General features: G+C 71.5%; 101 protein-coding genes, 1 tRNA gene and 6 pseudogenes (1 of these 108 only partly in view). 66 read left to right on the forward strand and 42 right to left on the reverse strand.

Features of this window, described 5'->3' with window-relative positions:
* The 7 genes from AC1QRC_RS10430 to AC1QRC_RS10460 form a co-directional block, all read right to left on the reverse strand.
* Positions 1–1,323, reverse strand: partial view of a type 2 lanthipeptide synthetase LanM family protein gene (locus tag AC1QRC_RS10430; RefSeq protein WP_484203261.1) — the 5' portion only. It extends 1,680 nt beyond the left edge of the window; the window shows 1,323 of its 3,003 coding nt (coding positions 1–1,323); the start codon lies at positions 1,321–1,323; its stop codon lies off the left edge, out of view.
* Positions 1,324–1,472: 149 nt separating this feature from the next.
* On the reverse strand, positions 1,473–1,622 hold the full coding sequence (locus AC1QRC_RS10435) for a class II lanthipeptide, LchA2/BrtA2 family (RefSeq protein WP_484203262.1): 150 nt from the start codon (positions 1,620–1,622) through the stop codon (positions 1,473–1,475).
* A gap of 59 nt (positions 1,623–1,681) precedes the next feature.
* A complete protein-coding gene (locus tag AC1QRC_RS10440) occupies positions 1,682–4,783 on the reverse strand; it encodes a type 2 lanthipeptide synthetase LanM family protein (protein WP_484203263.1) in 3,102 nt (1,033 codons plus the stop codon).
* A 145-nt stretch (positions 4,784–4,928) separates the two neighbouring features.
* Positions 4,929–5,096: a lichenicidin alpha family lanthipeptide gene (locus AC1QRC_RS10445; protein ID WP_484203264.1), complete on the reverse strand. Its 168-nt coding sequence runs from the start codon at positions 5,094–5,096 to the stop codon at positions 4,929–4,931.
* Between the two features lie 326 nt (positions 5,097–5,422).
* Positions 5,423–6,718, reverse strand: coding sequence for a CapA family protein (locus AC1QRC_RS10450; protein WP_484203265.1), 1,296 nt, complete (start codon positions 6,716–6,718; stop codon positions 5,423–5,425).
* A gap of 55 nt (positions 6,719–6,773) precedes the next feature.
* The gene (locus AC1QRC_RS10455; protein ID WP_484203266.1) at positions 6,774–8,759 is read right to left on the reverse strand and encodes a thioredoxin domain-containing protein; all 1,986 of its coding nucleotides are present in this window, start codon (positions 8,757–8,759) and stop codon (positions 6,774–6,776) included.
* 44 nt (positions 8,760–8,803) lie between these two features.
* Complete coding sequence (locus AC1QRC_RS10460; RefSeq protein ID WP_484203267.1) at positions 8,804–9,004, reverse strand: hypothetical protein; 201 nt, start codon at positions 9,002–9,004, stop codon at positions 8,804–8,806.
* A 156-nt stretch (positions 9,005–9,160) separates the two neighbouring features.
* Here AC1QRC_RS10460 and AC1QRC_RS10465 point away from each other — a divergent pair, with 156 nt between their 5' ends.
* The gene (locus tag AC1QRC_RS10465) at positions 9,161–11,224 is read left to right on the forward strand and encodes an acyltransferase family protein (RefSeq protein ID WP_484203268.1); all 2,064 of its coding nucleotides are present in this window, start codon (positions 9,161–9,163) and stop codon (positions 11,222–11,224) included.
* A 35-nt stretch (positions 11,225–11,259) separates the two neighbouring features.
* Here the strand turns inward: AC1QRC_RS10465 and AC1QRC_RS10470 are convergent, their stop codons facing one another.
* Positions 11,260–12,330, reverse strand: a complete 1,071-nt coding sequence (locus AC1QRC_RS10470) for a ferritin family protein (RefSeq protein ID WP_484203269.1) — start codon at positions 12,328–12,330, stop codon at positions 11,260–11,262.
* Between the two features lie 112 nt (positions 12,331–12,442).
* Here AC1QRC_RS10470 and AC1QRC_RS10475 point away from each other — a divergent pair, with 112 nt between their 5' ends.
* The 10 genes from AC1QRC_RS10475 (at position 12,443) to AC1QRC_RS10520 (ending at position 25,060) form a co-directional block, all read left to right on the forward strand.
* The gene (locus AC1QRC_RS10475; RefSeq protein WP_484203270.1) at positions 12,443–12,955 is read left to right on the forward strand and encodes a ribosome maturation factor RimP; all 513 of its coding nucleotides are present in this window, start codon (positions 12,443–12,445) and stop codon (positions 12,953–12,955) included.
* Positions 12,956–12,958: 3 nt separating this feature from the next.
* The gene (gene nusA, locus AC1QRC_RS10480) at positions 12,959–13,990 is read left to right on the forward strand and encodes a transcription termination factor NusA (protein WP_484203271.1); all 1,032 of its coding nucleotides are present in this window, start codon (positions 12,959–12,961) and stop codon (positions 13,988–13,990) included.
* A gap of 63 nt (positions 13,991–14,053) precedes the next feature.
* On the forward strand, positions 14,054–14,320 hold the full coding sequence (locus AC1QRC_RS10485) for a YlxR family protein (protein ID WP_484206620.1): 267 nt from the start codon (positions 14,054–14,056) through the stop codon (positions 14,318–14,320).
* Positions 14,321–14,570: 250 nt separating this feature from the next.
* Positions 14,571–17,453, forward strand: a complete 2,883-nt coding sequence (infB, locus tag AC1QRC_RS10490; protein WP_484203272.1) for a translation initiation factor IF-2 — start codon at positions 14,571–14,573, stop codon at positions 17,451–17,453.
* A gap of 124 nt (positions 17,454–17,577) precedes the next feature.
* Entirely contained in the window at positions 17,578–18,057 is a 480-nt protein-coding gene (gene rbfA / locus AC1QRC_RS10495; RefSeq protein ID WP_484203273.1) for a 30S ribosome-binding factor RbfA, read from the forward strand.
* Positions 18,026–18,961, forward strand: coding sequence for a tRNA pseudouridine(55) synthase TruB (gene truB / locus AC1QRC_RS10500; RefSeq protein WP_484203274.1), 936 nt, complete (start codon positions 18,026–18,028; stop codon positions 18,959–18,961). The genes rbfA and truB overlap by 32 nt, the downstream gene beginning before the upstream one ends.
* Before the next feature lie 10 nt (positions 18,962–18,971).
* On the forward strand, positions 18,972–19,937 hold the full coding sequence (locus AC1QRC_RS10505) for a bifunctional riboflavin kinase/FAD synthetase (RefSeq protein WP_484203275.1): 966 nt from the start codon (positions 18,972–18,974) through the stop codon (positions 19,935–19,937).
* 1 nt (position 19,938) lies between these two features.
* Positions 19,939–21,033 (forward strand): rod shape-determining protein RodA, encoded by a 1,095-nt coding sequence (gene rodA, locus AC1QRC_RS10510; protein ID WP_484203276.1) that lies wholly within the window; start codon positions 19,939–19,941, stop codon positions 21,031–21,033.
* An 87-nt stretch (positions 21,034–21,120) separates the two neighbouring features.
* Positions 21,121–22,965 carry an AMP-dependent synthetase/ligase gene (locus AC1QRC_RS10515; protein ID WP_484203277.1) on the forward strand — a complete coding sequence of 615 codons (1,845 nt, stop codon included), beginning with the start codon at positions 21,121–21,123 and terminating at the stop codon, positions 22,963–22,965.
* A 115-nt stretch (positions 22,966–23,080) separates the two neighbouring features.
* Complete coding sequence (locus tag AC1QRC_RS10520; protein ID WP_484203278.1) at positions 23,081–25,060, forward strand: TIGR03960 family B12-binding radical SAM protein; 1,980 nt, start codon at positions 23,081–23,083, stop codon at positions 25,058–25,060.
* A gap of 18 nt (positions 25,061–25,078) precedes the next feature.
* Here the strand turns inward: AC1QRC_RS10520 and AC1QRC_RS10525 are convergent, their stop codons facing one another.
* Genes AC1QRC_RS10525 through serC form a run of 3 tightly spaced genes read right to left on the reverse strand, consistent with a single transcriptional unit; the run spans position 25,079 to position 27,876 of the window.
* Entirely contained in the window at positions 25,079–25,498 is a 420-nt protein-coding gene (locus tag AC1QRC_RS10525; protein ID WP_484203279.1) for a hypothetical protein, read from the reverse strand.
* A 53-nt stretch (positions 25,499–25,551) separates the two neighbouring features.
* Positions 25,552–26,730, reverse strand: coding sequence for a phosphoglycerate dehydrogenase (locus tag AC1QRC_RS10530; RefSeq protein WP_484203280.1), 1,179 nt, complete (start codon positions 26,728–26,730; stop codon positions 25,552–25,554).
* A gap of 21 nt (positions 26,731–26,751) precedes the next feature.
* Positions 26,752–27,876, reverse strand: a complete 1,125-nt coding sequence (serC, locus tag AC1QRC_RS10535; RefSeq protein WP_484203281.1) for a 3-phosphoserine/phosphohydroxythreonine transaminase — start codon at positions 27,874–27,876, stop codon at positions 26,752–26,754.
* A 97-nt stretch (positions 27,877–27,973) separates the two neighbouring features.
* Between serC and AC1QRC_RS10540 the strand changes: the two genes are divergently transcribed.
* From AC1QRC_RS10540 to AC1QRC_RS10585, 10 genes and pseudogenes are all read left to right on the forward strand, one after another.
* Positions 27,974–29,227, forward strand: a complete 1,254-nt coding sequence (locus tag AC1QRC_RS10540) for a DUF1015 family protein (protein ID WP_484203282.1) — start codon at positions 27,974–27,976, stop codon at positions 29,225–29,227.
* Entirely contained in the window at positions 29,208–29,924 is a 717-nt protein-coding gene (locus AC1QRC_RS10545) for a TIGR03936 family radical SAM-associated protein (protein ID WP_484203283.1), read from the forward strand. Before AC1QRC_RS10540 ends, AC1QRC_RS10545 begins: the two co-directional genes overlap by 20 nt.
* Positions 29,925–30,245: 321 nt before the next feature.
* Positions 30,246–32,978: an Rne/Rng family ribonuclease gene (locus AC1QRC_RS10550; RefSeq protein ID WP_484203284.1), complete on the forward strand. Its 2,733-nt coding sequence runs from the start codon at positions 30,246–30,248 to the stop codon at positions 32,976–32,978.
* Between the two features lie 125 nt (positions 32,979–33,103).
* Entirely contained in the window at positions 33,104–33,412 is a 309-nt protein-coding gene (gene rplU, locus AC1QRC_RS10555; RefSeq protein ID WP_484203285.1) for a 50S ribosomal protein L21, read from the forward strand.
* A 36-nt stretch (positions 33,413–33,448) separates the two neighbouring features.
* Positions 33,449–33,706, forward strand: coding sequence for a 50S ribosomal protein L27 (gene rpmA / locus AC1QRC_RS10560; protein WP_484203286.1), 258 nt, complete (start codon positions 33,449–33,451; stop codon positions 33,704–33,706).
* Positions 33,707–33,796: 90 nt separating this feature from the next.
* A pseudogene (gene obgE / locus AC1QRC_RS10565) lies at positions 33,797–35,303 on the forward strand (GTPase ObgE).
* Between the two features lie 55 nt (positions 35,304–35,358).
* The gene (gene proB / locus AC1QRC_RS10570; protein WP_484203287.1) at positions 35,359–36,492 is read left to right on the forward strand and encodes a glutamate 5-kinase; all 1,134 of its coding nucleotides are present in this window, start codon (positions 35,359–35,361) and stop codon (positions 36,490–36,492) included.
* A gap of 10 nt (positions 36,493–36,502) precedes the next feature.
* On the forward strand, positions 36,503–37,822 hold the full coding sequence (locus AC1QRC_RS10575) for a glutamate-5-semialdehyde dehydrogenase (RefSeq protein WP_484203288.1): 1,320 nt from the start codon (positions 36,503–36,505) through the stop codon (positions 37,820–37,822).
* 126 nt (positions 37,823–37,948) lie between these two features.
* Positions 37,949–39,007 carry an SGNH/GDSL hydrolase family protein gene (locus AC1QRC_RS10580; RefSeq protein WP_484203289.1) on the forward strand — a complete coding sequence of 353 codons (1,059 nt, stop codon included), beginning with the start codon at positions 37,949–37,951 and terminating at the stop codon, positions 39,005–39,007.
* 22 nt (positions 39,008–39,029) lie between these two features.
* Positions 39,030–39,737, forward strand: a complete 708-nt coding sequence (locus AC1QRC_RS10585) for a class I SAM-dependent methyltransferase (protein WP_484203290.1) — start codon at positions 39,030–39,032, stop codon at positions 39,735–39,737.
* On the opposite strand, the gene AC1QRC_RS10590 is transcribed toward AC1QRC_RS10585, so the two are convergent.
* Positions 39,625–40,668, reverse strand: a complete 1,044-nt coding sequence (locus tag AC1QRC_RS10590; RefSeq protein ID WP_484203291.1) for a glycosyltransferase family 2 protein — start codon at positions 40,666–40,668, stop codon at positions 39,625–39,627. The two genes, AC1QRC_RS10585 and AC1QRC_RS10590, sit on opposite strands and share 113 nt — an antisense overlap.
* A 73-nt stretch (positions 40,669–40,741) precedes the next feature.
* Between AC1QRC_RS10590 and AC1QRC_RS10595 the strand changes: the two genes are divergently transcribed.
* The 6 genes from AC1QRC_RS10595 (at position 40,742) to AC1QRC_RS10620 (ending at position 43,613) form a co-directional block, all read left to right on the forward strand.
* Entirely contained in the window at positions 40,742–40,951 is a 210-nt protein-coding gene (locus tag AC1QRC_RS10595) for a hypothetical protein (protein WP_484203292.1), read from the forward strand.
* Entirely contained in the window at positions 40,951–41,568 is a 618-nt protein-coding gene (gene nadD / locus AC1QRC_RS10600; RefSeq protein WP_484203293.1) for a nicotinate-nucleotide adenylyltransferase, read from the forward strand. Before AC1QRC_RS10595 ends, nadD begins: the two co-directional genes overlap by 1 nt.
* Positions 41,569–41,946: a ribosome silencing factor gene (rsfS, locus tag AC1QRC_RS10605; protein ID WP_484203294.1), complete on the forward strand. Its 378-nt coding sequence runs from the start codon at positions 41,569–41,571 to the stop codon at positions 41,944–41,946.
* The gene (locus AC1QRC_RS10610) at positions 41,943–42,587 is read left to right on the forward strand and encodes a histidine phosphatase family protein (RefSeq protein WP_484203295.1); all 645 of its coding nucleotides are present in this window, start codon (positions 41,943–41,945) and stop codon (positions 42,585–42,587) included. The genes rsfS and AC1QRC_RS10610 overlap by 4 nt, the downstream gene beginning before the upstream one ends.
* A gap of 10 nt (positions 42,588–42,597) precedes the next feature.
* A complete protein-coding gene (gene lgt, locus AC1QRC_RS10615) occupies positions 42,598–43,467 on the forward strand; it encodes a prolipoprotein diacylglyceryl transferase (RefSeq protein ID WP_484203296.1) in 870 nt (289 codons plus the stop codon).
* A gap of 73 nt (positions 43,468–43,540) precedes the next feature.
* Positions 43,541–43,613 (forward strand) — tRNA-Ala (locus AC1QRC_RS10620).
* A gap of 82 nt (positions 43,614–43,695) precedes the next feature.
* Here AC1QRC_RS10620 and AC1QRC_RS10625 read toward each other — a convergent pair.
* On the reverse strand, positions 43,696–44,304 hold the full coding sequence (locus tag AC1QRC_RS10625) for a DNA-3-methyladenine glycosylase I (protein ID WP_484206621.1): 609 nt from the start codon (positions 44,302–44,304) through the stop codon (positions 43,696–43,698).
* Between the two features lie 238 nt (positions 44,305–44,542).
* Here AC1QRC_RS10625 and AC1QRC_RS10630 point away from each other — a divergent pair, with 238 nt between their 5' ends.
* Positions 44,543–45,448 carry a hypothetical protein gene (locus AC1QRC_RS10630; protein ID WP_484203297.1) on the forward strand — a complete coding sequence of 302 codons (906 nt, stop codon included), beginning with the start codon at positions 44,543–44,545 and terminating at the stop codon, positions 45,446–45,448.
* Positions 45,449–45,470: 22 nt separating this feature from the next.
* Here the strand turns inward: AC1QRC_RS10630 and AC1QRC_RS10635 are convergent, their stop codons facing one another.
* Entirely contained in the window at positions 45,471–46,004 is a 534-nt protein-coding gene (locus AC1QRC_RS10635) for a type II toxin-antitoxin system PemK/MazF family toxin (RefSeq protein ID WP_484203298.1), read from the reverse strand.
* Complete coding sequence (locus AC1QRC_RS10640; RefSeq protein ID WP_484203299.1) at positions 46,001–46,771, reverse strand: IclR family transcriptional regulator; 771 nt, start codon at positions 46,769–46,771, stop codon at positions 46,001–46,003. The genes AC1QRC_RS10635 and AC1QRC_RS10640 overlap by 4 nt, the downstream gene beginning before the upstream one ends.
* 133 nt (positions 46,772–46,904) lie before the next feature.
* On the opposite strand from AC1QRC_RS10640, the gene AC1QRC_RS10645 reads away from it, so the two are divergent.
* Together AC1QRC_RS10645 and AC1QRC_RS10650 are read left to right on the forward strand one after the other, a co-directional pair.
* Complete coding sequence (locus AC1QRC_RS10645; protein ID WP_484203300.1) at positions 46,905–48,704, forward strand: L-lactate permease; 1,800 nt, start codon at positions 46,905–46,907, stop codon at positions 48,702–48,704.
* 75 nt (positions 48,705–48,779) lie between these two features.
* A complete protein-coding gene (locus tag AC1QRC_RS10650) occupies positions 48,780–49,337 on the forward strand; it encodes a DUF402 domain-containing protein (protein ID WP_484203301.1) in 558 nt (185 codons plus the stop codon).
* A gap of 13 nt (positions 49,338–49,350) precedes the next feature.
* On the opposite strand, the gene AC1QRC_RS10655 is transcribed toward AC1QRC_RS10650, so the two are convergent.
* Genes AC1QRC_RS10655 through AC1QRC_RS10670 form a run of 4 tightly spaced genes read right to left on the reverse strand, consistent with a single transcriptional unit; the run spans position 49,351 to position 53,808 of the window.
* Positions 49,351–49,758 carry a YjbQ family protein gene (locus AC1QRC_RS10655; RefSeq protein WP_484203302.1) on the reverse strand — a complete coding sequence of 136 codons (408 nt, stop codon included), beginning with the start codon at positions 49,756–49,758 and terminating at the stop codon, positions 49,351–49,353.
* A 2-nt stretch (positions 49,759–49,760) separates the two neighbouring features.
* Positions 49,761–51,098, reverse strand: a complete 1,338-nt coding sequence (locus tag AC1QRC_RS10660; protein WP_484203303.1) for a (Fe-S)-binding protein — start codon at positions 51,096–51,098, stop codon at positions 49,761–49,763.
* Entirely contained in the window at positions 51,098–52,324 is a 1,227-nt protein-coding gene (locus AC1QRC_RS10665) for an FAD-binding oxidoreductase (RefSeq protein WP_484203304.1), read from the reverse strand. Before AC1QRC_RS10665 ends, AC1QRC_RS10660 begins: the two co-directional genes overlap by 1 nt.
* Entirely contained in the window at positions 52,324–53,808 is a 1,485-nt protein-coding gene (locus AC1QRC_RS10670) for an FAD-linked oxidase C-terminal domain-containing protein (protein WP_484203305.1), read from the reverse strand. Before AC1QRC_RS10670 ends, AC1QRC_RS10665 begins: the two co-directional genes overlap by 1 nt.
* 620 nt (positions 53,809–54,428) lie before the next feature.
* Between AC1QRC_RS10670 and lepA the strand changes: the two are divergent.
* From lepA to AC1QRC_RS10690, 4 genes and pseudogenes are all read left to right on the forward strand, one after another.
* Positions 54,429–56,292 (forward strand): annotated as a pseudogene (gene lepA / locus AC1QRC_RS10675) (translation elongation factor 4).
* Between the two features lie 38 nt (positions 56,293–56,330).
* On the forward strand, positions 56,331–57,056 hold the full coding sequence (gene trmB / locus AC1QRC_RS10680) for a tRNA (guanosine(46)-N7)-methyltransferase TrmB (RefSeq protein ID WP_484203306.1): 726 nt from the start codon (positions 56,331–56,333) through the stop codon (positions 57,054–57,056).
* 148 nt (positions 57,057–57,204) lie between these two features.
* Positions 57,205–57,360, forward strand: coding sequence for a hypothetical protein (locus tag AC1QRC_RS10685; RefSeq protein WP_484203307.1), 156 nt, complete (start codon positions 57,205–57,207; stop codon positions 57,358–57,360).
* 77 nt (positions 57,361–57,437) lie between these two features.
* Positions 57,438–60,452, forward strand: coding sequence for an ATP-binding protein (locus tag AC1QRC_RS10690; RefSeq protein WP_484203308.1), 3,015 nt, complete (start codon positions 57,438–57,440; stop codon positions 60,450–60,452).
* Between the two features lie 30 nt (positions 60,453–60,482).
* Here AC1QRC_RS10690 and AC1QRC_RS10695 read toward each other — a convergent pair whose 3' ends face one another.
* The 7 genes from AC1QRC_RS10695 to ppk2 all read right to left on the reverse strand — a co-directional run bounded on the left by AC1QRC_RS10695 (position 60,483) and on the right by ppk2 (position 65,286).
* Positions 60,483–61,292, reverse strand: coding sequence for an ABC transporter permease (locus AC1QRC_RS10695; protein ID WP_484203309.1), 810 nt, complete (start codon positions 61,290–61,292; stop codon positions 60,483–60,485).
* On the reverse strand, positions 61,289–61,645 hold the full coding sequence (locus AC1QRC_RS10700) for an ATP-binding cassette domain-containing protein (protein WP_484203310.1): 357 nt from the start codon (positions 61,643–61,645) through the stop codon (positions 61,289–61,291). The genes AC1QRC_RS10695 and AC1QRC_RS10700 overlap by 4 nt, the downstream gene beginning before the upstream one ends.
* Entirely contained in the window at positions 61,566–62,258 is a 693-nt protein-coding gene (locus AC1QRC_RS10705; RefSeq protein ID WP_484203312.1) for an ABC transporter ATP-binding protein, read from the reverse strand. Before AC1QRC_RS10705 ends, AC1QRC_RS10700 begins: the two co-directional genes overlap by 80 nt.
* A 1-nt stretch (position 62,259) precedes the next feature.
* Positions 62,260–63,021 (reverse strand): hypothetical protein, encoded by a 762-nt coding sequence (locus AC1QRC_RS10710; RefSeq protein WP_484203313.1) that lies wholly within the window; start codon positions 63,019–63,021, stop codon positions 62,260–62,262.
* Entirely contained in the window at positions 63,018–63,938 is a 921-nt protein-coding gene (locus AC1QRC_RS10715; RefSeq protein ID WP_484203314.1) for an ATP-binding cassette domain-containing protein, read from the reverse strand. The genes AC1QRC_RS10710 and AC1QRC_RS10715 overlap by 4 nt, the downstream gene beginning before the upstream one ends.
* Positions 63,935–64,306, reverse strand: a complete 372-nt coding sequence (locus tag AC1QRC_RS10720; RefSeq protein WP_484203315.1) for a GntR family transcriptional regulator — start codon at positions 64,304–64,306, stop codon at positions 63,935–63,937. The genes AC1QRC_RS10715 and AC1QRC_RS10720 overlap by 4 nt, the downstream gene beginning before the upstream one ends.
* Positions 64,307–64,395: 89 nt before the next feature.
* Positions 64,396–65,286, reverse strand: a complete 891-nt coding sequence (gene ppk2, locus AC1QRC_RS10725; RefSeq protein WP_484203316.1) for a polyphosphate kinase 2 — start codon at positions 65,284–65,286, stop codon at positions 64,396–64,398.
* A gap of 63 nt (positions 65,287–65,349) precedes the next feature.
* Between ppk2 and hemW the strand changes: the two genes are divergently transcribed.
* The gene (hemW, locus tag AC1QRC_RS10730) at positions 65,350–66,585 is read left to right on the forward strand and encodes a radical SAM family heme chaperone HemW (protein WP_484203317.1); all 1,236 of its coding nucleotides are present in this window, start codon (positions 65,350–65,352) and stop codon (positions 66,583–66,585) included.
* Between the two features lie 429 nt (positions 66,586–67,014).
* Here the strand turns inward: hemW and AC1QRC_RS10735 are convergent, their stop codons facing one another.
* Both AC1QRC_RS10735 and AC1QRC_RS10740 read right to left on the reverse strand, forming a co-directional pair.
* A complete protein-coding gene (locus tag AC1QRC_RS10735) occupies positions 67,015–67,503 on the reverse strand; it encodes a DUF4870 domain-containing protein (protein WP_484203318.1) in 489 nt (162 codons plus the stop codon).
* A gap of 8 nt (positions 67,504–67,511) precedes the next feature.
* Positions 67,512–68,387, reverse strand: coding sequence for a DUF3097 family protein (locus AC1QRC_RS10740; RefSeq protein WP_484203320.1), 876 nt, complete (start codon positions 68,385–68,387; stop codon positions 67,512–67,514).
* A 119-nt stretch (positions 68,388–68,506) separates the two neighbouring features.
* Between AC1QRC_RS10740 and hrcA the strand changes: the two genes are divergently transcribed.
* The 13 genes and pseudogenes from hrcA to ptsP all read left to right on the forward strand — a co-directional run bounded on the left by hrcA (position 68,507) and on the right by ptsP (position 82,338).
* Complete coding sequence (hrcA, locus tag AC1QRC_RS10745; RefSeq protein ID WP_484203321.1) at positions 68,507–69,532, forward strand: heat-inducible transcriptional repressor HrcA; 1,026 nt, start codon at positions 68,507–68,509, stop codon at positions 69,530–69,532.
* A 22-nt stretch (positions 69,533–69,554) separates the two neighbouring features.
* Positions 69,555–70,676, forward strand: coding sequence for a molecular chaperone DnaJ (gene dnaJ / locus AC1QRC_RS10750; protein ID WP_484203322.1), 1,122 nt, complete (start codon positions 69,555–69,557; stop codon positions 70,674–70,676).
* Positions 70,673–71,419, forward strand: coding sequence for a 16S rRNA (uracil(1498)-N(3))-methyltransferase (locus tag AC1QRC_RS10755; protein ID WP_484203323.1), 747 nt, complete (start codon positions 70,673–70,675; stop codon positions 71,417–71,419). Before dnaJ ends, AC1QRC_RS10755 begins: the two co-directional genes overlap by 4 nt.
* A gap of 52 nt (positions 71,420–71,471) precedes the next feature.
* Positions 71,472–71,828 carry a histidine triad nucleotide-binding protein gene (locus tag AC1QRC_RS10760; protein ID WP_484203324.1) on the forward strand — a complete coding sequence of 119 codons (357 nt, stop codon included), beginning with the start codon at positions 71,472–71,474 and terminating at the stop codon, positions 71,826–71,828.
* Positions 71,829–71,915: 87 nt separating this feature from the next.
* Positions 71,916–72,692 (forward strand): annotated as a pseudogene (locus AC1QRC_RS10765) (PhoH family protein); the annotation flags it as partial.
* Positions 72,693–73,640: 948 nt separating this feature from the next.
* Positions 73,641–73,964, forward strand: a pseudogene (locus AC1QRC_RS10770) (PhoH family protein); the annotation flags it as partial.
* A complete protein-coding gene (gene ybeY, locus AC1QRC_RS10775) occupies positions 73,961–74,464 on the forward strand; it encodes an rRNA maturation RNase YbeY (RefSeq protein WP_484203325.1) in 504 nt (167 codons plus the stop codon). The pseudogene AC1QRC_RS10770 and the gene ybeY, both read left to right, overlap by 4 nt.
* 22 nt (positions 74,465–74,486) lie before the next feature.
* Positions 74,487–75,836 (forward strand): hemolysin family protein, encoded by a 1,350-nt coding sequence (locus tag AC1QRC_RS10780; RefSeq protein WP_484203326.1) that lies wholly within the window; start codon positions 74,487–74,489, stop codon positions 75,834–75,836.
* Complete coding sequence (gene era, locus AC1QRC_RS10785; RefSeq protein ID WP_484203327.1) at positions 75,833–76,780, forward strand: GTPase Era; 948 nt, start codon at positions 75,833–75,835, stop codon at positions 76,778–76,780. The genes AC1QRC_RS10780 and era overlap by 4 nt, the downstream gene beginning before the upstream one ends.
* Positions 76,781–76,825: 45 nt before the next feature.
* A complete protein-coding gene (locus AC1QRC_RS10790) occupies positions 76,826–78,043 on the forward strand; it encodes a cysteine desulfurase-like protein (RefSeq protein WP_484203328.1) in 1,218 nt (405 codons plus the stop codon).
* A gap of 48 nt (positions 78,044–78,091) precedes the next feature.
* Positions 78,092–79,096: a dihydroxyacetone kinase subunit DhaK gene (dhaK, locus tag AC1QRC_RS10795; RefSeq protein ID WP_484203329.1), complete on the forward strand. Its 1,005-nt coding sequence runs from the start codon at positions 78,092–78,094 to the stop codon at positions 79,094–79,096.
* A 2-nt stretch (positions 79,097–79,098) separates the two neighbouring features.
* Complete coding sequence (gene dhaL, locus AC1QRC_RS10800) at positions 79,099–79,725, forward strand: dihydroxyacetone kinase subunit DhaL (RefSeq protein ID WP_484203330.1); 627 nt, start codon at positions 79,099–79,101, stop codon at positions 79,723–79,725.
* A 75-nt stretch (positions 79,726–79,800) separates the two neighbouring features.
* The gene (ptsP, locus tag AC1QRC_RS10805; protein WP_484203331.1) at positions 79,801–82,338 is read left to right on the forward strand and encodes a phosphoenolpyruvate--protein phosphotransferase; all 2,538 of its coding nucleotides are present in this window, start codon (positions 79,801–79,803) and stop codon (positions 82,336–82,338) included.
* Positions 82,339–82,351: 13 nt separating this feature from the next.
* Here ptsP and AC1QRC_RS10810 read toward each other — a convergent pair whose 3' ends face one another.
* Entirely contained in the window at positions 82,352–82,999 is a 648-nt protein-coding gene (locus tag AC1QRC_RS10810) for an alpha-ketoglutarate-dependent dioxygenase AlkB (protein ID WP_484203332.1), read from the reverse strand.
* Positions 83,000–83,052: 53 nt separating this feature from the next.
* Here AC1QRC_RS10810 and AC1QRC_RS10815 point away from each other — a divergent pair, with 53 nt between their 5' ends.
* From AC1QRC_RS10815 to AC1QRC_RS10825, 3 genes are read left to right on the forward strand one after another with little or no spacing between them, the layout of a single operon-like run.
* A complete protein-coding gene (locus AC1QRC_RS10815; protein WP_484203333.1) occupies positions 83,053–83,865 on the forward strand; it encodes a methyltransferase domain-containing protein in 813 nt (270 codons plus the stop codon).
* Between the two features lie 53 nt (positions 83,866–83,918).
* Complete coding sequence (gene recO, locus AC1QRC_RS10820) at positions 83,919–84,647, forward strand: DNA repair protein RecO (protein ID WP_484203334.1); 729 nt, start codon at positions 83,919–83,921, stop codon at positions 84,645–84,647.
* A 13-nt stretch (positions 84,648–84,660) separates the two neighbouring features.
* Positions 84,661–85,497: an isoprenyl transferase gene (locus tag AC1QRC_RS10825; RefSeq protein WP_484203335.1), complete on the forward strand. Its 837-nt coding sequence runs from the start codon at positions 84,661–84,663 to the stop codon at positions 85,495–85,497.
* 30 nt (positions 85,498–85,527) lie between these two features.
* On the opposite strand, the gene fdhA is transcribed toward AC1QRC_RS10825, so the two are convergent.
* A complete protein-coding gene (gene fdhA / locus AC1QRC_RS10830) occupies positions 85,528–86,742 on the reverse strand; it encodes a formaldehyde dehydrogenase, glutathione-independent (RefSeq protein ID WP_484203336.1) in 1,215 nt (404 codons plus the stop codon).
* 168 nt (positions 86,743–86,910) lie between these two features.
* Between fdhA and AC1QRC_RS10835 the strand changes: the two genes are divergently transcribed.
* A complete protein-coding gene (locus AC1QRC_RS10835) occupies positions 86,911–87,738 on the forward strand; it encodes a siderophore-interacting protein (protein WP_484203337.1) in 828 nt (275 codons plus the stop codon).
* Between the two features lie 47 nt (positions 87,739–87,785).
* On the opposite strand, the gene AC1QRC_RS10840 is transcribed toward AC1QRC_RS10835, so the two are convergent.
* From AC1QRC_RS10840 to AC1QRC_RS10860, 5 genes are read right to left on the reverse strand one after another with little or no spacing between them, the layout of a single operon-like run.
* Positions 87,786–88,181 carry a Fur family transcriptional regulator gene (locus AC1QRC_RS10840; protein ID WP_484203338.1) on the reverse strand — a complete coding sequence of 132 codons (396 nt, stop codon included), beginning with the start codon at positions 88,179–88,181 and terminating at the stop codon, positions 87,786–87,788.
* Positions 88,178–89,203, reverse strand: a complete 1,026-nt coding sequence (locus AC1QRC_RS10845) for a metal ABC transporter permease (protein WP_484203339.1) — start codon at positions 89,201–89,203, stop codon at positions 88,178–88,180. Before AC1QRC_RS10845 ends, AC1QRC_RS10840 begins: the two co-directional genes overlap by 4 nt.
* Positions 89,203–90,054: a metal ABC transporter ATP-binding protein gene (locus tag AC1QRC_RS10850; RefSeq protein WP_484203340.1), complete on the reverse strand. Its 852-nt coding sequence runs from the start codon at positions 90,052–90,054 to the stop codon at positions 89,203–89,205. The genes AC1QRC_RS10845 and AC1QRC_RS10850 overlap by 1 nt, the downstream gene beginning before the upstream one ends.
* Positions 90,051–91,037: a metal ABC transporter substrate-binding protein gene (locus tag AC1QRC_RS10855; RefSeq protein ID WP_484203341.1), complete on the reverse strand. Its 987-nt coding sequence runs from the start codon at positions 91,035–91,037 to the stop codon at positions 90,051–90,053. The genes AC1QRC_RS10850 and AC1QRC_RS10855 overlap by 4 nt, the downstream gene beginning before the upstream one ends.
* Positions 91,038–91,095: 58 nt before the next feature.
* Complete coding sequence (locus AC1QRC_RS10860; RefSeq protein WP_484203342.1) at positions 91,096–91,419, reverse strand: DUF6703 family protein; 324 nt, start codon at positions 91,417–91,419, stop codon at positions 91,096–91,098.
* Between the two features lie 39 nt (positions 91,420–91,458).
* Here AC1QRC_RS10860 and AC1QRC_RS10865 point away from each other — a divergent pair, with 39 nt between their 5' ends.
* The 5 genes and pseudogenes from AC1QRC_RS10865 to AC1QRC_RS10885 all read left to right on the forward strand — a co-directional run bounded on the left by AC1QRC_RS10865 (position 91,459) and on the right by AC1QRC_RS10885 (position 96,804).
* Entirely contained in the window at positions 91,459–92,862 is a 1,404-nt protein-coding gene (locus tag AC1QRC_RS10865) for a glycine--tRNA ligase (RefSeq protein ID WP_484203343.1), read from the forward strand.
* A gap of 25 nt (positions 92,863–92,887) precedes the next feature.
* Positions 92,888–93,653: pseudogene (map, locus tag AC1QRC_RS10870) on the forward strand (type I methionyl aminopeptidase).
* A 73-nt stretch (positions 93,654–93,726) separates the two neighbouring features.
* Positions 93,727–94,287: a hypothetical protein gene (locus tag AC1QRC_RS10875; protein ID WP_484203344.1), complete on the forward strand. Its 561-nt coding sequence runs from the start codon at positions 93,727–93,729 to the stop codon at positions 94,285–94,287.
* Positions 94,288–94,351: 64 nt separating this feature from the next.
* Positions 94,352–95,815 carry a TRAP transporter permease gene (locus AC1QRC_RS10880; protein ID WP_484206622.1) on the forward strand — a complete coding sequence of 488 codons (1,464 nt, stop codon included), beginning with the start codon at positions 94,352–94,354 and terminating at the stop codon, positions 95,813–95,815.
* Positions 95,812–96,804 (forward strand): TAXI family TRAP transporter solute-binding subunit, encoded by a 993-nt coding sequence (locus AC1QRC_RS10885; RefSeq protein WP_484203345.1) that lies wholly within the window; start codon positions 95,812–95,814, stop codon positions 96,802–96,804. The genes AC1QRC_RS10880 and AC1QRC_RS10885 overlap by 4 nt, the downstream gene beginning before the upstream one ends.
* Before the next feature lie 294 nt (positions 96,805–97,098).
* On the opposite strand, the pseudogene AC1QRC_RS10890 reads toward AC1QRC_RS10885, so the two are convergent.
* The 3 genes and pseudogenes from AC1QRC_RS10890 to AC1QRC_RS10900 form a co-directional block, all read right to left on the reverse strand.
* Positions 97,099–98,665 (reverse strand): annotated as a pseudogene (locus AC1QRC_RS10890) (GMC family oxidoreductase).
* A gap of 1 nt (position 98,666) precedes the next feature.
* A complete protein-coding gene (locus AC1QRC_RS10895; RefSeq protein ID WP_484203346.1) occupies positions 98,667–99,194 on the reverse strand; it encodes a hypothetical protein in 528 nt (175 codons plus the stop codon).
* A 167-nt stretch (positions 99,195–99,361) separates the two neighbouring features.
* Positions 99,362–100,141 (reverse strand): IclR family transcriptional regulator, encoded by a 780-nt coding sequence (locus tag AC1QRC_RS10900; RefSeq protein WP_484203347.1) that lies wholly within the window; start codon positions 100,139–100,141, stop codon positions 99,362–99,364.
* A 126-nt stretch (positions 100,142–100,267) separates the two neighbouring features.
* Here AC1QRC_RS10900 and AC1QRC_RS10905 point away from each other — a divergent pair, with 126 nt between their 5' ends.
* The gene (locus tag AC1QRC_RS10905) at positions 100,268–100,588 is read left to right on the forward strand and encodes a putative quinol monooxygenase (RefSeq protein WP_484203348.1); all 321 of its coding nucleotides are present in this window, start codon (positions 100,268–100,270) and stop codon (positions 100,586–100,588) included.
* A 38-nt stretch (positions 100,589–100,626) separates the two neighbouring features.
* Here the strand turns inward: AC1QRC_RS10905 and AC1QRC_RS10910 are convergent, their stop codons facing one another.
* Entirely contained in the window at positions 100,627–101,376 is a 750-nt protein-coding gene (locus AC1QRC_RS10910; RefSeq protein ID WP_484203349.1) for a class I SAM-dependent methyltransferase, read from the reverse strand.
* Between the two features lie 140 nt (positions 101,377–101,516).
* Between AC1QRC_RS10910 and AC1QRC_RS10915 the strand changes: the two genes are divergently transcribed.
* The 8 genes from AC1QRC_RS10915 to AC1QRC_RS10950 all read left to right on the forward strand — a co-directional run bounded on the left by AC1QRC_RS10915 (position 101,517) and on the right by AC1QRC_RS10950 (position 108,748).
* Entirely contained in the window at positions 101,517–102,038 is a 522-nt protein-coding gene (locus tag AC1QRC_RS10915; RefSeq protein ID WP_484203350.1) for a SigE family RNA polymerase sigma factor, read from the forward strand.
* Entirely contained in the window at positions 102,035–103,663 is a 1,629-nt protein-coding gene (locus tag AC1QRC_RS10920; RefSeq protein WP_484203351.1) for an META domain-containing protein, read from the forward strand. The genes AC1QRC_RS10915 and AC1QRC_RS10920 overlap by 4 nt, the downstream gene beginning before the upstream one ends.
* Before the next feature lie 96 nt (positions 103,664–103,759).
* A complete protein-coding gene (locus tag AC1QRC_RS10925; protein WP_484203352.1) occupies positions 103,760–104,293 on the forward strand; it encodes a SigE family RNA polymerase sigma factor in 534 nt (177 codons plus the stop codon).
* 59 nt (positions 104,294–104,352) lie between these two features.
* A complete protein-coding gene (locus tag AC1QRC_RS10930) occupies positions 104,353–105,900 on the forward strand; it encodes a hypothetical protein (RefSeq protein ID WP_484203353.1) in 1,548 nt (515 codons plus the stop codon).
* Positions 105,901–105,959: 59 nt separating this feature from the next.
* Entirely contained in the window at positions 105,960–106,457 is a 498-nt protein-coding gene (locus AC1QRC_RS10935) for a DUF1648 domain-containing protein (RefSeq protein WP_484203354.1), read from the forward strand.
* Between the two features lie 78 nt (positions 106,458–106,535).
* Positions 106,536–107,669, forward strand: coding sequence for an LLM class flavin-dependent oxidoreductase (locus AC1QRC_RS10940; RefSeq protein ID WP_484203355.1), 1,134 nt, complete (start codon positions 106,536–106,538; stop codon positions 107,667–107,669).
* Complete coding sequence (locus tag AC1QRC_RS10945) at positions 107,666–108,334, forward strand: FMN reductase (protein WP_484203356.1); 669 nt, start codon at positions 107,666–107,668, stop codon at positions 108,332–108,334. Before AC1QRC_RS10940 ends, AC1QRC_RS10945 begins: the two co-directional genes overlap by 4 nt.
* 3 nt (positions 108,335–108,337) lie before the next feature.
* Positions 108,338–108,748, forward strand: a complete 411-nt coding sequence (locus AC1QRC_RS10950; protein WP_484203357.1) for a GNAT family acetyltransferase — start codon at positions 108,338–108,340, stop codon at positions 108,746–108,748.
* A gap of 19 nt (positions 108,749–108,767) precedes the next feature.
* On the opposite strand, the gene AC1QRC_RS10955 is transcribed toward AC1QRC_RS10950, so the two are convergent.
* From AC1QRC_RS10955 to AC1QRC_RS10965, 3 genes are read right to left on the reverse strand one after another with little or no spacing between them, the layout of a single operon-like run.
* Positions 108,768–110,444, reverse strand: a complete 1,677-nt coding sequence (locus AC1QRC_RS10955; protein ID WP_484203358.1) for an ABC transporter permease — start codon at positions 110,442–110,444, stop codon at positions 108,768–108,770.
* Positions 110,441–111,361 (reverse strand): ABC transporter ATP-binding protein, encoded by a 921-nt coding sequence (locus AC1QRC_RS10960; RefSeq protein ID WP_484203359.1) that lies wholly within the window; start codon positions 111,359–111,361, stop codon positions 110,441–110,443. The genes AC1QRC_RS10955 and AC1QRC_RS10960 overlap by 4 nt, the downstream gene beginning before the upstream one ends.
* The gene (locus AC1QRC_RS10965; protein ID WP_484203360.1) at positions 111,358–112,029 is read right to left on the reverse strand and encodes a TetR/AcrR family transcriptional regulator; all 672 of its coding nucleotides are present in this window, start codon (positions 112,027–112,029) and stop codon (positions 111,358–111,360) included. Before AC1QRC_RS10965 ends, AC1QRC_RS10960 begins: the two co-directional genes overlap by 4 nt.
* Positions 112,030–113,456 lie beyond the last annotated feature (1,427 nt).

Here is a 113,456-nt window from a genome sequence, read left to right on the forward strand (position 1 = left end):
GACCTGGGCACCGGACTCGGCGACGATGCTCAGGAGGCGGTCCCGCTCCAGCCGGACCGCCGTCACACCGTCCCGAAAGCCGGCGAGCAGGTCCTCCAGCCCCACGGCAGGCGGGACCGGGACGTCGCCGATCCGGGCGAGGTTGTCCCCGTGGCGCACCTCGAACGTGGCGCGCTCGAAGCGCACGGCGTCGCTGGCGGGATCGAGCAGGGAGAAGCTGGCCAGCTGCGAGGTCTGTCCGCCGGGCCGCCCGATGCCGGACATGTCGACGTCCAGGGAGGAGTCGGCGATCCGCATGGGCAGGAGCATCGTGTCCAGCAGGGGGCAGCGCAGGGGGCTCTGGGCAGTCGGGTCTGGTTCGGTGGCGTCGAGACCGGCAGCCTCGGCAGGCGCGGGACCCGTCGGAGGCCGTTGCTGGAGGAGCGTCTCCAGGTCGATGAACAGGGGGTGCTCGCCGTCAGAGATCAGGTTCTCCAGGTGGAGGTCGGTGGCGCCGAGTCCGGTGAACAGGGCCAGGAAGGCACCGAGCCGGTACCGGTGGCGGGCGATCTGCTCAAAGGCGGTCATCGGGCGGTGCTGGACGAACTCCTGCCACCCGTGGTCGGTGGCGTCGACCCCGCCGGTCGCGTGCACGATGCCCGGCAGGCGCAGGTCGATGTCGGGGTCCAGGTGGGGACGGATGGCCGCCACTGCGTCGGCGAAGGCCTGATCCGGCCCCAGGCGACGGGGCTTGTAGACCACCTTGCCGCCGCTCCAGGCGACGATGGCCACCTTGCGACCGCCGTTGTGGGCGTCGCCAGAGCTGATGGTGATCGAGGTCAGCGGGCCGGGGTGGGCCAGTCCCGCGCGCTCCAGCGCCGGGAGGTCGGCCCGCAGGGCACCCAGGATCTCGGTGACCAGCCGGACGCGGTGCTGCACGCCGGCGTCGAGCAACTGGGTGAGGGTGGGCAGGTCCTGCTCGACCGCGTCACGGAAGGCGGGGACGGCCAACTGTTCGGAGAAGCGGGCGTAGGCGTCGTTGCGGGAGGACTCGGCAGGGATTCCGAGTTCGGTCCGGAACTCGTGGAACCGGGCCACCAGGCTCCGACCCGCCAGGATGCCCAGCTCGGCCAGCAGGTCCCGGCCTGCCTGACGCAGGAAGGCCTCCCGGTCGATGGTGCGGCCGCCAGCCGCCTCGTGCTGGTCGACCACGGTGTGCACCTGCTGGAGGAACAGGTGCAGCCGAGGCTGGTGGAAGGCCCCGAACACCACGCTCTCGGCCTCGAGCAGGGTGCGCTCGAGCCGGCTGACGGCCGGTGCGACGTCGGTGGGGTGCGAGGTCATGTCCTGCCTCCTGGCAGCGTGGTGGTGGTCAAGGTCTGTGTGGTGCTGGTGGAGCGGGGCGGCTCCCGCCGCCGCGTGGTGTGTCGTGACACCCGCGGCGGCAGGGAGCCGGCCGCACGGTCGAGACCGTGCTGTGGTGCCCGAGCGGTTCAGCAGTCGCCCGTGCAGGCGGTGGTCGGGCACACCGCCAGGGAGATCGGCACCGTGACGGTCCAGGTGGCGCCACCGTGGGCGTCGCCCTCGGACAGCTCGATCAGCTCACGCTCGTCGTAGGCTCCGGCGAAGTCCTTGTTCTCCATGGTTCTGTTCCTTTCTGTTGGTGGTGCGTGACGGGGGTTCCCGTCTCGGCCCGTCGGCGTCAGTCCAGGGTCAGGACTGAGGGAACGCCTTCAGGGTCGATCTGCCGGAGTAGGAAGTGTCCGACTCCGGAAGTTCCGATGAGCAGGCTGTTGGTGTGCCGATAGCGACTCCGGCCCTGGCCCAGGTGGGCGGGGATGACCTCGGAGACCAGGTGGTGCGCCAGCCTGCGGGCGCTGGTCTCCAGGGAGGTGTCCCGGGTGACGGAGGCGATGCGGTGCAGGATCTCGACGTTGCCGAGGTCCCCGTGGCAGTAGGTCAGGTTGTTGCCGAGGCCGTGGGCGTGGATCAGGTCGGCCGCGGCCGCCAGTTCCGCACCGGCCCAGGCCGGGCTCCCGCTGCGGCGCTCGGCCGTCAGCACGTGCCCCAGGGCGATGCCGGGGCCTCCGTGGCACCAGGCGTAGGAGATTCGGCTGCGGTCGCGGTCCCCGAACCAGTCGCGGACCTCGGGGTCGAACCGGCTGTGGCTGTATGAGGCCAGCCGGTCGGCGGCCAGGGCCAGGGGCCGGGCGATGGCGCCCAGTCCCTCGACACCGGTGATGTCGTCCTCCGGCAACTGATGGGAGACCTCCCGCAGGTAGGGGTAGAGTCCCGCAGCCCCGTGGCCGAAGCCGGTGTAGCCCTTGGCCACGACACGGTCGGCGGTGACGTCTCCCCACACGTACCGCTGCTGGAGATGGAGGGCTGCGGCGAGGGCCACCCGCAGGGCCTGCGCCCGCTCGTGGGGGTCCTGGCTGCGGTGGCGGACCGCGAGCCCGGCGGCGACCAGGCCGCCGCTTCCGCCGATCAGGTCGTAGGTGACGTCCTCGGCCACCAGCTCCTGGAGCTGGCCGAGCGCCTGGACGGCGGTGGACACCAGGTCCGGGCGGCCCAGCGACGTCGCGCTTGCCGCGAGGACATAGGGGATGCCGGCCAGCCCGCCGTAGACACCGCAGGATCGTTCCTGCCCGGCCTCGGGGATCAGCGTGCCGTCGGTGATCGTGGTCGCGATCGGGTCCAGGATGCTCAGCGCCACGTCCCGGTAGCGCGGGGTCCCGGTGACGCGGGCGAGGTGGGCCAGGAAGAGTGCCGGACCCAGGCCACCGGCATACAGGGTCGCTCCCAGGACACCGGGCGTCCACGCCTCGTCCTCCATGGCAGTCCCGATTCGGGGGCCCACCCAGGCGCTGGGCCGTCCCGGCTCCTCGTTCACGGTGGAGACGAGTTCGTCGCCGATCTGGCGGGCCGTGCGCAGCGCCCGGTCCAGGTCGACCGACGGCGTGCCGTGGGCACGGTTCGCCAACGTGGCGCGGGTGCTCGTCAGGTCCGCGGTCCGCGGCAGCTTGCTGACGAAGCTGAGCCTGATCATGTGGGTCTGCTGGGCGCACCGTTCGGGTGTCATGGCGTCCAACCGGCGCAGGGCGGCGGTGAGGGGCGGCTCGGCCAGCTCGGCGTCCAGCCGCTCACCGGCTCCGTCGAGGACGTGGTAGGCGCCTGCCACAGCTTCGAAGTAGGGGACGTCGCCCTCCACGAGGTCGGCGAGCTCGCTGCGGGCCCAGCAGGGGTCGGCCTCGCTGCGGCTCAGCCCCACGCGCTGCAGGGCGAGCAGCCGGGTCCGGGTGTCGTCCAGGAAGTGCGGGCCGCTGACCATCCGGAGCAGCTGCATGTACCAGCTGGTGGGGTTGTGGATGATGCGGACGCGGGCGTCGCGGAAGTGCCGGGTGATCAGGGCCGCAGCGGGTGCCCGGTGCTCCTCGAGGGCACTCCAGACGGTGCGGAACCCGCGGACCACGGCGTCGGCGGTCTCGGCCGCCTCCTCGGAGTCCTGCTCGACCGCGGGAGCATGCTGCCGGCCGCTGAGGACCACCTGCTCCAGGGCGAGGGTGAGGTCGTCCCGACCGCGGTTGTGCACGACGAGAGAACGGAAGGGGGAGAGCACGCCGTCGACGTACCCCGTGGCACCCAGGTCGATCGCCCCGTGGTGACCGTTGCTGATCTGCAGCGGCAGTGTCCCGATGGTGGTGACGCCGTCGTCGAGCAGGTCCCGGGCGGAGGGTTGGCCCATGTCGGGGCGGCGCTCGCCGGCCGGGGTGGGGCGCAGGAGACCCTCGAGGTCGATGGCCACCGGGCCGCGTCCGTCGCAGACCAGGTTGCTGTGGTGCATGTCGTGGGCGTGCAGCACGTGCAGCAGGGCGGTCAGTCGCCCGATCTGCTCGAAGTAGCCGATGCGGTGCGCGTTGGGGACCGGGGCGGTCTCGACGAACTCCATCCAGCCGTAGTCCGTGCCCTGCACGATGCCGCAGACGCGGAGGTCTGGGCCGTCGGTCCACTCGTTGACGGCCGCGACCAGGCGCTGGAAGGCGGCGTCCGCGGCGAGGCGGCGCGGCTTGTGGACGACCTGGGCGCCGGAGGCGAAGGTGAGGTGGGTGACGGCACGCCCGCGGCGGTGGCGGTCCCCGCCGGTGAAGGCGATGGTGGATACCCGGTCCTCCGGACGTATGCCGAGGTGGCGGTGCAGGCGCTCGCGGTCCTCCGCCAGGTGTGTCAGGACCCTCAGGAGATGGTCCACGGACCGGCGCAGCGTCCGGCGCACCAGCGGGATCAGCAGCGGGAAGGCGGCGGCGAGCTCCTGCTCGAACGCGGGGGTGCGGGTGAAGGCGACGAAGTCCTCGTAGCGTGCCTCCGGGGAGTCCCCGTGGAGCAGGCCGCGCCGGGAGCGGGTGCGCAGCATGACCACGAGGGCGCGGAGCGTGAGGTCGCTGACCTGCTCCACTAGGTCGTGGGTGCTGCGGCGCAGGAAGGTGGTGACGTCGCTGACCTGGCCGCTGGCCGTGGCCGCGTCCACAAGCCGGAGCAGGTGGGGCGCCGCTGCGTGGACCAGGAAGGGGGCGAACGCCTGCGCCGGCACCGGACCCCGGCTGGGGTCGAGCAGCTCGTCGGTCAGGTCCCGCACCCGGTCGCTCTGGTCGGGCGGGCACAGCGGGGCCGAGTCCTCCAGGAGGCTGCCGAAGGCCACGGACTCCGGCGTCGCCAGGCGTGCCAGCAGGTCCTGCAGCTCGGTGGCCTCACCGATCTCGGGGAACAGCTCGCCGGCGGTGATGCGGGGTGCCGTGGTGGCAGTCATCGCTGGGTTCCTTTCGGGCCAGGGTGGGTGCGGATGGAGTAGGGGAGTGGGTCACGGTTCGGTCGGTGCCGGAGGACCCGGGTGGGGCTTCGGGCTGCCGGCCCTCGCCGTGGCGAGGGCCGGCACGCCCGTCAGCCACGACCTGTCAGTTGCAGGTCGGCATGCACTCGACGGTGAGGGTGCAGTAGGCGCCCTTGTTGCCCAGCCAGGTCGAGATGCCGGCCGCTTCCGCGCCACCGGAGGCGAGGGGGGCCTGGTCGTCGATCTCGGAGATGAAGCTGACGGCCTCGTCGTAGTTGTCGTGGTTGCTCATGATTCCTGTCCTCTCTTTCGGTGTGGTTTCACCAGGTGGTGATGCATCAAGAATTGGGCGCACCGGGGCGCCGCGTCGAGACGCAAGTTTGTGCCGTGTCAGAGGTCGGGCCAGCCGGATGACAGGGGTCATCGGAGGTGAGGGGAAGGGGTCAGCCGGGGGCCTGGAGTGCCGTCACGGCCGACGCGGTGATGACGTGCGCCGTTGCGGGTGACAGGAGCGGAGCACACCCGCTCTGACCTGCGACGGGACGTCGGGGTCCCAGGCTCGGGGTGCTCCGGTGAGGGGAGGGGGGAAGGGCTGAGGGGGCCGCGAAAGGCGGGGCGTCAGCTCATCGGCTCGGCGTCACAGGCGTCGTCGCCGAGCAGGTTCATGGTGTCCACGACACGGTCGTAAGTGGTGCTGTGCTGGTCCGGCGTGGCCAGGCGGATCACGTGGCCGTCCAGGTCAACCCAGGTGGGCTGGAAGCGCATGGTGGAGGTCACTGCGCCGTGCTCGTCCCGGTGCAGGTCGAACTCGGCGATCATGCCCTCCTGGGTCTCCGGTCGCAGCTTCCCGGCAGTGGTGTCGGGGGACTGGTTGGACAGGAAGTTGCCCAGGCCGTAAATGACGTACTTGTCGTTGATCTTCTCGCACGGCTGGATGACGTGGACGTGCGTGCCGAGGATCAGGTCGACGGCGTCGGACTCCAACAGCTCTTGCGCCATCTCACGCTGCTCGTCCGTGGGGTCGGTCCAGTACTCGTTGCCCCAGTGCATGCTCACCACGACGAAGTCGGCGCCGTCCTCCTTGGCCTGCTCGGCGTCCTCGAGGATGCCTTTGGTCCCCACGACTGGCCACAGGTGGTTGGCCAGCCAGGGGGCCTCCGGCGGGAGGTCGGTGGTCGGTTGCCCGCTGTTGAAGATGGTGTAGGTGTAGGCCAGTTGGGCGACCTCCACCCCGTCGACCTGGTAGCTCCCGACGCCGGGGTCGTCCTCCTCGGCGGTCGGTCCGGCGTACTCCAGCCCGGCGCCCCGGATCACCTCCTGGGTGTCCGTCAGCCCGGAAAGGCCCTGGTCCCATGTGTGGTTCGAGGCGAAGTCGCAGCCGTCGTACCCGGCGTCGACGACCGCATCGATCAGTTGGTGCGGGGTGTTGAAGACCAGGGTGCGGGGCTGGGTGAGGTTGCTGTTGTCCGAGGACAGCGGGGTCTCCATGTGGCAGATGGTGAGGTCCGGGGCGGTGAGCAGGTCGCGGACGTCCTCGAACATGGGGGTGAAGTCGTAGCCGTCGCCTCCGGCGTTGGCCTGGGCATTGGCGATCACCGGGGCGTGGGCCAGCAGATCGCCCGCCGCGCCCACCGTGACACTGGCCGGGCCGGAGGGCCCCTCGCCGTTCCCCTGGTCGTCATCCGGGTCGTCGTCACCGGTGCGGTCCCCGCCATTGAGCCCGACGGTGGGCAGGCCACCCGCCGAGGTCGTCGCGTCATCGTCCGGTGGGGTGCCGGTGGCCCCGGAGGTCTCGTCGCTCGGGTCGGCGGAGTAGCTGCCGGGAGTGTGCGGCGTCTCCTGGGCGCACCCTGCCGCCAGGACCAGCACGGCGACCGAGCTCACGGCGAGGGCGGGACGGGTGCGGAGTCGCATGTCAGTCACTGTAGGCGCCGGGCCAGGGAGCGCCGGGAGCAACACGGGATGCGGCTCAACCACCTGCCAGCACCTGGGCCAACTCCTGGGGATCGGTCAGCGGCAGACCGCAGACGGTGCCGCGGCAGACGTATGCCGCCGCGTTCCCGTCGACGGGACCGCGGCCCTGCAGGAGCGGGACACCGGCGTCGTCGGTCCCGCCGACCACCACGGTGGCCCCGGGCGGTGCCTGGCGGCGCGCCACCGCGAGGAGTTCGGCCTGACCTGAACCGGTGCTGATCGCCACCTGGAGCGGGCCAGCCAGTTGGGCCTCGGCCACCGCGAGTGCCCACCCGGCGAATCTGGGGTCGGTCCCGGCGACCGGGGCCATCGGTCCCAGTGCGCCGCCCGCCAGAGCGAGGTGCTCGGCGGACCCGGCCGCGGCGCCGTAGGCCAGCAGGGCACCGGCCAGCGACGACTGACCGCACGGCTCGGCGTTGTCCCCGCGGGATCGGGGCCGCAGCACCAGCGACTCTGCGTCGTCGGCCGTGTCGTGGAACCCACCCGCCCCGTCGCCGAAGCGCGCGACGGCGTCCTCCAGCAGCGTGCCGCCGGCCGACAACCAGCGCCCTTCCCCGGTGGCGGCGTGCAGCGCCACGAGGCCCTCGACGAGGTTGCCGTAGTCCTCGGCCACACCCCAGGCGGCGCCCACCGTGCCGTCCCGCGAGCTGCGTCGCAGACGACCATCGACGAGATGCCGGTCCAGCAGGAAGTGCGCAGTCCGTCCTGCGGTGGCGACCCAGCCCGGCTCGTCGAAGAGGGCGCCGGCATCGGCGAGCGCTGCGATCGCCAACCCGTTCCAGGCCGTCACCACCTTGTCGTCTCGGGCCGGCTGCGGCCGGGCGGCGCGCGCGGTCGCCAACCGGCGCCGGGCGTCGTGCCACCAGGTGGGGTCGGCCGGGTCGTGGGGCAGCTGCAGAGTCGACGTGCCGTGCTCGAAGGTGCCCTCGGGCGTCACCGCCAGGAGCGTGGCGGCTCGGGGACCGTCCTGCTCCCCGAGGACCTCCACCAGCTGTCCTGGGGTCCACACGTAGGTCGCCCCCTCGACCCCCTCGGTGTCGGCGTCAAGCGAGGAGGCGAATCCGCCCTCGGGGGTGCCCAGCCCGTCCACCAGGAACTCCACGGTCTCCCGGACGACCCGGGCGGCGAGCGACTGGAACGACCCGGACGCCCCGGGCCACAGGTGGGCGTAGGCCCGGATCAGCTGCGCGTTGTCGTAGAGCATCTTCTCGAAGTGGGGGACCACCCAGGCGCGGTCCACGGCATACCGGGCGAATCCTCCGCCGACCTGGTCGTAGAGGCCGCCGCGGGCCATCGCCTCGCCGGTGGCCTCGGCCATCGCCCGCGCCCGTGGGTCCCCCGTGCGGGCGTGGTGGCGCAGCAGGAACTCCAGCACCATGGACGGTGGGAACTTCGGTGCCGTGCCGAAGCCGGCGTGCCTGGAGTCGAACGCGGAGTCCAGGGCGGGGACGGCCGCGTCGAGGGCGGCGGTGAGGTCTCCCGTATGCCGTTCCCGCTCCTGGGCCTCCCGCAGCACCGCCACCACGTGGGCACCGCCGGCGCGGACCTCCTGCTCCCGGTCGGCCCAGGCCGCTCCTGCCGCGCCCAGCAACTGGAGGAACTGGGGTCGGGGCAGGTAGGTGCCGCACCAGAAGGGCTCGCCCTCGGGGGTGAGCAAGCAGGTCATCGGCCAGCCGCCCTGGCCGGTCATCGCGGTCGTGGCCCCCATGTACACGGTGTCGATGTCGGGGCGCTCCTCGCGGTCCACCTTGATGCTGACCCACTCCGCGTTGAGGACCCGCGCGACCTCGTCGTCCTCGAAGGACTCGTGTGCCATGACGTGGCACCAGTGGCAGGCGGCGTACCCGACCGACAGCAGCACGGGGCGGTTGAGCTCGCGGGCGTGTGCGAACGCCTCCGGCGACCACTCCCACCACTCCACGGGATTGTCCGCGTGCTGGAGCAGGTAGGGGCTTGTCGCACTGGCAAGACGGTTGGCCATGTCCCATGACTCCTGACGAGTTGGTCGGGTATCGGATCGGGTCTTCAGCTGCCGGGCCCCCGGGGGCTCGTGCGTGCGTTGCCCAGGACCTTCTTGAACAGCACCATCGGCAACAGGATGCCAGCGAGCAGGACGCAGACCCACACCACGAAGGGCGCCAACAGCCAGGTGTGTGCGCCCTCGATCCGCAGGCCGTTGGCGTTGGCGAGCCCGTACAGCGCGGTAGAAGCCACAAGGCGGAGCATGTCGACCTCCTCGGTCACGGGCGGTCGGGGGCACCAACCACAGAGTCCAGTGTCCCGCCGCGGACGCTCCCATGCACGACCGGAATTGGGGGAGGGGCTGCACTGCATACGGTCGCGTCCCGGTGTCGGACGGTGCAGCCACGTACCCTGCTGTGCGTGTCCGGAGACGTGGTGGTGGGGGAGCGCGGCCGCGCCCCGGGGGCCGCCACGTCCTTCCGTCCGGAACTGCACGGGGTGCGGGGCCTGGCGATCGCTCTCGTCGTGCTCTTCCACGTCTTCGGACACGGCCGGGTGTCCGGTGGCATCGATGCCTTCCTGGCCGTCTCCGGCTTCCTGATGACCCTGTCGTTGGCCCGACAACTCGAAGGGGGCACGCTCTCCCTCCCTGGTTACCTGGCCAGGCTGGCCCGCCGGCTGCTGCCGGGGGTGCTGATTGTGCTGGGCGCGGTCGCGGTCGCCGGGTACTTCTGGACCCCGACGACGCAGCGGGCCCAGCTGCTCCGCGAGATCCGTGCGACGGCGCTGTACCGGGAGAACTGGGAGCTCATCGACTCCCAGCTGGACTATGCGGCGGCCGGCCCGGCCACCAGCCCGCTGCAACACTTCTGGTCGCTCTCGGTCCAGGGTCAGTTCTACCTGCTCTGGTTCGTCCTGCTCCTGGCTGCCGCGTGGACGGGGCGGCGCGTGCTGGGGTGGCCGGTGCGCCGCTCCGTGCTGGTCGCCGTCTCCCTGGCGACCGTCCTCTCCTTCGGCTTCCACCAGGCGTGGGGCGGGCAGGACCAGCAGGTCGCCTACTTCCACACCGGGAACCGGATCTGGGAGCTGGGGCTGGGCGGGGTGGTCGCGCTGCTCCTGCCGGCGTGGCGGGCGCCGCTGCGGGTGAGGGTGGCCGCCGGCTGGCTCGGGCTCGCCCTGTTGATCTCCTGCGGGTTCCTGCTCGACGGGGGTGCCCTGTTCCCCGGCCCGTGGGCGATCTGGCCGGTGGGAGGCGTGCTCCTGGTCCTCGCCGCGGGCGCGACGGGGCACCCGCTGTCCGCCGACCGGCTGCTGGTGCTGCCCCCGTTCCGCTTCCTGGCCGATGTCTCCTACGCCTGGTACCTGTGGCACTGGCCGCTGCTGATCCTGACCCTGTCCCGCACGGGCGCACCGCGGGCCGACCTCCCGACCGCCACCTTCGTGGTGCTGGCCTCGCTGCTGCTCGCCTGGGGCACGACGCGGCTCGTCGAGGCGCCCGTGGGGCGGGTGTTCGCCGGGCGCCGCGCCACCACGCTGGTCGCCGGAGCCCTGGGGGTGGCCCTCGTCGCAGGAGGCGCGACCTGGGCACTCGGCGTCGTGGAGCGCCACCGGCTTGAGCAGCTGGTGGCTGCCTCCCGACCGTCGCCCGACCATCCCGGCGCGGCCGCGCTCGCGCCGGACTGGACAGGGGAACTGCCCCGGGTGGCAGCGGTGCCCGCCCCGGAGGTCGCAGCCGAGGACAAACCGGAGATCTACCGGGGCGGGTGCGTGAACACCCACCACGATGTGCCCGAGTCGGCGCAGCCCCGGTTGTGCCACGTGGGCGATCCCGACGGTGACCACACCATCCTGGTGCTCGGCGGGTCGCACGTGGGCCAGTGGATGCCGGCGCTCGAGCTCCTCGCCGTGCGCCACGGGTGGCAGCTGGTCTACAGCGAGAAGGGCGGCTGCCAGTTCCTGGCCCGCCCGGGGCCTGGCTCGGGGGATCCGGAACAGACCGCGAGCTGCCACGACTACAACGACAACCTGTGGCCGGTGGTGCAGCAGGTGGACCCCGACTTCGTGTTCACGATCGGGTCGACCTCCCGGCCTACCGACGGCGAGAGCACGCCGGACGGATTCGTCACCACGTGGCAGCGGCTGGACGCCCTGGGCATTCCCGTCCTGGCCCTGCGCGACACCACCCGGTTGGCCGAGTCGGTCCCCGACTGCCTGGTCCGGACCGACTCCGACGCCCGTGCCTGCGGCCAGGAGCGGACCTGGCGCCTGGCGCAGGAGTATCCGTTGTCGGAGGCCGCTGGGGTCCCCGACTCCGTGCTCCCGATGGACCTGACCGACCTGGTCTGTCGGCCCGACTGGTGCGCGGCGATCGAGGGGAACGTCGTGGTGTACCGCGACACCAGTCACCTCACCTCGACCTACGTGCGGACCCTGGCGCCCTACCTGGCCGAGGAGATGCGCCGGGTCGCCCCCACACTGTTCTGAACACCGACCGGTCCACGACACCGGCCAGTCCTTGGTCACCCGGCGGGCACGTCCATTCCCGGGAAGCCGAATGGGTCGATCTCCCAGTGCCGACCCAGCATGACGACCTCGGAGACGAGGCGGACTGCCCCGGACACCGCGGCCTGGTCACCCGTGTGACCGCCAGCGCCCGACAGGATGGTGGGCAGCAGCCCGGACAACAGGTCGACCGCCAGCGCGCGGCGACCGGGCGCCGAGCCCAGGTCGTCCGGGAGGCCGTACCCGAGTGGCGCCGGGGGCGCCGCATCCCCGGCGAGCGCCGTCAGGGAGCGGGTCAGACGACGCAGCGGTGCCAGCGCCCGCTCGTAGCGCTCGCGATACTCCCCGGACGCACGCGCGGCCAGCACCTCAAACCCGTAGACGGCCGGTCGGAAGACCTCGAGCAGGTCGGCGGCGCCCTGACCGGCAGGACCCTCGAGGTCCTCCCACTCCGGGTCGATCCCCAGCCGCATCGCCAGGGCGCCGCGCTGACCTGCTATCGAGATCAGGAGCGCCAGGTTCGTGGGGGAGGCGGTCGCCAGTGTCGCCAGTGCCTGGGGGGTCACGTCGGCTGCTGCCTCGGAGCCCAGCAGGTCCAGCGCCTCCCGGCGCTGCTCCTGGGCCTCCCGCTCCCTGTCGCCGGGGCCCTGGGACGTCGCCGAGCTGTCGTCCGGGGGTGGTCCTGTGCCGGTGGCCGAGTCGGCGTCCGGTCCGGTCGTGGACTCCTGCGGCACTGTCGGCTCGGGCGGGAGGGTGACTCCGGCCTCGGTGAGGATGCCTTCCAGGATCCGGACCTGCTCGGTGTGTGCCTCCAGGGCGATGCCGGCGATCCCCAAGTCGTCGCCGACGGCCTCGGTGCGCATCACCATCAATCGCGCCCGGTCCAGCGCCGCCACGAGGAGCGCCGCGTCCTCGGGCTCGGGCTCGGGGGCCGGGGTGGATGCCGAAGGGTCGGCCGGAAGGCCGGTGTCAGGGTCCGGGGCAGGGGTGCTCCCCGGGTCGTCGGAGCAGCCCGCGACGACGGTCAGCATCCCCAGCCCGCACCACCCCAGCACGGCCCGGCGGCTGAACTGGTTCTCAGCACGCATGGCCGCGATCATGTCACGCGAGCATTCGTTACAGTGGACCCTCACCGGGTGGAACGCCCGGCGTCAGTGGCGCACGCGCTGGTGATGACAGCAGAAGACGGAGGCACCCGGGATGGATGTCAAGGAAGTGGCCGCCACGATCCACCGCGAGGTGGGGGCCGCGCTCCGCGGATCGGGGGTCGAGGTCGAGGACGTCGCCATCCACCCCGCGGGCAAGCGCCGCCTGGTCCGGGTGACCGTGGCCCGCGAACTGGCCGACCTGGACCCCGCCGACGAGGAGAGCCCGGTCGAGCCCGCCACGCTGGACGAGGTGGCCGAGGCGACCCGCGCCGTCAGCGAGGTGCTCGATGCCTCCGACGCCATGGGCAGCGCGCCCTACACCCTCGAGGTCTCCACCCCCGGGGTGGACCACCCGCTGAGCAGTCCGGCACAGTTCCGCCGCAACGTGGGCCGACTGCTCGAGGTCCGGCTCGCCGACGGGACCACCACCGAGGCCCGCCTGGTCGGCGCCGGCCCTGACGGCATACGACTCTCGAACGACCCGGACCGCACCATCCCGCTCGACCAGGTGACCCGAGCCGTGGTGCAGGTCGAGTTCACCCGACCCGGCTCCGGAAAGGACTGACCCGTGGACATCGACATGGCCGTGCTCCGCTCCCTGGAGCGGGAGCGTGAGATTCCCCTCGACACCATCATCAACGCCATCGAGCAGGCGCTGCTCAGCGCCTACCAGCGGGTGGATGGTCACTTCAGGGACGCCCGGGCAGAGTTGGACCGCAAGTCCGGCCACGTGACCATCTGGGCCCGCGAGCCGGGTGAACCGGACGAGGACGGCGTGCGCGGGGAGCCCGGGCCTGAGTTCGACGACACCCCGGAGGGTTTCGGACGCGTGGCCGCGGCGACGGCACGCCAGGTCATCGTGCAGCGGATGCGGGACCTGGAGGAGGAGTCCATCCTGGGCGACTTCCGGGCCCGGGAGGGAGACATCGTCTCGGGGATCATCCAGCAGTCGAACGACCCGCGCTTTGTCTCCGTCGACTTCGGGCACGTCGAGGGCGAGCTGCCGACGTCCGAGCAGGTGCCGGGGGAGAGCTACGAGCACGGGAGGCGGATCCGGTGCTACGTGGTCAGCGTCAAGCGCGGCGCCCGCGGCCCGCTCATCACCCTCTCCCGGACCCATCCCAACCTGGTCCGGCGGCTGTTCGCCCTGGAGGCGCCGGAGATCGCCGACGGGACGGTGAAGATCGAGGCCCTGGCCCGTGAGGCGGGGCACCGGACCAAGATCGCCGTGCACGCGACCGTCCCCGGCGTCAACGCGAAGGGATCCTGCATCGGGCCGATGGGGCAGCGGGTCCGTGCCGTGATGACCGAGTTGCAGGGAGAGAAGATCGACATCGTCGACTACTCGGAGGACCCTGCCGAGTTCGTTGCGGCGGCACTGTCCCCGGCCCGGGTGCAGTCGGTCAGCATCGTCGACCCCGTCGCTCGACAGGCCCGCGTGGTCGTGCCCGACTACCAGCTGTCGCTGGCCATCGGCCGCGAGGGACAGAACGCCCGGCTGGCGCACAAACTGACCGGGTGGCGCATCGACATCCGGCCCGACACCACGCCCGACGACGACGCCCCCCGGGACGGGTCCGGGCCCGAGCCGGTCAGCTGACCCTGTAGAGTGGAACAGGCCGTTCGCCCGTTCGGCGGCGATTCCGAGCGTGTGCGCACCCCGGTGCGGACCTGTGTCGGGTGTCGTCGACGCGACGAGCAATCGGCCGTGCTGCGAGTCGTCGCCACCGCTGACCCACCTGGACCCGACAGGGGCTGGACGGTGCAGCCGGACCCCGCGCGACGACTGCCGGGACGAGGTGCCTACGTGCATCCGGTCCCGGACTGCGTGCGGCTCGCGATCCAGCGCAAGGCGTTCGGGCGCGCCCTCCGACAGGACGGGCACCCGGACTGCACAGCGGTGGAGGAGTGGGTGGCGCAGCGGGACTGACGTGGAGGTCCACGGCAGGACCGGCAGCACAGCAGGACACGCCGCGGCACCAGCCGGGCGTGGGCAGGTGACCCAACCGGGTCACCTGCAGGCACAAGGGCGGAGCCGGACGGCTCTGTCATCGAGGAACCGGAAGCGGGTTTGACGCTGATGAGCACCCGATGAGTACTCAGCAATGAGCACCCACCAGCACTAGCTGCGGTTCGCGTGCCCCTAGGGGGCCCGGACCGTGGCGCAACGAAGGAGAAATGTGGCCAAGGTTCGGGTCTATGAGCTCGCCAAAGAGCTCGGAGTCGAGAGCAAGCAACTGCTCGCGCACCTGAAGGAACAGGGCGAGTTCGTCCGGTCGGCGTCGTCGACCATCGAGCCGCCCGTGGTCCGGAAGATCCGCGAGAACCCGCCGGCGGCGGCCAAGCCCGCCGCGGCGGACGCCCCGGCGCAGAAGGCAGAGAAGCCGGCCGCGCCGGCGAAGGCGGCCAAGCCGGCCGCCAAGCCGGGCGGGGCAGCCCCCGCCGCACCGAAGACGACCCCGGCCGCGCCGGGTGCACGCCCGGGGCCCGCGGCGCCCAAGCCGTCGGGTGACACCCCGGAGCCGTCCGTTCCCACGCCGGGTGACCGGGCGCCCAAGACCGAGGAGCCGGCCGCGCCGGCAGCCTCGGCACAGCCGCAGGCGGAGGAGTCCGCGCCCGCCCAGGACACCCCCGAAGCCGCTCAGGGCGCTGCCCCGAGCCGTCCCGCGACGCCCCGTCCGGGAGTCAAGCCGGGCCCGCGACCGGGCAACAACCCGTTCGCCTCGAGCCAGGGCATGCGGTCCGGTCGCGGTGAGCGCGGCGACCGTGGTGAGCGCGGCGACCGTGGTGAGCGTGGCGGGCAGCCGCGCCCGGGCAACAACCCGTTCGCCTCGAGCCAGGGCATGCCCCGGCCCGGTGGCAGCCGCGGCGGCCAGGCAGGCGCCGGTGGACCCCGTCCCGGTGGGCCGCGTCCGGGAGCGCCGCGGCCGGGTGGCGCCCGCCCCAACCCGGGCATGATGCCGGACCGGGCCGCTGTCCCGCGTCCCGGCGAGCGCCCCACCCGTGGTGGCGCCGGTGGGAGGGGCCGTGGCGGCCCCGGTGGTCCCGGTGGCGGTGCCCCCGGCGGTGGTCCGGGTGGCTACCGCGGTGGCGGCGGTCGTCCCGGCGGCGGCGGCCCGCGGGGTCGCGGTGGCACCCAGGGAGCGTTCGGTCGCGGCGGAGGCCGCGTGCGTGGGCGCAAGTCCAAGCGGGCGAAGCGCCAAGAGTTCGAGCAGATGCAGGCGCCCACCATCGGTGGCGTCAGCATCCCGCGCGGCAACGGCCAGACGATCACCGTCCGTCGGGGCGCGTCCCTGACCGACTTCGCGGACAAGATCAACGTCGATCCCGCCTCGCTGGTGACCGTGTTGTTCCACCTCGGTGAGATGGCCACGGCCACCCAGTCCCTGGACGAGGACACCTTCGGCGTGCTCGGCTCGGAGCTCGGCTACGACATCCGGGTGGTCTCCCCGGAGGAGGAGGAGCGTGAGCTCTTCAGTGCCTTCGGTCTGGACCTGGAGGCCGAGGCGGAGGCGGAGACCGACGAGGAGCTCGAGCCCCGCCCGCCGGTCGTGACCGTGATGGGTCACGTCGACCACGGCAAGACGCGCCTGCTGGATGCGATCCGCAAGGCGGACGTCGGTTCCGGTGAGACCGGTGGCATCACCCAGCACATCGGTGCCTACCAGGTGCACGCCGAGCACGAGGGCGACGAGCGTGCGATCACCTTCATCGACACCCCGGGTCACGAGGCGTTCACCGCCATGCGTGCCCGCGGTGCCAAGGTGACCGACATCGCCATCCTGGTCGTGGCGGCGGACGACGGTGTGATGCCGCAGACCATCGAGGCGCTGAACCACGCCCAGGCGGCCGACGTGCCGATCGTGGTCGCGGTCAACAAGGTGGACGTCGAGGGCGCCAACCCGCAGAAGGTCCGTCAGCAGCTGACCGAGTACAACCTGATCGCCGAGGAGTACGGCGGCGAGACCATGTTCGTCGACGTCTCGGCCAAGCAGGGTCAGAACATCGACCAGCTCCTGGAGGCCGTGCTGCTGACCGCGGACGCGGCCCTCGACCTGCGGGCCAACCCGGACAAGGACGCCCGCGGTGTGGCGATCGAGGCGAACCTCGACCGCGGTCGGGGCGCAGTGGCGACGGTGCTGGTCCAGCAGGGCACCCTGCGGGTCGGCGACGCCATCGTCACCGGTGCGGCCCACGGTCGCGTCCGGGCGATGCTCGACGAGCACGGCAACACCGTGCCCGAGGCGGGTCCGTCCCGCCCGGTGCAGGTGCTGGGCCTGGCCTCGGTGGCCCGGGCGGGCGACACCTTCCTGGTGGCGCCGGACGACCGGACTGCACGGCAGATCGCCGAGAAGCGTGAGGCGGCCGACCGGCAGGCCTCGCTGGCGAAGGCCCGCAAGCGGATCAGCCTGGAGGACCTCAACGAGGCCCTCGCCGCCGGCAAGGTGGAGACGCTGAACCTGATCCTCAAGGGCGACGTCTCCGGCTCCGTCGAGGCGCTGGAGGACGCCCTCCTGCAGATCGATGTCGGCGACGAGGTCGACCTGCGGATCATCGACCGCGGCGTCGGTGCGATCACCCTCAATAACATCAACCTGGCGCTGGCCTCGGATGCGATCATCCTCGGCTACAACGTCCGGGCCGAGGGGCAGAACGCCGAGGTGGCCGAGCGTGAGGGCGTGGAGATCCGCTACTACGGCGTGATCTACCAGGCGATCGAGGACATCGAGAACGCGCTCAAGGGCATGCTGAAGCCGGAGTACGAGGAGGTCGAGACCGGATCCGCGGAGATCCGCGAGATCTTCCGGTCCTCCAAGTTCGGCAACGTGGCCGGCTCCCTGGTCCGCAGCGGCGAGATCCGCCGTGGCGCCAAGGCCCGGATCACCCGCGACGGTGTGGTCATCACCGAGGGCCTGGAGATCGCCGGGTTGCGGCGCTTCAAGGATGACGTCACCGAGGTCCGGGAGGGCTTCGAGTGCGGTATCAACCTGGGCTCGTTCAACGACGTCCAGGTCGACGACCTCATCACCACCTACGAGATGCGGGAGATCCCGCGCTCCTGACCTGATCCGGACGGATCCGGGGCCGGTGCTACCCGCCAGGGTGGCGCCGGCCCCGCGTCGTGTCCGCACCCCCGGACCACTCGTAGGATGGTCCGGTTCCCACCCCCACTACCGAGGAGGACCCATGGCTGACCCGGCCCGCGCCCGGAAGGTCGCAGAGCGGATCAAGGTGCTCGTGGCCCAGGGCCTGGAGACACTCGTCAAGGACCCGTCGCTGGGATTCGTCACGATCACCGAGGTGCGTGTCACCGGTGACCTCCAGAACGCCACGGTGTTCTACACCGTGCTGGGTGGGGAGGAGCAGCGCGCGACGACGGCCGAGGTCCTGGAGACCTATCGCGGTCGGCTGCGCTCCCACGTCGGCAAGGGCCTGGGAATCCGGCTGACCCCCACCCTGGATTTCATCCTGGACGCGCTCCCCGAGGACGCCGCCCACCTCGACGAGGTGATGCGTCAGGCCCAGGAGAGGGACGCCCAGTTGGCAGCCTCTCGCGAGCGAGCCGCCTACGCCGGGGACGCCGACCCCTACCGCAAGCCGCGCCCGGCGGCCGATGAGGCCCCCGCCGAGGACAATGCCGGGGAGTTGCGTGCCGACGGCTCCTGAACCGGCCGGCGACGGGCTGCTGCTGATCGACAAGCCGTCCGGGTGGACCAGCCACGACGTGGTCGGGCGCAGTCGACGGTTGTGCGGGACCCGCCGGGTCGGTCACGCCGGCACCCTCGATCCGATGGCGACGGGCCTGTTGGTCCTCGGGGTGAACCGGGCGACCAAGTTGCTCACCTTCCTGGTGGGGGCGGACAAGACCTACACCGCCACCATCCGGCTCGGTCAGCGCACGGTCACCGACGACGCCGAGGGCGAGGTGACCCAGGTGGCCGACGCCGGCCAGGTCGACGACGAGGCGGTGGCGGGCGCCGTGGCCGCCCTCACCGGCCCCATCGCCCAAGTGCCCAGCGCCGTCAGCGCGATCAAGGTCGACGGTCGCCGGTCCTACGCCCGGGTCCGCGCCGGTGAGGAGGTCGACCTGCCGGCGCGCCCGGTCACGGTGCACCGGTTCACCGTGCACGACCGGCGCCGGGGCGCCGGAGGTGACGGCACGACCTACCTCGACCTCGACGTGACGGTCGAGGTGAGCTCGGGCACCTATGTGCGGGCCCTGGCCCGTGACCTGGGGGAATCCCTGGGGGTCGGCGGCCACCTCACCGCCCTACGCCGGACCACGGTCGGCGGCTACACCCTGGACCAGGCCCTGACGCTGGACCGGTTGGCCGAGGACGGCGCTGGCACCCACCTGGTCCCGCTCGCCCACGCCGCCGCGGCCGCGTTCGCCACCCGGGACCTGTCCGAGGAGGAGGCGCGGGCCCTGGGGTACGGCCAGCGGATCCCCGCGGCCCTCCCGGGCAGGACCGGCCCGGTCGCGGCCCTCGGACCCGACGGGACACTGGTCGCCATGCTCGACGAGACGGCACCGCAGGCGCGCAGCCTCGTGGTGTTCGCCGCCCGTTAGAGTGACCGCCGTGCATCGCTGGAGCTCCCTGGAGGACATCCCCGACGACTTCGGCCCCAGCGTGGTGACCCTGGGCAACTTCGACGGCGTCCACCGCGGCCACCTGGCCGTGCTGTCCCGGGTCAGGGATCTGGCGCACGGGCGCGGCGCCAGCGCAGTCGCGGTCACCTTCGAACCGCACCCGCTCGCCGTCCTGCACCCCGAACGGGCCCCGGAGCGCATCACCGGGCCCGAGCACCGGCTGGACCTGCTGGCCGGGTCCGGGCTGGACGCTACGCTCGTGCTGGAGTTCACCCGGGAATTCGCCCAGCTGACCCCGGAGGAGTTCGTCCGCCAGGTCTTCGTCGAGGCGCTGCACGCCGAGGTCGTGGTCGTGGGCGTGGACACCCGGTTCGGCGTGCGCAACTCCGGTGACGTCGAGACGATGCGGGAGTTGGGCCGACAGCACGACTTTCAGGTGGTGACCCTGGAGCCCGTCGGGGGGCCCGGGGTCGGGGCCACCCGCGCCTGGTCCTCTACCCGGCTGCGCCAGGCGCTGGCCGAGGGCGACGTGGCGGCCGCGGCCGACATCCTGGGACGGCCGCACCGGGTCAGCGGGGCCGTGGTCCACGGTCACCACCGTGGTCGCGAGCTCGGGTACCCCACCGCCAACCTGGCACCGGAGAGTGAGGGCCTGGTGCCGGCCGACGGTGTGTATGCCGGGTGGCTGGAGCGTCCGGATCTGCCGCCGAGACATCCGGACCGTCGAATGCCGGCCGCGATCTCGGTCGGTACCAACCCGACGTTCGACGACGTCCTGGTCCGCACCGTGGAGGCCTACGTCCTGGACCGGGACGACCTCGACCTGTATGACGAGGTGGTGGCCGTGGACTTCGTGTCGCGGCTCCGCGGGAACCTGAAGTTCGCCTCCGTGGCGGACCTGCTGGAGCAGATGGGCCGCGACGTCGCCGTGAGCCGCTCGCTGCTCCAGCAGTGACGTGCGGTACCTGCGGGCCGACTGGGGCCTGTACGTCGCCGCCCTGGGACTGTCCCTGGTCGGCGCGGTCCTGGTCTGGTCGGCCACGCACCACCAGGTGGGCCCGGCCCTGGCCGTCCGGCACCTGGTCAACGCCGGCATCGGCCTGACCCTCGCGCTGCTGCTGGTGCGGACGGACGTGCGGTGGGTGCGGGCCGCCGCGCCCTGGGTCTATCTGGCTGGGCTGGGCGGGTTGCTCCTGGTCCTCTCGCCCCTCGGGGTCACCGTCAACGGGAGCCGGTCCTGGATCCACCTGCCCGGTGGCTTCTCCCTGCAACCGGCAGAACTGTCCAAGATCGCCCTGGTCATCGGGTTGGCGATGATCCTGGCCGAAGGACGGGACCGGCACCGGCCTCCCACCTGGCGGGAGGTGCTCCCCGCCTGGGTGCTGGCCGCGATACCGATCGGGCTGATCCTGCTGCAACCCGACCTGGGGACGGCCCTGGTCCTGGGGTTCCTCGCCGTCGGGGTGGTCGCCGCCTCGGGTGCGGCCCCGGGCTGGACGGTGGCGGCGGTGCTGGGCGCGGCGGGCGCCGTCTGGGCGGCGCTGGCCGTCCCGCTGTTGGACGGCTACCAGGTCGACCGTCTGCTCGCCTTCCTCGATCCAGAGTTGGACCCTGAGGGGATCGGGTACCAGACCCGCCAGGTCCGCCTCGCGATCGGCTCCGGGGGCTGGCAGGGCGCGGGACTGGGCGAGGGCCTGCAGACGCAGGGTGGGTTTGTCCCTTACCAGTACACCGACTTCATCTTCTCCGTGGCGGGCGAGGAACTGGGGTTCTGGGGCAGCGCGGGGCTCGTGGTCCTGCTGGGGTTCCTGATCCTGCGGGCCCTGTGGATCGGGGTGCGCACCGAGGACCGGTTCGCCCGGTTGGTCGCGGTCGGCGTGGCCTCCTGGTTCGCCTTCCAGACCTTCCAGAACATCGGGATGAACCTCGGGCTGATGCCGGTGACCGGGCTGCCGCTGCCGTTCCTGTCCTACGGCGGTTCCTCGATGTTCGCCTGCTGGTTGGCGGTCGGGCTGCTGGCGAGCGCGCAGAATACTCCTCACCGGAGATAACCGACGGGTAACACCCTGCGGGTCGGCCTGTTCAGGCCGTGCCCCATCTGACACCATCAGCCGCACAGGACCGACAAAGGAGTGGTTATGGCCCGTGCCGTGAGGGATGAGAAGTACGACCAGGCGGTGATCGACGACCGAGCCCCCAGCGTGGGGCACCTGTTCCGCGACAGGGTCGCGGCCTCGGCGGGGGAGGAGGCCTACCGCTTCCCGGTCGGTGAGGACTGGCGCTCACTGACCTGGCAGGAGGCGGCGGACCGTGCCTACGCCCTGGCAGCCGGGCTGGCCGACCTCGGGGTGGCGGAGGAGGAAAGGGTGGCGTTGGCCAGCTCCACCCGCCTGGAGTGGGTGCTGGCCGACCTCGCCGTGATGTGTGCCGGTGCGGCGACCACCACCATCTATCCCACGACGCTGGCCGGTGACGTCGCCTACATCGTGACGGACTCCGGCAGCGGGGTCGTCATCGCCGAGGACGCGACCCAGGTGGCCAAGCTGCAGGACAGCGGGCATGACCTGCCGGACCTGCGCGCGATCGTGGTGATCGACGGAGAGGGTGACGGGGACACCGTGATCTCCTTCGCCGAGCTGGAGGAGCGCGGCCGGGCCCGTCTTGCGCAGGAGCCGGACCTGATCAACGAGCGGATCGACCGACTCACCCCGGACCACCTGGCGACCATCATCTACACCTCCGGCACGACGGGACGCCCCAAGGGCGTGCGCCTGCCGCACTCGGCGTGGACCTACGAGGCGGCGGCGGTCGATGCCATCAAGATCCTCGACTCCAACGACCTGCAGTACCTGTGGCTGCCGCTGGCCCACGTCTTCGGCAAGGTGCTGCTGGTGCTGCCCCTGCAGATCGGGTTCCCCACGGCGGTGGACGGTCGGGTCGACAAGATCGTGGACAACCTGGCGGTCGTCAAGCCCACGTTCATGGGGGCCGCCCCGCGCATCTTCGAGAAGGCCTACGGGCGGATCACCACCATGATCGCGGAGGAGGGCGGGGTCAAGGCCAAGCTCTTCGGCTGGGCCTTCGGTGTGGGCGGCAAGGCCGCCGACGCCCGGCTGGCCGACGAGTCGGGCGGCGGTCTGCTGGGGGTCCAGCACGCGCTCGCGGACAAGTTGGTGCTCAGCAAGATCCGGGAACGGTTCGGCGGTCGGATCCGCTTCTTCATCTCCGGGTCCGCGGCCCTGAACCAGGACGTCGCCCGGTGGTTCGACTCCGCGGGGCTGCTGATCCTCGAGGGCTACGGTCTCACCGAGACCAGCGCCGCCAGCTTCGTGAACCGCCCGATCCAGGGCAGCTACCAGTTCGGCAGCGTCGGCTGGCCGCTCCCGGGCACCGAGGTCAAGATCGCCGACGACGGCGAGATCCTACTGCGTGGCCCCGGGGTCACCGCCGGCTACCACGGCCTCGACGAGGTGACGCGCGAGTCCCTCGACGAGGAGAAGTGGTTCCACACCGGTGACATCGGCGAGCTCGACGACAACGGCTTCCTGCGGATCACCGACCGCAAAAAGGACCTGTTCAAGACCTCGGGTGGCAAGTACGTCGCACCCTCGGCGATCGAGTCGATGTTCAAGGGCATCTGCCCCTACGCCAGCCAACTGGTCATCGAGGGTGACGGCCGCAACTTCGTCTCGGCACTGATCACCCTGGACCCGGACTCCATCCAGGGGTGGGCCGAGCACCAGGGCATGGCGGGCAAGTCGTATGCCGAGATCGTGGGCTCCCCGGAGGCCCGCGAGATGGTGCAGGGCTACGTGGACGAGCTGAACAGCAAGCTGAACCGCTGGGAGCAGGTGAAACAGTTCATCATCCTGGACCACGACCTCACCATCGAGGACGGTGACCTGACGCCCAGCATGAAGCTCAAGCGCCGGGTGGTCACCAAGAAGTACAAGGACCAGCTGGACAGCCTCTACCAGGGCTGAGACGCAGGCGGGCCCGCGCCCCGGTCGCCGATGTGGCCGGGCCGCGGGCCCTACCCTTGCCCAGGGCCCGGCAGCACCGGCACCGGCCGCTGACGAGGGCAACTACGCTGTCCCCATGACGGACACCACCCAGCGGACGCCGCTGCCCCCGGGCGCGTCGGTCTACCCGCTGCTGGAGCCGCTCCTGGAGCAGGTCAGCAAGCCCGTGCAGTACGTCGGCGGCGAGTTGAACTCCCAGGTCAAGGACTGGCACGTGGGCGGGCACGGCCCCGAGGGGCAGGAGCTCACCGCGCGCTGGGCACTGATGTACCCCGACGCCTACGAGGTGGGCCTGCCCAACCAGGGCGTGATGATCCTCTACGAGGTCCTCAACGAGCAGCCGGACGTGCTGGCAGAGCGGACGTATGCCGTGTGGCCGGACCTGGAGGAGCGGATGCGCCGCGAGGGGGTCCCACAGTTCACGGTGGACTCCCACAGGGCCGTGCGCGACTTCGACGTGCTGGGCGTCTCCTTCGCCACGGAACTGGGCTACACGAACCTATTGACCGCCCTCGACCTGGCCGGCATCCCGCTGCGGGCGGCCGAGCGTGGCGAGGACGACCCGATCGTGCTGGCCGGGGGGCACGCCGCCTTCAACCCCGAGCCGATCGCCGACTTCCTCGACGCGGCGGTCGTGGGCGACGGGGAGGAGGCCGTGCTGGCGGTGAGCCGGATTATCACCGCCTGGAAGGCCGGGGGACGGCCCGGTGGCAGGACCGGGTTGTTGGAGCGCCTCGCGGCGACGGGTGGTGTCTACGTCCCCGGGTTCTACGAGGTCGAGTACCTCCCGGACGGTCGGATCAAGCGGGTCGTGCCGAACCGCCCCGGCGTGCCGTGGCGGGTGTCCAAGCACACCGTGATGGACCTGGATGCCTGGCCCTACCCGAAGCAGCCGCTGGTGCCGGTCGCCGAGTCGGTGCACGAGCGGATGAGCGTGGAGATCTTCCGCGGGTGCACCCGCGGCTGCCGGTTCTGCCAGGCGGGGATGATCACCCGGCCCGTGCGCGAGCGGTCGATCACCGGCGTCGGGGAGATGGTGCAGCGTGGCCTGGCCGCCACCGGGTACGAGGAGGTGGGGCTGCTCTCGCTCAGCTCGGCGGACCACTCCGAGATCGGCGACATGGCCAAGGGGCTGGCCGACCGCTACGAGGGGACCAACACGGGGCTGTCCCTACCCTCCACCCGGGTCGACGCCTTCAACATCGAGCTGGCCAACGAGCTGACCCGCAACGGACGCCGGTCCGGCCTGACGTTCGCCCCGGAGGGTGGGAGCGAGCGGCTGCGCAAGGTGATCAACAAGATGGTGTCCGAGGAGGACCTGATCCGCACCGTCGCCGCGGCCTACGGGGCCGGCTGGCGCCAGGTGAAGCTCTACTTCATGTGCGGGTTGCCGACCGAGACCGACGACGACGTCCTGCAGATCGCCGAGCTGGCCCGCAAGGTCATTGACACCGGGCGCAAGGTCAGCGGCCGCCGGGACATCCGGTGCACCGTGTCCATCGGTGGCTTCGTCCCCAAGCCCCACACGCCGTTCCAGTGGGCCGCCCAGCTGGGGGCGGAGGACACCGATGCCCGGCTGCTCAAGCTCCGGGAGGCGATCCGTGCTGACCGCCGCTACAGCTCCGCGATCGGGTTCCGCTACCACGACGGCAAGCCCGGGATCGTCGAGGGGCTGCTCTCCCGGGGCGACCGACGCCTCGCCCCGGTCATCGAGCAGGTGTGGCGCGACGGTGCCCGGTTCGACGGCTGGAGCGAGCACTTCTCCTACGAGCGCTGGATGGCTGCGGCCGATCGGGCCCTGTCCGGTGAGGCCGTCGACGTGGCGTGGTTCACGACCCGCGAGCGGGAGGAGGCCGAGGTGCTCCCGTGGGACCACCTCGACTCCGGGCTGGACAAGGAGTGGCTCTGGGAGGACTGGCTGGATGCTCTCGACGAGAACGAGGTCGAGGACTGCCGGTGGACGCCCTGCTTCGACTGTGGAGTCTGCCCTCAGATGAACACCGAGATCCAGATCGGGCCCACCGGCAAGAAGCTGCTGCCGCTCCGTGTCGTCTGAGCCGGGCCGGGTGCGGCGCTAGTCAGCCGGGGGCTGGAAGAGGAGGGCGATCCCGGTGCCCTCCATCGTGACGACCGTGAGCATGGCCTTCTGGCCGTCCCGCTCCCAGGTGCGCCCCAGCGAGCGGGCGATGGCGGCGTCCGGGTCGGCCTCCCACCCGTCGGCGGTGAACGCCGCGTCGTAGTGGGCGATGACGGCGCTCTTGTCGCTGTCGGTCAACTCCAGGAGCCGCTCCGGGCCGACCCACGTGCCGGACATCTCCGCGGCCGAGAGCAGGATCGTGTCGAGCTGGGTCTCGATCGTGGGGGCGTTCAACGGCTCGGTGCCTGGCGGGTCGGGGGGCCACTCGACCGGGTCCTGCGAGGACGCGTCGGAGGTGGAGCAGCCGGCCAGCGCCAGCGTGCCGGCCAGGGCCACGGCGATGAGGGGGGTCCGCATGACCAAGGGACGCTACCGCGCCGGCGCCGGTTCCCCGGCGCCGGGCGATGACGTCAGATGACGCGGGTGGTGAGCACGCCGTCGATGCCGCGGATCTTGTCCACGATCTCGCTCGGCAGCGGTCCCTCTACGTCGATGATCGTGTAGGCCAGCTCGCCACGGGACTTGTTGAGCAGCTCCACGATGTTCAGGTCCGACTGGGCCAGCAGGGTCGAGATCTGGCCGACCATGTTGGGGACGTTGCTGTTGGCGATGGCCAGGCGGCTGACCGAGTCACCGTGCCCGTTGCGGGGCAGCCGGGCGTTGGGGAAGTTCACGCTGTTGCGGATGGTGCCGTCCTCGAGGTACTCCCGCAGCTGGTCGGCCGCCATCACCGCACAGTTCTCCTCGGCCTCGCCGGTGGAGGCGCCCAGGTGCGGCAGCGCCACGACCTTGGGGTGGGCGTTCAGCGAGGCCGACGGGAAGTCGCAGACGTAGGCGCGCAGCCGCCCGTCGTCGAGCGCCGACAGCACGGCGGCCTCGTCGACGATGCCGCCCCGGGCGAAGTTCAGCAGGACGGGGGAGGGCTTCATCATGCCCAGCCGCTCCGCGTCGACCAGGCCCTTGGTGCCCTCGACGAGCGGCACGTGCACGGTGATCGCGTCGGACCGGCTGAAGAGGTCGTCCAGGGACGTCGCCTGCTCCACCTCGGCCGACAGCTGCCACGCGCGGTCCACCGTGAGCTGCGGGTCGTATCCGAGCACCTTCATGCCCAGGGCGTGGGCCGCGTTGGCCACGAGCACCCCGATGGCGCCCAGACCGATCACGCCGAGGGTGCGACCGGGCAGCTCGAACCCGGCGAACTGCTTCTTGCCGGCCTCGACCGCCGTGTTGATCTCGCTGTCGTCACCGGACAGCTCGTGGGCGAAGGCCCAGGCCGGGACGATGTTGCGGGCCGCCAGGAGCAGGCCCGCCAGGACCAACTCCTTGACCGCGTTGGCGTTCGCCCCCGGGGTGTTGAAGACCGGGATGCCGCGGGCGCTCAGCTCGGGGATGGGGATGTTGTTGGTGCCGGCCCCGGCCCGGGCCACCGCCAGGACGGAGTCCGGGATGGGGCGGGAGTGCAGGTCCGCCGAGCGCAGCAGCAGTGCGTCGGGGTCGGCGAGGTCGTTGCCGACCTGGTAGCCGTCGCGGGGGAAGCGGCCCAGCCCAATCGGGCTGATGGCGTTGAGGGTCTGGATGCGGTGCGTCATGGTCGTGTGTGGCGCGACGGCTCAGCCGTGGGTGCGCTCGAACTCCTTCATGAAGTCGATGAGGGCGTCGACGCCCTCCATGGGCATGGCGTTGTAGATGCTGGCCCGCATGCCACCGACGGAACGGTGACCGGCGAGGTTGGTGAGGCCGCGGTCGGAGGCCTGCGCCAGGAAGGTCGGGTCCAGGCTGTCGTCGGCCAGGATGAAGGGCACGTTCATCCACGACCTGGAGTCCGGGCGGACCGGGTTGCGGTAGAAGTCGGAGCCGTCGATCGCGGCATACAGCTTCTCGGCCTTGGCCCGGTTCTGCTCACCCATAGCGGCCAGCCCCCCCTGGGCCTTGAGCCACCGCAGGATGAGCCCGAGCAGGTAGATGCCGTAGGTCGGTGGCGTGTTGAGCATCGACCCCGCCTCGGCCATGGCCTGGTAGTCCCAGACGGAGGGCGTCTGGGGGCGCGCCCTGCCGACCAGGTCGTCGCGCACGACGGCCAGGCACAACCCGGCCGGGCCCATGTTCTTCTGGGCGCCGCCGTAGATCAGCCCGAACTGCGAGACGTCGATCGGCCGGGACAGGATCGTGGAGGACATGTCGGCCACCAGGGGCACGTCGCCGGTGTCGGGGATGTAGCCGAACTCGACCCCGCCGATGGTCTCGTTGGGGGTGTAGTGCAGGTATGCCGATCCCTGGCTAGGTCGGACAGCCGCGGCGTCGGGTGTGGTCGTGTAGTTGCTGGCTGCCTCGTCGGCCACCACGGTGACGTGGGCGTACTTCTTGGCCTCGCCGATGGCCTTCTTGGACCAGGAGCCGGTGTTCACGTAGTCGACCGTGTCGCCCTCGGCGGACAGGTTGAGCGGGATGCCGGCGAACTGGCCGGTCGCGCCGCCCTGCAGGAAGAGCACCTGGTAGCCGTCGGGCACTGCCAACAGCTCCCGCATCAGGGACTCGGCCTCCTCGGCCGCGGCGACGAACTCCTTGCTCCGGTGGCTGACCTCCATCACGGACATCCCGGAACTGCTCCAGTCGGACATCTCGGCGGAAGCCTGCTCGAGGACCTCCAGCGGCATGGTTGCCGGACCTGCGGAGAAGTTGTGAACGCGCACAGTTGACCCACCTGGGATGAGACGTCGGTTGTCTGGACCGGACACCCCGGCCCGGCCCCCATCTTCGCACTACCACGGAGTACCCATGACCACACGGGACGTGATCCGTGACTCACTGCGAGCCGTTGTAACCTGCGTGCCCATGACTGCCGTGCACCCCCTGTCCCGTGCCTGGATCACCACCGGCGGGACGGGCGCCCGCAACTACGACGAGTTCGCGGACGAGACCGAGATCACCGAGATCCTTTCCGCGACACCGCACAGTGCCCTTGGAGTGGAGATGCCGCACCGGGCTCCCGACAGTGCCGGCCGCAGTTTCGCCGAGGCGCTCCCGCAGGCGGTGGAGCGCCTCGCGGCGGCGAAGGAGGCCGGGGGCTACCGGTCCGAGCACGATGTCGTCGTGCTCTACCGCATCACCGACCCCGCCACGGGGACGGCGGCGCACGGACTCTTCGCCATGGTCGACACCGCCGAGATCTCCACCAGCGCCGACGAACCCGGCCGGGTGATCCGCAACGAGGACGTCTTCCTGGAGAAGGTGCGCGAGCGGGTCGCGCTCATCGAGGCCACCGGGCACCTGCTCTCGCCCGTCCTGCTGATGCAGACCGAGCACGGGCCCGAGCTGGAGGAGGCGCTCGCCCAGGCGGTGCCCGGCCTGGGGGAGCCCGCGGCCACGGACACCGACCACGTGGGGCGCACCCACGAGGTGTGGCCCGTGCCCGCCGGTGACCTGGCCGACCGGCTGACCGCGTTGGCCGGGACCGGGGAGCTGGTGGTGGCGGACGGCAACCACCGCAGTCTCGCCGCCCAGACGGGGGGCCTGGAGCGGTTCCTGGCCGTGGTCACCACTCCCGGCTCGCTGTCGCTCCTGCCCTACCACCGGCTGGTCGCCGAGCTGTCGGTCGCCCCGGTGGACCTGCGCGCCCGGTTGGAGCAGGCCGGGGCGGTCGTGGAACCGGTGGCCGACGTCACGAACGAACCGCTGACTCCCGGGACGGTCCTGCTGTATGCCGAGGGTGGCGCCGTGGCCGTGCGGCTGCCCGCAGCCGAAGAGGCCTCCGTGGTGGACCGGTTGGACCACGCGCTCGTCGAGCGGGTCCTGTTCGAGGACATCCTGGGACTGGACGCGGGCGACCCGCGGATCCGCTACATCGGCGGGGACTACCCGGTCGACTGGCTGGTCGGCCAGGTCGATGCCGGCGCTGCTGCCCTGGCCGTGCTGATTGCCCCGGTCACCGTCGAGGACTTCGTGAAGGTCAACCTGGCCCGGCAGAAGATGCCCCGCAAGAGCACCTGGTTCATCCCGAAGTCGCGGGCGGGCTTGGTCCTGGCCGAGTTGGGCGACCCGGTCGTGGCGCCGGCCGCCGGGCGGGCGGATGTCCAGACGCGTTCCTGAGGGGCCGCCGCCGGAGCCGGTCGCCCAGAAGGTCCGAGTCGAGTACGCCAAGCGCGGCCGGATGCGCTTCACCTCCACCCGCGACTTCCAGCGTGCCGTGGAGCGTGCGGTGCGCCGGGCCGGTGTGCCGATGGCCTACTCGGCCGGCTTCCACCCCCACCCCAAGATCAGCTACGCGAACGCGGCACCGACCGGGACGGCCAGCGAAGCCGAGTATGTCGAGCTGTCACTGACCCGTGAGATGGCACCCGCGGAGCTGGCCGCCGCGCTCGACGCGGCCCTTCCCGACGGCCTGGACGTCCTCCGGGTGGTCCCGGCGCAACCGGGCTCGCTGGCCGAACGGCTCACTGCGAGCCGCTGGAGGCTCGCCTTCCCCGGGACCCCGCACACGCTCTTGGAGCCGTTGCTCGGCGCCTTCCTGGGCAGGGACCGGGTCGAGGTGACCCGGATGATGAAGCAGGGGCCGCGCCAGCTCGACGTGCGGGAGCCCGTGCTGGACGGCTCGGTGCGGGACGAGGACGGGACCGCGGTGCTCGAGGTGACCCTGCGGCATACCACCCCGACCGTGCGTCCCGAGGAGATCCTGGCGGCGCTGGCGCGCGAGACGGACACGCCGTTGCCGCGCTCGGTCAGCACCCGGCTGGCCCAGGGAGTGCTCGGCGAGGGCGGCGAACTGCACGACCCCCTGGGCGACTGACCTCGGGGATCACGGCCCGGGGTGGTCCGGTGTGCGATACTCGGTGACGGTTGCGAGGCAGGACCACACCCACCCCGCGACCCGACGACATCCCCGCCCCGCTGTGCGGCACCAGAAGCCGGCACGCGAAGCGAGACCATCACGGTCAGCCCGGATGCGCCGGCCCCGGTCCGGTGACGCGCGAGCCGCGCGAGCCGCCCGGTGCACAGGACGACTTCCGTCCGCTCGCAGATGACGAGCGGGACGACGACCCGCGGCAAGCCGCGAGACGGGCCGAGTGCCCAGGTGTGGGTCTCGCAGCCTGCCCTGAGAGGACACCCGATGGTCTCCACGGACGACCACAGCAACGACGCAACCCCCGCCGAGGAACCGACAGCAGCAGGCTCCACCCCGAGCCTCTTCTCCCACGGGGGGACCCCGGCGCCGGTGACCCCGGCCAAGGCCGAGGCCGAGCCGGATCCCGAGGAGGAGCAGGAGGCCGTCGAGACCGCCGAGGCGACACCGCCGTCCTTCGGGCTGCTGTTCCAGGCTCCCGACCTGTCCAGTGTCCCTGCCCGGCCGCGCAAGCAGCGCGCGTCGGACCAGGAGCAGGGGGAGCCGGACGCTGCCCGGGACGAGGAGTCCGACGACCAGCGGTCGGGCGGTGCCAGGGGTGAGGACGCCGAGGGCGGGGCCGACGACGACGAGGGCCAGGGTGGGCGCCGGCGGCGCCGCCGCGGTGGCAAGGGTCGCCGGGGCCGGTCGGACTCCGAGGGGGAGACGGCGCAGGACGACGGCGACGAGGCGCCGGGCGCCGGTGGGGGAGAAGCCAAGGCAGACAAGCAGGGCGGCAAGCAGGGCAAGGGCAAGAAGGGGCAGGACGCCAAGGGCGACCAGGACGCCAAGGAGTCCAAGGACGCCGAGTCCGGCTCGGAGGAGCAGGGATCCGGCGACGACGAGGACGGCTCCGGGAGCAGTCGGCGCCGCCGGCGCCGCCGGCGTGGCGAGGAGCCCGAGGGCGGCGGACGCAACCGGGGCGCGCGCTCCCGCAGCGCCCAGGACGAGGTGTCGGGCGTCCGCGGTTCCACCCGGCTGGAGGCCAAGCGGCAGCGCCGCAGGGAGGGCCGGGAGGCAGGCCGGCGCCGGACCATCATCACCGAGGCCGAGTTCCTCGCCCGCAGGGAGAGCGTCGAGCGGACCATGGTGGTGCGGGGCCTGGAGGACCGCACCCAGATCGGCGTGCTCGAGGACGGGGTCCTGGTGGAGCACTACGTGTCCCGCTCGACCCAGACCACCATGGTCGGCAACGTCTATCTGGGCCGCGTGCAGAACGTGCTGCCGAGCATGGAGGCCGCGTTCGTCGACATCGGCAAGGGCCGCAACGCGGTGCTGTATGCCGGGGAGGTCAACTGGGACGCGGCGGGCCTGGACTCCGGGGAGCCGAAGCGGATCGAGAACGCGTTGAAGTCCGGCGAGTCGGTGCTGGTGCAGGTCACCAAGGACCCGATCGGGCACAAGGGTGCCCGCCTCACCTCGCAGGTCTCGCTGCCGGGGCGCTACCTGGTCTACGTCCCGGGCAACTCGATGACTGGCATCTCGCGCAAGCTGCCGGACACGGAGCGGGCCCGGTTGAAGAAGATCCTCAAGGAGGTCGTGCCGCAGGGCGCCGGCGTCATCGTGCGCACTGCCGCGGAGGGCGCCAGCGAGGAGGAGTTGCGCGCCGACGTGGAGCGCCTTACCGGCCTCTGGGAGCGGATCCAGTCCAAGCAGCAGGGTGGCAACGCGCCGGTCCTGCTGCACGGCGAGCCGGACATGACCGTCCGGGTCATCCGGGACGTCTTCAACGAGGACTTCACCAAGCTCGTCGTCTCGGGTGACAAGGCCTGGAACGAGGTCAGCGACTACATCGCCGGGGTGGCCCCCGACCTGGCCGACCGGGTCGAGAAGTGGGAGGGCGAGGGAGACATCTTCACCGCCCACCGGGTCCACGAGGCGCTGGCCAAGGCGATGGACCGCAAGGTGTGGCTGCCCTCCGGCGGCTCGCTGGTGATCGACCGCACAGAGGCGATGACCGTGGTGGACGTCAACACCGGCAAGTTCGTCGGCTCCGGGGGCAACCTGGAGGAGACGGTCACCAAGAACAACATCGAGGCGGCCGAGGAGATCGTGCGCCAACTGCGGCTGCGCGACATCGGCGGCATCATCGTCATCGACTTCATCGACATGGTGCTGGAGAGCAACCGCGACCTGGTGGTGCGCCGGCTGCTGGAGTGCCTGGGCAGGGACCGCACCAAGCACCAGGTGGCGGAGGTCACCAGCCTCGGTCTGGTCCAGATGACCCGCAAGCGGGTGGGTGCCGGGCTGATCGAGGTGTTCTCCGAGCAGTGCAGCCACTGCTCGGGACGCGGCATCGTGGTGCACCCCGAGCCGATCGAGAAGTCCGGGGGCGGCTCCGACAACGGGGGTGGACGGGGCCGCGGGAACGGCGGCCGGGGAGGTCGCGGCGGCGGCAACGGTGGCGGCAACGGCAACCAGGACCGGCAGGGCCGTCCCCAGCCGAACCCCGCCGGACCCACCCCCGCACAGATCGCCGCGGCCGCGCACGCCGCGGCACAGCAGGCCGGTAGCAAGCCGGAGGCTCCGGTGGGCGTCGGGGCGGAGCAGGGCGCCGACGTGACCGGGGCAGCCGAGGCGACCGAGGCGACCGAGGCCCCGGTGCAGCCCGAGGCGGAGACGCTGCCCGCGGTGGAGACGCCGCCGGAGGCCGTCGTCGAGGCGCCGGCCGCGGCACCCCGCAAGCGGGCCCGCCGTGGACGCGTCACCGCGCCGGTCACGGCGCCGTCCGAGCCTGTCGTGGTCGAGGCCCCGGTCCAGGAGCCCTCGGCCCAGGAGTCCCCGGTCGAGGAGAGTCAGGAGCAGCCGGCCCCCGAGCAGGAGGCCCCGGTCGAGGCTTCTGCGGAGCCTGCCGTGGAGGCGCCTCCAGCCGCCCCGGCCAAGCGTCCCCGTACCCGACGGGCACGGGTTGTGGCTCCGGCGGGCCCGCCGTCGGGCGCCCCGGCGGAGAGCACCACCTGAGTTTGGCAGGGGCGTCGTCCGCACGGTAGTCTTGTGCGTCGGCGCGCCCTGTGGCGCCGTTCCGGGACTCCAGGTCCCCGGCCCGGGGCCGAGTCCCACAACAGTCGTAGGAAAGTGAGTTCAACGTGTACGCGATCGTCCGCGCTGGCGGCCGTCAGGAGAAGGTCTCTGTCGGTGACGTCCTCCTGGTCGACAAGGTGAATGCGCAGGCGGGCGAGTCGGTTGACCTCGCGGCGCTGCTGCTGGTCGACGGTGACACCGTCACCTCCGACGCCGACACCCTGGCCAAGGTCAAGGTGACAGCCGAGGTGGTGCAGGCCGCCAAGGGCCCCAAGATCATCATCCAGAAGTACAAGAACAAGACCGGTTACAAGAAGCGGCAGGGCCACCGCCAGCCGCTGACCCAGGTCAAGATCACCGCGATCGACGCCTGAGACCCGACCGAGAAGACCAGAAGGTAGGCACTAGGAATGGCACACAAGAAGGGTGCGTCCTCGACTCGTAACGGTCGGGACTCCAACGCCCAGCGTCTCGGTGTGAAGCGTTTCGGCGGCCAGGTCGTCGGCGCCGGTGAGATCATCGTCCGGCAGCGCGGCACGCACTTCCACCCCGGTGTCGGGGTCGGCCGCGGCAAGGACGACACGCTGTTCGCCCTGGTCGCGGGCACCGTCGAGTTCGGCGCGAAGGGCGGGCGCAAGACCGTCAACGTGGTCGACGCGACCGTCTGAGACCGACCGGAGCACACCGCATACCACCGGACGCCGGTGCGTTGCCCTGAGGCAACGCCCGGCGTCCGTCGTGTTTGAGAGGATCCCACTATGGCCACCTTCGTCGACCGGGCCGTCCTGCACCTGACCGCGGGCAACGGCGGGCACGGGTGCGCCTCGGTGCACCGGGAGAAGTTCAAGCCGCTCGGGGGGCCGGACGGCGGCAACGGCGGTCGCGGCGGCGACGTCGTGCTCCGGGTGGACCCCCAGGTGACCACGCTGTTGGAATACCACCACCGCCCCCACCGGGTGGCCACCAACGGCCGGCCGGGGGAGGGCGGCGAACGGCACGGTGCCCAGGGGGAGGACCTGGTGCTGGGCGTGCCCGACGGCACGGTCGTGAGCACCCGGGGCGGCGAGGTGCTGGCCGACCTGGTCGGGCCGGGGGCGGAGTATGTCGTGTGCCGGGGCGGACGCGGTGGCCTGGGCAACAAGGCGTTGTCCTCCCCGCGGCGCAAGGCTCCCGGCTTCGCCCTGCTGGGTGAGCCCGGCGAGGCGGCCGAGGTCATCCTGGAGCTGAAGACGCTGGCCGACGTGGCGCTCATCGGGTTCCCGTCCGCCGGCAAGTCCAGCCTGGTCTCGGTGGTCTCCGCAGCGCGTCCCAAGATCGCCGACTACCCGTTCACCACCCTGGTGCCCAACCTGGGCGTGGTCACCGCCGGCGGTCACCGGTTCACCATCGCCGACGTGCCCGGGCTGATCCCCGGCGCCAGCCAGGGCAAGGGGCTGGGGTTGGAGTTCCTGCGACACGTCGAGCGGTGCCACGTCCTGGTGCACGTCATCGACTGCGCCACGCTGGAGCCAGGCCGCGACCCGCTCACCGACCTGGACGTGATCGAGCACGAGCTCGCCGAGTACGTCCCCGACGCCTCGCTGGGCGGCATCCCGCTGGCGGAGCGGGTCCGGGTGGTCGTCCTCAACAAGGCCGACGTGCCGGAGGCTCTGGAGCTGGCCGAGATGGTGCGGCCCGACCTGGAGGAGCGGGGCCTGGAGGTGCACATCGTGTCCGCGGTGGCGCACACCGGGCTCAAGGAGCTCAGCTACGCCCTCGCCGGCCACGTGCAGCGCGCCCGGGACGAGCAGATCCAGGTGGAGCCCACCCGGGTGGTGCTACGGCCCAAGGCGGTCGACGACACGGGGTTCCACGTCCGCCGGGAGAACACCCCCGACGGCGAGGTGTTCCGCGTGCTCGGCGAGCGACCCACCCGGTGGGTGCGCCAGACCGACTTCGGCAACGACGAGGCCGTCGGCTACCTGGCCGACCGGCTGAACCGCCTGGGGGTGGAGGACGAGCTGCTGAAGGCGGGCGCCGTCGCCGGGTCGACGGTGCTGATCGGGCCGGAGGACGATGCGGTGGTGTTCGACTGGGAGCCCACGCTCGCCTCGGGTGCCGAGCTGCTCGGACAGCGCGGCACCGACCTGCGCCTCGAGGACCGCTCGCGACCGACCCGCGGGCGAGAAGCGCGAGGCGTTCAAGGCGCGGATGGACGCCAAGAGCGCGGCCCGCGAGGAACTGGCCGCGGACCGGCGCGCCGGTCTGTGGACCGACGACGACTGAACCGGACCGGCCGCCCCCGACCGGGATGCATGAATATGTAGTGGAGTGGATTAGTATGCCATCTATGGCAGATCCCCGTTCCGCGATCCGTGAGGCCCGCCGTCTGGTGGTGAAGATCGGGTCGTCGTCGATCACCGCCCCGCAGGGCGGTATCGACTCCTACCGGCTCCAGGCGCTGTCCACCGTCATCGCCAAGCGCTGCCTGGCCGGCGACCAGGTGGTGCTGGTCTCCTCCGGGGCCATCGCCGCCGGCATGACCCCGCTCGGGCTGACCCGGCGACCCAAGGACCTGGCCACCCAGCAGGCCGCCGCCAGCGCCGGCCAGGGCAACCTGGTCGCCGCCTACACGACCGCGTTCCACCTGCACGGGCTCACCGTGGGCCAGGTCCTGCTGACGGCGGATGACACGCACCGCCGGTCCCACTACGTCAACGCCAGCCGCACCCTGGAGCGCCTCCTGGAACTGGAGGTGGTGCCGGTCATCAACGAGAACGACACCGTGGCCACCGAGGAGATCCGCTTCGGCGACAACGACCGGCTGGCTGCCCTCGTGGCCCAGTTGATCAAGGCCGACGCGCTGGTGCTGCTCTCGGACGTGGACGGCCTCTACGACGGGCACCCGCGCAAGCCGGAGTCGCGGCGCATCCCGGTGGTCACCGGGCCGGAGCAGATCGCCGACGTCGACATCACCGCGCCCGGCTCCAAGATCGGGAGCGGCGGCATGGTGACCAAGGTGTCCGCGGCGCAGATGTGCGCGGTGGAGGGCATCCCCGTGGTCCTGACCGCCGCGGACCAGGCCGCACAGGCGCTGGCCGGCGAGGACGTCGGCACCCTCTTCCTGCCGACCGGGAGCCCGAAGAACGCCAGGCGCCGCTGGCTGGCCCACGCCACCCAGGTCAACGGGAGGCTGATCCTGGACGCCGGTGCGGTGGAGGCCGTCGTGAAGCACCAGACGTCCCTGTTGCCCGTCGGTGTCACCCGGATCGAGGGTGTCTTCCACGCCGGGGACACCGTCGACCTGTGCGACCCGCAGGGCGCCGTGGTGGCCCGCGGCCTCGTGGGCTACGACTCGACCGAGCTGGGGCCGCTGGTCGGCCACCGGCTCGACACCGACAAGCCCAACCATGCCCGTGCCCGCGGCGCGAGCCCCCGCACCGTGATCCGTCGCGACGACCTCGTCGTCCTGTGAGGAGCCAGAGATGACCGTGACCGACCAGCCCACCCTCTCCCCACCAGCGGTGGACCCTGCCGCGGTGGAGTACGTGCACGGCACCGCCCGACGGGCGCGGGTCGCCTCCCGCGCGCTCGCGCTGCTCTCCCGGGCGGAGAAGGACGCTGCCCTGCTCGCGATGGCCGACGCCGTCGACGACGCCACCGCACAGGTGGTCGCGGCCAACGCCGAGGATCTGCAGCGCGGCCGCGACAACGGCATGGCCACCGGCCTGCTCGACCGGCTCACCCTCGACCCCGCGCGGGTGCACGCCGTGGCCGACGCGCTGCGCCAGCTCGCGGCGCTGCCCGACCCGGTGGGTGAGGTGGTGCGCGGCTCGACGCTGGCCAACGGCCTGCAGATCCGGCAGGTCAGGGTCCCCATGGGGGTCGTCGGGATGATCTATGAGGCCCGCCCGAACGTCACGGTGGACGCCGCTGGTCTGGCGCTGAAGAGCGGCAACGCCGTCCTGCTGCGTGGCGGGTCTGCGGCCGGCTCCACCAATGCCGCCCTGGTCGGCGCGCTGCGCTCGGCGCTGTCGGCGCAGGGGTTGCCGGAGGACGCGGTGAACCTGCTCGCCGAGGGCGGTCGCGACGCCGCCCGCGCGCTCATGACGGCGCGCGGTCTGGTGGACCTGGTGATCCCGCGCGGGGGAGCGGACCTGATCCAGACGGTGGTGCGCGAGTCCACCGTGCCCGTGATCGAGACCGGGGTGGGGAACTGTCACGTGTATGTCGACGCCTCCGCCGACGTCCGGTCCGCCGTCGAGATCGTGGTCAACTCCAAGGTGCACCGTCCCTCGGTGTGCAACGCCGCCGAGTCCCTGCTCGTGCACGTCGACGTCGCCGACCAGTTGCTGCCGCCCCTGCTCACCGCCCTCGCCGCCGAGGGCGTCACCGTCCACGGGGACGAGGCGATCGGCCGCGCCGCGGACGCTGCCGGGGCCGGCCCGGCGTTCCGCCCGATCGCCGACGGCGACGACGACGCCGAGTTCCTCTCCCTGGACCTCAGCGCCCGGGTGGTGGACAGCCTGGACGCGGCCCTGGCCCATGTCCAGGAGCACACCTCCGGCCACACCGAGGCGATCGTCACCGCCGACCGGGCGGCGGCACGCCGCTGGGTGGCCGAGGTGGATGCGGCGGCCGTCATGGTCAACGCCTCGACCCGGTTCACCGACGGCGGCGAGTTCGGATTCGGCGCCGAGATCGGCATCTCGACGCAGAAACTGCATGCCCGTGGCCCGATGGCGCTGCCGGAGCTGACCACCACCAAGTGGATCGTCGAGGGGGACGGGCAGACCCGCGCCTGACCCCTAGGCGAGGGCCTATCGGGCGGTCAGCCGCGACAAAGCCAGCGGCAAAGGATTGCCCAAACTCCCGCCAGACTTGTTACCGACCGGTTGTGTACGGCGGTCGCGGAACGCAATGCTCCACAGGTGGATACTCATCGACGAGCCAAGCTGACCGCCCTCACGACGCTGCCCGCCGGCCTCGCACTGGTGCTCACCGGAGTGGTGCCCGCCCAGGCCGACGACACGACATACGTGGCCCTGGGCGACTCCTTCTCCGCCGGCACGGGCACGCGCGCCTCGACCGACGACTGCTACCGATCGCCCTACGGCTACCCGGCGCTCATCGCGGGATCCCAGGGCCTGGACCTGGACTACCAGGCGTGCAGCGGCGCGACGACGGCGGACGTCCTGGCCAACCAGGTCGGGGCGCTGAGCCCGGAGACCTCGCTGGTCACCATGACCATCGGCGGCAACGACCTGGGTTTCGCCGACGTCATCACCGAGTGCGCCCTGCCGGGGTGGCTCTCCGACTGTGAGGGCGCCATCGCCGACGGGCGCCAGATCCTGCAGAACGAGCTGCCCGGGCGATACGACAACGTGATCGCGGCGATCGACTCCGGCGCGCCGAACGCCGACGTGCGCATCGCCGGCTACCCGCACCTGTTCAACGGCGAGGACTGCAATGCCGCGACGTTCTTCTCCCCGGAGGAGATGGCCGAGCTGAACGCCGCCACCGACGAGTTGGACGCGCTGGTGGAGCAGAAGACGACCGGGGCGGGGCACACCTACATCGACCCGCGCAGCGCCTTCCTGGGGCACGCAGTCTGTGACGACGTGGAGTGGATCAACGGCCTGAGCATGCCGATCGTGGAGTCCTTCCACCCGAACCGGGACGGCAACATCGGCTACGCCGACCTGTTCTGGGCGGGCTCGGGCTCCGCGGCGGCGGCCCAGGTGCCCACTGACCGTGCTCGGAGCGCCGAGGACTCGGTGCGGGAGGAGGCCCGGGCGGTCCTGGCGATGGACCTGGCGTCCCCGGCCAACCTGCAGGAGGCCGAGGAGGCCGGGATCTCGCCGGAGCGCATCACCGCGCTGGTGGAGCAGTTGGAGTCGGAGGACCTGGCCAAGGTGTCGGCCGCGCTGACCGAACTGTCCGAGCTGGACGAGGAACACGAGGAGCAGGTCGGCGCGTTCGGTCGCTGAGCGCCTGACAGGATGCCCTCCTATGGAGGGCACCGAGATCCGCAAACTGGTCGCGCTGGAGCACCGGCACTGGTGGTACCGCGAGCGGCGGGAGTTGTTGGCGGCCCGCACCCGCGGGCTGACCCCCGGCGCCGCCCTGGACATCGGGGCGGCGGGGGGCGGCAACACCCGGGTGCTGCGCGGTCTCGGCTGGCGCGTCCTCGCGCTGGAGTTCACCGCGGAGGGTTCGCAGGTCGCGGCCGAGCGGGGCCTGGACGTCGTCCGCGCCGACGCCCAGCGGTTGCCGGTGGCGGACGAGAGCCTGGACCTGGTCACCGCTCTCGACGTGCTGGAGCACATCCCCGACGACCGCCGGGCGGCCGCGGAGATCTACCGGGTGCTCCGGCCCGGGGGTCACCTGGTCGCCGCCGTGCCGGTCGACCCGCGGCTGTGGTCCGCGCACGACGAGGCGGTCGGGCACGTGCGGCGCTACACCCGGGACCAGTTCCTCCGGCTGTTGGAGGCGGCGGGCCTGCAGGTCCTGGAGGCGAGGTCCTGGATGGTGCTGCTGCGACCGGCGGTGGCCCTGCGGCGCAGGGTGTCCTCCGGCAGTGACCTGGACGACCCGCACCCGCTGGTCAATGCGGCGTTGAGCGCGGTGGTCCGGTGCGAACGGCACCTTCCGGTGGGGTCGCTGCCCGGGGTGTCGCTGCTGGTGACGGCCCGCCGTGCGGGGCCTGACCACCGGTGAGGGAGTCGTAGGCCACGAAGTAGGTGGGACGACCCTGCAACGTGGAGTAGATCCGTCCCACGTACTCGCCGAGCACCCCCAGGCACAGCAGTTGGACCGCCCCGACTCCCGCCACGATCGCCACGGTGGAGGTCCAGCCGGCGACGGTGCCACCCAGGACCTTGGCCACCACGGCATAGCCGAGCAGGACGACCGCCGCCACGAAGCCGCCGAGCCCGAACCAGGTGGCCAGACGCAGGGGAGCCAGCGAGAAGCCGGTGAGGCTGTCCACCGACAGCCGGATCATCCTGGCCAGCGGGTACTTGGAGCGCCCCGCCGCCCGCGCCTCGCGGGCGTACCCCACCGTCGCCGAGGGGAACCCGAGGGAGGGCACGACCAGGCGCAGCACCCGGTGTGTCTCCGGGAGGGCATTGACGGCGTCCACGGTGGCCCGCGACATCAGGCGGTAGTCACCCGCCCCGGACGGGATGTCCGTTGCCCCCGCGGCCCGCATCACCCCGTAGAACGCCCGGGCGCTGGTGCGCTTGAACACCGAGTCGCTGCGGCGGTCGGTCCGCACCCCGTAGACCACGTCCACGTCCTGCTCCCGGGTCACCGCCAGCATCTGCCCGATCACCTCAGGCGGATCCTGCAGGTCGGCGTCCAGGGTGACCACCCAGTCCCCGCGCGCCGCGGAAAGGCCCGCCGAGATGGCCGCCTGGTGCCCGGCGTTGGCCCGCAGCCGCAACACCCGCAGCTGCGGCCACTCGCGTCGGAACCGTTGGAGCAGCACCGGGGTGGCGTCCGCGGAGCCGTCGTCGACCGCCACCACCTCGTAGGCGCCCTCGACCTGGGCAAGCCCGTCCAGGACCCCGCGCAACCGCTCGACGAACAGCGGGAGGACGTCCGCCTCGTCATACATCGGCACGACGACCGACAGGTGGGGGTGCATGCCTCCACTGTATGTCGAGTGCGGGGGCGGGCCGGTACGCGCGGACCGCAGGTGAGCCGGGTAGGCTGCCCCCATGACGTCTGTGTTTGCCTCGGGTGAGGCCGGTCACCACGTGGTCAACGAGCTGCCGCTGGAGCCGGTGTGGTTCGGCGTGGTCGCGCTCGTCGCGTTCATGGCCCTGCTGGGATTCCTGTGGTCCTTCCGCAACACCCTGCTGCTGGACCCGGTCGAGCACCACACCGACGCACCCGAGGGTGATGGGTCGGCGGGCAGCCAGCACTGATGCGGCTGGGAGTGATGGGTGGCACCTTCGACCCCATCCACCACGGACACCTCGTCGCCGCCAGCGAGGCGGCGGCCCTGCTCGACCTCGACGAGGTCGTCTTCGTCCCCACCGGTCAGCCCTACCGCAAGGACAGCCAGCAGGTCAGCCCGGCCGAGCACCGCTACCTGATGACGGTCATCGCGACGGCGTCCAATCCCCGCTTCACGGTCTCCCGCGTGGACATCGAGCGGGACGGGCCCACCTACACCCTCGACACCCTGCGCGACCTGCACGCCGAGCGACCGGACGACGAACTCTTCTTCATCACGGGCGCCGACGCCCTCGCCGAGATCCTGTCCTGGCGAGGGGTTGAGCAACTGTGGGACCTGGCCCACTTCGTCGGGGTCACCCGGCCCGGGCACGAGCTGAGCGACAAGGGACTGCCCGCCGACCGGGTGACCCTCCTGGAGGTGCCCGCGATGGCGATCTCCTCCACCGACTGCCGGGACCGCACCGCCCGGGGGGAGCCGGTGTGGTACCTGGTCCCCGACGGCGTCGTGCAATACATCGGCAAGTACCACCTCTACCGGCCGCAGCACGCCGGTGAGATCTCCCCGACCCCGCAGGAGCAGTGAGTGAGCGCGTCACAGCGTGCCGTTGACCTGGCCCGAGCAGCGGCCGTGGCCGCCCAGGACAAGCTGGCGGAGGAGGTGGTCGGGCTCGACGTCAGCGGCCAGTTGGCCCTGACCGACGTCTTCCTCATCGCCTCGGCGCCGGGGGAGCGGCAGGTGGGTGCCATCGTCGACGCCGTCGAGGAGCGGTTGCTGCAACTGGGCGCCAAGCCGATCCGGCGGGAGGGGCAGCGAGAGGGCCGCTGGGTGCTGCTCGACTTCGGCGACATCGTCGTGCACGTCATGCACTCCGACGAGCGCACCTTCTATGACCTCGAGCGGCTCTGGAAGGACTGCCCCGAGGTCACCCTGCCGGACGCCGACCCGCAGCCCGACCGGTGACCACCGGTCGCCGGCTGATCGTGTGGCGGCACGGTCAGACCGAGCACAACGCCGGGGGGATCTGGCAGGGGCAGCTGGACACCGACCTGTCAGGGACCGGGGTGGAGCAGGCCCGGGCCGCTGCCGTCGCGCTGGCCCGGCTTGAGCCGCACCGGATCGTCTCCAGCGACCTGCGCCGCGCCGCGCACACCGCTGCGGAGCTGGCCGCCGAGACCGGGCTGGAGGTGACCCACGACGAGCGGCTGCGGGAGATCGATGTGGGCACCTGGCAGGGGATGAGCCAGGGCGACGTGGCCGAGCGGTACCCCGACGAGCACGCCGCCCTCGGGCGCGGTGAGGACATCCGCCGCGGCGAGCACGGCGAGGCCGTCGAGCACGTCCGGGAGCGGGTCCACGCCGCCGCGACGGAGCTGCTCGAGACACTGCACGACGGCCAGGGTCTGGTCGTGGTGACGCACGGTGTCGCGGGCCGCGCCCTGGTGGCGGCGATGGTCGGGATGGACCAGCGGGACGCCTGGTTGATGCTCGGCGGTCTGCACAACTGCCACTGGGCCGAGCTGGCCGAGCACCGGACCGGGTGGCGGATCGTGGGCTGGAACGTGGGCGCTGGGCCGGCCATCTCCGGCACCAGCGACCACTGAGGGAGCGACCATGTTCAGTGTGATCCCCAGTCCCGGCCTCAGCCAGCTCGAGATCGGCCCGTTGACGATCCGCTTCTACGCCCTGTGCCTGGTCGCGGGGATGGCGCTGGCGTGGTGGCTGGGCCGCCGTCGCTGGGTCGCCCGCGGGGGCCGGGCCGAGACCTTCGAGTCGATCGCCCTGGTCGCCATCCCCTGCGGCATCGTCGGTGCCCGGATCTACCACGTGCTGACCCACTGGGACAGCTACTTCGGGCCGGGACGCGACCTGGTCAAGGTGCTCTACATCTGGGAGGGCGGGATCGCCGTCTTCGGGGCGGTGTTGGGCGGTGCCCTGGGCGCGGCGTTCGTGACGTGGCGCCGGGGCGCCCGGTTCGCCTCGTTCGCCGACGCACTGGCGCCGGGGCTGATCCTCGCCCAGGCGGTGGGCCGACTGGGCAACTGGTTCAACCAGGAGCTGTTCGGCGGCCCGGACGACGGACCCCTGGGACTGCAGATCGACCCGGAGCGACGTCCCGCCGAGTACCGGGACGTGGAGACATTCCAGCCGACCTTCCTCTACGAGCTGACGTGGAACGCCCTGGGGTGCCTGCTGCTGCTGTGGCTGGACCGGAAGTTCACCCTCGGATGGGGCAAGGTCTTCGCGCTCTACATGGTCATCTACGGCAGCGGCCGGTTCTGGATCGAGGGGATCCGCACCGACGTGAGTTACCTCGTAGGACCGTTGCGCACCAACCAGGTCACTGCACTGCTCTTCATCGTCGCGGGCTTGGCCCTGTTCGCCGTGCTGCAGGCCCGCAGGCCCGGGCGGGAGCCGTGGGTGGAGCGCGCCGGCGCCGGGGGTCCGGACGAGGAGCAGGACGCCTCCGACCCGGAGGGGTGAGGCGCCGCTCACAACCAGCCGGACCGATTTGGAATCTGGCCCCTGGATATGGGTAAACTCGGTCGTCCCACTCGGGGCTGTGGCGCAGCTGGTAGCGCACCTCCATGGCATGGAGGGGGTCAGGGGTTCGAGTCCCCTCAGCTCCACGGAGACCGACGGTATGCACCCGCATACCGTCGGTTTTTTCGTCCCCGCGCCTGCTGTCTCATCCGCCGCCTCCGCCCTCCTTCACGAGGGCCACACCCCGGACACTCCCCGCCGGTGCGACCCGACCAGGTGCGTGTCCACGATGCCGACGGCCTCCATGAGGGCGAACATCGTGGTGGGGCCGACGAAGGCGAACCCTTCCCGGCGCAGCGCCTTGGACAGCGCGACCGACTCCGGCGACGTTGTGGGGACCTCCTCACGGGTCCGGGGCCGGGGAGTCTGGTCCGGCTGGAAGGACCAGACGAAGTCCACCAGCCCGCCGCGCTCGCGCAGCCGGATCGTGGCCCGGGCGTTGCCGATGGTGGCCCGGATCTTGGCCCGGTTGCGCACGATGCCCGCGTCGGACATCAGCCGCTCCTCGTCGCGCTCGGTGAAAGTGGCCACGGTGTCGGGGTCGAACCCGGCGAACGCGGCCCGGAAGGCCGGACGCTTGCGCAGGATGGTCGCCCAGGACAGGCCGGCCTGGAAACCCTCGAGGCTGATCCGCTCGAACATCCCCTGCTCGTCGCGGACCGGCATGCCCCACTCGGTGTCGTAGTAGTCGCGCAGCAGGGGGTCGGTGGCCGCCCACGCCGGGCGGGCCAGCCCGTCCTCGCCGACGACGACACTGGTGCCTGGTGCCTGTTCCACCAGTTGATCGTGCCCTGACCCGTGGTCCGCGAGGTAGGCCAGGGCCCGGGGGTCGGTCACGACCAGCCGGTCGACCTCCTCGCCCCCGTCGCAGCGGCACAGCGAGACCGTCGCGGCCGCGTGGTCCGAGGCGACCACTCGCCATACGCCACCGAAGGAGCTCCACCGCTCCAGCGTGGCCAGGGTCTCGGCACCGTCCATCCACCTATCCTGCACCCCGCTGTGTGAGGATGCTCCGGTGACCGACCCACAGGAGCGCACCGGTGCCGTGGCAGCTGGACTGCTGGCGCTGCTGGGAGCGACTCTCGGCGGCGTGCTCTGGGTCGCGTGGCGGCCGACGACCTTCGACTGCAACACGATCAGCGAGTGCTTCGGGCCGCCGGTGACCGCGGCCGGCGTGACGCTGCTCTGCGCGGCTGCCACTCTGATCGCGTTGCGGCTGCTGCACCTGCGGCCGGTGTTCCTCACCACCGTCTTCGGCTTCGTCGGGGCCAGTGCCCTGGTGCTGTCGCTGCAGACCCTCCTCTCGGTCCGGGGACACGACGGGCTGGCCCCGTGGTGGTGCTGGGTGCTGCTCGGGGCGGTGCTCGCGCCGTTGGCCCACTGGGTGCTGCAGCCCGACCGTGGCTGGGTGGCGCGGGTGCTCCCGGTGCTGCTGGTGATCGGGCTGGTGGTCGGCGGGCAGCAGTGGGCCTCGGCCACCCGGGCCCAGGACCGTCTCGAGTCCCTGGCGACCGTCGGCGTCGAGCGGGTCCTGGTGCCCGACCTGGACGGCTACCGGCTGCGCACGTCCTGGGCCTCCAGTGACCGGGACAGCGGGACCGACTACATCTCGCTGTCGTTCAACCCGGAGGAGGGGTCGAGGGGGTACCCGAAGGGCTACCTGCTGCCGGTGGCGGACCGTGACCTGTGCCAGCTCGCACGCGACATCGTGGTGTCCTCCCGGGACGGGGACTGCCGGGAGACGGGGGACGGGGTGGTCCTGGAGGGCGAGTTTGTCGTGGGGTCCGGTGTCGTGCACGACGACACCCTGCTGCTGCTGGAGGGGGACCCCAAGGACATCACCCTGGAGCAGCTGCAGCAGGCGGTCGGGCAGGCCCGCCCGGGAACCCTGGAGGAGTTGCGCGACGGGGAGGGACCGTAGCGACGGGCGGCAGGCCGGCCCGCTACCCGGCGTGGCGGAGCACCTGCTCGGTGACCTCGTCGAAGCGGTCGCGGTCCAGGACGGCGCCGATCCGGCGCACTCCCTCCGGGTCGATCCGCAGGACGCGGTCGACCCTGGCCTCGCTGGGCCGGCGCTCGCGGTCCCAGCCGCCACTGCCGACGTCGACCCAGTGGCGGCCCCAGCGGGCCTCGGCCGCGGCGTCCCGGTCGTGGTCCTTGCTGGTCAGTTGCAGGGCGAGGAGCCACCGCCCGTCGCGCCCGATGACCAGGACCGGGCGGTCCTTGCCCTGGGAGTGGTCCTCCTCGAAGGGGACCCACGTCCAGACGATCTCGCCGGGGTCGGGCTCACCGTCGGGGTTGGGGGAGTAGCTGATCGTGGGCCTGCCGGAGAAATCCCCCGGGTAGGCCTCCGGGGCGCCGCCGGCGGGCTCGGCCGAGGACCCGCCCCGGGGGGCGGAACGGCGGGCCCGGGTGGCCACGGCCCGGGCGGTGCGGACCGTGCGGCCCAGGAGCCGCAGGAGCTGTGTGCTGTTCATCCTGACTGCACCTCCGGGTTGAGGGCGGTGGCGAGGTCGGCGATCGCGGTCGGGAGTTGCGCACCCACCTCATGAGCCCGCTCCAGGGTGAACCGGTCACTCGGGCCGCTGACCGAGGCGGCGGCGAACAGGCCCCCGACCGGGGGCAGCGGCACGCCGACGCAGCGCACCCCCACCTCCTGCTCCTCGTCGTCGAGGGCGAAGCCCTCCTCGCGGGCCTGGGCGACCCGGGCCAGGAGCTCCTCGGTCGTGGCGGCGGTGTGGGGGGTCCGTGGGTCCAGGGTGAGCTTGCGGACCAGGGAGGAGACCCGCTCGGGCTCCATCACCGACAGCACCGCCTTGCCGACCGAGGTGGAGTGGATCGGCACCCGCCGGCCGACCTCGGCGAAGATGCGCAGCGTGTGCGGGGAGGGGGACTGGGCGATGTAGACCATCCGGTCGCCCTCCAGCAGGGCCAGGTTGGCGGTCTCGCCGGACAGGTCGACGAGGGCGCGTAGGTGCTCGGCAGCGAGGGCGGCGAGCTCGCGGTAGCCGGCGTCCCCCAGCCGGAGCGCGGCGACCCCCACGGCATACTTGCGGTCCGCCTCCCGCCGGGCGTACCCGCGGTCGGCGAGGGTGAGCAGCAGCCGGTGCACCGTCCCCTGCGGCAGCCCCACCCTGCGGGCGATGTCGGTGACGCCCAGGGCGCCCTCGTGGCCGACCAGCGCCTCGAGGACGTCGAGTGCCCGGTCCACGGACTGCACGCCCCTGCCGCGCTCGGTGCTCATCGGGAGGTCTCGATCCGGCCACGGTACGGCAGGTCGCTTGACGGGCGGGGTGCCGGTGGACAGGATTCCGAGCCAGAACGGTGAAATGCCATACCCATGATGTGGAATATAGCCCCTTGAAAGGACTGCCGTCGTGGACAACCTCGGAGTACTGAGCCTGTTGGCCCTCACTCCCATCCTCGTGGTGGGTGTCTTGCTGGCCGGATTCAGGTGGCCCGCGAAGTACGCCATGCCCGTCGGCTACGTCGTCGCCCTGGTCATCGCCTGGCTGGCCTGGGAGATGGAGCCGAAGACGCTGGCCGCGGCGAGCCTGGAGGGCCTGATCGTGGCCGCCACCCTGTTGTACATCGTGTTCGGCGCGTTGCTCCTGCTCGCCACGGTGATCGCCTCCGGCGCGATGAGCCGCATCCGGGCGGGCTTCGACAACATCTCCCCGGACCGTCGCGTCCAGGCGATCATCATCGGGTGGCTGTTCGGTTCCTTCATCGAGGGCGCGTCCGGCTTCGGTACCCCGGCGGCCGTGGTCGCACCGTTGATGCTCGCGCTGGGCTTCCCGGCCATGGCGGCGGTCATGGTCGGCCTGATCATCCAGTCGACGCCGGTGAGCTTCGGGGCGGTCGGCACGCCGATCCTGGTGGGTGTGGCCAACGGCATGGGGGAGAACTCCCCGGGCATGTCCGAGCGACTCTCCGAGCTGGGGGTCAGCTACTCCGAGTATGTCGCCGAGATCGGTTTCCACGTCGCGCTGATCCACGCGATGGTCGGCCTGCTCATCCCGCTGATCCTCGCCGTGATGCTCACCGGCTTCTTCGGGGAGCGGCGCAGCTTCGCCGAGGGGTTGAAGGTGGCCCCGTTCGCGCTATACGCGTCCCTGGCGATGACCGTGCCCTACGTGCTCGTGGCCCTCGTCCTCGGCCCCGAGTTCCCCTCCCTGCTGGGCGGCCTGATCGGGTTGGCGCTGGTGATGTTCACCTCCAGCAAGGGCTTCCTGATGCCGAAGGACACCTTCGAGTTCGCTCCGCGGGACACCTGGGACTCCCGGTGGATGGGCAAGATCGACACCGACCACCTGGACAACGACAGCCGGCACCGGGAGATGAACCTGGTGACCGCGTGGGCGCCCTACGTCGCGCTGGCCGTGATCTTGGTCCTCACCCGGATCATCGACCCGCTGACCCAGTTCCTCACCACCGCGGGGACCACCCGGATCGAGATCAAGAACATCCTCGGGGTGGAGGGGATCAGCACGAACGTCGACCTGTTCTACTCGCCCGGCTTCATCCTCATCGTGGTCTCCGCCCTCAGCTACCTGTTCTACCGGATGAACGGCCAGCAGATCGCCCAGACGTGGAAGGTGTCCGGTATGCAGCTCGCCGGGACCGCGGTCGCGCTGCTGTTCGCGGTCCCGCTGGTCCGGATCCTGATCCAGTCCGGCATCAACGACTCCGGCCTGGACAGCATGCCCGTCGTGCTGGCTCAGGGCGTGGCGAGCATCGCCGGCGACAGTTGGCCGGTGTTCAGCCCGTGGATCGGCGCCCTGGGTGCCTTCGTGGCCGGGTCCAACACGGTCTCCAACCTGACCTTCTCCCAGTTCCAGTGGTCCACGGGTAACGAGATCGGTGTCCCGCCGGAGCAGGTCGTGGCGACCCAGGCGGTCGGTGGTGCGGGTGGCAACCCGGTGGCGATCCACAACATCGTGGCGGCGTCGGCGACCGTCGGTCTGCTGGGCCGCGAGGGGGACCTGATCCGCAAGACGGTCCTTGTCACGAGCTACTACTGCCTGGCTGCCGGCTCCGTCGGGTTCATGCTGATCCACGGCATCGGGTTCAACGCCGGGACCATCCTGTTCGTCGTGCTGCTGCTGGCGATCGCGGCTATCGTGCGGTGGATGTACGCCCACGACGCGAAGATCACCGCCCGCGCCACCTCCTGACCAGGCGTCCCGGGTGCCGCCGGGCCGGGTCTTCCGGTCCGGCGGCCCCGGCCCCGGTCTGGCAGGCTAGGGGGCGTGCGACCGGGGACCGAGGTGCAGGTGAGGTTCGGCAAGTGGGGGGACCGCCCCCACTGGGCGCCCCGTGAGAACCTGCGCTACCTCGGAGCCGACGTCCACGGCAGGTGGATCGGCACGGCCGAGGGCACCGTGTTCACCCGGCCAGGGGCGCAGTTCGCCACCCACGGCACGCAGGTCATGCTGTTGCCCGCGGGGCAGCGGTGGTTCGCTGCCACGTTCTACGAGCCGGTGCACGGCTACAAGTGGCGCTGCTACGTCGACATCTGCACCCCGCCCGAACTGGCAGCAGGTGGCGCCAGGATCCCGGAGTTCCGTGCCGTCGACCTGGACCTGGACGTCGTGCAGGGCTTCGACGACGCGGTGGGTGTCGAGGACGAGGACGAGTTCGCCGAGCACCAGAGGGAGTTCGACTACCCCGAGGACGTCGTCGTCGCCGCGGAGCGAGAGTGTGCCGCGGTCGTCGCTGATCTGCGGTCCGGGGCCCCCTGGACCCTGGAGGACCTGGTTCGTCAGTGGCGGGAGCTGACGCAGGAGCTGGGGAGGGGCTCGGCCTGACCCCTCCGCGGAGTCAGCGGTCGGCGAGCACCGAGAAGCGCACCTGCCGCTCGGCGTTGTCGACGTTGAGGTCCACCAGGCACAGGCTCTGCCAGGTGCCGAGCGTCAACCGTCCGCCGAGGACCGGGATCGTGGCGTACGGCGGGATGAGGGCTGGCATCACGTGGGACCGACCGTGGCCCCTGCTGCCGTGCTGGTGGATCCAGCGGTCGTCCGCCGGCAGCAGGTCGCGCAGCGCCGCCAGCAGGTCGTCGTCGCTGCCGGCCCCGGTCTCCAGGATCGCCAGCCCGGCAGTGGCGTGCGGCACGAACACGTGGAGCAGCCCGTCGCCGCGACCGTCGACGAACTTCTCGGCGTCGGCGGTGATGTCGAGCACGACCTCGTCACCGCCCGTGCGGTAGCGAACGACCTCGGTGTGCACGCTCAGACCTCGAGCGGCACGCCACGGATCGAGGCGTCGAGCACCAGCGCGGTGTGGGCCATCCCGATGCTCTTGCCCGCCCGTTCCAGGGAGTTCGCCACTTGCATCAGGCACCCGGGGTTGGCGGTGATCAGCAGCTCGGCGCCGGTGGACACGATGTTGGCGGCCTTGCGGTCGCCCAGCTCCCGGGCCGGCTCAGGGTTCAGGATGTTGTAGACGCCGGCGCTGCCGCAGCAGATCTCGGCGTCCGGGATCTCCCGCACCTGCAGACCCGGGATCGCCCGGAGGAGTTCCCGCGGCTGGTTGCGGATGCCCTGGGCGTGGCCCAGGTGACAGGCGTCGTGGTAGGCCGCCACCGCCTCGACCGGGTGGCGCGGTGCCACCGGGCCGAGCTCGGCGATGATCTCGGCGAAGTCGCGCACCCGGGAGGAGAACTCCTTGGCCCGATCGGCATACGCAGGGTCGTCCGCCAGGAGGTGGACGTACTCCTTCATGGATGACCCGCAGCCTGCCGAATTCACGACCACGTAGTCCACCGCGGCCTCGGAGAAGGTGTCGATCAGGGCGCGGGCGAATCGCTGCCCCTCATCCTCCCGCCCGACGTGGGTGCTCAACGCCCCGCAGCATCCCTGCCGCGTGGGAGCGATGACCTCGCAGCCCTCGGCGGCCAGGACCCGCGCGGTGGCGGCATTGACGCCGGGGAAGAACTCCCGCTGCACGCACCCGGTGAGCATGCCGACGACGGCCCGACGTTCGCCCACGGCCGGGGTGCGCTCCGGCACCCGCTCGGCCTTGCCCAGTTGTGGGGCGAGCGACTGCATCGAGGCCAGCTCCGGGCTGATCCTCTCCAGGAGGCCCGTCTTGGCCAGCGCCCTGTCGGCGCCGACCTTCTGGGCCAGGCGCAGCGGGCCGCGCAGCAACCGGAGACGCTTGGGGTAGGGGAAGAGGGAGAAGATCGCCGTCCGCAGCGCCTTCTCCTTGGCGGTGCGTTCGTGGCGCCGCTCCACCTGGGCCCGGGTCTGCTCGATGAGCCGGTCGTACTGGACGCCCGAGGGGCAGGCGGTGACACAGGCCATGCACCCCAGACAGGCGTCGAAGTGGCCCACCATCGAGTCGGTCAGCGGGGCGCCCTCGAGCCCGGCCTGCATCAGGTGGATCCGGCCGCGCGGGCTGTCCATCTCCTCGCCCCACAGGCTGTAGGTGGGGCAGGTGGTCAGGCAGAACCCGCAGTGGACGCAGTCGTCGATCAGCTCCGAGCTGGGCGGGTGGTGGCTGTCGAACGCGGGCTGACCCTCTCCACGCACGCCCGGAATGCCGAGCTGGACCTGCTCGTGACCCATCAGATTCCTCCTACGAACCGACCGACCGACAGGACGCCGGTCGGGTCGAACTCCTGCTTGACCCGGCGCATGATGTCCAGCCCACCAATGGTGGCGCTGCCCCACACGTCAAGCCTGGTCTTGTCGGTGCCGGGGGCGTCGAGCACGACCAGGCTCCCGCCGTGCCGGACACACCAGTCCCGCAGCCCGGACACGGTGTCCGCGAGGTCCTCGAGCGGGGCGGCCCCGTAGAGCACCCCCGCACCGGCGGAGCCGCGGACGGCGACCCCGCGTCGGGCGGCCTCCTGCACCAGGTCGGCAACGCTGCTCAATTGGCAGGTGAGCTTGAGTGCAGCGGCGTCGGCGGTTGCCCTACCGTCCTCGCCGAGCCAGGGGAACCGCCCCGTCCAGACGGCGTCGGCGCCAGCGGCGGTGCCGGGGACGAGGTCCCGTGCCGCGGCCACCCGCGCTGCCACCCCCTCCTCGGTGCCGGTGAAGAGCGCGGCCAGCCGCGCCGGGCCCGCGTCCCCCGAGTGCTCGACCTCCAGTGCGGTGGGCACCAGTTGCGAGTGCAGCAGGCTGCTCACCGCGCCGGCCAGGTCACCCTGGGGCAGCTCCGCGCAGACCCACTCGCTCGCCGGGGTCACCGGGTGCAGCCGGAAGGTGACCTCGGTCAGCACCCCCAGCGTCCCGAAGGACCCCGTCAGGAGCTTGGCAAGGTCGTAGCCGGCGACGTTCTTGACAACCTTGCCCCCGGACTTGGCGATCGTCCCGTCGGCCCGGACCACGGTGACGCCGATGAGCAGGTCCCGGGCGGCACCGACCGCCATGCGGCGGGGCCCGGAGAGGTTGGTCGCCACCGCGCCACCGACGGTGGAACCAAGTGGCAGGTCATCGATGATGAGTTGCTGGCCGTTCTCCCGCAGGACGGTGTCGAGGTCGGCCAACCGCAGACCGGTGCCCACAATCGCGATGAGGTCGCCGTGCGCGTGCTCGACCACCTGGTCCATGCGCAGGGTCTCCAGGATCACGTCGAGGCGAGCGGGCGGCATACCCCACGCCTGTTTGGTCCCGGCCCCGCGCACGGTCACGGCCAGATCGCGCTCGTGGCAGAGCCGCATGACCGCCGAGGTCTCCTCGGTCGACGCCGGGCGCGCGATCACCTGCGGCCGGAGCCCGTCCACCAGGTCACCGGGCCAGGGCTCGCGGACCTCGCAGACCGCACCGAGCTCGTCGAGCAGGCTCATCAGAAGATCTCCGCCAATCCTTGTGCCTGAAGGGGGTGGGGGCCGGTATGCCGGCCGGGACGTTCACCGCACAGCCGAGGCGTGGGGTAGATCTTTCCCGGGTTGGCGATGCCGGCCGGGTCGAAGGCGCACCGCACCATCTGCTGGGTGTCCAGGTCCTCGGCGGTGAACATCTTGGGCATGTGCTTGGCCTTGTCGGCGCCCACACCGTGCTCGCCCGTGATCGACCCGCCGTGCTCCAGGCACAGGTCCAGGATCGCTCCGGACACCTCCTCGGCCCGCTCGGTCTCGCCCTCGACAGAGGCATCGAAGAGGACCAGCGGGTGCAGGTTGCCGTCGCCGGCGTGGAACACGTTGGCCACGCGCACGCCCTTCTCGGCGGAGATCTCCGTCATCCGGCGCAGCACCGCTGGCAGCGCGGTCCGGGGCACCACGCCGTCCTGGACGATGTAGTCGGGGCTGATCCGGCCGACCGCGGCGAAGGCTGACTTGCGGCCCTTCCAGATGGCGGCCCGGTCAGCCGCATCCGTGGCGACCCGCAACTCGAAGCACCCCTCGTCCCGGCAGATCTGCTCGACGGCGTCGAACTCGTGGGCGACCTCCTGGGCCGGTCCGTCGAGCTCGACGACGAGCACCGCGCCGGCGCCCTCGGGGTAGCCGCAGCTCACCGCCGCCTCGGCCGCCTCGATGGCCAGGGCGTCCATGATCTCGATGGCCGCGGGCACGATGCCGCTGGCGATGATCGCGCTGGTGGCGGCGCCGGCCTGGTCGGTGTCCTGGAATCCGGCCAGGATCGTGCGCACCTCCTGGGGCAGCCGCACCAGGCGGACGGTGACCCCGGTGGCGACGCCCAGCGTGCCCTCGGAGCCGACGAACGCGCCGACCAGGTCGTAGCCGGGGGAGTCCGGGGCGCGGGTGCCCAGCGTGATCGCCTCGCCCTCGGGGGTGACCACGTCCAGGGCGAGCACGTGGTTGGCGGTGAAGCCGTACTTGAGGCAGTGCGCTCCACCGGAGTTCTCGGCGACGTTGCCGCCGATCGAGCAGATCTGCTGGCTCGAGGGGTCCGGCGCGAAGTAGTAGCCCTCGGGGTTGGCCGACTTCGAGACCTGCAGGTTGATCACGCCGGGGTCCACCACGGCCCGCTGGTCGGCGGCGCTGATCTCGTGCAGCGTGCGCAGTCGGCTGGTGACCAGCAGCACGCCGTCGGCGTGGGGGAGCGCGCCACCGGAGAGGCCGGTCCCCGAGCCGCGCGCCACGAACGGCACCCCGTGTCGGGCGCAGGCCTGGACGGTGCGGCGGACGTGCTCGGGGGTGTCGGTCAGCACCACCAGGGCAGGTCGGACGCGGTAGGCCGCCAAGCCGTCACAGTCGTAGGCACCCAGCCGGGTCGGGTCAGTGATCAGGCACTCGGCGGGCAGGTGCGGCCGCAGGTCCTCCAGGACGTCGGCCGCGGTGCCGGCCGCCTCGCTAGCGGGCTCGCTCATGGTGGTCACCTCCAGGGACTGTTCGCACCATTCTGTCGTGGTTCGCCAGCGGGGGCATCCGAGGGGCGGTGCACGATGAACAGCAACATTCCACATTACGGAACCTCTTGGTTACCTGACGGAATATACTCTAGTGGCACACGGCGTTGAGGCAGCCGCGACCCTTGACGTGGGTCCCGTTGCGTGACTGGATGGAAGGGCATGTCCATCCAACAACAGGGGAGAATGGACATGTCACGCAACACGATTGTCCGGGGAGTGGCTGCTGCAGCCGCTGCGTCCTTGATCGCCTTGGCGGGCGGGACCGCCGCGAACGCCGGGGGTACCCCGCGGCCGTGCGATGTCGGCGGAGGTGACTTCACCGCCCAATGCGGGAGTGGCGGTGGAGGGGGCGGCGGCGGTGGAGGGGGGGGCGGTGGCGGTAGTCCTGACCCGGTCTAAGGTCAGATGAGCGGGGCAGCAGACACGGGTCTGCTGCCCCGTTCGCCTGTCGTGACGGCTGGCGCGTCCGGTGTGGCGCCGTCGGCGGTGCGATTGGGGCGGGGCCGGGCTGCATGGGAGACTGACCCGACCGCTGTCGTCCCGTTCCCCGAACCCGAGGTCCCTGTCGAGTGTCGCCGATCGCCCAGTCCGCGCCGAAGCCGGCCGCCACCCCCGCGGAGGTGATCCGCAACTTCTGCATCATCGCGCACATCGACCATGGCAAGTCCACGCTGGCCGACCGAATGCTGCAGATCACCGGCGTGGTCGAGCAGCGCCAGATGCGGGCGCAGTACCTGGACCGGATGGACATCGAACGCGAGCGGGGCATCACCATCAAGTCGCAGGCGGTGCGGATGCCCTGGTCGGTCACCGCGCCGGAGGCGCCTGAGGGCCGTCCGTACGTGCTGAACATGATCGACACGCCGGGGCACGTCGACTTCACCTACGAGGTGAGCCGGTCGTTGGCCGCGTGCGAGGGCGCGGTGCTGCTCGTCGACGCGGCGCAGGGCATCGAGGCGCAGACCCTGGCCAACCTCTACCTGGCGATGGAGAACGACCTCACCATCATCCCGGTGCTCAACAAGATCGACCTGCCCGCGGCCCAGCCGGAGAAGTATGCCGAGGAGCTGGCCGGGCTGATCGGCTGCGAGCCCGAGGACGTCATGAAGGTGTCCGGCAAGACCGGCGAGGGCGTCGAGGAGTTGCTGGACCGGATCGTCGCGGAGATCCCGGCACCGGTCGGGGACTCGTCCGCGCCGGCCCGGGCGATGATCTTCGACTCCGTCTACGACACCTACCGCGGCGTGGTGACCTACGTCCGGGTGATCGACGGTGACCTGTCGCCGCGCGAGAAGATCGCGATGATGTCCACCAAGGCGACACACGAACTGCTTGAGATCGGCGTGATCTCCCCGGAGCCCGTCCCGTCTCAGGGTCTGGGGGTCGGCGAGGTCGGCTACCTCATCACCGGGGTGAAGGACGTGCGTCAGTCCCGCGTCGGGGACACCGTCACCGGGGCGGGACGGATGGCGGCGCAACCGCTCGGCGGCTACAAGGATCCCCGGCCGATGGTGTTCTCCGGGCTCTACCCAATCGACGGCTCGGACTACCCGATCCTGCGCGACGCGCTGGACAAGCTGAAGCTCAACGACGCGGCGCTGGTCTACGAGCCGGAGACGTCGGCGGCGCTGGGATTCGGCTTCCGGGTCGGCTTCCTCGGGATGCTGCACCTGGAGATCGTCCGCGAGCGGCTGGAGCGCGAGTTCGACCTCGACCTCATCTCGACCCTGCCCAATGTCGTCTACCAGGTGCAGTTGGACGACGGGACCGAGGTGGAGGTGACCAACCCGAGTGAGTTCCCGGCAGGCAAGGTGGCCTCTGATCACCGAGCCTGTCGTGCGTGCCACGGTGCTGGCCCCGAGCGAGTTCATCGGCAGCATCATGGAGCTCTGCCAGAGCCGACGCGGCACCCTGAAGGGGATGGACTACCTGTCCCCGGAGCGGGTGGAGATGCGCTACACCCTGCCGCTGGCCGAGATCGTCTTCGACTTCTTCGACGCGCTGAAGTCCCGGACCAAGGGCTACGCCTCCCTGGACTACGAGCCCGACGGGGAGCAGGACGCCGACCTGGTGAAGGTGGACATCCTGCTGCAGGGTGACACCGTCGATGCCTTCAGCTCGATCGTGCACCGGGACAAGGCCTACGCCTACGGCGTCATGATGGCGGGCAAGCTCAAGGACCTCATCCCGCGGCAGCAGTTCGAGGTGCCGATCCAGGCGGCGATCGGCTCCCGGGTCATCGCGCGCGAGACGATCCGGGCGATCCGCAAGGACGTCCTCGCCAAGTGCTACGGCGGTGACATCAGCCGCAAGCGCAAGCTGCTGGAGAAGCAGAAGGAGGGCAAGAAGCGGATGAAGATGGTCGGCTCCGTCGAGGTGCCGCAGGAGGCCTTCATCGCCGCGCTCTCCCAGGACGGCGGCGCCGAGAAGGCCAAGAAGTAGTGGTCGGCGAGAACCCGCCGGGCGCACCGTCCCCGGGGGTGGACCCCGCCCGTCCGCACCGGTTGGCGCGCACCCGCTCGTTCACCCGCCGGGGTGACCGGATGCCCCCACGGCACCATGCGGCATACGACCGGCTGTCCCCCCGGTATGTCGTGGACGTGCCCCCGGACGGGGACGCAGGGGTCACCACGGTCGACCCCTCCTACCGGCTGGACCAGCAGGGCGTATTCGGCCGACTGGCCCCGTTGGTCGTGGAGGTCGGGTCGGGCTCCGGGGACGCACTGCGGCACGCGGCGGCGGAACGCCCCGACTGGGACTTCCTGGCGCTGGAGGTCTGGCGCCCGGGCATCGCGCAGACGATGGCCCGGATGGGGGAGGACCTGCTGCCCAACATCCGGTTCGTCGAGGTTGACGCGGGCCAGGCGCTGGCCACTCTGCTGGAGCCGGGGACGGCGCACGAGGTGTGGACGTTCTTCCCCGACCCCTGGCCCAAGACGCGCCACCACAAGCGCCGACTGGTGGCTGCCCCGTTCGCCGACGCCGTGCACCGGGTGTTAGAGCCGAGTGGGCTGTGGCGGCTGGCCACGGACTGGGCCGACTACGCCACGTGGATGCGCGAGCTGCTGGACGTGGATGAGCGGTTCGGGCTCGTCTCCACCGAACGTGCCCCGCTGCGGCCGGTGACACGGTTCGAGCGCAAGGGCGTGGCGGCCGGGCGGGAGATCGCCGACCTGGCCTACCAGCGACTGCCCTCCGACGCCTGAGGTAGGGCACCGGGACACCCTGAGGTAGGGCACCGGGCAGAGTTAGGGACAACGGCCGATGTGGGGGTCTACCTCAGCAGACGAGTCTTGATTCATCGGGTCCGACCGGCCCCGATGGACACAAGATCGGAGCAGCACCATGGATTTCGTGGATCCCTACCTCCGGGTCGAGCTGAGCTACCGCCGAGAGGAGCTGACCAGGGCCTGGCAGTCGCCGCTGCGGCTCCCGTTCAGCAAGAGCCGTGCCCAGCGGCCCAGTGGTCCCACCCCCTCGGGTGGCCACCGCGTGGCCCTGGCGCGGTGAGCCACGCCGCAGACCTGGTCCTGCCGTGTTCCGAGCCGCCACTGCGACTGTCGGTGGCAGCAGGGATGATGGAGGACGTGGCAATCGACCCAACGACGAACACACCCCTGGTCGGGCGGGCTGATGAGCTCTCCCAACTCACGCTGGCAGCCGGTGTCGGATCGGATCCGACACCGGCTGCCGTCGTGCTCGGGGGAGACGCGGGCGTCGGCAAGACCCGCTTGCTGAGCGAGCTCGCCCGGCGCGCCCAGGAGTCGGGGTGGGAGGTGCTCATCGGACACTGCCTGGACTTCGGCGACAGCGCCCTGCCCTACCTGCCGTTCTCGGAGATGTTCGGCCGGCTTGGCGCCAGTCGGCCCGAGGTCATGGCCGCGGTGGCCAGCGACACCCCTGCCATCGCCCGGTTGCAGCCAGGAAGGCGCCTGCTCGGGGCGCAGCCGGCCACGGGCTCCGCTGGCCCGGAGCAGATCCACGCTCGCGGGGCGGCGGCCGGCCACGACGCCGACGGGGCCGGCCTGGGGCGGGGAGAGATCTTCGAGGGGGTCCACGCGGCGCTGGAGCACCTGGCGACCTCCGGCCCGGTGCTGGTGATCGTGGAGGATGCGCACTGGGCCGACCGCTCGACCTGCGACATCCTGTCCTCGCTGTTCGTCCGGGGGTTCGAGCAGCCGGTGAGCATCGTGGTCTCCTATCGCAGTGACGACCTGCACCGCCGGCACCCGCTGCGCGGCAGGGTCACCGAGTGGGGCCGGATGCCGCGGGTCTCCCGGTTGCACCTGGCAGAGCTGCCCGACCCTGACGTGCGCAGCCTGGTCAGGGCCACGCACGGGGCGCGACGTCCCAGCCAGGTGCTGACCGAGGCCGACGTGCAGGAGATCGTGCGACGGGCGGAGGGCAACGCCTTCTTCGCCGAGGAGCTCCTCGGGGCACGCGAGCTGGACCGAGGCGACCTGCCCTCGGACCTGGCGGACCTCCTGCTGGTCCGGCTGGACAGCCTCGGGGACACCGCGCGCGGTGTCGTGCGTGCGGCCGCCGTCGCCGGTCGGCGCGTGGCACACGACATGCTGGCCGCGGTGGCAGGGCTGCCGGAGGGCGAGCTCGACGGGGCCCTGCGCTCGGCGGTGGACGCCAACATCCTGATCCCGTGGGGCGATGCCTCCTACGCCTTCCGGCACGCGTTGCTGGCCGAGGCCGTCTACGACGACCTGTTGCCCGGCGAGCGCACCCGGCTGCACGCCGCCTACGTGGCCGCGCTCGTGCAGGGGCAGAGCAACGGGTCGGCTGCCGAGCTGGCCAGGCATGCCCGGGCAGCCCAGGACCGGGAGACCGCGCTGGCGGCCAGCATCGAGGCCGGCGACGACGCGATGAAGGTTGGCGGCCCGGACGAGGCGGCAGGTCACTTCCAGCTCGCGCTGGAGCTGCTGGCCGACCCGAGCCTGGCCGATCACGGCGAGGCCAACGTCGTCCACCTGACCCACCGGGCGGCGGAGGCGCTCATCGACGCCGGACACACCCACCGCGCGGGAGCGCTGCTGCGGGACGCCCTGTCCTCCATCGGCGCGGACCTCGCCCACGACGAGCGGGCCAAGCTCCTCCTGCAGCTGGCGCGCGCCGCGATGTTCAGCGACGACCCCTCGCTCAACTCCCTGGACCTGACCACCGCCGCCCTTGACCTCGTGGGGCCGGAGCCCCGGCCGCTCCGCGCCCACGCCCTGGCGGTGCACGCGCGGGCCAACGTGGACCGCTCCCGCTTCGCCGAGGCGGTCTCCTTCGCCCAGGACGCGGTCACGATGGCCGACACCCTGGGACTGAAGCGGACGGCGGTCGACGCCGCGACCACCCTGGGGCGTCTCAACGAGTTCCTCGGCGACCCGGAGGAGTCGATCCGTCTCCTCACCGAGGTGCTCGAGCAGGCACGCGCCAGTGGGGACACGGCGGCCCAGACCCGGGCGCTGCACCAGCTCGGCGGCACCCACCTCGAGATGGGTCAGGTCACCCGGGCGCGCGAGTTCTACCGCGAGGCCACGTCCCTGGCGCGGAGGCAGGGACGACCCTGGGCACCGTACGGCTTCGACGCGCGGGTGCTCAGTGGGTTGACGGCCTACATGGCCGGCGACTGGGATGCCGTGGACCGCCTCACCGACACCTCGGGGGAGAACCCGCCGCCGTCCGCGGCTGTGATCCTGACGGCGGTCCGCCTGCAGGTGAGCGCCGGGCGGGGTGATCCCGCAGGCCCTGCCGCCGTCGAGGCCACCCGGCCACAGTGGGCCGAGGACGGCTGGCTGGCAATCCTGGCCGGTGGCGCGGCCCTCGAGCTCGCGGGCGATGCCGGTGACCCGGAGGGGGCTGCCCAGGCGTACGACGACACCGTCGCGGCCGTGACCACCGTGTGGCAGGTGGAGACGTTCAATGCCCAGGTGCGGCTCGCCGCGCTGCTCCTGGGCCACCTGACCACAGGGGTGGGGGAGCTCGGCGCTGCCGCGCGCTCCGACCGGTTGCGCCTTGGCTCGGACCTAGCCGCGGTCCTGCGTCAGGCGGAGACGCAGAAGTCCGTGCTCGGCCGGACGGTGGGACCCGAGGGCCGGGCGTGGGGTCTGCGACTGGCGGCGGAGCATTTGCGGCTGCGGTGGCTGGGGGGTGAGGACGTGCCGGAGAAGGACCTCCGCGGCGCCTGGGAGCGGACCGTGGAGGCCTTCGAGCAACTGGGCCACCCCTTCGAGGTCGCGCGGTCACAGGCCCGACTGGCGGCCGTGCTCCGTGCCCAGGGGGAGCAGGGTCTCGCGCAGGAGCTGGCCGGGAGTGCCGGGGCGACGGCCGAGGCGCTGGGAGCGCTGCCGCTCCTGGCCGAGGTGCGTGGCCTGGGAGCGCGTGCTGCGGCGGCGACGACCCCAGACCAACCGGTGCTGACCCCACGCGAGCGAGAGGTGCTGGCCCTGGTGGCCCAGGGACGTACCAACGGCCAGGTCGCGCGCCAGCTGTTCATCAGCACCAAGACGGTGAGCGTGCACGTGTCCAACATCCTGGCCAAGCTGGGAGCCGCTGGCCGCACCGAGGCGGCCGCGCTGGCCCGGCGGCAGGGTCTCCTCGACTAGCGAGGACGCCGCCGGGCCAGGCCCGGTCGCTCAGTCCCAGCGGAAGGTGCGGGCGGCGACCAGGAAGAGCACCACCGACCAGACGACCATCACGAGGAGCTGGGTCAACGGGAAGTCCCCCGTGCCGAACCACGCCGTGTTCAGCGACTGTGCGCCGGCACCCAGGGGGGTGTAGGTGGCGATCCTGGCGGCGGCCTCCGGCATGGCAGGCCCGGGCGTCCACAGACCCGCCATGAACAGCATCGGGAAGTAGACCAGCATGCCGAGCCCGGAGGCGGTCGTGCCCTTGTTGGCCAGGCCGCCGATCAGCAGCCCGATGCCGAACATCGAGGTGACCGCGAGGACGAAGGCAGCCAGGGCCAGCAGCGGACTCTCGGGCATGGGGCTGTCGAAGATCAGGAGCCCGGCCAGGAGGGCCAGGAGGGCACCGAGGATGACGGCCACCAGCTCCACCACGAGGTGGGCCAGCAGCACACCCTGCGGGCGCATCGGGGTAGTCGACATGCGCCGGAGCACCCCGGTCTCCCGGTATCCCGCGAGGTAGGCGGGCAGGGCGGTCAGCCCGGCGGACGCCGCCGCGACGCAGAACATGACGGGGAGGAACAGGTCGACGACCGTGTACTGCTCCCACTGCGCGCCGGCGTCGGTGATCTGGTCGCCCATCCCGGGGATCGCCAGCGCCATTCCGACGAGGAGGACCGTGGGGAAGAGCAGGACGAAGAACAGGCTGCTGAAGTCCCGCAGGAACAGCCGCGCCTCCGAAAGGGTCAGGGGGCCCAGGCCCCGCATCCCCGTGCGGGTGCGGGTGCTGCCGGGGAGTCGTTCGGTCGTCGCGGTCATGGTGCGGTCTCCTCTGCGTCTCGGGTGACCAGCTCGACGAAGGCGTCCTCGAGGGAGCGGGTGCGGGTCCGGACCTCGTCCGGGATGATGCCGCGGGCATAGAGCGCGGCGATGGCGTCGGGCAGCACCGTGTCGGTGCCGCTGATCTCCAGCTCGCGCCCGACCTCCCGGACCGAGGTGACGGCCGGGAGGGCGCGGAGGAATTCGTGGTCCGGAAGGGCCTCTGGCAGCCCCACCCGGAACGTGCGGTCCCCGTGGGTGCCGCCGGACAACTCAGCCGGCGTCCCCTCGGCGATCACGCGGCCCCCGTCGATCACCACGAGCCGGTCGCACAGCCGCTCGGCCTCGTCCATGAAGTGGGTGACCAGGATGATCGTCACGCCGCTGTCGCGGACGCTGCTCGACCAGGTCCCAGGTCTCCCGGCGGGCCTGCGGGTCCAGCCCGGTGGTGAGCTCGTCCAGGATCGCGACCTGGGGGCGGCCGATCAGCGCGAGCGCGATGGACAGGCGCTGCTTCTGGCCGCCGGACAGGTCCTGGTATGCCGTGTCCCGCTTCTCGCCGAGGCCCAGCCTGTCCAGGAGCGCCTCGGGGTCGTCCGGGTCGGGGTAGAACGCGGCATAGAGACGCAGCGCCTCGATGACCCGGATCTTGGGCGGCAGTGCAGACTCCTGGAGTTGCACGCCGAGCACCTCGCGGACCGGGACAGGGTCGTGCTGCGGGTCGAGCCCGAGCAGATTGACCGACCCGCCGTCGGCGTGGCGCAGCCCGGCCAGGCACTCGACCGTGGTCGTCTTGCCCGCACCGTTGGGTCCGAGGATGCCGAAGATCTCACCGCGTTGGACGGTGAACGACACTCCATCGACGGCGACCTTCGGGCCGTAGGCCTTGCGGAGGTCGGTCACCCGGACGACGGGGCCGGTCGGCGCCGTCACCGCGCCTGGTGTGGGGGAGGTGGAGATAGTCATGTCAGGTCTTCCTTGTCTCGATAGGGATCCGCCGGACCAGCAGCCCGAAGCAGGCGGCGCCGGCGAGGAGCACCACGACGGCCGAGAGTGGGCCTCCGCCGGGCCAGTGGTCGGCGAGGGTGATGCTCCAGGGCCTCCACTGGTGCTCCCCGAGCCCGACGAGGGTCGTCACGAGGATCGGAAGCAGCGTGAGCGGGAGTGCGAGGGTGCCCCACCAGGCGCCGGCCCGCAGGTATGCGGCGCCGACGAGCAGGCCGCTGACCATCGCGGAGGCGAAGAGGAGGGCCAGGCCGAGGCCGTAGGTGAGCTCGCCACCGGCGAAGACCGTGAGGTTGGTGTCGTCGGTCTGCCCGTGGACCCACCCCAACCGGTCGTAGATCCAGCGTTCCAGCAGCAGGGCCACCGTGCTGAACACGGCGTTGAGCACGCCGATCCCCACCTGCGCCAGCAGTGCCGCGCGGATGAAGGATCGGCGGGTCATCCCCGCGGCGACATGGAGCGGCAGGTAGGTGGTGGCCATCATGATCGCGATGCTGAACGGGAACCAGAGCAGCCCGTGGTGCGAGATGGCGAACCCGGACATCTGGACGGTGTCCACGTTGCGGCCGACGATGGCCAGGACCACCGTCACCACGACGACGACCAGGGCCCAGGCCAGGAACATCAGGAAAAAGGTGCGGGTGAAGAGCCACTGTGTCGCCCGCAGCCACTGCGGACGGTGACGGGTGGTCCGCACCTCCGTGTCGAGGGTGTCGGTGCTCATGCGGTCTCCCGGGCGCTGTCGGTGTCGTGGTCGGTGGCGTCGTCGCCGGCGTGGTTGGTGAGGTGGATGAATAGGTCCTGGAGGGGGACCGGTCCGACCTGGAGGCCGTTCTGCTCGGCGCTGGCCAGGAGATCCTGGTCCAGGGCGCCGAAGACGGTCGTCTGCCGGGTCGGACCGAGGTCGCGGGTGCCGATGACGGGCTGGCCGGCGGTGAACCTGTCGACGGCCGCTGCCGGACCGGTGAGCGTGGCACCCTGCGTGCGCAGGTCCTCCGCCTCCTGGCTGAGCAGCAGCTCGCCGCGGTGCAGGACGGTCACCGTCTCCACCAGGTGCTCGATCTCGTTGATCAGGTGGCTCGAGAGCAGGATCGTGCGGGGGTGTTCGGCGAAGTCGCGGAGCAGCTCGTCGTAGAACATCTGCCGGGCCGGTGCATCCATCCCCAGGTGCACCTCGTCGAACATCGTCACCGGGGCCCGGGCTGCCAGCCCCACGACGACACCGAACGCAGAGGCCTGGCCGCGCGACAGGGCCGACGGCTTCTTGGACAGGTCGAGCCCGAACTGCGCGGCGAGGCGGTGGGCGTAGGAGCGGTCGAAGCGGGGCCGCGCGAGCTCGAACCAGTCCAGATTGTCCTCGAGCTTCTCGTCGGTGATGACATCACCGCTCTCGCGGATCAGGCAGACCTGCTCCATGACTTGCTCGCTCTCGAACGGGTCGGTCCCGCCGATGCGGATCTCGCCCGCAGAGGGGGCGCGCAGCGAGGCCAGGGCGCAGAGCAGGGTGGTCTTGCCCGCCCCGTTGCGGCCGAGCAGGCCGTGGATGCGGTCGGATTCGAGGTCGAGTGAGACCCCGCTGAGCGCGGGGGTGGAGCCATAGGTGACACCGAGCTCCACGGTCCGGACGGGCTGGCCGGTCATCGACGTGCTCCCTTCGGGTCGGAGTTCATGAGGTAGGTGGTGAGTTCTGCGGGGGTGATGCCGAGGACGTCCGCCTCGCGCAGGACCGGGTCCAGGCGCTCGGCGAAGAACACCTCGCGGCGCCGGGTGCGCAGCAGGTCGGGGGCGCCTTCTGAGACGAACATCCCCAGCCCGCGCTGTTTGTGAAGGATCCCCTCGTCGACCAGTTGGGCGAACGCCTTGGCGGCGGTGGCGGGATTGATGCGGTAGGTGGTGGCGTACTGCGTGGTCGACATGACCTGGTCCCCCTCGCGGAGCGCGCCGGAGAGAATCTCGCCACGGATCGCCTCGGCGATCTGCTGGTAGATCGGCTCACGACCGTCGAACACGAGGTTCCCTCCTTCTGTGGTTCATTACTCGACTAATGAACCACAGAACGTAGGGATCGGTCAAGTGAGTTGGGGGACGGTGCTGCGCGTCAGTCGCCGGTGGTGTATCTGCCGCGACGGACCAGCTTGGGGTCGGGCGGCAGCACGATCGTGTGGTCCTTGTCGGGGTAGTCGAAGAGGCCGAGGAAGTAGCGCATGGCGTTGAGGCGGGCGCGCTTCTTGTCGTTGCTCTTGATGGTGATCCATGGTGCGGCATCGGTGTCGGTGAGCCGGAACATCTCTTCCTTGGCCTCGGTGTAGGCCTCCCAGCGATCCAGCGACTCCAGGTCCATCGGGGACAGTTTCCAGCGGCGCACGGGGTCGAGCTGCCGGATCGCAAACCGGGTCCGCTGCTCCGAGCGGGTCACCGAGAACCAAAACTTCGTCAGGTGGATGCCGTCATCGACGAGCATCCGCTCGAAGGTGGGCGTCTGGTGCATGAACCGCTGGTACTGGTCCTCGGTGCAGAAGCCCATGACCCGCTCGACACCGGCGCGGTTGTACCAGGACCGGTCCAGCAGCACGATCTCGCCGGCGGTCGGCAGGTGCTGGACGTACCGCTGGAAGTACCACTGTCCCTCCTCCACCCGGGAGGGCTTGGTGAGCGCCACGACCCGGGCGCCGCGCGGGTTCAGGTGCTCGGTGAACCGCTTGATCGCCCCGCCCTTGCCTGCGGCGTCGCGCCCCTCGAAGACCACCAGGAGCCGCTTCCCGGTGTCCTGCACCCAGTACTGCAACTTGAGCAGCTCGACCTGCAGGAGCCACTTCTCGACGTCGTAGTAACTGCGGGACAACCGGTTGCCGTAGGGGTAGTCCTCACGCCAGGTGTCGACGGCCTTCCCGTCGGGGGTGATGAGGTCCGGGTCCGAGCCCTGGTCGTCCCGGACGGTGTAGCCTTCGGCCCTGAGCCGGTCGATGTACTCGCGGAGTTCCTGCTGCACGTGCGTGACTGTAGGGGACGTGGGTGAACGGGAGGCGACATCGCGGTGGGAGACAATGGGGGTATGCCGTCAGCGCTTCCCCCGGGCGAGCCCGTGCCCGCCGACGGGTCCCTGCCCGGCTGGGCCCTGGAGCGACTGGGCGCCGGGCCCTTCGGGGTCTACCTGCACGTCCCGTTCTGCCGGGTGCGGTGCGGGTACTGCGACTTCAACACCTACACCGTCCCCGAGCTGGGTGGGCACGGCGCCACGCTGGACAGCTACGCCGACGCGGCGTTGGCCGAGGTGGTGCTGGCCGCGCGGGTGCTGGACGCCGCCCCGGGCCCCACCCCGCCGGTGCAGACGGTGTTCGTCGGTGGCGGCACCCCGACCATGCTCCCGCCGGCCGACCTGGTCCGGGTGCTGCGTGGCATCGATGATGCGTGGGGACTGGCGCCGGATGCCGAGGTGACCACCGAGGCCAACCCGGACACGATCACCCCCGCGGTGGCCGAGCAACTGGCGGCCGGCGGCTTCACCCGCGTCAGCCTGGGGATGCAGTCTGCTGTGCCGCACGTGCTGACCACCCTGGACCGGACCCACGACCCCGCGAACGTGGAGTCTGCCGTGACCGCGGTCCGGGACGCGGGTCTGCAGGTGAGCCTGGACCTGATCTATGGGACGCCGGGGGAGTCGCTCGCGGACTGGGAGGCGAGCCTGCGCGAGGTGGTGCGCCTGGCGCCGGACCACGTGTCGGCCTACGCCCTCGTCGTGGAGCAGGGCACGAAGCTCGCCGCCCAGGTGCGGCGCGGTGAGGTGCCCGCGCCCGACGACGACGACGAGGCGGACAAGTACGAGGTGGCCGACCGCGTGCTGTCCGACGCCGGATACGGGTGGTACGAGATCAGCAACTGGTCCACCGGCCCGGAGGCGCGGTGCCGACATAACGTCGGCTACTGGGCGGGCGGGGACTGGTGGGGGATCGGGCCCGGGGCCCACAGCCATGTGGGTGGGGTGCGCTTCTGGAACGTCAAGCACCCCGCACCGTATGCGGAGCGGCTGGCGTCCGGGGTGTCGCCCGCCGCTGGGCGGGAACGGCTGACCGCGGGTCAGCGCTTCGACGAGCGGGTGCTGCTCGGGGTGCGGCTCGCCGAGGGGATGGAGCTGTCCGTGCTGTCCCCGGAGGGCCGGGAGGCCGTGGCCGGATTGATCGCCGGGGGTCTGCTGGAGGGACCCGCAGCCCTGCGGGGGCGGGGCGTGCTCACGCTGCGCGGCAGGCTGCTCGCCGACACGGTCGTGCACCGGCTGCTTGCCGGCGCCTGACCGACGGGCGCGAGCCGGTCTGGTCCTCGAGTTCGGGGACTCTCGGCGTGGGTCCCACGCCTCGGGGGTGGCAGCGGTTAGAACAGGCAGTGGCCCCCTGCCCGGTATGAGCGGGCAGGGCCCCAGACCGCGGGTCAGGTCGCACCGGACCGGTGACCCGGACAGGCGTAGGCCCCCGCGAAGTATGAGTTCGCGGGGGCCCACTGGGTGATCAGCGGTGCTGCTGCCGATCGACCGTCGAGTAGTCGGGTGGCTCGCCCTACCTCAGCACCGGTAGGTGTCCCCAGGAACGGGGTCCTGGTTTGCGAATCCGCGACCGTGGCTCGGGGTCGGCACCCCGTCTCCGGGATGCGTAGCAGCATGTCTACTGCTTCCCGGGGGGCGGCGCAAGAGGTCGGCCCAAAACTCTTCCCCGGGATGCGGCTGGACCTACTGCAGGACCCGCAGCTGGAACGGGTAGACGTAGGTCTCGCCGCGACCAGCGCGCAGCGCGCCCTTGATGTGCGCGTAGGCCGCCACCACGAAGATGAGGAGCCAGAACGGCAACACCACCAGGAAGCCGATGCCGAGGGTCACGACCGCGACCAGCCAGCCCAGCCAATACAGCACCCAGAAGGAGAGGTTGAAGTTGAAGGCGCCGGCCGCGGCCTGTCGCACCGCGGGGCTGGTGTCCTTGAAGAAGATCCAGATCAGCAGCGGACCGAGCACGCTGAGGGTGCCGGCGCTGATGATGAAGGCGATCGGTGCGGACAGGTGCGCCAGGATCATCCAGGTGCGGTCGGCGCCGCCGACGGCCTGCGGCGAGGGCTGTTGCGCGTAGGGCTGCCCCTGCTGGGGTGCGCCCCAGGGTTGCCCCTGAGGGGGGATCTGCCGGTAGCCCTCGCCCTCGGGCGGGTTCTGGTGCGGGTCCTGGGTCATGGTCTGTCTCACTCCTGTGGGACGGTGACGAAGTCGATGAGCTCCTCGACGCTGGCCAGGAGCGTGGGCTCCAGGTCGCTGTAGGAACGCACGGAGCCCAGAATCTGTTTCCAGCCCCTGGCCACATCGGCCTGCGTGGCGTGCGGCCAGCCTAGCTCGGCGAGCACCCCGTGCTTCCAGGACCGGCCCCTCTCGATGACGGGCCAGGCGTCCAGCCCGATCCGGGCCGGGCGCACCGACTGCCAGACGTCCACGTAGGGGTGCCCCAGGATCCGCACGTGGCGCGACTGCGGCAGGGCGCGGGCGGCCGCGACCACCTTGTCCTCCTTGGTGCCCGGCACCAGGTGGTCGACCAGGACGCCCATCCGCCGGTCCGCGGTGGGTGCGAAGTCACGGATCACCGCGGTCAGGTCGTCCACGCCGTCCAGCAGTTCGACCACGACACCCTCCACCCGCAGGTCGTCGCCCCAGATCTTCTCGACCAGTTCGGCGTCGTGCCGACCCTCGACGAACAGGCGCGATCCGCTGGCCACCCGGGCCGGGGCGCGGCCCACCGCGCGCGACCCGCTGGCGGTGCGCGAGGCCGCCTGGCGGGCTGCGGCGAGCGCGGCCCGGTCGGCCTGCCTGGGCGGGGTCAGCACCACGGGGCGGCCCTCGAGCAGGAATCCCGGACCGAGCGGGAACCCCTTGCCGCGCCCACGGCGGTCCTCCAGGTGCACGACGTGCATCCCGCCGGCCTTCTCGACCCGGGTGATGGCGCCGCACCACCCGGTCTGCACGTCCTCCACGACCATGCCCAACTCGGCCTCGATCGGTTGGGCACGGCCCCGGGCGGGGGCGCGCCAGTCGCCGGAGAGGACGTCGGTGCCGTAGCGGTCGTTCACCCCGTCAGGCTACGGGTGGTGGGGTGCGCGACCGGCCAGCGAAACGCGGGAGCGACGGGGACCGCGTAGACTGGCACTCGCGAATCAGGAGTGCCAACTGCCGGTGGGAGGTGCGGGAGATGATGGAGGACCGTCGACTGGCGGTGCTGCGTGCCATCGTCCAGGACTACGTGCGCACCTCGGAGCCCGTCGGGTCCAAGAGTCTGCTGGACCGGCACCAGCTGGGTGTGTCCGCGGCCACGGTGCGCAACGACATGGCCGCCCTGGAGGAGGACGGGCTGATCTCGGCCCCGCACACCAGCGCGGGCCGGGTGCCCACGGACGCCGGCTACCGGATGTTCGTCGACCGGTTGCAGTCGATCAAGCCGATGAGCCGGGCGGAACTCGCCGCGATCCAGCGGTTCCTCGAGGGTGCGGTCGACCTGGACGACGTCGTCGGGCGGACCGTGCGCCTGCTGTCCAGCCTGACCCGGCAGGCGGCCGTCATGCAGTACCCGTCCCTGACCCGGTCCACCGTGCGCCACGTCGAGCTGGTCCTGGTCGGCGCCACCCGCCTGATGGTGGTGCTCATCGTCAACACCGGGCGCGTCGAGCAACGTGTCGTGGAACTGGACCGGGAGCTGGGCGGCGCCGAGGGCGAGCAACTCGTCCACGACCTCCGTTCCCTGGTCAACACCCATGCGGCCGGGCGCCCGCTGGCCGAGGTGACGCCCCTGCTCGAGGAGGCCCTGCACGGCCTGGACCCCGAGGCCCAGCAGGTCGCCCGGGTCGTGGTCGACGCGCTGGCCGACGTGCTCGTCGAGCAGCACGAGGAGCGGGTGGTCCTGGCCGGCACCGCCAACCTGGCGCGCGTCGGGACCGACTTCCCCCTGTCCATCGGGCCGGTGCTGGAGGCGTTGGAAGAACACGTGGTGCTCCTGAAGTTGATGGGAAGTATGGCCACGCTCGACTCCCAGGACACGGTCACCGTCAGCATCGGCGCGGAGAACCCCTACGAGGGATTGCGCAGCACCTCCGTGGTGACGACCAACTACGGCCCGGCCGGCGGACTCGGCGTGGTGGGCCCGACCCGGATGGACTACCCGTCCACGATGGCGTCCGTGCGGGCCGTGGCGCACTACGTCTCGCAGATCCTGGACACCTGACCAGCTACCAGTAAGGACATCGGTGAACGACTACTACGCCGACCTCGGCGTGCCCCGTGAGGCGACCGCGACCGAGATCAAGACCGCCTACCGGCGCAAGGCCCGCAAGTTGCACCCCGACGTGAACCCCGGCCCCGAGGCCGAGGAGGAGTTCAAGAAGGTCAGCCAGGCCTACGACGTGCTCGGCGACGAGACCAAGCGGGCTGCCTACGACCGGGGTCAGGACCCCTACGGCGGGCAGGGCGGGGGCTTCGGCCAGGGGTTCAGCTTCAGCGACATCATGGACGCCTTCTTCGGCGGGACCGCGGCCGGGGCCAGGGGCCCGCGGTCGCGGACCCAGCGTGGTCAGGACGCGCTGGTGCGGCTCGACATCGACCTGCGGACCGCCGTCTTCGGCGGCGAGGAGACCCTGACGATCGACACGGCCGTGCGGTGCGCCACCTGCTCCGGGGAGGGGGCACAGCCCGGGACCGGCACCCGCACCTGCGGCGTCTGCGCCGGCCGCGGCGAGGTGCAGCAGGTGCAACGGTCCTTCCTGGGCCAGGTGATGACGTCGCGTCCGTGCAACTCCTGCATGGGCTTCGGCGAGATCATCGAGCACCCCTGCTCCAACTGCTCCGGCGAGGGGCGCGTCCGCACCCGGCGCGACCTGTCCCTCAAGGTCCCAGGGGGCGTCGACACCGGGACCCGCATCCACCTCTCCGGGGAGGGGGAGGTCGGCCGCTCGGGTGGCCCCGCGGGCGACCTGTATGTCGAGGTGGTGGTGAGTCCGCACGAGACGTTCCGGCGGCGCGGGGACGACCTGCACTGCTCGGTGCAGGTCCCGATGACCGCGGCCGCGCTGGGCGCCACGCTGACCGTCGACACCTTCGACGGGCCGACCGAGGTCGACCTCAAGCCCGGGACGCAGCCGCAGGACACGGTCACCCTCGCCCAGCAGGGCGTGACGCACCTGCGCGGGACCGGCCGGGGCGACCTCGTGGTGCACCTCGACGTGCGGGTGCCCACCAAGCTCGACGGGACCCAGCGCGAGCTGCTGGCCCAGTTGGCAGAGGAGCGCGGGGAGAGCCGTCCCGAGGCCCGGCTGGCCCCGGCGCAGTCGGGCCTGTTCGGCAAGCTCAAGGAAGCGTTCAACGGGCGGTGAGCGCACCGCTGTTCCTGCTGGCCGCCGGGCGCCTGTCCGGCACCGCCGGCGGTGCCGAGGTGGTCCTGGACGGTCCCGAGGGTCGGCACGCCGCCGACGTCAGCCGGATCGGCCCGGGTGAGGAGATACTCCTGGCCGACGGCAGCGGACTGCTGGCCCAGGCCCGGGTGGTCGAGCGCCGCAGGGGTGAGCTGCTGCTGACCCTGGTGCGCGTGGATGAGGTCCCCACGCCGGACCCGCGCTTCACCCTGGTGCAGGCGCTGGCCAAGGGGGACCGGGACCTCCTGGCGATCGAGGTCGGCACCGAGCTGGGGGTGGACGAGGTGGTGCCGTGGCAGGCCGACCGCAGCATCGTGCGCTGGCGTGGCGACCGGGCGGCCAAGGCGCACCGCAAGTGGGAGCAGACGGTGCTCGCCGCCACGAAGCAGGCCCGCCGCGCGCGGGTCCCCGCCGTGGCCGCGTTGGCCGACCGGCGGGCCGTCATCGATCGGATCGAGTCTGCCGCCCTTGCCGTGGTGCTGCACGAGGAGGCGACCGAACCGCTCGCCGGCCTGGAGGTGCCCACCTCCGGGGAAGTGCTGCTGGTCGTCGGCCCCGAGGGCGGGATCAGCCCGGAGGAGACCGTGGACTTCGTCGCGGCCGGGGCGCGCACCGCGCGACTCGGCTCGACCGTGCTGCGCACCTCGACCGCCGGCTCCGCCGCGATCGCGCTCCTCAGCGCAGCCACGTCCCGCTGGCAGTGAGGCGGACGCCGGACCGCACCGGGGTGTTGCCCCATCGGCTATCGTCGCGAGGGTGAGCGATTGCCTCTTCTGCCGGATCGTCGCCGGGGAGATCCCCGCCGACACCGTCCACGAGACCGACACCGTGCTGGCCTTCCGGGACATCACACCCCGGGCGAGGGTGCACGTCCTCGTCATCCCCAAGGACCACCACGAGTCGCTGGCCGAGCTTGCCGCGGCGGCTCCGGACCGCGTCCCGGAGGTCTTTGCCGCGGCCGGGGAGGTCGCCCGGCAGGAGGGGGTCGACGAGAGCGGCTACCGGCTGGTCAGCAACGTGGGCCGGGACGGCGGCCAGGAGGTGGCCCACGTGCACGTGCACGTCCTCGGCGCCCAGCAGATGGGCCCAGTCGGCGTGCTGGCTGAGGGGTGAACCGAGGCACCCGGTGCCTGCACACCCGGCCCCGCCTGTGCAGGAGCGCGACTCCGTGGCCCCCGCCCGGGTAGACTCGGGCGCACGATGACAGACCCCGCTACCCCGCCCGGCGACGGACCCGCCGCCGATCCGGCCCCGCCGGCTGACGACATACCCGAGACCGACGCCGAGCCTGCGCATCCCGCCGGCAGCGGCGCGACCCACACCATCATCATCCCCGCCGAGGTGAGCATGGTCTCCCTTCTGGGGCCGCGGGACGAGCTCCTGCGCACCGTGGAGCGGGCCATCCCCCGGGTCGACGTGCACGTGCGCGGCAACGAGTTCCGGCTGTCCGGGCCCACTGAGGAGCTGGCCCTGGTGGAGCGACTCATCGACGAGCTGCTCGTCGTCGTGGCGGCCGGGCAGCCGCTCAACCGGGACGCCGTCGAGCGCTCGATCCAGATGCTGCGCGCCCGCTCGGAGGAACGGCCCGCCGACGTGCTGACGATGAACATCGTCTCCAACCGGGGCCGCACCATCCGGCCCAAGACGTTGAACCAGAAGCACTACGTGGAGGCGATGGACAAGCACACCGTCGTCTTCGGGATCGGCCCGGCGGGCACCGGCAAGACCTACCTGGCGATGGCCAAGGCGGTCGCGGCGCTGCAGGCCAAGCAGGTCAACCGGATCATCCTGACGCGCCCGGCCGTCGAGGCGGGCGAGCGGCTGGGATTCCTGCCGGGCACCCTGAACGACAAGATCGACCCCTACCTACGCCCGCTCTACGACGCGCTGCACGACATGGTCGACCCAGACTCGATCCCGCGCCTGATGGCGTCCGGGACGGTCGAGGTGGCGCCGCTGGCGTACATGCGGGGCCGGGCCCAGCCGTTGGATGCGCAGGTGCTGACCCCCGAGGGGTTCCGGGACATCGGTTCCCTCCGCGTCGGTGACCTCGTGATCGGCTCCGACGGTGGCCCCACTCCCGTGTTGGGCGTCTATCCCCAGGGCCCGCGCGAGGTCTTCCGGGTCAGCACCCAGGACGGCGCCTCGACCCTCGCCTGCGGTGAGCACCTCTGGCAGGTCGAGACGGCCACCGACAGGCGCCGTGGCCGCACCCGCGTGGTGCAGACCAGCGAGATGATCGGACGGTTGCGGTCTCTCGGTGCCCGGCGGTTCGAGTTGCCGATGATGAGTCCTCCCGAGCTGGCCGAGCGGCCGGTGCCGCTTGACCCGTACGTGCTCGGTCTCCTGGTGGGGGACGGGTGCCCGACGGGGTCGACGGTGCGGCACACGGTGGCGCGTGACCACGTGCTCCATCGCGACGGGGGTCGAGGAGGTGGCGTGCTGGTCGCCGATCCCGTGCCCGCGGCGCTGCGGGACCTCGGCCTGGCGGGGACGCGACCCGAGACGACGTTCGTGCCCGGCGACTACCTGGTGAACTCCTGCGCCACACGACTCGCTGTCCTGCAGGGGCTCCTGGACACCGCTGGGGAACCCGTCACACCGGCGGGGCGCGCCGCCTGCGTGCAGTACCGGACGGTCTCCCCACGGCTTCGCGACGCCGTGGTGTTCCTCGTGCGCTCACTCGGCGGGACGGCCCTCTGCCGCAGGCGCCACGACGCGTACCTGCTCGATCTCCGTCTGCCAGACGGGGTGCAGCCGTTCCGCCTGACCCACAAGCGGGAGACCTACCAGGCCGGCACGGGCGGACGGCCGAGACGCTTCGTGGATCGCATCGAACCGGCCGGCGTGCAGGACACCGTGTGCATCCAGGTCGCCGCCGAGGACTCGTTGTATGTCACGGACGACTTCCTGGTTACGCACAACACGCTGAACGACGCCTTCATCATCCTGGACGAGGCCCAGAACACCTCGGCGGAGCAGATGAAGATGTTCCTGACCCGGCTCGGCTTCGGGTCCAAGATGGTGGTGACGGGCGACGTCACCCAGGTCGACCTGCCCGGCGGGACCACTAGCGGGCTCCGGGTGGTCCAGGACATCCTGGACGGGGTCGAGGACGTCTACTTCGCCGACCTGACCAGCCAGGACGTCGTCCGGCACCGCCTGGTCAGCGCCATCGTGGACGCCTACGGCCGGTGGGACTCCCGGCAGCCGAGGCGCGGCCCGGGGCAGGACGGGGGTCGTCGATGAGCATCGAGGTGCTCAACGAGTCCGGCGTCGTCCCCTCGCCGGTGCCGGAGCAGGAGTTGCACGACCTGGCGCGCTGGGTGCTGGACCGGATGCGGGTGCACCCGCGCGCCGAGCTGGCGGTCACTCTCGTCGACGAGGAGACCATGGCGGCGCTGCACACGCAGTGGATGGACCTGCCGGGTCCCACCGACGTGATGAGCTTCCCGATGGATGAGCTGCGACCGGGCAGCGACGGGGTCGAGCCGGACGCCGGGGTGCTCGGCGACGTCGTGCTCTGCCCGTCGGTGGCGGCTACGCAGGCCACCCAGGCCGGGCACTCCGTGGAGGACGAGCTGTTGCTGCTGACCACCCACGGCATCCTGCACCTGCTCGGCTTCGACCACGCCGAGCCCGCGGAGGAGCGCGAGATGTTCGACCTCCAGCGCACCCTCCTGCTGACCTTCCTGGCCCACCGCGGCCGGACCACCACGGCGGCACCGGCCGCCCGTGCCGACGACTGAGCACCACGCCTACAGGACCTGAATGTTCACCCTCATCCTCGTCGCCCTCGCGGCGACCCTGATCGCCTTCCTGCTGTCGGCGGCCGACACGGCGCTGAGCCGGATGTCGCGCCACCGCGCCGACCAACTCGCCGAGGAGGGGCGCCGCGGTGCCCGCTCCCTGGTGCAGATCATGGCCGACTCGGCACCGTTCCTGTCCGTCGCCACGTTCGTCCGGGTCGTCGCGGAGGCGACGACCGCGGTCGCCGTGACGGTCGCGGTCGACATGAGCGCAGACAGCCACTGGCAGACCGCGCTGATCGCCATCGCGATCATGAGCGTCGTCTCCTTCGTCGTCGTCGGGGTGTCGCCGCGCACCCTGGGGCGCCAGCACGGCGAGAAGGTCGCGCTGATGGCTGCCCCGGTGGTGCACGGCCTGCGCCTGGTGCTGGGCCCGGTCGCCAAGCTGCTCGTGCTGTTCGGCAACGCGCTGACGCCCGGGCGGGGGTATGCCGAGGGGCCGTTCGCCTCGGAGGCGGAGCTGCGCGACCTGGTCGACCTGGCGGGGGAGTCCGCGGTGATCGAGGCCGAGGAGCGGGAGATGATCCACTCCATCTTCGAGCTCGGTGACACGGTGGCGCGCGAGGTCATGGTGCCGCGACCCGACATGGTGACGATCCCGCGCGAGAAGGTGCTGCGGCAGGCGATGTCGCTGTTCCTGCGGTCCGGCTTCTCCCGGGTGCCCGTCATCGGCGAGGGCAGCGACGACGTGCTCGGGCTGCTCTACTTCAAGGACGTCGCGCGCTCGGTCAACGCCAACCCCGACGGGGCCAACTCGGTGCCGGTGACCGAGGTGATGCGCCCGGTGCACCGCATCCCGGAGAGCAAGTCGGTGGACGGGCTGCTGCGGGAGATGCAGGAGCAGCGCCAGCACTTCGCGATCGTCATCGACGAGTACGGCGGCACCGCGGGTCTGGTCACCATCGAGGACATCCTCGAGGAGATCGTCGGCGAGATCACCGACGAGTACGACCGCTCGGTCGACGAGGTCGAGACCCTCGAGGACGGCTCCCTGCGGGTGCCGGCGGGCATGCCCGTCGACGACCTGGCCGAGCTGTTCGACGTCGAGATCGAGAACGAGGACGCCGACACCGTGGGCGGGCTGCTGTCGGCCATCATCGGGATGGTCCCCCTGGCCGGCTCCACCGGGCAGGTGGCGGGTCTGGAGCTGACCGCGGAGCGGATGGCGGGCCGGCGGCGCCGCGTGGCCACGGTCCTGGTGCGGGAGGTCGAGGCGGAGTCAGAGCCGGAGCACGAGGAGGAGGAGCAGGAGTCGGCGCCGCCGGGTGCCGAGGACAGCGACGCCCCGGAGCAGACAGGGGTCCAGGCGTGAGTCAGCAGCCCACCGATCGGTCCGCCGGGGGCGCGTCCGACCACCGGTCCGGCTTCGCCTGCCTGGTCGGTCGGCCCAACGCCGGCAAGTCGACGCTGACCAACGCCCTGGTCGGGTCCAAGGTCGCGATCACCTCCAACAAGCCGCAGACCACCCGCCACGCGATCCGGGGCATCCGGACCACGCCGGGCTACCAGCTGATCCTGGTGGACACCCCCGGGCTGCACCGGCCGCGCACCCTGCTCGGGCAGCGGCTCAACGACCTGGTCCGGGAGACGCTGCTGTCGGTGGACGTCATCGGATTCTGCCTGCCGGCCGATCAGCGACCTGGCCCGGGCGACGCGTTCATCGCCGCCGAGCTCACGGAACTGCAGCGAGCCAAGAAGGTGCCCGTCGTGGCGCTGGCCACCAAGTCGGACACCGTCGACAAACAGCGCCTGGCCGAGCACCTGATGGCGATCGACCAGCTGGGGGACTGGGCCGCCATCGTGCCCTGCTCCGCGGTCAGCGGGGACCAGGTCGAGGACGTCGCGGAGGTCCTGGCGGGATACTTGCCCGACTCCGTGCCGCTCTACCCCGACGACGTGCTCACCGACGAACCCACCATCGTGCGGATCGCCGAGTTCGTCCGGGAGGCCGCGCTCGAGGGGGTGCGCGATGAGCTGCCGCACTCGCTGGCCGTGGTCGTCGACGAGATCGTCCCGCGGGAGGACCGGCCGGAGCACAAGCCGCTGACCGACGTGCGGGTCAACATCTTCGTCGAGCGACCCAGCCAGAAGGCCATCATCATCGGCCGCGGCGGCTCCCGGCTGCGGGAGGTCGGGGCCAGGGCGCGGGCCGGGATCGAGGAGCTGATCGGGCACAAGGTGTTCCTCGACCTGCACGTCAAGGTGGCCAAGGACTGGCAGCGGGATCCCAAGCAGCTGGGTCGTCTGGGGTTCTGAGCCACCCCGGCACAGTGCCGGCCCCGGTCGTGGTGAGAATGGGCCATGGCTCTCGACGTGACCGCCGTCCGTGCACGGTTCCCCTCCCTGTCCTCCGGCATCGCGCACTTCGACGGCCCGGGCGGCACGCAGACCCCGGCCGCGGTCGGTGACGCGGTCGTCCGCACCCTCACCGGGCCGCTGTCCAACCGTGGCGAGCTGGTGGCCAGTGAGCAGATTGCCACGTCGGCAGTGCGGGAGTTCCGCACGGCGATGGCCGACCTGCTGGGAGCCGACCCCGCGGGGATCGTGCACGGTCGCAGCGCCACGCAGCTGACCTACGACTTCTCGCGCCACCTGTCCAGGGGGTGGGGGCCCGGCGACGAGGTGGTGCTCAGCCGGTTGGACCACGACTGCAACGTGCGGCCGTGGGTGCAGGCGGCCCAGGCCCGTGGCGCCACGGTGCGCTGGATGGAATTGGACCCGGCCACCACCGAGCTGGACCTGGGCACCCTGGAGGAGGCGTTGTCGGAGCGGACCCGGTTGGTGGCCGTGACCGCAGCCTCCAACCTGGTCGGGACCATCCCGCCGGTCGCGCGGATCGCGGAGGCCGCCCACGGGGTGGGTGCGCTGCTGTGGGTCGACGGGGTGCACTACACCGCGCACGCCTCGGTCGACCTGGCCCGCCTGGGGGCTGACGCGTTCGTGTGCTCGCCGTACAAGTTCCTGGGGCCCCACTGCGGGGTGCTGGCGGCGGACCCGCGCTGGCTGGAGACGATCCACCCGGACAAACTGCTGCCCTCACCCGACGACGTCCCGGAGCGGTTTGAGCTGGGCACGCTGCCCTACGAGTTGCTCGCCGGGGTCAGCGCCGCGGTGGAGGTGCTGGCCGACCTGGCCCCCGGGGAGGCGAGCGGGCGTCGGGAGCGGCTCGTGGCCTCCCACCGGGCGCTCGCCGTGCAGGAGCGGGAGCTGCGCGGGCGGATCGAGGCCGCACTCGCGGACCACGGCGCGGACGTGGTGCTGCATTCGCGGGCCGCGGACCGCACGCCCACCCTGGCCTTCACCCTCCCCGGGCGCTCGGTGCGGGAGGCCGCACGCTTCCTCGCCTCGCGTGACGTGCTGGCGCCGGCCGGTACCTTCTATGCTCACGAGCCGGCCCGGGCGCTGGGGTTGGACGACGAGGGCGTGGTCCGCGTCGGGGTCGCGCCCTACACCAGCGACGACGACGTGGACCGGCTGCTCACGGGCCTCGCGGACTTCCTGGCGGCACCGCGCGGCTGAGTGCCCCGACCACTACCGGAGCGCCCGCATTGGTGGTTGGCTGGGGTCATGAAGAAACTCATCAACGACCCCGCCGACGTCGTCGTCGAGGCGCTCCGGGGCATGGCGGCGGCGCACCCCGACCGGCTCCGGGTGGACCAGGAGAACAGGATCGTCTACCGCGCGGAAGGGCCGCGCCAGGGCAAGGTCGGCCTGATCTCCGGGGGCGGCTCCGGCCACGAGCCGATGCACGGCGGGTTCGTCGGCCTCGGCATGCTGGACGCGGCGTGTGCCGGTGAGGTGTTCACCTCGCCGGTGCCGGACCAGATGATGGCGGCGACCACCGCCGTCGACGGTGGGGCCGGGGTGTTGCACATCGTGAAGAACTACACCGGCGACGTGATGAACTTCGAGATGGCCGCCGAGCTGGCCGAGGCCGAGAGCGGCACCGAGGTGCGGTCCGTGGTCATCGACGACGACGTCGCCGTGCAGGACTCCCTCTACACCGCGGGACGCCGAGGGGTCGGGGTCACGGTGCTCCTGGAGAAGCTGGTGGGGGCCGCGGCGGAGGAGGGGCGCGACCTGGCGGCCTGCGCCGACCTGGCGGAGCGGATCAACGGCAGCGGGCGATCGATGGGCATGGCGCTGACCTCCTGCACCGTGCCGGCCGCCGGCAAGCCGACGTTCGACCTGGCGGAGGACGAGATGGAGGTCGGCATCGGCATCCACGGCGAGCCCGGCCGGGAACGCAAACCGGTCGCTCCGGCCAAGGACGTCGCGGCGATGCTCGTCGAGCCGATCCTGGCCGACCTGGACTTCACCGGCGGTGACGGGGTCATCGCCCTGATGAACGGGATGGGCGGCACCCCGCTGCTCGAGCTCTACCTCATGTACCACGAGGTGGCGCAGATCCTGGAACGGTCCGGGGTCACGGTGGCCCGTTCGCTGGTGGGCAACTACATCACCTCCCTGGAGATGGCGGGGTGCTCGGTGACCCTGGTCAAGGCCGACGACGACCTGGTCGGGCTGTGGGACGCACCGGTCAACACCCCCGGCCTGCGGTGGGGGGTGTGAGCATGGCGAGTCTGGAGAGCTTCACCCGCTGGATCGCCGACTACGCCGAGGTCGTCGCGGACCAGGCCGGGTACCTCACCGACCTGGACCGGGCGATCGGGGACGCCGACCACGGCAGCAACATGGCTCGGGGGATGGGCAAGGCGGCCGCCCTGGTCGAGTCCGGTGAGTTCAGCGCGGTCGACGACTACCTCAAGAAGGTGGGGATGACCCTGGTCAGCACGGTCGGCGGGGCCAGCGGGCCGCTCTACGGCACGTTCTTCCTGCGGATGGCTGGTCCGCTCGCCGGGGTGGGCGACGCCGGGCCGGCCGAGATCGGCGCCGCGCTGCGGGCCGGGGTCGAGGGCGTCGTGGCCCGGGGCAAGGCCGAGCTCGAGGACAAGACGATGTATGACGCGTGGGCCCCGGCGCTGGAGGCGTTCGACGGCGCCGTCGGCGAGGGCGGCGACCTGGCGACGGCGCTGTCCGCCGCGGCGCAGGCGGCCGCAGCCGGACGCGACGGCACCGAGGGACTCATTGCCCGCAAGGGCCGGGCCAGCTACCTGGGCGAACGCAGCCGCGGTCACATCGACCCCGGCGCGGCCAGCACCACGCTGCTGCTGGAGTCTGCTGCGCGCACCCTGGCCTGACAATTCTCGTAGTGAATTTGTCCTCCCACCCCGCCTTTTCGTAGCGGATTTGCCGACCCACCAGGAGGTCACCCGTTGATCGGCATCGTCGTGGTCAGCCACAGCCACCCCCTGGCCACGGCCGCCGTCGCGCTCGCCACCGAGATGCTGGACACGGCGCAGCGACCCCGGATCGAGGTGGCTGCCGGCCTGGACGAGACGACCTTCGGCACCGATGCCGCCGCAGTCGCGGACGCCATCGGCCGGGCCGACTCCGGGGACGGCGTGCTGGTCCTGCTGGACCTGGGCAGTGCCGTGCTATCGGCGGAGATGGCGCTGGAGTTCCTCGATGGGGAGCTCGCCGCTCGGGTCACCGTCTCCAGCGCCCCGCTGGTCGAAGGTCTGGTGGCCGCTGCCGTCACCGCTGCCGCCGGCGGGGACCTGGCGCGCGTGGCCAGCGAGGCCGGCCGGGGCCTGGCCGGCAAGGTCGACCACCTAGGCCCCGCGGAGGGGGACGGCCCTGCGGAGGCAGCACACGACATACCCCCCGGGTCCGCCGGACCCGCAGAGGTGCCAGCGGACGCGGTGCGTGCCGAGGTACACGTGACCGCCCCGCACGGGCTGCATGCGCGACCGGCCGCGCGCTTCGTGCAGTGCGTCAACCTGTTCGCCGGGGCCCGGGTCTGGGTGAGCGACACGGACTCGGGGCGGGGCCCGGTCGACGGGCGGAGCCTGACCGCCATCGCCACGCTGGACGCCCGGCAGGGGCACCGGCTGGAGTTGGCCGCCAGCGGCGACGGCGCCGCGGAATTGATTGAGGCATTGGTCGCACTCGCCGAGACCGGGTTCGGGGACCAGCCGGAGCGGGCAGCACCCGCGACCCCCGCGGGGGCGGACGGGGCGCCGTTCTCGGGGCTGCGTGCTGCCGTGGGGCCCGCCCGCCGCCTCGACGCGACGGTGGACCTGAGCCGGTATGCCGCGGGAGACGCGGCACAGGAACGCCACCGGCTGGACGGCGCGCTCGCGCGTGCCCGGGAGGACCTGCTGGTCCTGGCAGAGCACACGTCGCAGCAGGTGGGGTCGGCGGAGGGGGCGGTGTTCGAGGCGCACCTGGGACTCCTGGCCGACCCCTCCCTGCTCGAGCCGGTGCAGCACGCGATCGGCTCCGGAGTCGCCGCACCCCAGGCCTGGCAGGAGCGGATCGAGCAGTTGCGGGCCGAGTTCGCCGGGCTGCCCGACGCCTACCAGCGCGAACGGGCGCAGGACGTCACGAGCGTCGGCGACCGGGTGCTGCGCGCGCTCGCGGGCGGTGCCGCCGACGGTCCGGACGGGACGCACGCGCGCGGTGCTGACGGGCCGGGCGCACCCGGGGACGACCCGGCCGTCCTGGTGGTCGAGGAGTTGGACGCGGCCACCGCCGCCACCCTGGATCCCGCAACCGCCGCCGGTGTCGTCACAGTCCGCGGGGGAGCGACCGGCCACGGCGTCCTGGTGGCACGGGCGCGCGGGGTGCCGCTGCTCACGGGGGTGGCGGCTGCGGCGTCGGTCACTGACGGGGTGCTGTTGGCGCTGGACGAGGGCAGCGGCCGCCTCGAGATCGACCCCGACGAGTCGGTGCAGGCCGAGTTCGCCGCCCTGCTGCGCGCACGGGAGCAGGAACGGGACCGGGCGCTCGCCCTGGCCCACCGGCCAGGACGGACCAGGGACGGCCACGGCGTGGTGGTCAAGGCCAACCTCGCCGCCACCGCCGAGGCGGCCCACGCGGCCGCTGCGGGGGCGGAGGGCTCCGGTCTGGTCCGGACCGAGCTGCTCTTCGGCGGCCGGACGCAGCCGCCCACCGTGGCGGAGCAGGTGGCCGCCTTCGAGGCCATCGCCGAGGCGATGCCCGGGCAGACCGTCACTATCCGGACCTGGGACGTCGGCGGCGACAAGCCGTTGCCCTTCCACCCCCAGCCGCAGGAGGCCAACCCATTCCTGGGGGTGCGCGGGATCCGATCGTTCCGCGAGGACCCGTCCCTGCTGGTGGACCAGCTTGAGGCGGTGTGCCGGGTGGCGCGCCGTCACCCGGTGCGGGTCATGTTCCCCATGGTGACGACGGTCGAGGAGGTGGACTGGGCACTGGCCCGGCTCGACGAGGCCGGAGGGCGGCTCTCCGACGGACGCCCGGACGGCCTGGAGGTCGGCATCATGGTCGAGGTCCCGGCCGCGGCGCTGCGGGCCGAGTCGCTCAGCACGGTGCTCGACTTCGTCAGCATCGGCAGCAACGACCTGACCCAGTACACCCTGGCCGCCGAGCGCGGGAGCCCGCACCTGGACCGGATCGCCGACCCGGCGGACCCCGCGGTCCTGCGGCTGGTCCGTCAGACCTGTGACGACGTCGCCGAGGGCGTGCAGGTCTGCGTCTGTGGCGACGCCGCGGGAGATCCGGACCTGGCGCTGCTGCTGGTCGGGCTCGGCGTCACCGAGCTGAGCGCCACCACGGCCTCGGTCCCCATCGTCAAGGACGTGCTGCGGCGGCACCAGCTGACCGACCTGGAGGACCTGGCCGACCGGGCGGTGCACAGTGACTCCGCGAGCGACGTCCGCGACCTGGTGCGGGCGTTCCGCGCGGGGGAGGACGCCGGGCCGGGCTGAGACGGCCCCCGGCTCAGCGCACCCCCCGCGGGCGGAACTGGATGCTGATCCGGGGCCCGACCGGCCGGGTCGTCTTGGGCACGGCGTGCTCCCAGGTGCGTTGACAGGACCCGCCCATGACGAGCAGGTCGCCGTGGCCGAGCACCCGGCGTACCGTCTGCCCGGCACCCCCGCCGCGAGGACGCAGCAGCAGGGCGCGGGGTGCACCGAGTGAAACGATCGCCACCATCGTGTCCTGGGTGGCGCCCCGGCCGAACCGGTCGCCGTGCCAGGCCACGCTGTCGCGTCCGTCGCGGTACAGGCACATCCCCGCCGTCCGGAACGGCTCGCCGAGCTCTGCGGCGTAGTGACCGCTGAGGTCCTCGCGGGCCCGCGTCAGCACCGGGTCCGGCAGCGTCTCGTGCTCGTCGTAGAACCGCAGCAGGCGGGGGGTGTCGACCTCGCGGTCGTACATGACCCGCCGCTCGCCGTGCCACGCCACTCCGGCCGGGCCGCCCAGCGCCAGCCGGGCGAACAGCTCGTCCGCCCCGGTGACCCACCCCGGGCGGATGTCGGTCCACGCACCCCGACCCAACGGCATACGGCGCACCGCGCCCCCGAGCGACCGGAGCCCGACCTCGTCGACCTGGTCCAGCAGCGAGCCCTGCAGCATCATGGACATGTGTGCGATACTAGAACAGGTGTCTAGGTTGTGTCCAGGGCTACGCTCGCGCCATGACGGACAGCCGCTACACCCACGGGCACCACGAGTCGGTGCTGCGCTCGCACCGCTGGCGGACCGCGGAGAACTCCGCGGGCTATCTGCTCCCGCGCCTGGCACCCGGGCAGCGGGTGCTCGACGTGGGCAGCGGGCCAGGGACGATCACCGTCGACCTGGCCACCCGGGTGGCGCCGGGGAGGGTCACGGCGCTGGAGACCTCCCAGGAGGTCCTGGACCTGACCGCCTCCGCGGCACGGGAGGCCGGGGTCGAGCTGGAGCTCGCGGTCGGGGACGTCCATGACCTGCCGTTCCCGGACGACACCTTCGACGTCGTGCACGCCCACCAGGTGCTGCAGCACGTCGCCGACCCGGTCCAGGCGCTGCGGGAGATGCGGCGCGTGTGTCGCCCGGGAGGGGTGGTCGCCGCGCGGGACGCCGACTACGGGGCGTTCACCTGGCACCCTGCAGACCCGGTGCTCGACGGCTGGCTGGAGCTGTACCGGACCGTGGCCCGCAGCAACGGTGGTGAGCCGGATGCCGGACGCCGGCTGCTCGGCTGGGCGCTCGAGGCGGGGCTGACCGACGTGACACCGGGGGCGAGCATCTGGTGCTTCGCCACACCCGAGGACCGGGCCTACTGGTGCGGCATGTGGGCTGACCGGGTGCGCCACTCGGCACTCGCGGAGCAGGCCCAGGCGCAGGACCTGGCCACCGACGCCGACCTGCGCGAGATGGCCCAGGCGTTCCGCAGGCTGCAGGAGGATCCCGCGGGCTGGTTCGTGGTGCCGCACGCCGAGATCCTGGCCCGGGCCTGGAACGGGGCCTGACCCGCCGGGCCCACCTGACGCGCTTCGTCGGTGCCCGGGGGGACAATGGGGGCATGCCCCTCTACCGCGACGCCGCGATCGTGCTGCGCACCCACAAGCTGGGTGAGGCCGACCGCATCGTCACCATGCTCGGGCGCACCCGCGGCAAGGTGCGTGCGGTGGCCAAGGGGGTGCGTCGCACCCGCTCCCGGTTCGGCGCCCGGCTGGAGCCCGGCATGGTCGTGGACCTGCAGTGCTACGAGGGGCGCAACCTGGACACCGTCACCCAGGCGGAGTCGCTGGCCTCCTACGGCGAGGCGATCTCCCGGGACTACGAGGCGTGGACGGCGTGCAACGCGATGCTCGAGACCTGCGACCGGCTGACCGAGGAGGGTGAGCCGGCGGTGCAGCAGTTCGTGCTCCTCGCCGGGGCGTTGAGCTCCCTCGCCGGCGCCACCCACGAGCCCGGACTGGTGCTCGACTCCTACCTGCTGCGCTCGATGGCGATCGGTGGGTGGGCTGCCAGCTTCCAGGACTGCGCCAAGTGCGGGGCCACCGGCCCGCACCGCGGGTTCAACGTCGCCTCCGGCGGTGCGGTCTGCCCCGTATGTCGTCCGCCGGGTTCGGCCGCGCCCGCGCCCGAGACGATGGTGCTGCTGGCCGCGCTGCTCAGCGGGGACTGGGCCGCGGCCGATGCCAGCGACCCCCGGCACCAGCGGGAGGGCAGCGGCCTGGTCGCGGCCTACCTGCAGTGGCACCTGGAGCGCGGGGTGCGCTCGTTGCGCCTGGTGCAACGGGTGTGACGGGGTGCCCGGGATGAAACGCACCCGACCGCCCGCCGGGGACCGCCCCGACCCGGTCCCACCCTTCCCGCACCCCAGCGGCGCGCGGCCGCCTGCGATCCCGCCCGAGCTGGTGCCGCGGCATGTCGCGATCGTGATGGACGGCAACGGCCGCTGGGCGAACGCACGCGGCCTGCCCCGCACCGTGGGGCACGAGGCGGGGGAGTCCTCGCTGCTGGACGTCATCGCCGGGGCGATCGAGATCGGCGTGCGGCACGTCTCGGCCTACGCCTTCTCCACCGAGAACTGGAAGCGTTCGGCCGACGAGGTGCGCTTCCTGATGGGGTTCAACCGCGACGTGATCCGGCGGCGCCGTGACGAGATGTCCTCCTGGGGTGTCAGGGTGGTCTGGTCCGGTCGGGCGCCGCGGCTGTGGCGCTCGGTCATCAAGGAGTTGCAGACCGCCGAGGAGATGACCCGCGACAACGACGTCATCACGCTGAACTTCTGCGTCAACTACGGCGGGCGGGCCGAGATCGCCGACGCCGTCCGGGCGGTCGGGCAGGAGGTCGCGGCGGGACGGCTCGACCCCACCCGGATCGACGAGCGCACCATCGCCCGGCACCTCTACCACCCGTCCGTGCCCGACGTCGACCTGTTCCTGCGTTCCTCGGGGGAGCAGCGCACGTCCAACTTCCTGGTCTGGCAGAGCGCCTACGCCGAGATGGTGTTCCTGGACACCCTCTGGCCCGACTTCGACCGCCGCCACCTCTGGGAGGCGATCCAGGTCTATGCCGAGCGCGACCGGCGCTACGGCGGTGCCGTGGACCGCTCCGCCGGCTCCGGGCCGTCAGCCGGCCCGCCCCGCTGAGACGGGGCTCCGGGGTCGGGGGAGAACGCCTCAGGCGACCATTCCGTGCGGGTCGATGACGTACTTCTTGGCGACCCCGGAGTCGAAGTCGGCATACGCCTGCGGCGCCTCGTCCAGGGACACCGTGGTGGCGTTGACCGCCTTGGCGATCTGCACCCGGTCGTGCAGGATCGCCATCATCAGGCCGCGGTGGTACTTCATCACCGGGCACTGTCCCGTCATGAACGAGTGCGACTTGGCCCAGCCGAGCCCGAGCCGCAACGACAGCGACCCCTCCTGGGCGGCCTCGTCGACGCCGCCGGGGTCGCCGGTGACATAGAGACCGGGGATGCCCAGCCCGCCGCCGGCCCGGGTGATCGTCATCAGCGAGTTCAGCACCGTGGCCGGTGCCTCCTGCGCGGAGCCCTCGCCGTGGCCGCGGGCCTCGAACCCGACGGCGTCTATGCCGCAGTCGACCTCCGGCACCCCGAGCAGCTGCTCGAGCTGCTCACCCGGGTCGCCCTGCGACACGTCGATCGTCTCGCAGCCGAAGCTGCGGGCCTGCGCCAGACGCTCCTCCACCAGGTCGCCGACCACGACGACGGCCGCGCCGAGCAGCTGCGCCGACGCCGCAGCGGCCAGACCGACCGGGCCGGCACCCGCGACGTAAACCGTCGAGCCCACCCCGACCCCGGAGGTCACGGCGCCGTGGAAGCCGGTCGGGAAGATGTCGGAGAGCATGGTCAGGTCCAGGATCTTCTCCATCGCCTGGTCCTTGTCCGGGAACTTCAGCAGGTTCCAGTCGGCATACGGGACGAGGACGTACTCGGCCTGCCCGCCGACCCACCCGCCCATGTCGACGTACCCGTAGGCGCTCCCGGGTCGGTCCGGGTTGACGTTCAGGCAGATCCCGGTGAGTCGTTCCTTGCAGTTGCGGCATCGGCCGCAGGCGATGTTGAAGGGGACCGAGCACAGGTCGCCCTCCTTGATGAACTCCACGCCGGGGCCGACGTCGATCACCTCGCCGGTGATCTCGTGACCCAGCACCAGGTCCGAGGGGGCGGTGGTGCGACCACGCACCATGTGCTGGTCCGACCCGCAGATGTTGGTGGTGACGACCTTGAGGATGGCCGCGTGGGGCAGGGTGCGGCCGACGTTCGCGGGGTTCACCCCGGGGCCGTCCTGCAGCTCGAAGGTGGGGTAGGGGATGTCCTGCACCTCGACGGTGCCCGGTCCCTTGTAGGCGACGGCTCTGTTGCTCGACATGGGGCTCTCGCTTCCTGCCGCCGCGGGCCGGAACACGGACGATCACGACCGCGGCCGCATCTGTGTGGGGTTCTTCCACCGTATGCCGACAGTCGCCTCCACGCGACCGGTGACCGGCCCCGTGGTGCCCTGGGGGTAAGGTTAGGGCAACCTAAGGAAAGGGAGGTCATGGTGGCCAGCACGAACACCAGGGCGACGCGCGTCAAGCCCGAGCGAGCGGGTCTGGTGACCCTGGAGGTGCTGCGCCGCGCGCAGGTGTCACCGAACTTCGCCCGGGTCACCCTCGGGCGGGGCGACATCGACCGGTTCACCCCGATGGGCTTTGACCAGTGGTTCCGGCTGTTCATCCCGGTCTCGGAGGGCTCGCTGTCCAGGCTGCCCGACAAGCTGGACACGATCTCCTACCTGAAGTACCTGACCATCAGCAAGACCGACCGCCCGGTGTTGCGCAATTACACGGTCCGGGCCCACCGGGTCGCCGAGGAGGGCCCGGAGATCGACGTCGACTTCGTGCTGCACGGCGAGGGTGAGCACGCCGGACCGGCCGCGACCTGGGCCCGGACGTGTGAGCCCGGTGACGTCGTCGCGATCCTGGACGAGGGGATCACCTTCACCCCTCCCCACGGCCTGCGGCACGGCCTCATCGTGGCGGACGAAACCGGGCTGCCGGCAGTCGCCGGGATCCTGGCGTCCCTGCCGGAGGACTTCACCGGACAGGCGTGGATCGAGGTCCCGTCGGCGGCGGACCAGCAGGACCTGACCAGGCCCGAAGGGATGGAGCTGACCTGGGTCGTCCGGGACGACCCGGCCGGCCGGCCCGGGCCGGCCGTGCTGGCCGCGGCGCAAGCCGCACCCGTGCCGCCCCGTCCCTGCTACTGCTGGGCGGCCGGCGAGCAGCAGGTGCCCGCCACGATGCGGCGGCACTGGGTGGCGGCGGGCGTGCCCAAGGAGCGGATCACCTTCACCGGCTACTGGAAGGCGCCCAAGGGCCACTGACTCGCCCCCGGCCACTGGCTGCGGGGTCCGTGCCGCGGGCCGGGGGCTCAGCGGGCGGCGCAGTCGGCGCAGTGCCCGAAGATCTCCAGGGTGTGGGCGACGTCGGTGAACCCGTGCTCCGCGGCGACCCTCTCGGTCCACCGCTCCACCGCCGGCCCCTCCACCTCCACGGTCCGGCCGCAGCCACGGCATACGAGGTGGTGGTGGTGCCCGGTGCTGCACATCCGGTAGACGGCCTCGCCCTCGTCGGTGCGCAACACGTCGACCTCACCGTCCTCGGCGAGCACCGTGAGGGTGCGGTAGACGGTGGCCAGGCCGACCTTCTCCCCGGCGTCCCGCATCCGCGCGTGCAGTTCCTGGGCCGAGGTGAAGTCCTCCAGCGTCTCCAACTGTGCCGCGACCGCAGCCTGCTGCCGGGTGGGGCGGCGCCGGGTCGTGGTCATCTGCTCACCTGCTCGGTCGGGTTGTCGGTCGGGTCGCTGGCCTCAGCGTATGCCGTGGGGGCGGTGTGCTCGTCGTAGTGGGCCCCGTGCGGGGCGTGTCGGTGGTCCCCGTGCAGGTAGTCGACGTGGTCGCCGTGTGGGATCGCTTCGTGGCCGCAGCCCGGGCCGTGCTCGTGGGGGTGTCGCTCGGCCACCCGGTGGCGGTGCGCCAGGCCCGCCCGGACCAGGCCCATGACGGCGGCGGTAGCCAGGAACAGCCCGATCGCGAGCAGCACGATGGTGCCGCCAGCGGCGGTGTCTGCGTAGAAGGAGGTCACGACGCCGCCGACCGCGGAAAGCACCCCGAAGCCCACGGCCCAGAGCATGGTGGTGCGGAAGCTGCGGGCCACCTGCTGGGCCGCGGCGTTGGGCACGATCATCAGCGCGCTGATCAGGAGCAGTCCGACGACGCGCATGGAGACCACGATGGTGACCGCGGTGAGCGCCGAGAGGGTGATGTTCAGGGCCATCACCGGCAGGCCGCTCGCGCGGGCGTACTCCTCGTCGCTGGCCACCGCGAACAGTCGCTGACGCAGCACCAGGGTGACCGTGACGATCGCCGCGCACAGGACGGCGAACACCGCGAGGTCCTCGGGGGAAGTGGTCGTGATCGCCCCGAACAGGTAGCCGGTGAGGTTGGTCGTCTGGCTGCCGTCGACCCGGTTGATGATCACCACGCCCGCGGCGATGCCGCCGTAGAACATCACGGCCAGGGCGATGTCGCCGCTGGTGCGCCCGCGTGCCCGGATCACCTCGATGGCGACCCCCGCCAGGACGGCGGCGATCATCGCGGTGAGCAGCGGCTGGCGGTCCAGCAGCACCCCGATGGCGACGCCGGCCAGGGCCACGTGTCCCATGCCGTCGCCGATCAGGGAGAGCCGACGCTGCACCAGGAAGATCCCGACGAGGGGGGAGGCGGCGCCGACCAGCAACGCGGCCAGCAGGGCGTTGCGCATGAAGTCCAGACTCAGGATTTCCGGCATCAGCGGTCCCCTCCCGGAGCGGGGGCGTCCAGCGGGCCCGAGCCGAGCCAGCGCACCGGGGCCTGGTCGTCCTCGTCCTCGTGGTGGTGCCCGTGGTCGTGCCCGTGGCCAGGGTGCGCGGGTGCCCCCGAGGAGGCGGCCGTGGCCAGCGCGGCGTGGTGCTCGGCATACGCCTCGGGGGTGCCGTCGAAGCTGACCGCCCCCAGGTCGAGCTCGATGATCCGGTCCACGATGCCGCGCAGCGCGGCGAGCTCGTGGGTGACCACGATCATGGTCACGCCCAGCGCGGCCAGGCGCCGCAGCACCGCGGCCAGGACGTCCTGGCTCGCGGCGTCCACCCCGGCGGTGGGTTCGTCCATGACGAGGACGTCCGGTCGGGAAGCCAGGGCGCGGGCGATCAGGACGCGGCGCTGCTGTCCGCCGGAGAGCGTGGCGACGTCGTCGCGGCTGCGCCCCTCCAAGCCGACGGTGCGCAGCGCCCGGGACACCCGCTCCCGGTCCTCGCGGCTGGCCGCGCGCCACCACGGGCGGTCGGCGAGCTGGCCGGTGGCGACCACCTCGCGCACGGTGGAGCGCACCGAGCCGGAGAGGGTATGCCGTTGGGGCACGTAGCCGACCCTGCTGCGGTCGCGGAATCGCTGCAGGGGGGTGCCCAGGATCCGGGCCTCGCCGGACAGGTGGTCGTTGAGGCCGAGCAGGCCGCGGACCAGCGTGGACTTGCCCGACCCATTCGGCCCGAGGAGGGCCACGACCTCACCGGCCGCGACGGTCAGCCTGAGGTCCTCCAGGACTGGGCGGCCCGCGTAGCCGAAGCTCGCGCCCCGCAGCTCCAGCGCCGGGGGCGCGCTCACGCGCAGTCCTGCCCGGTCCGCAGCGCCTCCAGGTTGGCCCGCATCACCGCGGCGTAGTCCTCGCCTGGCGACTCCTCGGTGAGGCCCTCGAGTGGGTCGAGGACCAGGACCTGGACTCCCGTCTCGTCGGCGATGACCCTGGCCAGGTCTCCGCCCAGGATGACCTCGGAGTAGATGGTGCCGACCCCGGCCGACTCCACCGTCCGGGTGATCTCGGCCATCCGGGCCGGGCTCGGCTCGGACTCCGGGGAGACCCCGGTGATGCCGACCTGGTGCAGGCCGTACTTGTCGGTCAGGTAGCCGAAGGCGGTGTGGGTGGTCACGACGGTGTCGACGGCGCAGTCGGCCAGTCCGGCGCTCAACTCCTCGTCCAGCTCGGCCAACTCGGCAGAGAACGCCTCGGCGTTCTCCCGGTAGGCGTCGGCGTTGTCCGGGTCCAACCGGGCCAGCTCCTCGCTGATCGCCTCGACCGCCGCGGAGTAGCGGACCGGGTCCAGCCAGAAGTGGGGGTCGACACCACCGTGGTCGTGGTCGTGGTCGTCGTCGTGGTCGCCCTCGTCGTGCTCGTCGCCCTCGTCGTGCTCGTCGTGGTCTTCCCCGCCGCTGGCTCTCAGGTCCACGACGTCGTTGACGTCCAGGCTGTGGTCGCCGGCCTGGGCCTGCGCGGCGTCGTCCAGGGCGGGCTGCATCCCTGCGGAGTACACGACGAGGTCCGAGCTCTGGACGGTGCCGACCTGTCGTGGGGTGAGCTCCAGGTCGTGCGGGTCAACCCCGGAGGCGGTCAACCCCACCACCTCGACGGCGCCGGTGTCGCCGGCAACCCGCTCCACGGCATACTCCAGCGGGTAGAACCCGGCCACGACGGTGAGTCCGTCCCCGTCCCCGTCCCCGGCCCCGTCGTCGGTGCCGCATGACGCGACCACCAGGGCTGTGCCCAGCAGAGCGGCAGGGAGCAGGCGACGGGGGTCAGGGGCCGGGAGCATAGCTCTATCGTCGATCAGTTGAGAATGATTGTCAAAACGACGGCGTGGCCCGGGCTGCTCAGTTCGGGACGAAGCGGGTCACGAGCACGGCCAGGACGAGGGCGAGGACGGCGATCCGCATCATCCGCAGCGACGGGGTCAGGTGCGGCCAGGACAGGTAGAGCAGCCACAGCAGCACGAGCAGGGCCAGGCCGACCAGGACCAGGCCGACGGGGCCGGCGAGGACGGCGCCCACCAGGATCAGCCCGATCATGACGACGGGAGCCACCCAGCCGGGGAGCCGGGAGAGACCGGTCAGGACCGGCATGCTGGCCCGTTCCACGGCGGCGCGCAGGCCGGTGGCGGGTGGATGGGCGTCGTGGGCGTGGCTGGGGTCGGGCACCGTCCGAGGGTATCCGCAGACGCACGTAAACTCTGCGGCATGGCAGCCACTTCAACCGTCGATACCGTCGTCAGCCTCTGCAAACGCCGCGGGTTCGTGTTCCCGTGCGGCGAGATCTACGGCGGGACGCGCTCGGCCTGGGACTACGGGCCGCTCGGGGTGGCCCTGAAGGACAACATCAAGCGGCAGTGGTGGCGGGCCATGGTGCAGTCCCGCGACGACATCGTGGGGCTGGACTCCTCGGTGATCCTGCCGCGGCAGACCTGGGTGGCCTCCGGCCACGTCGGGGAGTTCTCCGACCCGCTGACCGAGTGCCAGTCCTGCCACAAGCGGTTCCGCGCCGACCACCTGCAGGAGGCGGTCGCGGACAAGGCGGCCCGCAAGGGCAAGGAGATCGACCCCGACTCGGTGGACCTGGCCGACATCGCCTGCCCGAACTGCGGGACCAAGAACGCCTGGACCACGCCGCGCGAGTTCAACATGATGCTCAAGACCTACCTGGGCGTCATCGAGGACGAGTCGGGTCTGCACTACCTGCGGCCCGAGACCGCCCAGGGCATCTTCATCAACTTCGCCAACGTGATGGGCGCCGCCCGCAAGAAGCCGCCGTTCGGCATCGCGCAGACCGGCAAGAGCTTCCGCAACGAGATCACGCCGGGCAACTTCATCTTCCGCACCCGCGAGTTCGAGCAGATGGAGATGGAGTTCTTCGTCGAGCCCTCCACGGCCCGGGAGTGGCACCAGTACTGGATCGACGAGCGCACCCGGTGGTACACCGACCTGGGCATCAACCCGGACAACCTGCGCCACTACGAGCACCCGGCCGACAAGCTGTCGCACTACTCCGAGCGCACCGTCGACATCGAGTACCGGTTCAACTTCGCCGGCTCGGAGTGGGGGGAGCTGGAGGGCATCGCCAACCGCACCGACTTCGACCTCAAGACGCACTCGCAGCACTCGGGCCAGGACCTGACCTACTTCGACCAGGCCAGCGGCGAGCGGTACACCCCCTATGTGATCGAGCCGGCGGCCGGGCTGTCCCGCTCGCTGATGACCTTCCTGGTCGACGCCTACAGCGAGGACGAGGCGCCCAACACCAAGGGCGGGGTCGACAAGCGGGTCGTGCTGCGGCTGGACCCCCGGCTGGCACCGACCAAGGTGGCGGTGCTGCCGCTGTCCCGCAACGCCGACCTGACGCCCAAGGCCAAGGACCTGGCCACCGCGCTGCGCCGCCACTGGCAGATCGACTTCGACGACGCCGGCGCGATCGGGCGCCGCTACCGCCGCCAGGACGAGGTCGGCACGCCGTTCTGCATCACGGTGGACTTCGACACCCTCGAGGACCACGCCGTCACGGTGCGCGAGCGCGACACGATGGGGCAGGAGCGCGTGGCGCTGGACCAGGTCGAGGGCTACCTGGCGCAGCGGCTGGTCGGGTGCTGAGCCGGGGCCCGGGGGTGGGCGACGCGTGATCGAGCACTTCACCCCTGCCGAGGTCGAGGCGATGCGCCCGGCGGGCCGGTTCGTCGCGCAGACCCTCCGCACGTTGCGCGGGGAGGTGGGCGTGGGCACCGACCTGCTTGAGATCGACGACCGTGCCCGGAAGCTGATCGCCGCGGCCGGCGCGACGAGCTGCTATGTCGACTACCACCCCAGCTTCGGGGCCTCGCCGTTCGGCAAGGTGATCTGCACCTCTGTCAACGACGCGGCGCTGCACGGGCTGCCGCACGCCTACCGGTTGCGCGACGGTGACCTGGTCAGCCTCGACTTCGCGGTGTCGATCGACGGCTGGGTCGCCGACTCCGCCGTCTCCTTCATCGTGGGCCAGCCCCGGCGGGAGGACCTGCACCTCATCGAGACCACCGAGCGTGCCCTTGCCGCGGGGATCGACGCCCTGCAGGTCGGCGGCCGGCTGGGCGATGTGTCGGCGGCCGTCGGAGCCGTATGCCGGGGAGCCGGGTACCGGGTCAACCTCGAGTTCGGCGGTCACGGGGTGGGGCGGACGATGCACGGTGACCCGCACGTGGCCAACGATGGTCGCGGCGGGCGGGGCCTGCGGCTGCAGCCCGGTCTGGTGGTCGCCATCGAGCCGTGGCTGATGACCGGGACGCGACCGGATCTTCACCGATGCCGACGGGTGGACGCTGCGCAGCGCCGACGGCTCCCGCGCCGCACACAGCGAGCACACCGTCGCGCTCACCGAGGACGGCCCCCTGGTGCTCACCGAGGGCTGAGACGGCGGCGGATCGGGCGACACGTCGTCAATAGCCTTGTACCGGCACGAGGTAGCCCATACTCTCCACGCTCATGGTGCCCAACGGTGGGGAAGCAAGAGCCACCCTCCCGGAGCACGACACCGACCAGGTGATCGCCCAGTACGACGAGGAACTCCCCGCCCGGAACCTGTCCGGCCGGGTCGACCTGTTCGTCAGCGTGGCGGCGGCCCTGGTGGCGGTGTTCGTGATCCGGCAGGTGTTCGCGCCGCTGAGTCAGGGCAACCAGTACTACCTGATCCTGTTCCTGGCGTTCGTGCTGCCGCTGGTCTTCCTGTGCTACCGGGCCAGGGTCCGCCGCCCGGAGGCCAGCGACATGCCGGTCCCGGGGGCCAGCCAGCCGCGGGACAACCCCGGCCGGCTGGACTGGGTGCTCGCCAGTGCCGCGTTCCTCGCCTGTGTCTACCCCGTCGCGCCCCTCGCGATCGGCGCCTCGGGAGGCGGGTTCAACGCCTTCCTGGACCGGCAGGGTTCCCTCACCGGTCTCGACGTGGCGATGGGTGCCCTCGTGCTCCTGCTGGTGATCGAGGCCACCCGGCGCACGACCGGATGGATCCTGCCGGGGGTGTGCCTGGGCTTCCTGGCGTTCGCCTAGCTACGGGGGTTTCCTGCCGACCTGGTTCCCGGGGAGCCACGCCGGGATCGACTTCCGGCAGATCATCAACGCGCTCTACAACGACCCGAGCGGGTTCTACGGCATCCCGTTGGACGTCTGCGCGACCTACATCGTGCTGTTCACCATCTATGGTGCCGTCCTGGACCGCACCGGCGCCGGCCAGTTCTTCATCGACCTCAGCTTCTCCATCTTCCGCAAGTCCAAGGCGGCCCCCGGCCGCACCGTGGCGCTCTCCGGCTTCCTGCTCGGGACGGTCTCGGGATCCGGGACGGCGACCGCCGTGAGCCTGGGTGCGGTGACCTGGCCGGTGCTGAACCGCGCCGGCTACCCGAAGGAGAACGCCGGCGGGATGCTCGCGGCCTCCGGGATCGGGGCGATCCTGTCGCCGCCCACCCTCGGCGCGGCCGCGTTCATCATCGCCGAGTACCTGGGCACCTCCTACCTCAACGTGCTGCTGTGGGCGATGATCCCGACATTGCTGTACTACCTGGGCATCTTCCTGGCCATCGAGATCGATGCCCGCAAGGTCGGCGTCCAGGCCGTGGAGGTGGAACGCAAGAACCCGTGGAAGCTGCTGGCCCGCTCCGGCTACCACTTCCTGTCGCTGGGGATCATCGTGTTCTTCCTGGCGATCGGGCTGACCCCGTTCAAGGCCGTCGTCTACGCGACCGGGGTGGCGCTGGCGTTCGGGATCGCCGACTCGATCCTGCGCCGTCGCGGCGACTGGTGGGGGGTGGTCACCGAGACGGCCCGGATCGTCTACGACTCCCTCGCCGGCGGTGTCCGCTCCGTGCTGCCCGTCGCCGCGGTCTGTGCCGCCGCGGGGATCATCGTCTCGACCATCACCAAGACCGGGCTGGGCCAGGTGCTGTCCGACCTGCTCATCCAGATCGCCACCGTGGTCAGCGACAACCCCACCGTGGTGCTGGTGCTCAGCGTGGTGATGGCGGCGATCGCGATCCTCGTGCTGGGCCTGGCCGTGCCCGTGACCGCCTCGTTCATCATCAGCTGGGTGATCATCGCCCCGGCGCTGTTCGACCTGGGCGTCGAGGCCCCCGCGGTCGCGATGTTCATCTTCTACTTCTCGGTCCTGTCCGAGGTGTCCCCACCGACAGCGCTGGCCGCCGTCGCGTCCGCCGCCATCACCGGGGGCAAGGTCATCCCGACCATGTGGCAGGCCTGCAAGTACGCCCTGCCCGCCTTCCTGGTGCCGCTGGCCTTCGTGCTCACCGACAACGGCATGGCGCTACTGCTCCAGGCGCCGGCCGGTGACGTGCTGTGGACCTTCGCGGTCTCGGCACTGGCCGTGGCCGCGCTGGCGGGGGCCGCGGGCGGCTGGATCGTCCGGCGGACGCGCCCGCTCGAGCGGCTGCTGTGCCTGACCGCCGCCGGTCTTCTGCTCTACCTGCAACCGCTGTCCATCGGCCTGGGGGTGGCCGCCCTGGCGGCCGCTCTCGCGATGCACCTGCTCGTCCCGCACCCCTCCAGAGAGGAACACACGTCATGAGGAACCGCACGACAACGCGCCTGCTCGTCGGACTGGTCTCGGCCGGAGTCCTGCTCTCCGCCTGCGGCGGACGACAGGGCGGCGGCACCACCGCGGCCGAGGGAGGGGAGTGCGAGGCCGGTGAGGGCCGGATGACGATCGCCACCGGCAACTCCACCGGCGTCTACTACGTCCTCGGTGGCGGACTCGCCCAGCTGATCAGCAGCGAGACCGACATCAACGCGACGGCGGCCGAGACCGGGGCGTCGGTGCAGAACATTCAGCAGCTGGTCGCGGGCGACTACGACATCGCCTTCTCCCTGGCAGACACCGCCGCCGACGCGACCGAGGGCGCCGCCTCCTTCGAGGAGTCGCAGGAGGTCTCCTCGCTGGGCCGGATCTACCCCAACTACACCCAGGTCGTGGTCCGCGCGGACTCCGGGATCGAGTCGGTCGAGGACATGGCCGGCAAGACGATCTCGACCGGTTCCCCCAACTCAGGCACCGAGGTGATCGCCAACCGGATGCTGGAGGCCGCGGGTCTGGACCCCGCGAGCGATCTCAGTGCGCAGCGGCTGGACCTGACCAAGACGGTCGACGGGATGAAGGACGGCTCCATCGACGGGCTGTTCTGGTCCGGCGGGCTGCCGACCGCGGCGATGACCGACCTGTTCACCAGCATCGGCGACGATGTCGAGTTCATCGACGTCTCGCCGTTGCTGCCCACGCTCCAGGAGATCAACCCCGTCTACACCGAGGGGGAGATCCCGGCGGAGACCTACGGCACGGACCCGGTGCCCACCGTCGTGGTCCCCAATGTCCTGATGGTCCGCGACGACATGGACGAGGGCACGGCCTGCGCGCTGACCAAGCTGGTCTATGAGAACGTCGAGAGCCTGACCCAGGTGCACGCGGCGGCGGCCGACATCGACCTGGGGGTGGCCGGGGAGATCGACCCGATCCCGCTGCACCCGGGAGCCCAGCGCGCCCTGGACGAGCTGGGGGAGTAGAGCCCGCTACACCAGCGAGGCCACGGTGCTGAAGGTGAGGAACCCCAGCACCGTGGAGACCAGGATCACCGAGGCGATGCGACCGTTGTCGGCGCCGTAGCGCTCGGCCAGCATGGAGGTGTTGGCGGCCGCGGGTCCAGCAACCGTGCGAGGGGGGTGCGCGTCCCGAGGTGGAAGAGCAGGGCCGACAGCGCGAAGTACAGGACGTAGGTGTTGAGCCCGGGCGTGCCGGCGACGGCAGGCAGGTTGCGGCCGGGGACGACCGCCAGGTTTCGTCCCCGGCCGCGCCTCAGCTCAGAGGGTGCCGCCCTTGAGCTGGTCCACGAGGTACTCGGCCTGCCGGATCGCCAACGCGACGATGGTCAGCGTGGGGTTGGCGGCCGCGCCGGTGGTGAACAGGGACCCGTCGGAGACGAACAGGTTCGGTATGTCGTGGGTCCGGCCCCACCGGTCGGTCACGCCGTCCTCGGGTCGTTCGCTCATCCGCGAGGTGCCCAGGTTGTGGGTCGAGGGGTAGGGCGGGGTGTGGTGCGTGCCGATGGCGCCGACGGCGGCATACAGCGTGTCGGCCTGCGCGTACCCGTGGTCCCGCATCGCGACGTCGTTGGGGTGGTCGTCGAAGTGCACGTCCGGGACGGGGAGCCCGTGCTTGTCCTGCACCGTGGTGTTCAGGGTGACCCGGTTGGACTCCTGCGGCATGTCCTCCCCGACGATCCACATGCCCGCGGTGCGCGAGTAGGCGTCCATCAGCTCGGTGAAGTCCTTGCCCCAGGATCCCGGCTCGACGAAGCTGGCCAGGAACGCCGGCCCCAGCGAGAGGGTCTCCATGTAGTAGCCGCCCACGAATCCGCGCGACGGGTCGTGCCGGGACTCGTCGGCGATCAGCCCGGCCATGGTCTCTCCCCGATACATCCGCACGTCCTGCTCGAACCGGGCGTAGACGCTCCCGGTGGTGTGCCGCATGTAGTTGCGGCCCACCTGCCCGGAGGAGTTGGCCAGCCCGTCCGGGAACAGCGAGGAGGCGCTCATCAGCAGCAGCCGCGGCGTCTCGATCGAGTTGCCGGCCACGCAGACGACGCGGGCGGCCTGGCGGTGCAGGTTGCCCTCCCCGTCCAGGTAGAGCACCGCGTCCACCGTGCCGTCGGAGGCGTGGGTGATCTGCACGGCCTGGCTCTCCGGGCGTAGGTCCAGCAGGCCGGTCGCCTCGGCCCGGGGGATCTCCCGGACGAGGGTGGACCACTTGGACCCGTTCTTGTCTCCCTGGAAGTTGAAGCCGTCCTGCACGGAGGCGGGGCGCCCGTCGTAGGGCTCGGCGTTGGTGGCGTAGGGGCCGGTGGCGTAGTGCCGGTAGCCGATCCGTCTCGGCGCCGTTGGCGAACACCTTGTAGTTGTTGTTGGCCGGCAGCGGTGGCCGCCCGTGCCGGTGGGTGGAGCCCATCGCCTGCTCGGCCCGGTCGTAATAGGGCGCGAGGTCCTCCAGGGTCAGCGGCCAGTCGAGCAGGTTGGCGCCCTCGACCCGGCCGTAGACCGAACGAGTGCGGAACTCGTGCTCGCGGAACCGGGGAGTGGCCCCGGACCAGTGCGTGGTGGACCCGCCGACGGCCTTGACGATCCAGGCGGGCAGGTTCGGGAAGTCGGTCGCGACCCGCCAGCTCCCGGAGGTGGTGCGGGGGTCCAACCACGCCATCTGGTTGAACGCCTCCCACTCCAGGTTCATGTAGTCCTCGTTGCGCAGGTACGGCCCCGCCTCGAGCACCACGACCGGGAGCCCGGCCTTGGTCAGCTCGTAGGCCAGGGTGCCGCCGCCGGCGCCGGACCCGATGATGACGACGCTCGCCTCGTCCTGGGCGATCTCGGCCATGTCAGCTCTCCTCGGTCGGGGTCGGGCCGGTGGGCAGGTCGGGCACCAGGTCGACGAACGGCTCGTCGCTCTCCTCGACCCGCGGGTCCGGCAGCCAGTCCAGATCGTTGAACCCCCGGTGCAGGTAGCCGCCCTTGTCGAACGAGGGACCCTCGTAGCCGAGGGCGTCCCAGACCTCCTCGTCCTCGTACATGTTCAGGATCGTGGTGCGGCGGATAAAGCCAAAGAAGTCGGTGTTCCCCACCCGCCGGAGCACCTTCGTGGCGCCGTCGTCGTCCAGGTCCAGGAAGGACCCTCCGGCCAGGTCGTTGAGGGTCGCGATGCCCTGGGTGAGCTTGATCCGGAACCAGGTGGACTCATTGGCGAGCTCGAAGATCTGGTCGGCCTGACGCTCGTACGGGCCGTCCGGGAACCCCTCGTGCGGGAAGGCGACCTTGAGGATGCGCACCAGGATGCGGCGGGCCGTGTCGGTGAATTCCATCTCGTTGAGCTGGGGGTACTTCGCCGGGTACTTCTCCGGATAGCCCACGACTGCCTCCTTGCAGTGAAACGCCGGTGGTGGGATCTCTCCTCACCGTAGGAGGGCGACTCAGGCCCCGGTAGGGCCGCTTCTCACGGGGTGAGAATGCCCGCGTCGGGAGAGGTGAGCGGCACGGCATACGGACCCGTATGCCGTGCCGCTCACCTGGGTCTGGCTCAGCGGGAGCGGTGGCCCAGTCGGTAGACGCGCCCGGCCCGGGCAGCGCAGGCCCGCAGCCGGTGCTCGATGTGGCGGCGCTGACCCTCGTACCAGCCGACGGGGGCGGACACCGCCACCGAGCCGATGAGCAACCCGTCGTCGGCCCGGATCGGGACGGCCGCGCAGGCGGTGCCGACCTGGAACTCCTCGTGCTCCCAGGCGATGCCCTCCGCCGCGATCTGGGCGAGTGCCGCGTCGAGTGCCGCGGGGTCGGTGATGGTGCAGGGCGTGAGCCGGTGGGGTTGGTGCGGCTCCAGGTAGGAGCTGCGCTGCTCGGGGGTGTACTCGCTCAGGCCGAGCTTGCCGAAGGCCGTGGCGTGCGGGGTCTCGTGGAAGCCGAACTCCATCGGCTCCAACCGGGGGCACTCGGGGGAGTCGGCGACGAAGACGACAACGAAGTCGGCGCCGCGGTGGATGGCCAGGTAGGCGGCCATCTTGGTGTCCGCGTGCAGCCGCGAGATCTCCTGCTTCAGCTCGCGAGGGACCCCGAGGTCCTCGTGTAGTCGGCTGCCGAGCCGGTGCAGCTTGTAGCCCAGGGCGAACCGCTTCTCCTCCCGCAGGTGGACCAGGTAGCCGACCTGGACCAGCTCCTGGGCGATGCGGTACACGGTCGGCAGCGGCAGCCCGGTGGCCGCCGCGATGTCCCGGGCGCTGGCCCCGCCCGCCTCGGCGACCTGCTCCAGGACGGTGACGGCCCGCTGGATCAGGCTCGTCCGCTCCACGTCGGTGTGTGGCATGGCGCCATCCTTGCAGGGCTGCACCCAGCGCGGTTCTCACCCTGTGAAAATCCGGGCGCCGCGGGCGTGCGCCCACCGTCGGCTTCGGGTTGGATGCCAGCAGGACCCCCGAACGAAAGGACCCCCATGTACCTCATCGTCGTCAAGTTCCCGGTCAAGCCCGAGTTCGCGGACCAGTGGCCCGAGCTCTCCGCCGAGTTCACCGAGGCGACGCTGGCCGAGCCCGGCAACAAGTGGTTCGAGTGGTCGCGCAGCGTCAAGGACCCGAACGAGTACGTCCTCGTGGAGGCCTTCACCGACGACGGCGCCGGCCCCCACGTCAACTCCGAGCACTTCGCCACGATGCAGCGCGAGTTCCCCCAGTACCTCTCCGCCACACCGAAGATCGTCTCCCGCCAGGTCGACGGCGACGGCTGGGACGAGATGGGCGAGCTCCAGGTCGGCTGACCGCGGCGCGGTGCCGTTGACGGTGATCTCGGTCGGGCTCATCCTCGCCGGGCCCGGATCAGGTGCCGGGTCGAGTGGGCCACGAAGGGTAGGCCGCGACGCAGGTCATCGTCCAGGCGCACCAGGTGCTCCCGATAGCGGTCTACGGTGAAGTCGGGCACCCACCACACGCACTTGCGCAGGATCCACACGATCGCGCCGATGTCGTGAAACTCCAGGCGGCACCGTGCCGTGCGGACCTCCTCGACGTCCAGGCCCGCGGCCTGGGCCGCGGCGACCTCGTGCGCCGGGTCGCGGGCCGAGCGGTCCGGCAGCGGGCCGAGGAAGGCCTCGATGAGCTCGTAGGCCGAGCCGGGGCCGACGTGCTGGGCGAGGTAACTGCCGCCCGGGGCGAGCACCCGGTGGATCTGTGCCCAGTCAGGGCTGACGGGATGCCGGGACGTCACCAGGTCGAAGGCTCGGTCCGGCAGCGGCCAGGGCACGCCGCCGGTGACCGCCACGACCTCCACCCCGCGCGGTCCGAGCAGGTCTCGGGCGCGGCGCCGGTTGGGCGCCCAGCCCTCGGTGACCACCATGCGGGGCGGCAGCACGGGTGCCTCGTTGACGACCTCCCCGCCGCCGGTGTCGATGTCGAGGGCGGCGGCGGCGCCGGCGAGCGCCCGAGCCAGCAGTCCGGCATACCCCCATGGTGGGCGCTCCTCGCTGGCCCGGCCGTCGAGCCAGTCAAAACCCCACCCCGAGACCTCGGCGGCCTCGGCCTCCGCGACCAGATCCTCAAAGCTGCGCACGGGCCAATCCTGCCGCCCGGGGACTCGTGGTGCGGCCCCGACCCGAGTGTCGCGGGCGCCCCAACGGTTTGACCCCCAGACTGGGTTCACCAGGTAGGGACGGACGACGGGTCCGCCCACGGCGACCGTGAGGAGGGGTGATGGCCCAGGCCGATCCCGACTTCGCCGCCTACGTGCGCGGCCGCCAGGCCCACCTGCTGCGGATCGCCGTGCTGATGTGCGGTGACGTGCACCAGGCCGAGGACCTGCTCCAGGACGCCCTGGTGAAGCTGGCCCGGCACTGGTCGCGGGTCGGCGGGGACCGGCCGGACGCCTACGTGCGCCGGATCCTCTACCACGACAACATCACCCGCTGGCGCCGGACCCGGCTCGAGGTGGTCACCGAGGAGGTGCCCGAGCTGCACGGTATGCAGTACGGGCCCGCCTGGGAGGACCGCGCCGACGTCCGGGCCGCACTGCAGGAGCTGACCCCGAAGCAGCGGGCGGTCCTGGTCCTGCGGTTCCTCGAGGACCTGACCCAGGAGCAGACCGCGGAGGTGCTCGGCGTCAGCGTGGGCACGGTGAAGAGCCAGACGAGCGTGGCGCTGGCCCGGATGCGGGACCTCCTCGGCGCGGAATGGGCCGAGGAGCGTGCCGGCACGGAGCGAGGAGCGGGACGATGAGCACCGATCGGGACGACACCCAGCAGCCCGGGGGCGCCCGGCACACCAGGGTCGGGACTCTGCTCCAGGAGGCCTCGGACGTGCGGAGCCCGCGGGACTTCGCGACCTCCGCGTGGGAGGAGGCCGAGGTGCAGCAGCGCCGCCGGCGGTGGGGCGTCGCCAGCGGCCTGGCCGCCGTGGCAGCCGCCGCAGCCCTGGTGCTCGCCTTCGTCATCGGCCCGTTCGCCGGCGATGCGCCGCCCGACCCCGTCCCGGCGGGGCCGACGGACAGTGGCGGCGTGGAGGGCCCCACGGCGACGATGGTCTTCCACCAGGAGGAGGCGGGGGAGCCCGAGATCGACCAGGAGTTCCGCCCGGCCGAGGTCGCGGACCTCGTCGACCGCAGGTGGGTGCTCGGCGGCGCACTTGCCGGAGGTCTCGGGCCCGTCGAGACGGTCGTCGGGGCCGAGGCCGACACCCGTCTGGAGTTCGCCGGGGCGGGTGGCACCGGACTCACCCTCCACATCGAGGACTGCGGCGGACTCGCCGGACAGACGGCGCTCGACGGCGGGGGCGGTGTGTTCACCATCGGCGAGGTCGCCAGCAGCGACATCGGCTGCCCCGCCCACGTGCAACAGTCCGAGGACTTCTGGATGGCGGCACTGGCCGCCGGCCGGTTCACGGCAGAGATCTCCGAGGACGGGGGCACCCTGCTGCTGGGGGTGTCAGCAGCACAGCAGCCCGGGCCGCCGGAGGACTCGGCCCCAGACGACCCGGCGCAGGAGCAGGCGGAGGGCGTGGTGCCACTCGGGGGCGGTGTCACGATCGCACTGCCGGAGGGGTGGCAGGCGGTCTACCGCGGGTCTTTGGTGGAGGGCCAGTTCATCACCTGCCTCGTGTCCGAGGGCGGGTCCACCGACCCGACGATGCCCTGCGAGGGCCTGGAGATCACGACCGGTCTGACCGAGGAGACCAGGCCGGAGGCGACCGAATTCTTCGAGCCTGCGGACGGGCAGGTCCCGTGTTTCGCCGACCCCGACTGGTTGGAGCGGGCGCCGGGGGACAACCCGGTGACGTTCCAGGAAGGCGGCACACAAGGAGGCTGGGAGGTCACCGAGGGCGGCTTCCAGGGGGAGTGGCGCTACTGGATCGCCGACTGCGCGGACGGGCAGGAGTTCTGGCCGACGGCGTTCTGGATCGACACCAACACCGAGGGTGGCCGCGTGTCGGCGACCAGCCTGACCCTGGTGGCGAGCACCGAGGACCTGGATGAGGTGGCCGACATGCTCACCGGGCTGGCACCGGACGAGCAGAACTTCGACGTCCAGACCGAGCACGCCCAGGTCGTCAGCGGGGCCGACACCCTCTCCAACCTCCTGCTGCGGGTCTACGGCCCCGATGACCCGCCGGTCGGCACCGAGGGGGCGCAGCCCTCACAGACCGCCACCTACCGGCTGACCGACGGGACGCAGTGCCTGCTGCACGACACCGCGCTGCTCCCGGGCGTGGACCTGCGGATCACCGACTGTGTCCAGCTGATGAAGTGGCTCTACGAGGAGACGAACGCCGGCCGCGAGCCCCTCGTGACGATCATCGCCGACCACCAGCAGCAGCTGCTGCAGATCCGCACCCTCTACACCCCCTGACCGGCGACACGCCGGATTCTTCGGGCGCCGGGGCAACCTGCGGCACCCTGGGCTGCGTTGACGGTCCATGGACGACATGGGGAGAGGGTGACGCTCATGGAGGTCGACGAGGACTTCCTGGACTTCGTCCGAGCCAGACAGGAGCCCCTCCTGAGGGCGGCCGTCCTGGTCTGTGGCGACCACCACACGGCCCAGGACCTGCTCCAGGAGGCGTTCGCCAAGCTCGCGAGCCGGTGGGAGCAGGTGCGCGGCGGAGCCCCCGACGCGTATGTGCGCCGGATCCTCTACCGGGACGCCGTCTCGCACTGGCGCAAGTGGCGCCGCGAGAGGCCGTATGACGTGCACGCGCCGGACGGTGAGTTCGCGGCCCAGGCCTCCGCCCGGGACGACGTCGAGGACTGGGTGAGCGGGTCGGAGGTGCGGGCGGCACTGGCCGACCTGGCGCCCCGGCAACGGGCGGTCCTGGTGCTGCGCTACTACGAGGACCTGTCCGAGGAGCAGATCGCCGAGATCCTCGGCGTCAGCAGGGGGACGGTCAAGAGCCAGGCCAGCAAGGCCCTGGCCAATCTGCGCCGGCAGCTGCCGGAACTGGAACCGGCTCCTGCCGGTGAGGGAGGTGGGTCGGCATGACCGCCAAGGACATTCGCGACGCACTGGATCGAGCGGTGGGGACGACGGAAGGACGAGACATGGCAATGCAGGCATGGACACGAGGGCGGCGGATACGACGTCGCCGCCACGCGGCCTACACGGGCGCGGGCACGGTGGTGGCCGCCGCCGCGGTCGTGGGTGCGGTCGCCCTTGGCGGAGGGTTCGACACCGCCCAGGACCCGGCGCCCGCGACACCCGATCCGGGACCGACACAGGTCGAGACCCCGGAGATCCCGGACCTGGAGGGGCCGCACACCTTCCTCTTCGCCCGGGAGGGCGCGGAGCTGCAGGTCGACGCGTCGGCGCTGCGGTCGCTGGAGGGACTGGACGTGCCCGCGACGACGGACCTGGCCGGGACCAGCTGGGACCTGGTGAGCCCCCTCGAGTTCGCGGGCGGCGCCGCCCCTGAGGACATGGAGCTGACGCTCGCCGACGGCCGGACCGTCGGAGCCGACGTGCCGACCGGGCTGGACTTCTTCGACACCGACGACGGCGTGACCCTGGGCATTGACGTGGACGGGTGCGGGGGCGCCCGGTACTCGCAGGACCTGGCGCTCGCCTCCGACGGCAGCTTCGCCGGTCAGGGCATCGTCCAGCTGGCCTCCGGGTGCCCGGAGGAGGTCGTGGCCACGGAGGCGTTCTGGGTGGAGTACCTGACCGAGGGGGGCTCGCTGCACCTGGTGGAGGAGGACCTGCTCCTGCTCACCGTCAACGGGACGGACGCGGACGGTGGCGACCCGCCGCCCGCGACCACGGACCCGGATGCCACGAGCGGCCCGGACGAGTCGGCGGGACCGCCGGAGGGCACGGTCTCCCTCGGTGACGGGCACGGGCTGGCCCTGCCGGAGGGCTGGACCTATCTGCCGGTGTACGACGCCGAGGTGTGCCTGCTCCCCGAGGGCGAGACGGACCTGCTCTCGCCCTGGTGCGTACCGGGCGTGGACATCCGGACGGGCCTGGAGGACGCCGGGTTCACCGAGGGCGGCTGGTGGGACCCGAGCGACACCGAGGGACGCCCCGCGGAGCAGTGCTACGGCGACCCCGAGGGCTACGAGGGGTGGGGGCAGTGGCGCGACAACCCGGTCACGGTCGACCCGGACCCGGAGGCCGGTGAGACGACCGTGGGAGACCACGACGTGGAGTGGCTGCGCTGGTCGGTCACCTGCGCCGAGGGGCAGGAGTTCACCGCCGAGTCGTGGCGGGTCACCGACCTGGGCGTCGAGGTGCGTGCCTTCGACTCCTCCGAGCACGACCTCGAGGCGATCACCGGGGCCCTGGTGCTGGGGGAGGAGGTGCCCGCCTTCACCCGGCACGCGGTGCAGCTGGCCGAGCCGGTGGCAGACACCGTCTCCGGGGAGGTGCTGGAGTGGAACGGTTCCTGGCAGGGCACGGGAGAGACCGTCACGTTCCCGGTGACCGGTGAGTCCCGCTGCCTGGGCACGGCGGCCGACGGCCAGAGCGGCATTGACCTGGCGATCACCGACTGCGCCGACCTGACACAGGAGACCGAGGGCCTCCCCGTGGTGAGCGTCATCGTGGACGAGGACGACACAGTCCTGACCGTCAACGTGATGTCCGGCGCCTGACACCCGGCCGACGCGCCGTCACCGCGACGCACGGGCGGGCCTTCCCTACACTCGTGGGGATGGCCCGCCTTGCGTTCTGGATGATCAGTGCCGTGTGCCTCGTCCTGCTCGTGCTGGGTTGGTTCCTGCTTCCGGAGCGGGTTCCGGTCCATTTCGGGGTCGATGGGGAGCCGGACCGCTGGGTCTCGCGCGCCAGGGCGGTGTTGGAGATGGGCACGGTCATGGGCGGGATGATGCTGTTGTTCGCCGGGCTCGCCGCCTGGATGTCGCGGATATCGTTCGCACTGCTCAACCTTCCCAGCGACCACAAGGAGTGGTGGGCGGCCGAGCCGGAACGCCGGGCACGGCTGCGCGAGCTGCTGGCCGAGGACGCGTGGGCCCTCGGCGCCCTCACCCTCGCCCTGCTGGGGGGCGTGACCCTGCTCACCTGGCTGACGGCATACCAGCAGAGCCCCCGGCTGGGCTGGGGCGCCATCGTCCTGATCGTCGTCTACGCGGTGGCCCTGCTGGTGCAGGTGCTACGGATCGCCACCGTGCGCTACCAGCCGAGGGAATGACGAGGCACCCTCGGGCGTTGTGTGATTGAAGATTCAATCACGATCGGCGTACGTCGGTCCCGTGGGAAGGTAGCAACCATGCAGTTCGGCATCTTCAGCGTCAGTGACATCACCATGGACCCGACGACCGGTCGGACCCCGACCGAGGCCGAGCGGATCCAGGCGATGGTCGCGATTGCCCTCAAGGCCGAGGAGGTCGGACTCGACGTCTTCGCCACCGGCGAGCACCACAACCCGCCGTTCTTCGCCTCGTCGCCGACCACCTTCCTGGGTTACGTCGCCGCACGGACGACGACGCTGCAGCTGTCGACGGCCACCACGCTGATCACGACCAACGACCCGGTGAAGATCGCCGAGGACTACGCGATGCTCCAGCACCTGGCCGGAGGTCGGGTCGACCTGATGATGGGGCGCGGCAACACCGGGCCGGTCTACCCGTGGTTCGGCCAGGACATCCGCCAGGGCATCAACCTGGCCGTGGAGAACTACCACCTGCTGCGGCGGCTCTGGCGCGAGGACGTCGTGGACTGGCAGGGCAAGTTCCGCACCCCGCTGCAGGGCTTCACGTCGACGCCGCGTCCGCTGGACGGTGTGCCGCCCTTCGTGTGGCACGGCTCGATCCGCAGCCCCGAGATCGCCGAGCAGGCGGCCTACTACGGCGACGGCTTCTTCCACAACAACATCTTCTGGAACATGGAGCACACCGCCCGGATGGTCGGGCTCTACCGCCGCCGGTTCGAGCACTACGGCCACGGCTCGGCCGACCAAGCGATCGTGGGCCTCGGCGGTCAGGTCTTCATGCGCAAGAACAGCCAGGACGCGGTCCGCGAGTTCCGCCCCTACTTCGACGTGGCCCCCGTCTACGGGCACGGGCCGTCACTGGAGGAGTTCACCCGCGACACCCCGCTGACGGTGGGGAGCCCGCAACAGGTGATCGAGCGGACGCTGACCTTCGCCGACTCCGTCGGTGACTACCAGCGCCAGCTGTTCCTGATGGACCACGCCGGGCTGCCCCTGGAGACCGTGCTGGAGCAGATCGAGATCCTCGGCAGCGAGGTCGTCCCGGTGCTCCGCCGGGAGTTTGAGTCGCGCCGCCCCGCGCACGTGCCGTCCGACCCGCCGACGCACGCCACACTGGTCGAGGCCGGTATCGACCACCCGAACGCCGCCCTGGGCCCGGCCCGCGCCGAGGTCGGGGAGGGCTCCCGATGAGCCGCCGTCTCGTCGTCATCTCGGCCGGGCTGAGCCAGCCCTCCTCCACCCGGCTGCTCGCCGACCGGATCGCCGGTGCCGTCTCCCGCGAGGTCACCGCCCGCGGCGAGGCGCTGGAGGTGGAGGTGGTCGAGTTGCGGCCGTTGGCGCGCGACATCGCCGACCACCTGGTGACCGGTATGCCGTCAGCCGCCTTGCGCAAGGCGCTCGCCGCGGTCTCGGGCGCGGCTGCGGTGGTCGCCGTGACCCCGGTGTTCACCGCCTCCTACGCCGGGTTGTTCAAATCCTTCGTGGACCTGCTCGACCCCGGGGCGCTCACCGGCACACCGGTCCTGATCGCGGCGACGGCCGGGACGGCCCGCCACTCCCTGGTGCTGGACTACGCGTTGCGCCCCCTGTTCAGCTACCTGCGCGCCCAGGTGGTGCCGACCGGCGTGTTCGCCGCCACCGAGGACTTCGGTGGTGACGGCGCCGGGCGCGACGGTGTCGAGGGGCTGGACCGCCGGATCTCGCGGGCCGCCGCCGAGCTGGCGGACCGGATCGTGGCGACCGGCGGGTCGGTGGCCGGCTTTGCCGCTCCGGCCGTCGACGAGGTCGGCCGGGTCGACGTCCTCGACGACGACTCGATCACCCCGTTCGAGCAGTTGCTGCGCGGCGACCGCTGACCCGTGGAGGTCCGACCGCTCGACCCGGCAGACCACGGTGCGGCCGTGGCCCTGTGGTCCGCTGCGGGCCTGACCCGGCCCTGGAACGATGCCGGCGCGGACCTGCGCCGGGCCGTGCGGGGGCCGGACTCCACGGTCCTCGGGGGCTACCTGCCCGAGGTCGGGCTCGCGGCGACCGCGATGGTGGGGCACGACGGGCACCGCGGCTGGGTCTACTACCTCGCCGTCGACCAGCGATGGCGCGGCCGCGGGCACGGCCGCCGCATGATGGCGGCCTGCGAGGACTGGGTGCAGCGGCACGGCATACCGAAACTCCAGCTGATGGTGCGCCGTGACAACGCCGAGGCCCTCGGGTTCTACGAGGGCCTCGGCTACGAGGAGTCCGACGTGACCGTGCTGGGGCGCCGCTTCTGATCCGCTCGCTGGTGGACGCTCAGGCGAGGAGGTCGCGCCGCCGGAACGCTGCCAGGGCCAGCGCCCCGAGCGTGAGGGCTGCGGCGCCCAGGCCGAGCAGGGGGCCCCACGCGAGCGCGTCCGCCGGCAGGGACGGGGTCAGCTCGATGGGGGAGAGCTGCGTCGCCCAGTCCGGCAGCCGCAGGATCGGGCCGAACCAGACCACGACCACGCTGAACAGCACGACGAGCCAGGCCAGACCCGCCCACTTCGGGACCGCTCCGACGAGCAGGGCCGTGAAAGCGGCCACAGCCAGCATCCCCGGCAGGTAGGCCAGCGATGCCCCGACGACGGAGGCAATCCACCCTGCGTCGCCCTCGGCGGCCGCCACGCCGATGCCGATCCCGACACCGCAGGCCAGGACCAGCAGCACCGTGTGACCGGCCGCGACCGCGGCCCACCCCAGGAACAGCCGGGTCCGGGACGCTCCCGCGGTCAGCAGTAGGGCGGCGCGCCCCGCGTCGTCCTCGGCACGCAGCCGCAGCACGGCGCCGACGGACTGGGCCATCACCCCGATCATCAGGAAGGAGAGCATGACAGCGGAGAAGGAGTTGGTCATCGAGTCCGGGTCGGCGGCCAGCATGGCGGCGACCTCCTCGGGCAGATCCGCCAGGGCCTCCTCCAGGGAGGTGGCCAGCGAGCCCATCGCGATGCCGAAGAGGAACAGCCCGACGCCCCACCCGAGGGCCGGCCCGCGCAGCAGGTGCCGGGCCACCCCGGGCACCGACCGCAGTCCGGTGGCCGCCGTGGCCGGCCCTGGCCGAGGAGCCCGCAGGCCTGCGCCCAGGTCGCGGCGCCGGGTCAGCGCCACCGCTGCCGACAGCAGCAGCAGGACCAGGGCAGCCGACAGGAGCAGCGGCCACCAGCGCAGGTCGACGTAGAGACGGGTCTGCTGTGCCCAGGCGATGGGGGAGAGCCAGGACAGCCAGGATCCGGTCGGCTCGACGATGTCGCCGACGCCACGGGCCAGGAACGCGGCACCGAGCACGGCCATCGCCAGCCCGCTGGCGGCGCGGGCGTGCTCGGTGACCTGCGCGGTCACCGCCGCGACCGCCCCGAACACCATGCCGGTGACGGTGAGGGCCAGCCCGAAGGCGAGGGAGTCCGCCACCGCCAGCCCGGCGGCGATCAGGACGAGCGCGGAGGCCACGCCCACTGCCACGGTCGCGCTGGCGACCGTCAGCAGGGCCGCAGCCGGTGGCGCCACCGCGTGGACCGGGAGCGCGCGGAGCGTCTCCATCCGTCCGGACTCCTCCTCCGCCCGCGTGTGCCGGACGGTGAGCAGGATGGCCATGATGGCGGTGGCGACGAGCAGGGTCAGGCTGATCTCGTTGGCCACCATCGCCCCGAACGTGTAGTTGTCCAGGCCGAACGCGGGGCCGGACATCATCACCGCCGAGGGGTTGCTCATCAGGGCGGCACGCGCCTGTCGTGCGGCCGCGTCGGGGTAGGCCACCTCGAGGGAGGCGACGGTGACCCACATCGTCCCGGCGATGGCCAGGCTCCAGATCAGGATCCTGATCCGGTCCAGCCGGAGGAAGAGGCGTAGCAGGCCGGCGGTCCCGGCCCAGCGCCCGCTGGAACCGGCTGCTCGGTGCCGGGCCCCGCCGGCGGCCTCGGGGGCGGGGGAGCGTGAGTTCGTGGTCGTCGCGGTCATGCGGCGGGCTCCGTGTCACTGAGATCGTCGCCGTAGTGCCGCAGGAACAGCTCCTCCAGCGACGGCGGCGTGATGGTCAGGTGCTCCACGCCCAGCGTGCTGAGCAGGGGCAGGACGGCGGGCAACGTGGCGTCGTCCACCTGGAAGCGCAGGCTCGACCCGTCGTGGGTGAGGTCGTGCACGCCCTCGGCGCCCGCCAGCTGCGCGGTGTCGGCGCTGGTGGTGGCGGCGACCGTCGACCGGGTGAGGTGGCGCAGCTGGGCCAGGGTGCCGCTCTCCACGTCCTGGCCGGACCGGATGATCGTCACGGTGTCGCACAGCTTCTCCACCTCGGCCAGGATGTGGCTGGACAGCAGGACGGTGCGACCCTCGTCGCGCAGCCGCTGCACCTCGTCGGTGAAGATCGCCTCCATCAGGGGGTCCAGTCCCGAGGTCGGCTCGTCCAGCAGGAAGAGCTCGGCCTCGGTCGACAGTGCGGCGACGAGGGCGACCTTCTGTCGGTTGCCCTTGGAGTAGGTGCGGGCCTTCTTGGTCGGATCCAACTCGAACCGCTCGATCAGTTCGGCCCGTCGCCGCGTCCCGGCGCTCCCGGTGCCGCCTCGGAGGCGGGTGAGCACGTCGATGATCTCGCCGCCGGTCAGGCTCGGCCACAGGTTGGTGTCGCCGGGCACGTAGGCGATGCGGTGGTGCACCTGCACCGCCTCGCCCCAGGGGTCCAGCCCGAGCACGCTCGCCCGGCCGGAGTCGGCGCGGAGCATGCCGAGCAGCACCCGGATGGTGGTCGACTTGCCGGCGCCGTTCGGGCCCAGGAATCCGACGACGGATCCGGTCGGCACCGTGAGGTTGAACTGGTCCAGTGCCCGGAAGCTGCCGAAGTTCTTGGTGAGGTCGTTGACCTCGATGGCGAGCGCGCTCATGGTGTCTCCTCGGGTGGGGGGTCGCGGTAGGTCAGGTAGGTCTCGAGCAGAGAGGAGTCGGTCAGCATGGGCTCGGTGAACAGCTCCAGCCCCGGACCCATGAGTGCGTCGGTGTAGGTGCGGAGCGTGGTCGGCAGGGTCGTCAGGTCGAGGCGTCCCTCCGGGGTGGGCATGTTGAGCAACAGGCTGCCCAGGGACCAGTTGACGAGCATCCGGGCACGGTCCTCTGGGAAGCGGCTCTGTCGCACCGTCCCCGCCTGCACCCCGTCCTCCAGGTAGCTCAGCGTGTCCCGGGTCATCCCCTCGATGAGTTGCGCGGTGAAGTCGTCACCCGCCTGCACGGCGCGCAGCACGTAGCCGACCAGCACCGCGTAGCCCTCGATGGCAGCAAGCTCGACGAGGAGGGCGCTCCCGGCCCCCGTCTGCTGGAGGACCGAGCTCTTGGCCCGCACGATCTCGCCGTGCACGTAGTCGTCGCAGGCCTGGCGCAGCCCCGCCCGGGACCCGAAGTGGTGCAGGATCAGCGCCGCGCTGACCTCCGCCTCCGCGGCGATGGCACGCAGCGAGGTGCCCATCCCGTCCTCGGCGAACCGGCGGATCGCGGCATCCCTGATCCGGGCCCGCGCCGTCAGGTCGTTCGGGGATGGGGTCGTGCTGGCTGAACTCATGTTCAATAGACTAAACGAACGTTTAGTCCGGCGCCAGGCAGGCTTCAGTCACGGAGCCTGGCGTGTTGGCCCGGAGGCTACGGGCACACGGTGACGGCAACCTGCAGGGTGGTGAGGGTGGTGAACCCGTACCGCACCCCGTCTTGCTCGTACTCCACAGTCACGGGACTGAGCTCGGCTAACGTTCCACCGTTGGGTAACTCAAGTCCGACGACGAGAAACGCGCGCGAGCCCGTCGGAAGGGAGGTCAACCTGTCGGGAGGCTCGGTCCACCCGCTCCCTATCCGGACGCTAGGGGACCCGAGGGGAACCAGTGCCCAACCTGTTAGCCGTAGTTCGCCCGATTCTCCTGGGACAACTCGGAAATCAGTCGCGGTGCTCGCGCCTGTGTTCTCAAGCACGTCCCAGCCGACTGTGCCGCGGGTATCGCCCTCCTGGGCTGCTGCGCAGACCGTGGCAGCATCCTCTGCCCTGGCACGCACGGCGCCCGCGGCCAAAGGAGCAACGTCCTCGGAGGGCAGGCGCTCGCCGCTGCATCCGGCGACAGTGGCCCAGGCTAGTGCCGCGAGAGCCGCAAGGGACGTCCAGTGGCGCGCTGCAAGACTCACGAGAGCAGACCTTCCGGGACTACGGGGCCGCTGAGCGTGGGCGCAACATCACTTGCCCCGGTGATTCCCCGGGGTACCCTTGCCGCCCGCAGTAGGCGCGAGCTGCCGTCGAAGGTGCTTTTACCGTATTCTTGATGCCACTAGAGAATCCAGCGTTGGACTTCAGATTGACTCCTACATTCGTGTGGCCCAACTTGATGCCCGCGGACCACGTGACGGCGCGCGAGGATTGGACGGAGGTACTGGACCCCTTCTCCAGCGGAACGCAGTATGCTGCTGAGATCGCGGAGGCAGTGAACGTTTCCGTACCTCCCGCATGTCCGATCGCCTTGACTCTTTGGTAGAAGACTGGAACCGTGCCGGCGCACATCTGGTAGCGACCGTAGTTGAACCTGGTCGCGTGGACTCTGTTGCCGACTGTCGTCACGGGTGCCCAGTTTGTTGATACTGTAGTTGACCTCGCAATCTCCGTTGAATTCGAGAAAGCGTTGTTGTTATCGAGTCCAGCGCGGTAACCTTGAGTCAAGCGGGCACTTCTCCCCGTCGTGTATACGAGGTCCTGCGTGCCACTCGCCGAAGAATATGTCCCGCCAATGTACGTAGTAATATTGTTGTAGCGCTGCTTTAGGACCCCGCTGTGGCAATTGGCCGTTGGTGTGTGGTTTCTAGCAACGGATGGCGGGGTCGATGGCTGAGCCAGCATCAAATCCAAGTGTTGTAGGCCGTCGACTTGCGTGTTCGCAGCGCGCGCCGTGCCCAGAGAGATCGGGTTCCTATCGGCTTCTGCCGTTGCCGTGGCGCTCCCACCGGTGTGGTCCA

This window comes from Ornithinicoccus sp. (assembly GCF_057176825.1).

Bases quoted from the DNA above. Each gene is read 5' to 3' on its own strand.
- AC1QRC_RS10575 (WP_484203288.1), top strand. From the start codon at position 36,503: ATGACCGTGACCGACCAGCCCACCCTCTCCCCACCAGCGGTGGACCCT.
- nadD (WP_484203293.1), top strand. From the start codon at position 40,951: ATGCGGCTGGGAGTGATGGGTGGCACCTTCGACCCCATCCACCACGGA.
- AC1QRC_RS10550 (WP_484203284.1), top strand. From the start codon at position 30,246: ATGGTCTCCACGGACGACCACAGCAACGACGCAACCCCCGCCGAGGAA.
- AC1QRC_RS10945 (WP_484203356.1), top strand. From the start codon at position 107,666: ATGAGCCGCCGTCTCGTCGTCATCTCGGCCGGGCTGAGCCAGCCCTCC.
- AC1QRC_RS10845 (WP_484203339.1), bottom strand. From the start codon at position 89,203: ATGCCGGAAATCCTGAGTCTGGACTTCATGCGCAACGCCCTGCTGGCC.
- AC1QRC_RS10660 (WP_484203303.1), bottom strand. From the start codon at position 51,098: ATGGGTCACGAGCAGGTCCAGCTCGGCATTCCGGGCGTGCGTGGAGAG.
- AC1QRC_RS10640 (WP_484203299.1), bottom strand. From the start codon at position 46,771: ATGAGCACCGAGCGCGGCAGGGGCGTGCAGTCCGTGGACCGGGCACTC.
- AC1QRC_RS10455 (WP_484203266.1), bottom strand. From the start codon at position 8,759: ATGGCCAACCGTCTTGCCAGTGCGACAAGCCCCTACCTGCTCCAGCAC.
- AC1QRC_RS10875 (WP_484203344.1), top strand. From the start codon at position 93,727: ATGGTGCCCAACGGTGGGGAAGCAAGAGCCACCCTCCCGGAGCACGAC.
- AC1QRC_RS10445 (WP_484203264.1), bottom strand. From the start codon at position 5,096: ATGAGCAACCACGACAACTACGACGAGGCCGTCAGCTTCATCTCCGAG.
- AC1QRC_RS10735 (WP_484203318.1), bottom strand. From the start codon at position 67,503: ATGACCCAGGACCCGCACCAGAACCCGCCCGAGGGCGAGGGCTACCGG.
- AC1QRC_RS10595 (WP_484203292.1), top strand. From the start codon at position 40,742: ATGACGTCTGTGTTTGCCTCGGGTGAGGCCGGTCACCACGTGGTCAAC.
- proB (WP_484203287.1), top strand. From the start codon at position 35,359: ATGCCATCTATGGCAGATCCCCGTTCCGCGATCCGTGAGGCCCGCCGT.
- AC1QRC_RS10780 (WP_484203326.1), top strand. From the start codon at position 74,487: ATGTTCACCCTCATCCTCGTCGCCCTCGCGGCGACCCTGATCGCCTTC.
- AC1QRC_RS10545 (WP_484203283.1), top strand. From the start codon at position 29,208: ATGTCCAGACGCGTTCCTGAGGGGCCGCCGCCGGAGCCGGTCGCCCAG.
- AC1QRC_RS10525 (WP_484203279.1), bottom strand. From the start codon at position 25,498: ATGCGGACCCCCCTCATCGCCGTGGCCCTGGCCGGCACGCTGGCGCTG.
- AC1QRC_RS10960 (WP_484203359.1), bottom strand. From the start codon at position 111,361: ATGAGCGCGCTCGCCATCGAGGTCAACGACCTCACCAAGAACTTCGGC.
- AC1QRC_RS10935 (WP_484203354.1), top strand. From the start codon at position 105,960: ATGGCCCGCCTTGCGTTCTGGATGATCAGTGCCGTGTGCCTCGTCCTG.
- AC1QRC_RS10695 (WP_484203309.1), bottom strand. From the start codon at position 61,292: ATGACCGCGACGACCGAACGACTCCCCGGCAGCACCCGCACCCGCACG.
- AC1QRC_RS10540 (WP_484203282.1), top strand. From the start codon at position 27,974: ATGACTGCCGTGCACCCCCTGTCCCGTGCCTGGATCACCACCGGCGGG.
- dhaL (WP_484203330.1), top strand. From the start codon at position 79,099: ATGGCGAGTCTGGAGAGCTTCACCCGCTGGATCGCCGACTACGCCGAG.
- rpmA (WP_484203286.1), top strand. From the start codon at position 33,449: ATGGCACACAAGAAGGGTGCGTCCTCGACTCGTAACGGTCGGGACTCC.
- AC1QRC_RS10470 (WP_484203269.1), bottom strand. From the start codon at position 12,330: ATGCGTGCTGAGAACCAGTTCAGCCGCCGGGCCGTGCTGGGGTGGTGC.
- AC1QRC_RS10885 (WP_484203345.1), top strand. From the start codon at position 95,812: ATGAGGAACCGCACGACAACGCGCCTGCTCGTCGGACTGGTCTCGGCC.
- AC1QRC_RS10810 (WP_484203332.1), bottom strand. From the start codon at position 82,999: ATGTCCATGATGCTGCAGGGCTCGCTGCTGGACCAGGTCGACGAGGTC.
- dhaK (WP_484203329.1), top strand. From the start codon at position 78,092: ATGAAGAAACTCATCAACGACCCCGCCGACGTCGTCGTCGAGGCGCTC.
- hemW (WP_484203317.1), top strand. From the start codon at position 65,350: ATGCCGTCAGCGCTTCCCCCGGGCGAGCCCGTGCCCGCCGACGGGTCC.
- truB (WP_484203274.1), top strand. From the start codon at position 18,026: ATGCCGGGGAGTTGCGTGCCGACGGCTCCTGAACCGGCCGGCGACGGG.
- AC1QRC_RS10665 (WP_484203304.1), bottom strand. From the start codon at position 52,324: ATGAGCCTGCTCGACGAGCTCGGTGCGGTCTGCGAGGTCCGCGAGCCC.
- AC1QRC_RS10815 (WP_484203333.1), top strand. From the start codon at position 83,053: ATGACGGACAGCCGCTACACCCACGGGCACCACGAGTCGGTGCTGCGC.
- AC1QRC_RS10520 (WP_484203278.1), top strand. From the start codon at position 23,081: ATGACGGACACCACCCAGCGGACGCCGCTGCCCCCGGGCGCGTCGGTC.
- hrcA (WP_484203321.1), top strand. From the start codon at position 68,507: ATGATGGAGGACCGTCGACTGGCGGTGCTGCGTGCCATCGTCCAGGAC.
- AC1QRC_RS10930 (WP_484203353.1), top strand. From the start codon at position 104,353: ATGGCAATGCAGGCATGGACACGAGGGCGGCGGATACGACGTCGCCGC.
- AC1QRC_RS10450 (WP_484203265.1), bottom strand. From the start codon at position 6,718: ATGCGACTCCGCACCCGTCCCGCCCTCGCCGTGAGCTCGGTCGCCGTG.
- AC1QRC_RS10515 (WP_484203277.1), top strand. From the start codon at position 21,121: ATGGCCCGTGCCGTGAGGGATGAGAAGTACGACCAGGCGGTGATCGAC.
- lgt (WP_484203296.1), top strand. From the start codon at position 42,598: ATGTTCAGTGTGATCCCCAGTCCCGGCCTCAGCCAGCTCGAGATCGGC.
- AC1QRC_RS10920 (WP_484203351.1), top strand. From the start codon at position 102,035: ATGAGCACCGATCGGGACGACACCCAGCAGCCCGGGGGCGCCCGGCAC.
- AC1QRC_RS10905 (WP_484203348.1), top strand. From the start codon at position 100,268: ATGTACCTCATCGTCGTCAAGTTCCCGGTCAAGCCCGAGTTCGCGGAC.
- AC1QRC_RS10590 (WP_484203291.1), bottom strand. From the start codon at position 40,668: ATGCACCCCCACCTGTCGGTCGTCGTGCCGATGTATGACGAGGCGGAC.
- AC1QRC_RS10460 (WP_484203267.1), bottom strand. From the start codon at position 9,004: ATGCTCCGCCTTGTGGCTTCTACCGCGCTGTACGGGCTCGCCAACGCC.
- AC1QRC_RS10955 (WP_484203358.1), bottom strand. From the start codon at position 110,444: ATGACCGCGACGACCACGAACTCACGCTCCCCCGCCCCCGAGGCCGCC.
- AC1QRC_RS10705 (WP_484203312.1), bottom strand. From the start codon at position 62,258: ATGACTATCTCCACCTCCCCCACACCAGGCGCGGTGACGGCGCCGACC.
- AC1QRC_RS10710 (WP_484203313.1), bottom strand. From the start codon at position 63,021: ATGAGCACCGACACCCTCGACACGGAGGTGCGGACCACCCGTCACCGT.
- AC1QRC_RS10475 (WP_484203270.1), top strand. From the start codon at position 12,443: ATGGATGTCAAGGAAGTGGCCGCCACGATCCACCGCGAGGTGGGGGCC.
- fdhA (WP_484203336.1), bottom strand. From the start codon at position 86,742: ATGTCGAGCAACAGAGCCGTCGCCTACAAGGGACCGGGCACCGTCGAG.
- AC1QRC_RS10825 (WP_484203335.1), top strand. From the start codon at position 84,661: ATGAAACGCACCCGACCGCCCGCCGGGGACCGCCCCGACCCGGTCCCA.
- AC1QRC_RS10715 (WP_484203314.1), bottom strand. From the start codon at position 63,938: ATGACCGGCCAGCCCGTCCGGACCGTGGAGCTCGGTGTCACCTATGGC.
- AC1QRC_RS10790 (WP_484203328.1), top strand. From the start codon at position 76,826: ATGGCTCTCGACGTGACCGCCGTCCGTGCACGGTTCCCCTCCCTGTCC.
- AC1QRC_RS10670 (WP_484203305.1), bottom strand. From the start codon at position 53,808: ATGAGCGAGCCCGCTAGCGAGGCGGCCGGCACCGCGGCCGACGTCCTG.
- AC1QRC_RS10940 (WP_484203355.1), top strand. From the start codon at position 106,536: ATGCAGTTCGGCATCTTCAGCGTCAGTGACATCACCATGGACCCGACG.
- AC1QRC_RS10700 (WP_484203310.1), bottom strand. From the start codon at position 61,645: ATGGACGAGGCCGAGCGGCTGTGCGACCGGCTCGTGGTGATCGACGGG.
- AC1QRC_RS10440 (WP_484203263.1), bottom strand. From the start codon at position 4,783: ATGACTGCCACCACGGCACCCCGCATCACCGCCGGCGAGCTGTTCCCC.
- AC1QRC_RS10840 (WP_484203338.1), bottom strand. From the start codon at position 88,181: ATGACCACGACCCGGCGCCGCCCCACCCGGCAGCAGGCTGCGGTCGCG.
- AC1QRC_RS10855 (WP_484203341.1), bottom strand. From the start codon at position 91,037: ATGCTCCCGGCCCCTGACCCCCGTCGCCTGCTCCCTGCCGCTCTGCTG.
- AC1QRC_RS10530 (WP_484203280.1), bottom strand. From the start codon at position 26,730: ATGACGCACCGCATCCAGACCCTCAACGCCATCAGCCCGATTGGGCTG.
- AC1QRC_RS10900 (WP_484203347.1), bottom strand. From the start codon at position 100,141: ATGCCACACACCGACGTGGAGCGGACGAGCCTGATCCAGCGGGCCGTC.
- AC1QRC_RS10965 (WP_484203360.1), bottom strand. From the start codon at position 112,029: ATGAGTTCAGCCAGCACGACCCCATCCCCGAACGACCTGACGGCGCGG.
- rbfA (WP_484203273.1), top strand. From the start codon at position 17,578: ATGGCTGACCCGGCCCGCGCCCGGAAGGTCGCAGAGCGGATCAAGGTG.
- AC1QRC_RS10915 (WP_484203350.1), top strand. From the start codon at position 101,517: ATGGCCCAGGCCGATCCCGACTTCGCCGCCTACGTGCGCGGCCGCCAG.
- AC1QRC_RS10925 (WP_484203352.1), top strand. From the start codon at position 103,760: ATGGAGGTCGACGAGGACTTCCTGGACTTCGTCCGAGCCAGACAGGAG.
- recO (WP_484203334.1), top strand. From the start codon at position 83,919: ATGCCCCTCTACCGCGACGCCGCGATCGTGCTGCGCACCCACAAGCTG.
- AC1QRC_RS10635 (WP_484203298.1), bottom strand. From the start codon at position 46,004: ATGAACAGCACACAGCTCCTGCGGCTCCTGGGCCGCACGGTCCGCACC.
- AC1QRC_RS10835 (WP_484203337.1), top strand. From the start codon at position 86,911: ATGGTGGCCAGCACGAACACCAGGGCGACGCGCGTCAAGCCCGAGCGA.
- AC1QRC_RS10435 (WP_484203262.1), bottom strand. From the start codon at position 1,622: ATGGAGAACAAGGACTTCGCCGGAGCCTACGACGAGCGTGAGCTGATC.
- AC1QRC_RS10865 (WP_484203343.1), top strand. From the start codon at position 91,459: ATGGCAGCCACTTCAACCGTCGATACCGTCGTCAGCCTCTGCAAACGC.
- AC1QRC_RS10585 (WP_484203290.1), top strand. From the start codon at position 39,030: ATGGAGGGCACCGAGATCCGCAAACTGGTCGCGCTGGAGCACCGGCAC.
- ybeY (WP_484203325.1), top strand. From the start codon at position 73,961: ATGAGCATCGAGGTGCTCAACGAGTCCGGCGTCGTCCCCTCGCCGGTG.